This window comes from Undibacterium sp. TJN25 (assembly GCF_049339885.1).
Lineage (GTDB): Bacteria > Pseudomonadota > Gammaproteobacteria > Burkholderiales > Burkholderiaceae_D > Undibacterium.
The window spans coordinates 511,479-625,052 of record NZ_JBMPPM010000003.1 but is presented as its reverse complement, the minus strand read 5'-3'; the positions used below and the strand labels follow the sequence as shown (position 1 = coordinate 625,052).

Annotated in this window: 107 protein-coding genes (1 of these 107 cut by a window edge); 45 read left to right on the top strand and 62 right to left on the bottom strand. The window is 59.4% G+C overall.

The window, feature by feature from the left end; translation table 11 throughout:
* Positions 1-121: 121 nt before the first annotated feature.
* Positions 122-454, top strand: coding sequence for a DUF4148 domain-containing protein (locus ACO0LO_RS09790; protein ID WP_422964026.1), 333 nt, complete (start codon positions 122-124; stop codon positions 452-454).
* Between the two features lie 211 nt (positions 455-665).
* Complete coding sequence (locus tag ACO0LO_RS09785) at positions 666-1,379, top strand: glutamine amidotransferase (protein WP_422964025.1); 714 nt, start codon at positions 666-668, stop codon at positions 1,377-1,379.
* A gap of 77 nt (positions 1,380-1,456) precedes the next feature.
* Here the strand turns inward: ACO0LO_RS09785 and ACO0LO_RS09780 are convergent, their stop codons facing one another.
* Complete coding sequence (locus tag ACO0LO_RS09780) at positions 1,457-1,987, bottom strand: thioredoxin family protein (protein ID WP_422964024.1); 531 nt, start codon at positions 1,985-1,987, stop codon at positions 1,457-1,459.
* A 1-nt stretch (position 1,988) separates the two neighbouring features.
* Complete coding sequence (locus tag ACO0LO_RS09775; protein ID WP_422964023.1) at positions 1,989-2,696, bottom strand: cytochrome c biogenesis CcdA family protein; 708 nt, start codon at positions 2,694-2,696, stop codon at positions 1,989-1,991.
* Between the two features lie 447 nt (positions 2,697-3,143).
* On the opposite strand from ACO0LO_RS09775, the gene ACO0LO_RS09770 reads away from it, so the two are divergent.
* The 3 genes from ACO0LO_RS09770 to ACO0LO_RS09760 all read left to right on the top strand — a co-directional run bounded on the left by ACO0LO_RS09770 (position 3,144) and on the right by ACO0LO_RS09760 (position 5,137).
* The gene (locus tag ACO0LO_RS09770) at positions 3,144-4,205 is read left to right on the top strand and encodes an alpha/beta fold hydrolase (RefSeq protein WP_422964022.1); all 1,062 of its coding nucleotides are present in this window, start codon (positions 3,144-3,146) and stop codon (positions 4,203-4,205) included.
* Positions 4,206-4,497: 292 nt separating this feature from the next.
* Positions 4,498-4,833, top strand: coding sequence for a CzcE family metal-binding protein (locus ACO0LO_RS09765; RefSeq protein ID WP_422964021.1), 336 nt, complete (start codon positions 4,498-4,500; stop codon positions 4,831-4,833).
* Positions 4,834-4,924: 91 nt separating this feature from the next.
* Positions 4,925-5,137: a hypothetical protein gene (locus ACO0LO_RS09760; RefSeq protein ID WP_422964020.1), complete on the top strand. Its 213-nt coding sequence runs from the start codon at positions 4,925-4,927 to the stop codon at positions 5,135-5,137.
* Between the two features lie 144 nt (positions 5,138-5,281).
* Here the strand turns inward: ACO0LO_RS09760 and ACO0LO_RS09755 are convergent, their stop codons facing one another.
* Positions 5,282-5,698 (bottom strand): organic hydroperoxide resistance protein, encoded by a 417-nt coding sequence (locus tag ACO0LO_RS09755; protein ID WP_422964019.1) that lies wholly within the window; start codon positions 5,696-5,698, stop codon positions 5,282-5,284.
* 189 nt (positions 5,699-5,887) lie between these two features.
* Between ACO0LO_RS09755 and ACO0LO_RS09750 the strand changes: the two genes are divergently transcribed.
* Complete coding sequence (locus tag ACO0LO_RS09750) at positions 5,888-6,358, top strand: MarR family winged helix-turn-helix transcriptional regulator (RefSeq protein ID WP_422964018.1); 471 nt, start codon at positions 5,888-5,890, stop codon at positions 6,356-6,358.
* Between the two features lie 64 nt (positions 6,359-6,422).
* Here the strand turns inward: ACO0LO_RS09750 and ACO0LO_RS09745 are convergent, their stop codons facing one another.
* Positions 6,423-7,523: an NADH:flavin oxidoreductase gene (locus ACO0LO_RS09745; protein WP_422964119.1), complete on the bottom strand. Its 1,101-nt coding sequence runs from the start codon at positions 7,521-7,523 to the stop codon at positions 6,423-6,425.
* Positions 7,524-7,668: 145 nt separating this feature from the next.
* Here ACO0LO_RS09745 and ACO0LO_RS09740 point away from each other — a divergent pair, with 145 nt between their 5' ends.
* Positions 7,669-8,010, top strand: a complete 342-nt coding sequence (locus ACO0LO_RS09740; RefSeq protein WP_422964017.1) for a winged helix-turn-helix transcriptional regulator — start codon at positions 7,669-7,671, stop codon at positions 8,008-8,010.
* A gap of 14 nt (positions 8,011-8,024) precedes the next feature.
* On the opposite strand, the gene ACO0LO_RS09735 is transcribed toward ACO0LO_RS09740, so the two are convergent.
* From ACO0LO_RS09735 to ACO0LO_RS09675, 13 genes are all read right to left on the bottom strand, one after another.
* Entirely contained in the window at positions 8,025-9,053 is a 1,029-nt protein-coding gene (locus ACO0LO_RS09735; RefSeq protein WP_422964016.1) for an alpha/beta fold hydrolase, read from the bottom strand.
* A 52-nt stretch (positions 9,054-9,105) separates the two neighbouring features.
* A complete protein-coding gene (locus tag ACO0LO_RS09730; RefSeq protein ID WP_422964015.1) occupies positions 9,106-9,870 on the bottom strand; it encodes a putative DNA-binding domain-containing protein in 765 nt (254 codons plus the stop codon).
* Positions 9,867-10,754, bottom strand: coding sequence for a DUF692 domain-containing protein (locus ACO0LO_RS09725; RefSeq protein WP_422964014.1), 888 nt, complete (start codon positions 10,752-10,754; stop codon positions 9,867-9,869). The genes ACO0LO_RS09730 and ACO0LO_RS09725 overlap by 4 nt, the downstream gene beginning before the upstream one ends.
* A 75-nt stretch (positions 10,755-10,829) precedes the next feature.
* A complete protein-coding gene (locus ACO0LO_RS09720) occupies positions 10,830-11,102 on the bottom strand; it encodes a hypothetical protein (protein WP_422964013.1) in 273 nt (90 codons plus the stop codon).
* Between the two features lie 113 nt (positions 11,103-11,215).
* Positions 11,216-11,980, bottom strand: a complete 765-nt coding sequence (locus tag ACO0LO_RS09715) for an alpha/beta fold hydrolase (RefSeq protein WP_422964012.1) — start codon at positions 11,978-11,980, stop codon at positions 11,216-11,218.
* 104 nt (positions 11,981-12,084) lie between these two features.
* The gene (locus ACO0LO_RS09710; protein ID WP_422964011.1) at positions 12,085-12,357 is read right to left on the bottom strand and encodes a DUF2282 domain-containing protein; all 273 of its coding nucleotides are present in this window, start codon (positions 12,355-12,357) and stop codon (positions 12,085-12,087) included.
* A gap of 208 nt (positions 12,358-12,565) precedes the next feature.
* Complete coding sequence (locus tag ACO0LO_RS09705) at positions 12,566-12,994, bottom strand: DoxX family protein (protein ID WP_422964010.1); 429 nt, start codon at positions 12,992-12,994, stop codon at positions 12,566-12,568.
* A gap of 245 nt (positions 12,995-13,239) precedes the next feature.
* Entirely contained in the window at positions 13,240-14,559 is a 1,320-nt protein-coding gene (locus tag ACO0LO_RS09700) for a sensor histidine kinase (RefSeq protein ID WP_422964009.1), read from the bottom strand.
* Entirely contained in the window at positions 14,556-15,296 is a 741-nt protein-coding gene (locus tag ACO0LO_RS09695; RefSeq protein WP_422964008.1) for a response regulator, read from the bottom strand. Before ACO0LO_RS09695 ends, ACO0LO_RS09700 begins: the two co-directional genes overlap by 4 nt.
* A 7-nt stretch (positions 15,297-15,303) precedes the next feature.
* Positions 15,304-15,426, bottom strand: a complete 123-nt coding sequence (locus tag ACO0LO_RS09690) for a hypothetical protein (protein WP_422964007.1) — start codon at positions 15,424-15,426, stop codon at positions 15,304-15,306.
* Positions 15,423-15,794 carry a GFA family protein gene (locus ACO0LO_RS09685; protein ID WP_422964006.1) on the bottom strand — a complete coding sequence of 124 codons (372 nt, stop codon included), beginning with the start codon at positions 15,792-15,794 and terminating at the stop codon, positions 15,423-15,425. The genes ACO0LO_RS09690 and ACO0LO_RS09685 overlap by 4 nt, the downstream gene beginning before the upstream one ends.
* A 270-nt stretch (positions 15,795-16,064) precedes the next feature.
* Complete coding sequence (locus tag ACO0LO_RS09680; protein ID WP_422964005.1) at positions 16,065-16,517, bottom strand: carboxymuconolactone decarboxylase family protein; 453 nt, start codon at positions 16,515-16,517, stop codon at positions 16,065-16,067.
* A 144-nt stretch (positions 16,518-16,661) separates the two neighbouring features.
* Complete coding sequence (locus tag ACO0LO_RS09675) at positions 16,662-18,077, bottom strand: PLP-dependent aminotransferase family protein (protein ID WP_422964004.1); 1,416 nt, start codon at positions 18,075-18,077, stop codon at positions 16,662-16,664.
* A 107-nt stretch (positions 18,078-18,184) separates the two neighbouring features.
* On the opposite strand from ACO0LO_RS09675, the gene ACO0LO_RS09670 reads away from it, so the two are divergent.
* A complete protein-coding gene (locus tag ACO0LO_RS09670) occupies positions 18,185-18,664 on the top strand; it encodes a GNAT family N-acetyltransferase (protein WP_422964003.1) in 480 nt (159 codons plus the stop codon).
* A gap of 5 nt (positions 18,665-18,669) precedes the next feature.
* Positions 18,670-19,293 (top strand): FMN-dependent NADH-azoreductase, encoded by a 624-nt coding sequence (locus ACO0LO_RS09665; RefSeq protein WP_422964002.1) that lies wholly within the window; start codon positions 18,670-18,672, stop codon positions 19,291-19,293.
* Positions 19,294-19,341: 48 nt separating this feature from the next.
* Here ACO0LO_RS09665 and ACO0LO_RS09660 read toward each other — a convergent pair whose 3' ends face one another.
* From ACO0LO_RS09660 to ACO0LO_RS09650, 3 genes are all read right to left on the bottom strand, one after another.
* Positions 19,342-20,526, bottom strand: a complete 1,185-nt coding sequence (locus ACO0LO_RS09660) for a GGDEF domain-containing protein (RefSeq protein WP_422964001.1) — start codon at positions 20,524-20,526, stop codon at positions 19,342-19,344.
* A gap of 284 nt (positions 20,527-20,810) precedes the next feature.
* Entirely contained in the window at positions 20,811-21,368 is a 558-nt protein-coding gene (locus ACO0LO_RS09655) for an EF-hand domain-containing protein (protein ID WP_422964000.1), read from the bottom strand.
* Positions 21,369-21,552: 184 nt separating this feature from the next.
* A complete protein-coding gene (locus ACO0LO_RS09650; RefSeq protein WP_422963999.1) occupies positions 21,553-22,407 on the bottom strand; it encodes an IclR family transcriptional regulator in 855 nt (284 codons plus the stop codon).
* 152 nt (positions 22,408-22,559) lie between these two features.
* Between ACO0LO_RS09650 and ACO0LO_RS09645 the strand changes: the two genes are divergently transcribed.
* From ACO0LO_RS09645 to ACO0LO_RS09600, 10 genes are all read left to right on the top strand, one after another.
* Positions 22,560-23,339: an enoyl-CoA hydratase/isomerase family protein gene (locus ACO0LO_RS09645; protein WP_422963998.1), complete on the top strand. Its 780-nt coding sequence runs from the start codon at positions 22,560-22,562 to the stop codon at positions 23,337-23,339.
* A gap of 62 nt (positions 23,340-23,401) precedes the next feature.
* Complete coding sequence (locus ACO0LO_RS09640) at positions 23,402-24,637, top strand: CaiB/BaiF CoA transferase family protein (RefSeq protein WP_422963997.1); 1,236 nt, start codon at positions 23,402-23,404, stop codon at positions 24,635-24,637.
* Positions 24,634-25,422, top strand: coding sequence for an ABC transporter ATP-binding protein (locus ACO0LO_RS09635; RefSeq protein ID WP_422963996.1), 789 nt, complete (start codon positions 24,634-24,636; stop codon positions 25,420-25,422). Before ACO0LO_RS09640 ends, ACO0LO_RS09635 begins: the two co-directional genes overlap by 4 nt.
* On the top strand, positions 25,419-26,132 hold the full coding sequence (locus tag ACO0LO_RS09630; protein ID WP_422963995.1) for an ABC transporter ATP-binding protein: 714 nt from the start codon (positions 25,419-25,421) through the stop codon (positions 26,130-26,132). The genes ACO0LO_RS09635 and ACO0LO_RS09630 overlap by 4 nt, the downstream gene beginning before the upstream one ends.
* A 14-nt stretch (positions 26,133-26,146) precedes the next feature.
* Positions 26,147-27,016 carry a branched-chain amino acid ABC transporter permease gene (locus ACO0LO_RS09625; RefSeq protein WP_422963994.1) on the top strand — a complete coding sequence of 290 codons (870 nt, stop codon included), beginning with the start codon at positions 26,147-26,149 and terminating at the stop codon, positions 27,014-27,016.
* Positions 27,013-28,110, top strand: a complete 1,098-nt coding sequence (locus ACO0LO_RS09620; protein ID WP_422963993.1) for a branched-chain amino acid ABC transporter permease — start codon at positions 27,013-27,015, stop codon at positions 28,108-28,110. Before ACO0LO_RS09625 ends, ACO0LO_RS09620 begins: the two co-directional genes overlap by 4 nt.
* Positions 28,107-29,318: an ABC transporter substrate-binding protein gene (locus tag ACO0LO_RS09615; protein WP_422963992.1), complete on the top strand. Its 1,212-nt coding sequence runs from the start codon at positions 28,107-28,109 to the stop codon at positions 29,316-29,318. Before ACO0LO_RS09620 ends, ACO0LO_RS09615 begins: the two co-directional genes overlap by 4 nt.
* Positions 29,319-29,467: 149 nt before the next feature.
* The gene (locus tag ACO0LO_RS09610; protein WP_422963991.1) at positions 29,468-30,613 is read left to right on the top strand and encodes an acyl-CoA dehydrogenase family protein; all 1,146 of its coding nucleotides are present in this window, start codon (positions 29,468-29,470) and stop codon (positions 30,611-30,613) included.
* Entirely contained in the window at positions 30,610-31,695 is a 1,086-nt protein-coding gene (locus ACO0LO_RS09605) for an acyl-CoA dehydrogenase family protein (RefSeq protein WP_422963990.1), read from the top strand. Before ACO0LO_RS09610 ends, ACO0LO_RS09605 begins: the two co-directional genes overlap by 4 nt.
* Before the next feature lie 9 nt (positions 31,696-31,704).
* Positions 31,705-32,532, top strand: coding sequence for an SDR family oxidoreductase (locus ACO0LO_RS09600; RefSeq protein WP_422963989.1), 828 nt, complete (start codon positions 31,705-31,707; stop codon positions 32,530-32,532).
* 36 nt (positions 32,533-32,568) lie between these two features.
* On the opposite strand, the gene ACO0LO_RS09595 is transcribed toward ACO0LO_RS09600, so the two are convergent.
* From ACO0LO_RS09595 to ACO0LO_RS09555, 9 genes are all read right to left on the bottom strand, one after another.
* Positions 32,569-33,381: an alpha/beta fold hydrolase gene (locus ACO0LO_RS09595; RefSeq protein WP_422963988.1), complete on the bottom strand. Its 813-nt coding sequence runs from the start codon at positions 33,379-33,381 to the stop codon at positions 32,569-32,571.
* 1 nt (position 33,382) lies between these two features.
* Positions 33,383-34,747 carry an MFS transporter gene (locus tag ACO0LO_RS09590; RefSeq protein WP_422963987.1) on the bottom strand — a complete coding sequence of 455 codons (1,365 nt, stop codon included), beginning with the start codon at positions 34,745-34,747 and terminating at the stop codon, positions 33,383-33,385.
* A gap of 135 nt (positions 34,748-34,882) precedes the next feature.
* Positions 34,883-36,415, bottom strand: a complete 1,533-nt coding sequence (locus tag ACO0LO_RS09585; RefSeq protein ID WP_422963986.1) for an aldehyde dehydrogenase — start codon at positions 36,413-36,415, stop codon at positions 34,883-34,885.
* 22 nt (positions 36,416-36,437) lie between these two features.
* Positions 36,438-37,121 carry a GntR family transcriptional regulator gene (locus tag ACO0LO_RS09580; protein ID WP_422963985.1) on the bottom strand — a complete coding sequence of 228 codons (684 nt, stop codon included), beginning with the start codon at positions 37,119-37,121 and terminating at the stop codon, positions 36,438-36,440.
* Between the two features lie 417 nt (positions 37,122-37,538).
* Positions 37,539-38,336, bottom strand: a complete 798-nt coding sequence (locus ACO0LO_RS09575) for an enoyl-CoA hydratase/isomerase family protein (RefSeq protein ID WP_422963984.1) — start codon at positions 38,334-38,336, stop codon at positions 37,539-37,541.
* Positions 38,337-38,358: 22 nt separating this feature from the next.
* Positions 38,359-39,603: a benzoyl-CoA 2,3-epoxidase subunit BoxA gene (gene boxA, locus ACO0LO_RS09570; protein ID WP_422963983.1), complete on the bottom strand. Its 1,245-nt coding sequence runs from the start codon at positions 39,601-39,603 to the stop codon at positions 38,359-38,361.
* A gap of 80 nt (positions 39,604-39,683) precedes the next feature.
* Positions 39,684-41,111: a benzoyl-CoA 2,3-epoxidase subunit BoxB gene (boxB, locus tag ACO0LO_RS09565; protein WP_422963982.1), complete on the bottom strand. Its 1,428-nt coding sequence runs from the start codon at positions 41,109-41,111 to the stop codon at positions 39,684-39,686.
* Between the two features lie 54 nt (positions 41,112-41,165).
* Positions 41,166-42,818 (bottom strand): 2,3-epoxybenzoyl-CoA dihydrolase, encoded by a 1,653-nt coding sequence (gene boxC, locus ACO0LO_RS09560; RefSeq protein ID WP_422963981.1) that lies wholly within the window; start codon positions 42,816-42,818, stop codon positions 41,166-41,168.
* Between the two features lie 210 nt (positions 42,819-43,028).
* Complete coding sequence (locus ACO0LO_RS09555; protein ID WP_422963980.1) at positions 43,029-43,952, bottom strand: helix-turn-helix transcriptional regulator; 924 nt, start codon at positions 43,950-43,952, stop codon at positions 43,029-43,031.
* Between the two features lie 163 nt (positions 43,953-44,115).
* Here ACO0LO_RS09555 and ACO0LO_RS09550 point away from each other — a divergent pair, with 163 nt between their 5' ends.
* The 9 genes from ACO0LO_RS09550 to ACO0LO_RS09510 all read left to right on the top strand — a co-directional run bounded on the left by ACO0LO_RS09550 (position 44,116) and on the right by ACO0LO_RS09510 (position 53,489).
* Entirely contained in the window at positions 44,116-44,586 is a 471-nt protein-coding gene (locus ACO0LO_RS09550; RefSeq protein WP_422963979.1) for a DUF4863 family protein, read from the top strand.
* Between the two features lie 42 nt (positions 44,587-44,628).
* Positions 44,629-46,200, top strand: a complete 1,572-nt coding sequence (locus ACO0LO_RS09545) for a 3,4-dehydroadipyl-CoA semialdehyde dehydrogenase (RefSeq protein ID WP_422963978.1) — start codon at positions 44,629-44,631, stop codon at positions 46,198-46,200.
* A gap of 65 nt (positions 46,201-46,265) precedes the next feature.
* Positions 46,266-47,903: a benzoate-CoA ligase family protein gene (locus ACO0LO_RS09540; protein WP_422963977.1), complete on the top strand. Its 1,638-nt coding sequence runs from the start codon at positions 46,266-46,268 to the stop codon at positions 47,901-47,903.
* A gap of 2 nt (positions 47,904-47,905) precedes the next feature.
* Positions 47,906-48,766, top strand: coding sequence for an alpha/beta fold hydrolase (locus ACO0LO_RS09535; RefSeq protein WP_422963976.1), 861 nt, complete (start codon positions 47,906-47,908; stop codon positions 48,764-48,766).
* A gap of 66 nt (positions 48,767-48,832) precedes the next feature.
* Positions 48,833-50,002 carry an ABC transporter substrate-binding protein gene (locus ACO0LO_RS09530; RefSeq protein ID WP_422963975.1) on the top strand — a complete coding sequence of 390 codons (1,170 nt, stop codon included), beginning with the start codon at positions 48,833-48,835 and terminating at the stop codon, positions 50,000-50,002.
* Between the two features lie 87 nt (positions 50,003-50,089).
* Entirely contained in the window at positions 50,090-50,962 is an 873-nt protein-coding gene (locus tag ACO0LO_RS09525) for a branched-chain amino acid ABC transporter permease (RefSeq protein WP_422963974.1), read from the top strand.
* A 2-nt stretch (positions 50,963-50,964) separates the two neighbouring features.
* Complete coding sequence (locus ACO0LO_RS09520) at positions 50,965-52,017, top strand: branched-chain amino acid ABC transporter permease (protein WP_422963973.1); 1,053 nt, start codon at positions 50,965-50,967, stop codon at positions 52,015-52,017.
* Complete coding sequence (locus tag ACO0LO_RS09515; RefSeq protein WP_422963972.1) at positions 52,010-52,780, top strand: ABC transporter ATP-binding protein; 771 nt, start codon at positions 52,010-52,012, stop codon at positions 52,778-52,780. The genes ACO0LO_RS09520 and ACO0LO_RS09515 overlap by 8 nt, the downstream gene beginning before the upstream one ends.
* Before the next feature lie 7 nt (positions 52,781-52,787).
* Positions 52,788-53,489: an ABC transporter ATP-binding protein gene (locus ACO0LO_RS09510; RefSeq protein WP_422963971.1), complete on the top strand. Its 702-nt coding sequence runs from the start codon at positions 52,788-52,790 to the stop codon at positions 53,487-53,489.
* A gap of 103 nt (positions 53,490-53,592) precedes the next feature.
* Here ACO0LO_RS09510 and ACO0LO_RS09505 read toward each other — a convergent pair whose 3' ends face one another.
* The 20 genes from ACO0LO_RS09505 to ACO0LO_RS09410 all read right to left on the bottom strand — a co-directional run bounded on the left by ACO0LO_RS09505 (position 53,593) and on the right by ACO0LO_RS09410 (position 77,786).
* Entirely contained in the window at positions 53,593-54,060 is a 468-nt protein-coding gene (locus tag ACO0LO_RS09505) for a cache domain-containing protein (protein WP_422963970.1), read from the bottom strand.
* A gap of 111 nt (positions 54,061-54,171) precedes the next feature.
* The gene (locus ACO0LO_RS09500; protein ID WP_422963969.1) at positions 54,172-54,960 is read right to left on the bottom strand and encodes a crotonase/enoyl-CoA hydratase family protein; all 789 of its coding nucleotides are present in this window, start codon (positions 54,958-54,960) and stop codon (positions 54,172-54,174) included.
* A 21-nt stretch (positions 54,961-54,981) separates the two neighbouring features.
* A complete protein-coding gene (locus ACO0LO_RS09495; protein ID WP_422963968.1) occupies positions 54,982-55,923 on the bottom strand; it encodes a 3-hydroxyacyl-CoA dehydrogenase NAD-binding domain-containing protein in 942 nt (313 codons plus the stop codon).
* Positions 55,924-55,967: 44 nt separating this feature from the next.
* Positions 55,968-56,951 carry a helix-turn-helix transcriptional regulator gene (locus tag ACO0LO_RS09490; RefSeq protein WP_422963967.1) on the bottom strand — a complete coding sequence of 328 codons (984 nt, stop codon included), beginning with the start codon at positions 56,949-56,951 and terminating at the stop codon, positions 55,968-55,970.
* Positions 56,952-57,054: 103 nt separating this feature from the next.
* Entirely contained in the window at positions 57,055-58,905 is a 1,851-nt protein-coding gene (locus tag ACO0LO_RS09485) for a feruloyl-CoA synthase (RefSeq protein ID WP_422963966.1), read from the bottom strand.
* Between the two features lie 4 nt (positions 58,906-58,909).
* Positions 58,910-60,070 (bottom strand): ABC transporter substrate-binding protein, encoded by a 1,161-nt coding sequence (locus ACO0LO_RS09480; protein ID WP_422963965.1) that lies wholly within the window; start codon positions 60,068-60,070, stop codon positions 58,910-58,912.
* Between the two features lie 254 nt (positions 60,071-60,324).
* Complete coding sequence (locus tag ACO0LO_RS09475) at positions 60,325-60,744, bottom strand: hypothetical protein (protein WP_422964118.1); 420 nt, start codon at positions 60,742-60,744, stop codon at positions 60,325-60,327.
* A gap of 89 nt (positions 60,745-60,833) precedes the next feature.
* Positions 60,834-62,156, bottom strand: coding sequence for an MFS transporter (locus tag ACO0LO_RS09470; protein WP_422963964.1), 1,323 nt, complete (start codon positions 62,154-62,156; stop codon positions 60,834-60,836).
* Positions 62,157-62,249: 93 nt separating this feature from the next.
* Positions 62,250-63,200: a hydroxymethylglutaryl-CoA lyase gene (locus tag ACO0LO_RS09465; protein ID WP_422963963.1), complete on the bottom strand. Its 951-nt coding sequence runs from the start codon at positions 63,198-63,200 to the stop codon at positions 62,250-62,252.
* Positions 63,197-64,390 carry a CaiB/BaiF CoA transferase family protein gene (locus ACO0LO_RS09460; protein WP_422963962.1) on the bottom strand — a complete coding sequence of 398 codons (1,194 nt, stop codon included), beginning with the start codon at positions 64,388-64,390 and terminating at the stop codon, positions 63,197-63,199. Before ACO0LO_RS09460 ends, ACO0LO_RS09465 begins: the two co-directional genes overlap by 4 nt.
* Before the next feature lie 130 nt (positions 64,391-64,520).
* Entirely contained in the window at positions 64,521-65,447 is a 927-nt protein-coding gene (locus ACO0LO_RS09455; RefSeq protein ID WP_422963961.1) for a LysR substrate-binding domain-containing protein, read from the bottom strand.
* A gap of 41 nt (positions 65,448-65,488) precedes the next feature.
* A complete protein-coding gene (gene yiaA, locus ACO0LO_RS09450; protein WP_422963960.1) occupies positions 65,489-65,917 on the bottom strand; it encodes an inner membrane protein YiaA in 429 nt (142 codons plus the stop codon).
* A 107-nt stretch (positions 65,918-66,024) separates the two neighbouring features.
* Positions 66,025-66,819: a DUF72 domain-containing protein gene (locus tag ACO0LO_RS09445; protein WP_422963959.1), complete on the bottom strand. Its 795-nt coding sequence runs from the start codon at positions 66,817-66,819 to the stop codon at positions 66,025-66,027.
* 198 nt (positions 66,820-67,017) lie between these two features.
* Positions 67,018-68,556: a PEP-CTERM sorting domain-containing protein gene (locus ACO0LO_RS09440; protein ID WP_422963958.1), complete on the bottom strand. Its 1,539-nt coding sequence runs from the start codon at positions 68,554-68,556 to the stop codon at positions 67,018-67,020.
* Positions 68,557-68,706: 150 nt separating this feature from the next.
* Positions 68,707-70,113 (bottom strand): MFS transporter, encoded by a 1,407-nt coding sequence (locus ACO0LO_RS09435; RefSeq protein WP_422963957.1) that lies wholly within the window; start codon positions 70,111-70,113, stop codon positions 68,707-68,709.
* A gap of 399 nt (positions 70,114-70,512) precedes the next feature.
* Entirely contained in the window at positions 70,513-70,800 is a 288-nt protein-coding gene (locus ACO0LO_RS09430; RefSeq protein WP_422963956.1) for a hypothetical protein, read from the bottom strand.
* Between the two features lie 211 nt (positions 70,801-71,011).
* Positions 71,012-72,481: a diguanylate cyclase domain-containing protein gene (locus ACO0LO_RS09425; protein ID WP_422963955.1), complete on the bottom strand. Its 1,470-nt coding sequence runs from the start codon at positions 72,479-72,481 to the stop codon at positions 71,012-71,014.
* A gap of 144 nt (positions 72,482-72,625) precedes the next feature.
* Positions 72,626-73,675: a histone deacetylase family protein gene (locus tag ACO0LO_RS09420; protein WP_422963954.1), complete on the bottom strand. Its 1,050-nt coding sequence runs from the start codon at positions 73,673-73,675 to the stop codon at positions 72,626-72,628.
* Between the two features lie 111 nt (positions 73,676-73,786).
* Positions 73,787-74,926 (bottom strand): alpha-hydroxy acid oxidase, encoded by a 1,140-nt coding sequence (locus ACO0LO_RS09415; RefSeq protein WP_422963953.1) that lies wholly within the window; start codon positions 74,924-74,926, stop codon positions 73,787-73,789.
* 259 nt (positions 74,927-75,185) lie between these two features.
* Positions 75,186-77,786, bottom strand: a complete 2,601-nt coding sequence (locus ACO0LO_RS09410; RefSeq protein WP_422963952.1) for a PepSY domain-containing protein — start codon at positions 77,784-77,786, stop codon at positions 75,186-75,188.
* 745 nt (positions 77,787-78,531) lie between these two features.
* On the opposite strand from ACO0LO_RS09410, the gene ACO0LO_RS09405 reads away from it, so the two are divergent.
* Positions 78,532-79,086, top strand: coding sequence for a Csu type fimbrial protein (locus ACO0LO_RS09405; protein WP_422963951.1), 555 nt, complete (start codon positions 78,532-78,534; stop codon positions 79,084-79,086).
* A gap of 62 nt (positions 79,087-79,148) precedes the next feature.
* On the opposite strand, the gene ACO0LO_RS09400 is transcribed toward ACO0LO_RS09405, so the two are convergent.
* Positions 79,149-80,942 carry a cytochrome c biogenesis protein DipZ gene (locus ACO0LO_RS09400; protein ID WP_422963950.1) on the bottom strand — a complete coding sequence of 598 codons (1,794 nt, stop codon included), beginning with the start codon at positions 80,940-80,942 and terminating at the stop codon, positions 79,149-79,151.
* 234 nt (positions 80,943-81,176) lie between these two features.
* Here ACO0LO_RS09400 and ACO0LO_RS09395 point away from each other — a divergent pair, with 234 nt between their 5' ends.
* Both ACO0LO_RS09395 and ACO0LO_RS09390 read left to right on the top strand, forming a co-directional pair.
* The gene (locus ACO0LO_RS09395; protein ID WP_422963949.1) at positions 81,177-81,779 is read left to right on the top strand and encodes a nitrogen fixation protein NifQ; all 603 of its coding nucleotides are present in this window, start codon (positions 81,177-81,179) and stop codon (positions 81,777-81,779) included.
* Positions 81,780-82,020: 241 nt separating this feature from the next.
* The gene (locus ACO0LO_RS09390; protein WP_422963948.1) at positions 82,021-83,469 is read left to right on the top strand and encodes a coniferyl aldehyde dehydrogenase; all 1,449 of its coding nucleotides are present in this window, start codon (positions 82,021-82,023) and stop codon (positions 83,467-83,469) included.
* Between the two features lie 30 nt (positions 83,470-83,499).
* Here the strand turns inward: ACO0LO_RS09390 and ACO0LO_RS09385 are convergent, their stop codons facing one another.
* The 3 genes from ACO0LO_RS09385 to ACO0LO_RS09375 all read right to left on the bottom strand — a co-directional run bounded on the left by ACO0LO_RS09385 (position 83,500) and on the right by ACO0LO_RS09375 (position 87,492).
* Positions 83,500-84,309, bottom strand: coding sequence for an enoyl-CoA hydratase/isomerase family protein (locus ACO0LO_RS09385; protein ID WP_422963947.1), 810 nt, complete (start codon positions 84,307-84,309; stop codon positions 83,500-83,502).
* A gap of 73 nt (positions 84,310-84,382) precedes the next feature.
* Positions 84,383-86,293, bottom strand: coding sequence for an AMP-binding protein (locus ACO0LO_RS09380; RefSeq protein WP_422963946.1), 1,911 nt, complete (start codon positions 86,291-86,293; stop codon positions 84,383-84,385).
* A gap of 74 nt (positions 86,294-86,367) precedes the next feature.
* Positions 86,368-87,492 carry an ABC transporter substrate-binding protein gene (locus ACO0LO_RS09375; RefSeq protein WP_422963945.1) on the bottom strand — a complete coding sequence of 375 codons (1,125 nt, stop codon included), beginning with the start codon at positions 87,490-87,492 and terminating at the stop codon, positions 86,368-86,370.
* Between the two features lie 603 nt (positions 87,493-88,095).
* Between ACO0LO_RS09375 and ACO0LO_RS09370 the strand changes: the two genes are divergently transcribed.
* A complete protein-coding gene (locus tag ACO0LO_RS09370) occupies positions 88,096-88,767 on the top strand; it encodes a helix-turn-helix transcriptional regulator (RefSeq protein WP_422963944.1) in 672 nt (223 codons plus the stop codon).
* Between the two features lie 59 nt (positions 88,768-88,826).
* Here the strand turns inward: ACO0LO_RS09370 and ACO0LO_RS09365 are convergent, their stop codons facing one another.
* From ACO0LO_RS09365 to ACO0LO_RS09350, 4 genes are all read right to left on the bottom strand, one after another.
* Positions 88,827-89,300: a DUF3237 domain-containing protein gene (locus ACO0LO_RS09365; protein ID WP_422963943.1), complete on the bottom strand. Its 474-nt coding sequence runs from the start codon at positions 89,298-89,300 to the stop codon at positions 88,827-88,829.
* A 94-nt stretch (positions 89,301-89,394) separates the two neighbouring features.
* A complete protein-coding gene (gene cueR / locus ACO0LO_RS09360) occupies positions 89,395-89,796 on the bottom strand; it encodes a Cu(I)-responsive transcriptional regulator (protein ID WP_422963942.1) in 402 nt (133 codons plus the stop codon).
* Positions 89,797-89,866: 70 nt separating this feature from the next.
* Positions 89,867-92,263 (bottom strand): heavy metal translocating P-type ATPase, encoded by a 2,397-nt coding sequence (locus tag ACO0LO_RS09355; RefSeq protein WP_422963941.1) that lies wholly within the window; start codon positions 92,261-92,263, stop codon positions 89,867-89,869.
* Between the two features lie 200 nt (positions 92,264-92,463).
* Positions 92,464-94,236, bottom strand: coding sequence for a hypothetical protein (locus tag ACO0LO_RS09350; RefSeq protein WP_422963940.1), 1,773 nt, complete (start codon positions 94,234-94,236; stop codon positions 92,464-92,466).
* A gap of 343 nt (positions 94,237-94,579) precedes the next feature.
* Here ACO0LO_RS09350 and ACO0LO_RS09345 point away from each other — a divergent pair, with 343 nt between their 5' ends.
* The 4 genes from ACO0LO_RS09345 to ACO0LO_RS09330 all read left to right on the top strand — a co-directional run bounded on the left by ACO0LO_RS09345 (position 94,580) and on the right by ACO0LO_RS09330 (position 98,282).
* On the top strand, positions 94,580-96,193 hold the full coding sequence (locus tag ACO0LO_RS09345; RefSeq protein WP_422963939.1) for a hypothetical protein: 1,614 nt from the start codon (positions 94,580-94,582) through the stop codon (positions 96,191-96,193).
* 163 nt (positions 96,194-96,356) lie between these two features.
* The gene (locus ACO0LO_RS09340; RefSeq protein ID WP_422963938.1) at positions 96,357-96,773 is read left to right on the top strand and encodes a hypothetical protein; all 417 of its coding nucleotides are present in this window, start codon (positions 96,357-96,359) and stop codon (positions 96,771-96,773) included.
* Between the two features lie 150 nt (positions 96,774-96,923).
* A complete protein-coding gene (locus ACO0LO_RS09335; protein ID WP_422963937.1) occupies positions 96,924-97,427 on the top strand; it encodes a hypothetical protein in 504 nt (167 codons plus the stop codon).
* 201 nt (positions 97,428-97,628) lie between these two features.
* Entirely contained in the window at positions 97,629-98,282 is a 654-nt protein-coding gene (locus ACO0LO_RS09330) for a class I SAM-dependent methyltransferase (protein ID WP_422963936.1), read from the top strand.
* 62 nt (positions 98,283-98,344) lie between these two features.
* Here ACO0LO_RS09330 and ACO0LO_RS09325 read toward each other — a convergent pair whose 3' ends face one another.
* From ACO0LO_RS09325 to ACO0LO_RS09305, 5 genes are all read right to left on the bottom strand, one after another.
* Positions 98,345-98,632, bottom strand: a complete 288-nt coding sequence (locus ACO0LO_RS09325) for a hypothetical protein (RefSeq protein WP_422963935.1) — start codon at positions 98,630-98,632, stop codon at positions 98,345-98,347.
* 146 nt (positions 98,633-98,778) lie between these two features.
* Positions 98,779-100,830 carry a pyridoxamine 5'-phosphate oxidase family protein gene (locus ACO0LO_RS09320; RefSeq protein ID WP_422963934.1) on the bottom strand — a complete coding sequence of 684 codons (2,052 nt, stop codon included), beginning with the start codon at positions 100,828-100,830 and terminating at the stop codon, positions 98,779-98,781.
* Positions 100,831-100,841: 11 nt separating this feature from the next.
* Positions 100,842-101,453 carry a glutathione S-transferase family protein gene (locus ACO0LO_RS09315; protein ID WP_422963933.1) on the bottom strand — a complete coding sequence of 204 codons (612 nt, stop codon included), beginning with the start codon at positions 101,451-101,453 and terminating at the stop codon, positions 100,842-100,844.
* Entirely contained in the window at positions 101,450-102,469 is a 1,020-nt protein-coding gene (locus tag ACO0LO_RS09310) for an alpha/beta fold hydrolase (protein WP_422963932.1), read from the bottom strand. Before ACO0LO_RS09310 ends, ACO0LO_RS09315 begins: the two co-directional genes overlap by 4 nt.
* A 398-nt stretch (positions 102,470-102,867) precedes the next feature.
* Entirely contained in the window at positions 102,868-103,773 is a 906-nt protein-coding gene (locus ACO0LO_RS09305) for a LysR family transcriptional regulator (protein WP_422963931.1), read from the bottom strand.
* Between the two features lie 125 nt (positions 103,774-103,898).
* Here ACO0LO_RS09305 and hmgA point away from each other — a divergent pair, with 125 nt between their 5' ends.
* The 9 genes from hmgA to ACO0LO_RS09260 form a co-directional block, all read left to right on the top strand.
* Positions 103,899-105,242, top strand: a complete 1,344-nt coding sequence (gene hmgA, locus ACO0LO_RS09300; protein WP_422964117.1) for a homogentisate 1,2-dioxygenase — start codon at positions 103,899-103,901, stop codon at positions 105,240-105,242.
* Positions 105,242-106,576 carry a fumarylacetoacetase gene (gene fahA, locus ACO0LO_RS09295; protein ID WP_422963930.1) on the top strand — a complete coding sequence of 445 codons (1,335 nt, stop codon included), beginning with the start codon at positions 105,242-105,244 and terminating at the stop codon, positions 106,574-106,576. The genes hmgA and fahA overlap by 1 nt, the downstream gene beginning before the upstream one ends.
* Positions 106,577-106,836: 260 nt before the next feature.
* Positions 106,837-107,859 carry a sulfate ABC transporter substrate-binding protein gene (locus ACO0LO_RS09290; protein ID WP_422963929.1) on the top strand — a complete coding sequence of 341 codons (1,023 nt, stop codon included), beginning with the start codon at positions 106,837-106,839 and terminating at the stop codon, positions 107,857-107,859.
* Between the two features lie 45 nt (positions 107,860-107,904).
* Positions 107,905-108,492 (top strand): NADPH-dependent FMN reductase, encoded by a 588-nt coding sequence (gene ssuE, locus ACO0LO_RS09285; RefSeq protein ID WP_422963928.1) that lies wholly within the window; start codon positions 107,905-107,907, stop codon positions 108,490-108,492.
* Between the two features lie 110 nt (positions 108,493-108,602).
* Entirely contained in the window at positions 108,603-109,610 is a 1,008-nt protein-coding gene (locus ACO0LO_RS09280; RefSeq protein WP_422963927.1) for a sulfonate ABC transporter substrate-binding protein, read from the top strand.
* Positions 109,611-109,623: 13 nt separating this feature from the next.
* Positions 109,624-110,634, top strand: coding sequence for a sulfonate ABC transporter substrate-binding protein (locus ACO0LO_RS09275; protein WP_422963926.1), 1,011 nt, complete (start codon positions 109,624-109,626; stop codon positions 110,632-110,634).
* Between the two features lie 95 nt (positions 110,635-110,729).
* On the top strand, positions 110,730-111,926 hold the full coding sequence (gene ssuD, locus ACO0LO_RS09270; RefSeq protein WP_422963925.1) for an FMNH2-dependent alkanesulfonate monooxygenase: 1,197 nt from the start codon (positions 110,730-110,732) through the stop codon (positions 111,924-111,926).
* A gap of 45 nt (positions 111,927-111,971) precedes the next feature.
* Positions 111,972-112,838, top strand: coding sequence for an aliphatic sulfonate ABC transporter permease SsuC (gene ssuC, locus ACO0LO_RS09265; RefSeq protein ID WP_422963924.1), 867 nt, complete (start codon positions 111,972-111,974; stop codon positions 112,836-112,838).
* Positions 112,835-113,574: the 5' portion of an ATP-binding cassette domain-containing protein gene (locus ACO0LO_RS09260; protein ID WP_422963923.1), read on the top strand. 205 nt of this gene lie beyond the right edge of the window; 740 of the gene's 945 nt are visible here — the first part of the coding sequence; its start codon is at positions 112,835-112,837; its stop codon lies off the right edge, out of view. Before ssuC ends, ACO0LO_RS09260 begins: the two co-directional genes overlap by 4 nt.

Sequence of the window (113,574 nt, the reverse complement as noted above, 5' to 3'; positions counted from 1 at the left end):
CGATGAAGAGATTCGCGAACTGGTAGGGCTACACAGGCTTGATACAGAGCTCATCAGCCCCGGAACGCAATATCCACTTTTAATCCGACTTTTACTGAATTTTCATTTCTGGAGAATACACATGAACACCAAACACATCATCGCAGCTAGCTTGTTGATATTGACAGGCGCTACCGCATTTGCCGCGGACTACCAGACCGGCGGCGAGGCGTATGCAAGCTTCCCTATCCCGAACAGTTTCTCCAACGCGCCGCTCGGCCAGAAAACCCGCGCTGAAGTAAAAGCCGAATTGGCGCAGGCCCGTGCCGAAGGCCAGCTGGTGAGCGGCGATGCCTACCCTTTCCAGAGTGAAAAAACTGCGCCGACCACGCTGAGCCGCGCTGAAGTCAAGGCAGAAGCCATCAAGTCCGCCAGGGCTGGTGGCCGTGACATCAAGTACAGCGGCGGCGCTTAAGTTTCGCCGCGCTGGGCGCGGTGTCTTGCGCCCACAGATTACTCCCCGGGGAGCGCTGAGGTGGCGCCTCCCTGTTTTATGGCCTGCCCCTGAATTTCAGCGGCAGGCTTTTTTTATTGTTGTTCCGGATATGTTCCAAGGGATACATCATGACTGGCGCGCGCCTCTTCTCCAAAAAATGTCATACTTAACTATCCAACAAGGAGCAAGCATGCGTACTGCTGTCGCTATCCGCCACATCCATTTTGAAGACCTGGGCACTTTGGAAGAAGTTCTGCTTTCGCGCGGTTATCAGGTTGAATACCTGGATGCCGCCGTTGATGACCTGGACAGGCTGGATGCATTGCAGCCGGATCTGCTGGTAGTGCTGGGCGGGCCGATAGGCGCTTTTGACGAAGACATATATCCGTTCCTGTTGGCAGAACTGGACATCATTCAGCGCCGGCTGGAGCATGGATTGCCGGTACTGGGAATCTGCCTCGGTGCGCAGTTGCTGGCGCGTGCACTGGGAGCGGAGGTCTATCCCATGAGTGCCAAGGAAATCGGTTTCTCTACGCTGGAGCTGACACCGGAAGGCTTGCTGTCGCCGCTGTCGGCGATCGGGAACACAAAGGTGCTGCACTGGCATGGCGATCAGTTCGACATCCCGCCCGGCGCGGTAAGGCTGGCCGGTACCGGCATAGGAAAAAACCAGGCGTTTTCTATGGGGCCATCTGTATTGGGATTGCAGTTCCACGCTGAGGCCGATGCGCGGAAGATTGAACACTGGCTGCTGGGCCACGCCGGCGAGCTGGCGCAGGCAGGTATTGACCCGCGAGAAATTCGTCAGCAGGCACGCGTGCATGGAACATCACTGGCTGCGGTGGCGCAGAAAATGATGAACAGGTGGCTGCATGAGCTTGATGCCGGGCGCACTGTCGGCTGATTCCACGGCACAAATAAGAACAGGCCCGTCTCGATAGACGGGCCTGTTTTTTTGTTTAGCAGGCAGATAGCAGCGGTTTAGCCGGGCTGGGCCAGCAACTTGCGTATTGTCGCTTCCGTTTCCTGGTAGTCTCCTTCGCCAAAGTGGGTGTAGACGATCTGGCCTTTTTTATCGATCAGATAGGCAGCGGGCCAGAACTGGTTGTTATACGCGTTCCACGTGGTGTAGCGGTTATCCTGCGCTACCGGATAGCGGATATCGTATTTCTTCAATGCCGCAGCAACGTTGGAAGTGGAGCGCTCAAACGGATATTCAGGCGTATGCACTCCTACTACCACCAACCCCTGCGACTTGTACTTGTCGTACCAGCTTTTTACGTAAGGCAAGGTGCGCACACAGTTGATGCAGGTATAAGTCCAGAAATCGACCAGCACAACCTTGCCGCGCAACTGCTGCATTGTCAGCGGATCGCTATTCAGCCATTTTTCTATGCCGGCAAATTCGGGGGCTGGGGCACTGCTCGGCATGGGCGAGATTGCTGGCTGGGCTTCCGCCGCAGCGGTGCAGAACAGGGCGGTAGCGCACAGGGTTTTGATGAATGATTTCATGTTAAATTCCTTTCAGGTGTGGATAAAAGTCGGCGATCTGGGCGTAGATCAAGGTGTCATACTGGAAATAGATGGCAACGGCAGTGAGAACGATCAGCAGTCCGAATACCTGCTGCAGACGCTGCGCGTGGTTGGCCACAAAACGTACTCGTGTCTTCATGAACTGGCCGCCGTAGGCAATGGCGAGCATGGGGATGCCGGCGCCTATCGCATACAGCGACAATAGCGAAGCGGACCAGCCCACATCCTGCGCCTTGGCAACCAGCACCAGGATGGAAGCCAGCACGGGGCCGGCGCACGGCGTCCATACGGCGCCCAGCGACATGCCGAGCACAAAACCGCCGGCATTGCCGGAGCCGGTGTTGCCGACCTTGGCGCCGACGCTGGCGATGCGTTCATTGACGCTTTCCATGAGCCAGTCATACGGTTTGCGCCACAGCATGGAAAGGCCGGTCAGCGCCAGCATGGCGACGCCGACATCGCGCAATGTGTCTTGCGCCAAGGAGACAGTCTGCGAAACGCTGGCCAGCAGCATGCCCAGTGCGGCGAATGTCAATACAAAACCAAGCACAATGAACAAAGGCCGGGTGCGGCTGCTGCGCTGGATTGCCGTCCCCAGCACGATCGGCAGGATAGGCAGTACGCAGGGCGATGCGATGGTGAGTATGCCGGCCAGCAAGGCGATCGGCGCTTCTATCAGGTTGTGCATGGTGTACTCCTGTGGTTGGTATGAGCGTATTTAAAACCCTCCACGTATCCGGCTTGTGTCAAGACCCGGCACAGCTGCAGCGCTTTTGTAGCGCACAGGGGCAGGCGTACAATCGGACACAAAAGTTTCCCAGGGTTCTACGCCGGAGGACGGCTTTCTCTGCCGGGAAGCATGCTTTTGGCCATCTCTGTTGGAGCCGCTATTGCAATCGCTTTTGCAGCGGTTTCATGTCTGCCCGGCAAGCCCAGGTTCTTGACATACTTCAGATACACACGGGCTTTACCATGCAAGCAGATCGACGACTGCGGTGAAGCCGCCTCCTTGGGCCGGTAGCCGGGGCGATCGGGAAACCATATATCTGTATGAACAAGTATCTGAACTGAACCAGGGACGCCGGTACGAGCCGGCGACGCAACGGCGGCGATGCCGCACCAACCGGAGATAGACATGCCTGATGAAATCAACCAGAATCGCCGCCGCCTGTTTGGCGCCGCCACCATGACGTTTGTCGCCGCGCAGCTGGGTATATTCGGTTCTGCTCATGCAGAAACCGGCGCAGAAACCGGCTCGGCGGCGGCCAATCCGTCAACCGCCGGGCGCGGCAGCCATACCTCCTTCGGCGCGCTGAAGCAGGTGGATGCAGGAGTATTGAATATCGGTTATGCGGAAGCGGGTCCGGCCGATGGCCCGGTGATCATCCTGCTGCACGGCTGGCCGTATGATATCCACGCCTTTATCGATGTCGCACCCATGCTGGCGGCCGCGGGCTACCGCGTGATCGTGCCGCACCTGCGCGGCCACGGCACGACCCGTTTCCTTTCTGCGAATACGGTCCGCAATGCACAACAATCTGCTGTGGCGCTGGACATCATCGCACTGATGGATGCGCTGAAGATACCGAAGGCGACCATCGCCGGCTTTGACTGGGGCGGACGGACAGCCTGCATCATTGCAGCGCTATGGCCGGAACGCTGCAAGGCACTGGTGTCCGTCAGCGGTTACCTGATGACTAATGTAGACGACAGCGCCCGCCCCTTGCCACCGAAGGCGGAGTTCGACTGGTGGTACCAGTATTATTTCGTCACCGAGCGCGGCCGTGCCGGCTACGACAAATACCGGCGTGAGTTCGCCAGGCTGATCTGGGAAACCGCCTCGCCGAAGTGGGCGTTTGACGATGCTACATTCAACCGCAGCGCCGCGTCTTTTGATAATCCGGACCATGTCAGCATCGTTGTGCATAACTACCGCTGGCGGCTGGGCCTGGCGGCCGGCGAGCCGCAATACGACGAGCTGGAGAAAAGACTTTTTGCAGCGCCGGCAATCAGCGTGCCCACGATTACGCTGGAAGGCGATGCCAACGGCGCGCCACACCCGGACCCGGCCGCCTACCGCAAGAAGTTCACGGGCAGATATACGCACAGGAATATCAGCGGCGGCATAGGCCACAACCTGCCGCAGGAAGCACCGCAGGCTTTTGCAGAGGCGGTGCTCGAAGCAGCGCGGTATTGATGCTTGTAGTACAGCGGCAGCGCCTGCTGCCGCCGGCTTTTCCCACTGGTTCCCCTTCCCCCTCTTCTTCTCCTTCCTGTATCAGGCCAAGCCGCCGTTGGCGGCTATCGGCCTGATGCTGCTCCCACTGGCTGCGTTAACTACCGCATGTATGTACCGCATGTATCTGGGGCCACGTTGGATACAAAACCCCGTGTTCCGGCGAGCTTGTGAAACACGCGGGATACCATGCAGGCGTCTAATAGATGCTATCGATGCACGATCGCTTCGACATCATTTTTAGGAGAATTGCATGCTGAACCTCAGACACCTTATCTTGCTGGCCGTGGCTTCCGTCGCTGCGCAAGGCGCGATGGCCGGCGGCCTTACCGGCACCAGCGCCGACTACGGCAGCCCGGTGGCCAACGCCGCGGCGGACCGTAGCGTGACCGTAAGCCTCTCCACGACACATATCAATGTCAACAACGGCGAAACGGTGTGGTTTGCGCTTGGCGACCGCGGTTTTGAATGGCACTTCGATACGTTCGCCGACGGCACCGTGGTGGACCTGGCGAAGATTGCGCCACCGGGCGCGCAGCTGGGCAAGGTACTCGTGCACGTTGCGCGCAATCCGCTGTACCGCGGCTAAGCCGTCATTTGCGGCAGCGACCTGCGGCGTTCAATTTGCCGCAGGCACCTGCTTCTTTTGATCGCAAACAATCTGACCGAAGACGAACACAATGAATACGCGCAATATCCTGTTTCATGACGGCTGCGATGCCTGCCTCTCCATGGCCAGGCGTTTTTCCATGTCGCTGGATAGACTGGAAGTCGTTGACCTCAGCATCTCCCCTGAGCGAGTGCCCGATGCGTGGGAAGCAGGCGTCAAGCTGCTGCCTTCCCTGGTGCTGGGCGGGGATGTGTATGCGATCACGCCCCACTCCACAATCTGATCGGCGCCCTGGCATCATCAGCGCCGGCAAACGCCGCCGCGAATAGCAACAGGCCCGGGTGCAATGCAACCCGGGCCTGTTTTTTTTGGCGCCTGTGAAATGAGCAGGCCGGATCTTTGACATATCCGGCTCGCGCTACCCTGCTTACACCAGATTGATTTCCACGTTGATGTTGCCGCGTGTGAGTTTGGAGTAAGGGCAAGTCTGGTGCGCAGCATCCACCAGCTGTTGCGCTGCTTCGCGGTCCAGGCCGGGCAGGCTGACATTGAGACGCGCTTGCAGGAAATAAGCGTTGTCGATGGTGCCCAGATCGACTTCAGCATCCACTGCCAGGTCCGCCGGCAATGCGATCTTCATTTTGCCGGCAGCCAGGCCCATCGCACCGATAAAGCAGGCAGACCAGCCGGCGGCAAACAACTGTTCCGGATTGGTGCCGGCGCCGGAAGTGCCTGGGGAAGACAATTTGATATCCAGACGTCCGTCGCTGCTGCGGGATACGCCGTCACGGCCGCCGGTAGTATGGGTTTTGCCTGTGTACAGTACTTTTTGCAGTTGGTTCATGATGTTCCTCTATAAAATCGTTAAAGTATAAAAACGTAAAAAAGCCAAAAAGAAGATGTTTTATATCGCATCCGCTTAAATCGGATAAGTCACATAATATACTTTTGAACGGCAATGTCAATGCCCTTTCGATTAAATCGCATCCGATATACAATACGACATAAACCAAACGACTCACCGAGGATCCCCATGAAATCCAACGCCGCAAAAAGCGCTACGGAAGCGTCAAGCGAAAAACTTTCCGACTTCCTGTGCTTTGCGATCTATTCCGCCAACCTGGCCTTCGGCAAGGCGTACAAGCCCATCCTGGAAGAGCTGGGCCTGACGTATACCCAATACATTTCCATCATCGCGCTGTGGGAAGAAGACAATCAGACCGTCAGCGGCCTGGGCGAAAAGCTGTTCCTGGAATCCAATACGCTGACACCCATCCTGAAAAAACTGGAAGTCATGGGTTATCTGCGCCGGCAACGCGATCCGGGGGATGAGCGCCAGGTGCTGGTCAGCCTGACGGAAGCAGGCCGGCGGCTGCGTGAAAAAGGCCTGGGCATGAACCTGGTGAATGCCTGCGGCCTGAGTGCGGAAGAGTTTCCCAAGATGCAGAACTCGGTTGTCACGCTGCGCGACAACCTGATCAAGGCCACCAAGGGCAAGGCTTGATGCCGGTTTAATTCTGCTGCTATTGCCGCATCGTGTGGACGGATTGCCCGCACGCGATGCAGCGTCAGCTCAATGTCGTGAGCACGTCGCGCTGGAAAGGCTGTATCTCGTCCAGCCGTCCTTCGCGTACTTTCTGCAGCCACTGCGCGTCGCCAGCCAATGCGCGTCCGACTGCCACCAAATCGAATTCGCCGTTGCCCAGCCTTTCTTCCAGCGCTTCCATATTTGCGGCTGGCACCTTGCTGTTGTCGCCGCCGAACAGGCTGGCGAGGAAATCCGGGCCATCCAGACCAACTGACCCCACGGTAATGACAGGGCGGCCAGTCAGCTTTTTCGTCCAACCGGCCAGATTAAGCCTGGAGCCGGCAAATTCCGGCTCCCAGAAGCGACGCGTGGACGCATGGAAAATATCCACGCCGGCATCGGCCAGCGGCGCCAGTATCTGCTCCAGCAAGGCGGGAGTGGTCGCCAGCTTGCTTTCATAGTCTTGCGTACGCCATTGCGAGAACCTCTGGCTGATGATGAAGTCGGGGCCTACGCGGGCCCGTACCGCCTTGATGATCTCGCTGGCAAACAGTGCGCGCGCCGTGGTATTGCCTCCATAGCGGTCGGTACGCCGGTTAACGCCCTCCCACAGAAACTGGTCGATCAGGTAACCATGCGCACCGTGCACTTCCACCGCGTCGAATCCCAGATCCTTCGCCGCGCCGGCCGCCTTGGCAAAGGCAGCAATGGTATCGGCGATGGCCTCATCCGACATGGCGATGCTTTCTGCACCCGAAGCGGTCGGGCCTTCGCTCAATGCGTATGGCCGGGGGCCGGTGCCAGGTTTGCGTAGCAAACCCTGATGCCATAGCTGGGGCGCGATTTTCCCGCCTGCCGCATGTACCGCTTCCACCACGGCACGCCAGCCGGCAAAGCTACGCGGATCATGGAAATTGGGTATATCGCTGTCATTGGAAGCGGAAGGACGGTCTATCGTCGTGCCTTCGGTAATGATCAGGCCGACACCCCCTTCTGCCCTGCGCCGGTAATAGGCCGCGACATCAGGGCCGGGAATGCCGTCCGGACTTTTGCGCCGTGTCATCGGCGCCATGACGACACGGTTAGGAAGCAGCAGCGATTTATAGCTGAAAGGCGTGAACAAAGGGCTGGCGTTTTTCATAACAGGCAATTGGTTTCATAATAAGACCAATTCAGCATAACATTAAATGGTTTTATAATGCAACCATTCGTGATAACATGAACTTGTCACGCCGCTACACTCATCGGCCCGCGGCGATCAACAAAACCCGATAAGGGAGCAACACATGGTCAAAAGAAAAAGCCTGGAAGGAGATGTCTGCCCCATCGCGCGCACGCTGGATGTCGCCGGCGACTGGTGGTCGCTGCTCATCATCCGGGATGCATTGAAAGGCATGCGCAGGTTCAGTGAATTCCAGCGCAGCCTGGGCATACCCAAAAATATCCTCGTCACCCGCCTGAAGGCGCTGGCGCTGCACCAGATACTGGAAACGGCGCCGGCGGAAGACGGCGGCGCCCATCATGAATATGTACTGACGGAAAAAGGCCGCGCATTGGCACCGGTGCTGGCGGCGCTGAAGAGTTGGGGCAATGAATACCTGCCGCTCCCTGAACAACAAGCGGTATAGCGGCCGGTCTGCTTTCAGCTACGCCACTTTCCGTTACGCGCAAGCTCGGCAACCGCATCGGCAAACTCCTTCGGCGCTTCCTGCGGCAGATTATGACCGACGCCCGGAATCTGGCGATGGCTGCGCGGACCGGTGAACCTGGCGGCGGATGAGCGGCCGTCGGTGGCCGGAATAACGCCATCGGCCATGCCGTCCAGCGTGATCGCCGGCACAGTGATCGCCGGCAACGCAGCGAGTTTTTTCTCGGCGGCCTCATATTCAGGATAACCGGCCGCCAGGCCGAGCCGGTGGCGATAGGAGTGGATGACGATATCAACATAGTCAGGATGGTCGAACGCCTTGGCGGAGCGCTCGAAGGTCGCGTCGTCAAAATGCCAGGTGGGTGAATTATTCTTCCACAGGATGCGCGCGATGTCGCGGCGGTTTGCCTGCAGGCCGGCGCGCCCGCGCTCGGTCTGGAAATAATACTGGTACCACAGTCCCCATTCCACCGAAGCCGGCAAGGGCGCGCCCGCCTTGGCGATGTCCTGTATCAGATAACTGTTCACCGACACCAGGCCGACGCAGCGCGAAGGCTTCAATGCTGCCACGACGCAGGCAGCCCGGCCGCCCCAGTCGTAGCCGGCCAGCACCGCTTCCGGAATATGCAAGGCATCCATCAGCGCGAGCACATCCGCGCCTATGGCGGCCTGCTGGCCGGAGCGCGGCGTGGCTGCATCCAGAAAGCGGGTGCTGCCATGGCCGCGCAGGTAAGGCACGATCACGCGGTAGCCCTGCGCCGCCAGCATGGGGGCAACGTCGACGTAGCTGTGGATGTCGTACGGGAAACCGTGCAGCAGGATCACGGGACGGCCGTTTTCCGGGCCGGCTTCATGGTAGCCAATATCAAGCAGGTCGGTGCTGACCTGGCGGACAGGCAGCACAGGCGCCGGACCCGAAGGCGAAGCTGCGAATGCTGGTGTGAGGGATGGCAGTGCCAAGGCTGCTGTGCCGGCGGCGGCAGACAGCAGGAAACGGCGGCGTTGGAACAGGTTTTCTGACATGGCGATACTCCTTTAGTTGAATGGATGGATACCGGGTCTGGGGCCAGTGCAGCTAGCCCGTTTTGATACCGGTAATGAGTTCGCTGGCCAGCCAGCCGCCCAGCAGCGTACCGGCCCTGGCAATGCCATCGGCGTCCCCCAGGCGCTCAACGAGCATGCTGCACAGGGCGGCGAAGCTGCCGTGATGCTGAAGATGCAGCAGCGCTTCATACTCCACCGCGTCTACCTGCCTGACACAGCAGATATAGCGCCGGCGCCAGACGATGAGGCCGCCCGGCTCTGCCAGCATTTCCCCTTCAGGCACAGGCCGCCCCTCCCATAATGCCGACCAGATGGCCTCTGCATTGGTGGAAGCGGCATGGCTGATGAAAGATGGCGTGAGGCTCAGCCGGGCAGCATCCCAATCGACATTGGCAAGAGTTTCCACGGCTAGCGGTTCAGCATCCGGCGCAACGAAGGAATCAGACAGCGCCTGCTCTATCCAGCCCAGCTCCTGCACGTCGGGGTTGTCCGGGAAGCGCAGGGCCAGGGTTTTACCGAAGCCTTCCGCGTAGGCGTCCAGCGTCCAGGCATGCGGGGGATGGCTGTCGATATGGCGGATGGCCGCCGCCAGGAACGTGTCTTCGCCGATGAAGGTGCGGACTTGGGGGAAGGCGCTTTCCAGGCAACCCACAAGCTGGGCCCGGTAATTGTTTTGATAGACGGCCAGGCCGGCGTCGATGTTTTTTTTTGCACCGTCACCCAAGCTGCTCGCCGTCTCATCAGACGGGCTAACCAGCCAAGAATGGAAATGTTGTTGCAGCTCTGCCAGCATCATGCGGCCTCCGCGATGCGCACCGGCATAGTGGTTTTGTTCGTTGCATTTGCGTTGACAGCGCCCAGCCTGCGCGCAATGGACAGTTCATCCAGCAGATCGGCCAGCGGCGGGATATCGTCATCACGCTCTATCATGGTCGCGACGGCCCCCAGCAGCGAGACCGCTTTCGCATACAGCGCCCAGACGTCTTCGCAGACCGGGCTGTCATGCGTATCGATCAACATATCCCGGCCCCGGCTATGTCCGGCAAGGTGGATCTGGCGCACACTGGCGGCGGGAATGCCGTCCAGAAAAGCGAACGCGTCAAAGCCGTGATTGGTCGCACTGACAAAAATATTGTTCACATCCAGCAGCAGCTCGCAGCCTGTGCGCTTGCACATGGAGGCAAGAAATTCCCATTCTGTCATCGCCCCATTGAAGGCGATATAGCTGGAAGGGTTTTCAAACAGCATGGTGCGGCCCAGAGTGTCTTGCGCCATCGAGATATTGGCGCAGACGATGTCCAGCGCCTCTTCCGTATAGGGGATGGGCAGCAGGTCGTGCGAATTGAAGCGGCCTATCCGCGACCAGCTCAGGTGATCGGATACAAACAGCGGCTGCACCTCGTCCGCCAGTACTTTCAGCCGACGCAGATAATCGGGGTTCAAGCCATCCGCCGAGCCTATCGACATGGATACGCCGTGCAGCGCGACCGGATGCCGTTCGCGTATCTGGCGCAGGATATGGCGTGGCTGACCGCCCTCCACCATGAAATTTTCAGAAATCACCTCAACGAAATCGACGGAGACGGCGGTCTCCAGGAAATCACGGTAGTGTTCCTTGCGCAGACCCAGGCCGTAACCTGAAAACGGGAGATTGGAAACGGAGAGTGTGGATGCTGGCATCGCGCTTACCCGGTTGGAATGATGTAGGGCGGCTGGCCCGAACGAGGCCGGACCAGCCGTGACAGTATTACCTGCTTACTTCGGCTCGGTTACCGTGCCGCCGGCAGCCAGGCAGGCTGTCTTGGTCTTGACCAGCACGCCCTGCCCCTTGCAGTCGTTCAGGCCCTTGCAGTCATTTTTTGCCGTAGCGCACAGGCTGGTGCCCTTGCAGGTGTTGACGCCGTAGCAGCGGCCCGGCTGCTCTTTCTCTGCTGCCGCATGGGCGGGGCTGGCGATGGATGCGGAGGCAAGCGCGATCAGGGCGGCTGCGGTGGCGAGGCTGAAACTGGATTTGATGGTCATGCTCATGATGTTTCCTTTACTTATGTGGTACTGCTGGATGGTTGCGGAGCGCGGCGGATGCCGCAATCCGCAGGGGATTTACAGGATGCCGATGCCATGGCTGGATGACGCCTGCTTGACTACTTGACGTTCAGCGCCGCGTCCTCGATCACTTGTGCAACCTTTTCCGGCTGCGAGATATACACAACGTGGCTGGCCCTGATCTCAGTGACCTTGGCGCCGGCGCGCTGATACATCCAGCGCTGCAGGTCCGGGTTCAGCGCGTGGTCGTCGGTGGCAACGATGCCGTAGCTGGGTTTTTCATGCCATGCAGCGGCCCAGGTTTGCGCGCCGAAGGCAGCCGTGGTGGCCGGAATCTGCGACGCCGCCATGAAGTCGGTGCGGTTGGTGGACAGGTCGGCGGCAAAATCGGCATTGAACCTGGCGGCGTCAAAGTACAGATGCCCGTCCCTCGTAGGATGAACGGAGTTGCTGGGCGAAGGCATGGATGCCAGCAACTGGCTCAGGCTCTCACCCACATCCGGCATCAGGCCGGCGACATAGACGAGCGCCTTGACTTTTTGGCGCGCGCCGGCAATGCCGATGACCGAACCGCCCGAGCTGTGTCCGACCAGCACAACGGCGCCGTCCTGGTCGTCCACGATCTGGCGGGCGGCAGCGACGTCCTCATCCAGCGTCGTATGCGGCTGGGGGACGACGGTGACTTTGTAGCCTTTATGGATAAGGATGTCGTGTACGACACGCCAGCCTGAGCCGTCAACGAAGGCGCCATGGACAATGACAATGTTCCTGGCGCCGGCAGGCGGCGCAGTTTCTGCCGCAGCGGCAAACGCAGGAGCAGCCAGCGCCATTGCAGTAACGGTAAGGGTAGTGAGTAAGCGCATTGCAGTTCTCCGAGAGGCCGCAACGGCCTTCAGTAAGGGTGTGTGGTTAAGTCCCACGCCGTGGTCAGATACCTGCGGCACGGCAATTTTTTCAGTGGAACGGATCACGATGCAGCCTTCAGTGAACCGTAACCCTTGGGAGTCTTGATCTTGGTGCATGTGCCCTTTTCCACCAACGTCCAGGCATTACCTTGGTAGTCGACCTTGGAGGTGCCCGCGCAGGAAGTGCCTGCACCGGCGGCGCAATCGTTCTGGCCCGCAAGCGAGACGCCGAAGCATTTCTCCATCGGTTTTTGTTCGGCGGCATTCGCGCCGGATGCCAGTGCTGCCAATGAGAATGCGAGTGTGGCCGCGAGGGCTGCGTGTGTGTGTTTCATTTCGTTTCCTTAAAAAAATGGGTGAAGCGGATAAACAAACATGAGATAAGCCGGGCAGTTCGGACGATGCCCATCTGCCTGTATTTATATTCGCATCCGATTTAATCGGATAAATTGCATGATACGAAGCATACAAAGCCATGTCAATCCATACCGATTAAATCGTATCCGCTAGATACATTTCGACATAAAGTAATGACGGCCGTGATCAGGAACGTGGACGGCGCAGCAGGCTGTCAAGCGACCATGCCCCCCCGCCATAGGCGATCAGCGGCAGCAGCAGTCCCGCCCAAGTCAGATGCGTGGGCCAGGCATCGGGATAGACGAAAATTTCTATCACCAGCGTCATCCCGAACAGCGCCGCGGCCGCGGGCCGGGTCAGCAAGCCAAGCACCAGCAGCATGGGAAAAAGATGCTCCGACCAGGTCGCCAGGTGGGCCGCCAACTCGGGCGAGATCAACGGCAGCGCGTATTCCGAGCGGAACAGTTCGTAGGTAGAAGGCTTGATGCTCATCAGCTCCTCCACCTTGGTGCGGCCGGACAGGAAAAATACCGAAGCAATGCCGACGCGGGCAATCAGCAGCAGCAGGGGTTGCGGCAATAGGCGCGTTAGCCATGCCGTGTGAAGGTGTTGCATGATGGTCTCCAGGGACTGAAAAAGAGAGATGCGTGCGCCCTTCCTCTGAGCCGCGCGCACTACATTTAAAACGCATCCGATATAAGCGGACAGTAATTATGGTACGTAAGCATCAGCGCCAGGTCAATATGCTCCGATTTAATCGCATGCGTCTAATACAATCTGACATAATCGAAAACAGGGAGGTATGAGGCAAAAAAATACCGCCATAAGGCGGTATCAACGAGCTCACATCGGCGGCGGTTTCAGGCAGCCTCGGCCGGTAGCGTCAGGCGCGCCTCCAGGCCCCCTCCTTCGCGACGATGCAAGGTCAGCTCTGCATCCATTGCCAGTGCAAGCTGGCGCGCGATGGCGAGGCCAAGGCCGGTGCCGCCGGTGCTGCGATTGCGCGAAGCTTCCAGCCTGTAAAAGGGCTGGAAGACGGCCTCCAGCCGGTCCGCCGGAATGCCCTCCCCGCGATCCAGAACCGAGATGCTGACCCTGCCACTCTGCGCCCCGGTGACTGCCAGTTCGGCGCTGCCTGAAAACTTGAGTGCATTGTCGATCAGGTTGGTCAGGATGCGGCGCAGCGCCAGCGGGCGCGTGACCAGCGGCGCGCCTATCTTGCCTTCCAGGCTGACCTTCTCGCCGGCATCAACATAATCGAGCATCAGGCTGTCCAGCAGTGCATCCGGGTCCAGCTTGCGCGGCGGCTCGGAGCTGCCTTGCAACGTGCGGGCATAGGACACGCCTTCGCGCACCAGCGCTTCCATCTCCTGCAGGTTGCGCTGCAGGGTCGCGCGATGATCGGTGTCCTCCATCAGGTCGGCCCGCAGCCGCATGCGGGTAATCGGCGTTTGCAGGTCGTGCGAAATGGCGGCCAGTATCTGCATGCGCTCGGTCATGTATCTCGCTATCCGGTCCTGCATCGCATTAAAGGCGGTGGCGGCGCGCGCGACTTCGGTCGGACCGTCTTCGGCCAGCCGCGTCGGCGCCAGGTCCGGACCCAGCGAATCTGCGGCGGAAGCCAGCTGCTGCAAGGGCCGCGTAGCCTGCCGGACTGCCAGCCACGACAGCAGTGCCAGCAACAGCAGTTCTGCAAACAGCGCCGCCACCAGCCAGGCCGATACCGGCATGCGCCGGGGCCTGACGTCGATGGTCAGTGGGCTGCCGTCCGACAGTTGCAGGTGCACCTGCAGATGTTCATTTTCCCCGGGCAAGGCATTGGCGCTGAGCTTGTAGTGCGTGCCTATTGCATCTTCCATCGCCGCGGCAACCTGGGTGGACAGCATTTCATCGGGGGCAACACCAGTGGTGCCGGAGCCCAGGATGAAACCATAGGTGCGGCGCTCCAGCCGCGGCAGCCATAACGCGCGCTCGGCAGCGGGCAGGCGGTCCAGCAACGCGACGGAGCTGGAGACGTCCTGTTCCATGTAGCCTATCATCATCTTTGTTGCCGCCTGCGTGCGCTCCTGGACTATCAGCACGAAGGAAAACGCGTGCGCCAGCACCAGGCCAGCCAGCAAGATCAGGCTGAGGCGCGCAAACAGGCTGCGCGGCCACCAGCGCCAGTTGGCCTCCGTCATTTGTCTATCTCGCGGACTTCTACCGGGGAGGCAAAGATATATCCCTCGCTACGCAGCGTCTTGATGTAGCGCGGCTCGCGCGCATCGTCCAGCAGGCGTTGCCGCAGGCGGCTGACCAGCAGGTCGATGGAACGGTCGAACTGGTCGGAATCGCGGCCTTGCGTCAGGTTCAGCAGCTGGTCGCGGGTCAGCACACGCTGCGGGTGATCGAGGAAGGCCCTCAGCAGCCGGTATTCAGCGCCGCTGAGTGCAACCATCGTGCCTTTGGAATCGATCAGGTGGCGCGCCATCGTATCAAGCTGCCAGTCGCCGAAGCTGAGCATCTGCACCACCTCGGCCTGTTCCATATTGGGCGGCAACATGCGCGCGCGGCGTAGGACGGCACGGATACGCGCCAGCAGTTCGCGCACGGCAAAGGGTTTGGTCAGGTAGTCGTCCGCGCCCATTTCCAGGCCGACGATGCGCTCCGTTTCTTCATTCAGCGCGGTCAGCATCAGCACGGGTACCGAACGCCATTTGCCGGCACGCAGTTCGCGGCATAGCAGCAGGCCGTCTTCGCCCAGCAGCATCAGGTCCAGCACGATCAGGTCCACCGGGCCTTCTTCCAGTACAGCCCGCATTTGCCGCCCACCTGCTACGGCGGTTGCATGCATGCCGTTCTTTTCCAGGTAGGTGGCCAGCAACTCGCGGATTTCTCGGTCGTCATCAACGATCAGGATATGGTCTTTGTTTTCCATTGCGTACTCAGTTGGGGCGTCGGCGGATGCGCGACACGCTGGTGTGGATCAGGGAACAGTTGACCGGCTTGGCCAGTTCTGCGCTCAGCCCGCCTGCCAAGAAAGCGAGTATGGCAAACAGGCGTTTCATGCGTCCTCCACCACGGACGAAGCAGCGCCGTTTGCGACGCTGGATTCCATTGCAAAAGAATCCACGCCCTCAAGGCAGCCGACGTTGACGCGCCAGGCCTTGGGGTTCAGCCGCGTCTGGTGGAAGGGGTAGATGCCGCAATGCTTGCAAAAGAAATGCCGGGCGGCGCGGGTATTGAACTGGTACAGCGTCAGCGCGTCTTCACCGCTCAGCACTCGCAGTTGCTGTTCATCAAAAGCAGCAGACATCACCGCACCGCGGCGGCGGCACAGCGAACAATTACAACGGGTGGCAGGGCTTAAGCTAGCGTGAACTTCAAACTTGAGGGCGCCGCAATGGCAGGATCCTTGGAACAGTTGCGCAGACATAATGTGCTCTCTCGTGGTGAAAGCCTGTTTTATAGCCGAATTCTAGCCGACTTTTATGTCCGAATGTAGTCTCGCCCAAGGGCGGATACAAGCGCGTGCAAAGCAGCGCCCTTTTTATGGATTTTCTCGATGTTTGAGAAAAAACTATTGGCTGAAAAGAAATGAAGCGGGCTGGTGGGACACGCAGACAAGCTGCCCTGTGAAAGCTTGGGCAGGCAAGCCTTCACAGGGCCTGAAGCGGCTGCCGTGAAGAGCAGGCCGCCCAAAAAACTACGCCAGGCTGCTCACGGCTGCCGGCACCAGGCGTCCGCCAACGCCGAAACGGTTAAGCGCATTCATCAGCGAAACCGCCACTGTCAGGTCCGCCAGTTCCTGATCATTGAACACGGCCGCGGTCTGCTCGTACACTGCATCGGGCACGCCGGTCTCGGCAACAAGGGTGACGCTTTCAGCCCATGCCAGCCCAGCGCGCTCGCTGAACAGCATCCCCGCTTCCTGCCACACCGGCACCAGCACCAGCTTGTCGGTGGAGACGCCGATCTTCAGCAGATCGCGGGAATGCATGTCGATGCAGTAGGCGCAACCGTTGATTTGCGATACACGCAGATAGACAAGATCAACCAGCTCAACGGAAAGGCTGCAATTCTGCAGGTAAGTTTTGACGGCGCTGAAACCTTTATAGGCTTCGGGTGAGGATTTAAGGGAATTGATACGCTTGCTCATGACGGTTCCTGGTTTGAAATGCCCGATTGCACAATTTACATGTTGCAAGCATTTGGCACAGCAAGGAAGATCCATATCCGGCGTTTTGGCCTGGGCCATAATGTAGCCGGATATGCTGCGTGCTTATTCCCGTCGGACCTGTCATCACATCAGTTTCAGCATACGCTTTGCCAGCTTTTCCGCCGTCGCAGCGGAATCGATGTTGGTAAAGCCCAGCAACAAGGCATGCTCCGCATCCTGTGCCGGGCTACGGTACATGCGGTCCGACAGGGACTGGGCGAACATGCCGTCTTCCCGCATGCGTGCCACCAGTGCAGCGTCAGAAACGCCATCCCGCGTGCGCAACACCAGATGCATGCCGCCGGGTTGCGGGTCGACCTGCATGTATTTCCCCAGCACGCGCTGCAGGCCGTCGGCGGCGATCTGCCGGCGCTCTCCGTAGAGCCGCCGCATACGCTGGATGTGGCGGGAAAAATGTCCCTCCATGATGAAATCGGCCACGATAGACTGCGTCAATGCCGGGCTGCCGCCGGAAAAGGCCCGGTTAACCGCTGCAAAATGCGCAGTCTGCGCTTCCGGGACGACAAGGTAGGCGAGCCGGATGGCCGGAAACAGCACCTTGCTGAAGGTGCCCGCATACAGCACGCGGCCATCACGGTCCAGGCTCTTGAGCGCAGGCAGGGGGCGGCTGATGTAGCGGTATTCGCCGTCATAATCATCTTCCACGATCCATGCGCCGGCCTGCGCAGCCCAGTCGAGCAGCGCAAAACGCCGCTGTAAGGACAGTGACATGCATAGTGCGCTCTGGTGTGCGGGTGTGACTACGGCGGCGCGGGCATGCGGCGCCAACCTGACACCCTGCGTAACGACGATGCCGTCCTGGTCCACCGGCACGGTTGCGAGAGCCATGCCGGCCCGCTCCAGCAACTCTGCCGTGGGCGGATAACCGGGCTGTTCTATCCAGACACCATCGCCGGGCTGCAGCAGCGCACGCACGATCAGTTCCAGCGTGGCCCGGTAGCCGGACGTGACAAATATCTGCGATGGAGAACAATTGATGCCGCGCGAAAACTGCAGGTATCGCGCAATTCCCTCACACAGGCCTTCCATGCCGGCGATTGCCGGATACGTCATATCGGGGGCCTGCATCGCACGTGCCGAACGGGCTGCCAGGCGTGCCCATATCTTGCGCGGAAAGGCGTCCAGCGCAGGCAAACCCATCTGGAAAGGCTGGAATCCGGATTGCTGGAAGCCGTTGCCGGCAACTGCCGTGCCGGATGGCCGCGGCACCGGCGGCACCGGTGCCCGCAGTTCCAGCCCTGGCGTGACGAAGGAGCCGGATTGGCCACGCGTTTCCACATATCCTTCAGCCACCAGCAGTGCATACGCCGCCTCTACCGTACCGCGGGCCAGGCCAAGTTCATTGGCCAATGCGCGGGCAGCCGGAATACGGTCACCCGGTTTCAGAAGACCTTCGGTGATGGCGGAACGGAAGCGCGCGTAGATTTGCCGGTACACAGGTTCTGCCGCCGTCGGGTTCAGCGACAAGAATTCTTGCATCTGCGGTCGTATCATGGACTAGTCGATATATCATTTCTTGGTTCTTCCGATTATGGCATCAAATCCCTACCATGGGACTGTTCCATTAATACCGAAAGGATTCCCGTATGAAGAAAGAGGCTATATCGGCGCTTTCCGTGCGAGCAGACGTTTCCAGCGACACATTGCGCGACGCTGAAAGCGAAGCAGACCTGCGCGCCTGCTATGCTGTGATGAAAGAACTCAGGCCGCACCTGGAAGGAGAGGCAGATTTCCTGCAACGCGTGGCACGCATGCGCTCGCAAAATTATCGCCTGCTGGCAGCATGGGAGGATGGCCAGGTTGTGGCGCTGGCGGGCTACCGGCTGCAGGAAAACCTGGTGTACGGGAAGTTTCTTTACGTTGACGACCTCGTCACTGCGGAAACAGCGCGCGGCAGGCGCTGGGGTGCGCTGTTGCTGGATGCGCTGACGATCATGGCGCAGCAATCGGCCTGCATGAGACTGGCATTGGATACTGCCGTCTCCAACTCACTGGCCCAGCGCTTCTATTTCAGGCAAGGCCTGCTGTTCGGCGCGATGCGCTTTCACAAACTACTGGCACAATAATCACTATGAACATCTTGCACATCACCTGCAGCCCTCGTGGCAAAAGCGCCGAAAGCTACCTGCTGTCCCAGCGCATCCTTGCAAGGCTGCTGGAAAAAAATCCGCAGGCAAACATCATTTCGCGAGACCTGTGGGCAGACCAGTTGCCGCATGTGGATAGCGACTATGCGGCGTCGCTGGGCGGCACGCGGCAATTCTCCGGCGAAGAATCGAAAACAGGCTCGCTGGGCATGTCCGAACGGCTGATTGTCGAACTGGAAAGCGCGGACTGCATCGTCATCGGCACGCCCATGCATAACTTTACCGTGCCTTCCGTGCTGAAGGCATGGATAGACCACGTGGTCCGCATACACCGGACCTTCAATGCCACGCCGGAAGGGAAAGTGGGACTGCTGGCCGACAGGCCCGTCTTCATCGCCGCTTCATCCGGCGGCCACCGCATCGGAGAACGCAGCCGCCAGCCGGATTTCCTGGAGCCCTACCTGAGGGCAATCCTGGCAACAATAGGCTTGCACAGGCTGACATTTTTTACCGTGCAAGGCACTGCCTTCGGGCCGGAGCCGCTGGCGGGTGCGAAGCTGGAAGCCGATCAGGCCATCGCCGGACATTTCAATTCAGCGCGTTCCTGACAGCGGCAGTTTCAAGGAAAGGGCCTCAGGATACGGAGGCCATGCTTGTCAGGCAGCAAACACCTGGTTGCGGCCGGCGTTCTTGCTGCGGTACAGCGCAGAATCGGCACGGGCGATTGCGGCCTGCAGGTCATCTGTGCTTTTTACTTCGGCAACGCCCTGCGACACCGTCACCTTGATGACGGCATCGCCGAGTTCCAGCGAGGCGGATTCTATCGCGGCTCGGATGCGCTCGGCCACAACCTGTGCCGTCTCCAGCCTGCAATTGGGCATCAGCGCGAGAAATTCCTCGCCGCCCCATCTGGCGAGTACATCGCATTCGCGCAGGTTTTCAGACAGTATTTTCGTCACGTGGACCAGCACCTTGTCACCGGCCTCATGGCCGTACTGGTCGTTGACGCGCTTGAAATGGTCAACATCGCACAGCAGCACGGTGACCGGCTCCCTGGAGCGCTGGGAACGCAGCAGTTCATGGCTGGACAATGCATGGAAACGGCTGCGGTTATGCAGGCCGGTCAGCGGGTCCGACGTGGCCTGCTTGAACAGGCGCAGCTCGGCGATGACGATGGTCTTGCGGTAGAACGCGGCAATCGAAGCAAACATGCCGAACACCAGCACGATATGTATCCACAATACGACTTCAATGCCCTTGCCCGGCAGGGGAGCAAGCGGGCCGAGGTGGTCGCACAGGCTTTTCAGGCCCAGGTAATAGGCCAGCAGCGCCACCACCATGGGCACGGCATAACCCCGCGTATTCGCGATGACGATGGCGGGAATGAAGAGCAGCAGATAGTAGTGGAAGCCGCTATCCCAGCCGATCAGCAGGGAGCCGAACGCCGCATGCGCCATCACCTCGAACCAGATCAGCCCCAGCGCCGCTGCGTTGTGCTTGCGGCTTATCAGCACATAGGCGCCGGCATACATGACTATGCTGACGACGTTGACCGCCGCCAGCGGCACCGATCCCAGTATGGTGAACAGGATGATATAGCCGATGTCGATGATGCCTGCCGTCAGCGCGACACGGCGCACCATGGCCCAATAGGCTTTTCCTGCGAGACTGGAGCCGCGTACGGCATGGGCAGATTGCTGCGTTTTTTCGGCGATCATGTTGGCAAGAGCTAAAGTGCGGGAATCTGCAGGGCGGAATACTTTACTCAGCAAGGCCGGCGCCTGAACTGGTATGAAAGGATTGCCCTTGCCCGCTTCGTCGCCATCGCCTTGCGTTTTCACAAACCGGATCAAAAACCGGTCTGTGCCCGGCCTTATTGATTTGCGTCTACATTTTACTCACTTGGCAAAACCGCGCAAGAATTTATTATGTTGCAACTACTGATACAAATCATCCGAATTACATCGCAATTGTTTTTGTACATGCGCCATTTCTGCGGCTAACCGCAGTGGCATTACGCGGCATTCTGCATCGCATGGCAGTCCACTTTATGCAGACTCAGCCTGCCATCTCAACTTGCGATACCGGCTCAAACTTGGCGAGCGCAGACGGGCGCAGCAGCCCTCTATACGTTCCCGCTGAAGGTGGTGGCGAGATTTCTGAGCATCTGGTCCGAATTGGCATCGCTCATCTGGCCGTCGGCGTTGAGAATGTTCCCTTGCAGAGGCGCGGTGCTCTGTCCGCCGCGGATCTGCTGCATCAGGTCCAGGATCTTCTGCGCATAACCTTCCTTCGCAAACGGGCTCTTGATGTTGTCGATGAATTCCTGGCCCGACACGGTGCCATCGCCGTCCTTGTCCATGCTCTTGTACAGCGCATCGGCATGCGACTGCGAACCGCCGGCCGCCAGTATCTGCGCGCTGAACTCTTCCCGCGACACTTTCTGGTCTCCGTTGGTGTCCACGGCGGCCAGTACATGGCCATTATAGATATCCTGGAAAAGGGCTTTGGTCACCACGGGTTTTGTATCGGCGGTTGCGGACGGGGACATTGGATCCGGCTGGCTGGAGGACGGTACGGCAGCCTGCGTCGCAGAAGCTTTTGTTTCTACCGGCACCTTTTTCAAGGCATTGGTAGCCAGGATCGCTGCATAGGCGGAAGAAAGCGAAGAGATGGAACTCATGAACTTGATCCTTGCGTAAAGTAGATGTGCAGCCTGGATTTCGATGGCGGCGGCCTGCTCTCAGACAAACCAAAGCCAGAGGAAGGACGAACAAACCGGTGCACGGAATTTGACCAGCATCAAGGATACCTGCCCAGGAAATTATCAATTCCCCGAATAGCGCAAATTACCCCTTTCTATTTAGCTATTCAAATTCAGCGGGACCATCGGCCTTCCAGGCCTTGTCTATATCGGCCACCAGTTGCAGCAGTACCGGCGCCAGGCGCGCGATGGGCTCGCTGTCGTCACCCTCGACAGACTGAAAACTGAGGTTAATCGCGTACAGCGTGCCGTCCGGTCCCCACAGCCTGGTCGCAATACCGAACAGGCCACCGGGTTCCCACTCTGCGGTGCAATAACCCAGCCTGTCGATTTCAGCGCTGCAGCGGGTGAGCTCCGCCTTCAGCGCCGGCCATTTCCGGCCAGCTTTCGAAGCGAACCTGTTCATCCTTTCATCGCGCTCCGCACTCTCCAGCCCCGTCAGGTAGGCACGCCCGATCGCGGTCATTTCCATCGGCACGTGCGAGCCGGGCACCAGCCTCCTGGTCTTGGACACGGCATCCTCCGATTCGCGGAAGGCCAGCAGGTAAATCATGCCGGATTGGTCGGAGATCGCCATGCCGATATTCACTTTCTCCCTGTCCGCAACCTGCTTCATCAGCGGCTCGGCAATGCCCAGTTGGGGATTGGCGCGCGAGTAGGCATCGCTCAGGCTCAGGCAGATGGACGACAGCCGGTAGGCGCGGCGCTGCAAATCATAGTTGAGGAAACCGGCATCCACCAGTGAGCGCGTCAACCGGCTGACGGTAGGCCGCGGCAGCCCGGTGCGCAATGCCAGCTCGCTGTTGGTCAGCACCGCAACACCTGCGCGGAACACGCGCAGCAATTGCAGTCCACGCTCCAGCGACTGGCTGCCGGCAGTATCTCGGGTAAATTTTTTGCTGCTTTGCGTCAAACGGCGGCTGGATGAAACCGCGGCATCTGCGGGAGAAGTAGGCATCGATTCAGGATGAAAGCAATTTCAATAAGTGAAATTGTAGTATAGCGCAGCCCAAACTTCGCTGCCTATAATCGGCTTCCTGTCGTTCGGAGACGCGAATGATCATGCGCATCGGTTCCATAAAAAAAATTGCAGATTGAGGATGGCGAAAAATGAGTGAGCAAGAAGAAATAGGCTTGACGCACGAAGGGCATGTCGCCCTAATGGAAATGCGGCGTCCGCCGCATAACTTTGTCGATATCGGCTTTGTCGGCAAGCTGGCCGACATGCTGGACAACCTGGACCGCGACGACAATTGCCGCGCCATCGTGCTGTGTTCCGGTGTTTCTTCATTTTGCGCGGGCGCCGATTTCAGCGGCCGCACACCCACCGCCGGTAATGCGCCCGGGGTTGATCCGTCACCTTTCTATGGACAGGCAATGCGCCTGTTCCGCAACAAGAAACCCATCGTCGTTGCCGTCAACGGGCCGGCAATCGGCGCCGGAATGGGCCTGACGCTGGTCGGCGATTTCCGCATCGCCTGCCAGGAAGCGCGCTTCAGCGCCAACTTCAATCGCCTTGGCTTTCACCCCGGCTTCGGCATGAGCGTCACGTTGCCGCACCTGATAGGGCCGCAAAAGGCAGCGCTGCTGTTTTATACCGGACGCCGCATCAACGGCGCGGAAGCGCTGGCGATGGGCCTGGTAGATGAACTGGTGCCGCAGGACCAGTTGCGGCAGCGCGCGCTGGAGCTGGCGCAGGAAATTGCCGCCTCGGCGCCGCTGGCAGTGGAATCCACGCGCGATACGCTGCGCCAGGGCATGGCCGACCGCATTGTCGCCGCCAACCAGCGCGAACTCGCCATCCAGCTGGGGCAGTTCCGCACCGAGGATTTCCGCGAAGGCGTGGCGGCGATGTCGCAGCGCCGCCTGCCGGAATTTCAGCGCAAATAGCCGGCCGGCCACAACACACAGCGCAGCACAAAAAAATAGCAAAAAAATCGGAGACAAGATCAATGAACGCAGCAGCAAACGCCAAGCCGGGCGCGCAGCAGAGCGCCGGGCCGCTCGACGGCATCCGCATACTGGACCTGACCTCAGTAGTGCTGGGGCCGGTAGCCACCCAGGTACTGGCGGATTTCGGCGCCGATGTATTGAAAGTGGAAGGACCGGAAGGCGACATGATGCGCGCCAACGGCGTATCGCAGAATCCCGGCATGAGTTCCATCTACCTGGCAATCAACCGCAACAAGCGCTCCATCGTGCTGGACCTGAAAACGCCGGCAGGCGTGGCCGCCATCAAACGGCTGATTCCCACGGTGGACGTGGTGGTACACAATATGCGCGTGGCCGCCATCGAGCGCCTGGGCTTCGGCTATGAGGCGGTAGCCGCGTTGAACCCGAAGATCGTGTATTGCGCAGCCACCGGCTTCGGCCAGGACGGCCCGAACCGCGACAAGCCGGCCTTCGACGATATCATTCAGGCGGCATGCGGACTGGCAGGTGTCAGTTCCATCGGCCGCGACGCCCCTACCTATATGCCCAGCCTGATTGCCGACAAGACCACCGGCATTGTCGTGGCCAATGCCATCATGGCTGCGCTGCTGCACCGCGAACGTAAGGGCCAGGGACAGTATGTGGAAGTGCCGATGCTGGAAACCATGACGGCGTTTGTGCTGGCCGAACACATGGGCGGCATGACTTTCGCCGGCTCCACAGTGCCGGCCGGCTATGCGCGCCTGCTGGAAGGCGGCCGCAAACCCACCCGCACCAGCGACGGCTGGATCAGCATGCTACCCTATACGGACAAGCACTGGCAGGCCTTTTTCCGCGCCGCAGGCCGGGAAGACCTGGCAGACAAATACAGCATTGCGGACAGGCTGAAGCGTAACGCCCATATCCGCGCGCTGTACCAGCATGTGACCGAGTTGACCCCTGGGAAATCCACCGCCGAATGGCTGGCACTGTGCAGCGAATTGGACATACCCGCCACCCAGATCTACCAGCTGGACGACCTGCCCGAGCATCCGCACCTGAAGGCAGTCGGCCTGTTCCAGGAAAGCCTGCATCCGACCGAGGGCAGTATCAGGGAGATCCGCCCTACCGCCAGGTTCAGCGCAACGCCGGTGTCGCTGCGCCGTCCCGCACCTTCACTGGGCCAGCATACCGGCGAAATCTTGCAGGAAGCGGGTTTCAGCACTGACGAAATTGCATCGCTACAGGCGGCAACCGGCAAGAAGGCTGCGCCATGACAAGCGCCGGCACTGCAAGCCCGCTGCTGGAAGTGAGCAACCTGCGGCTGGCATTCGGCGGCATCGTCGCACTGGACGACGTGTCGATGAATGTCGCCCGCGGCGAAATCTGCGGCCTGATCGGCCCCAACGGCGCCGGCAAGACCTCGCTGTTCAATTGCCTGAGCGGGCTGTACCGGCCCAGCCAGGGCAATATCGTCTTCGACGGCCAGCCGACGCTGACGCTGCCCGAACACCGCATGGCAGGCATAGGCATAGGCCGCACCTTCCAGAACCTGGCTCTGTTCAAGACCATGACGGTACTGGAAAACATTATGGTCGGCAGTTATAGCAAAACAAGCTCCGGTTTTATCGGTAACTTCCTGCGGCTGCCGTCTGTGCGCCGGGAACAGGCCGGCGTGGAAAAATCCGCGCGCGAAATCGCACGTTTCCTGGACCTGGGGAAATGGCTGGATGCGTTCGCCGGCGACCTGCCTTTCGGCATACAGAAGCGCATAGAATTCGGCCGCGCACTGGCTGCCGAGCCGCGCCTGCTGTTGCTGGATGAACCCGCCGCGGGGCTGAACCATGAAGAGCTGAGCGGCCTGAAACGCCTGATCCTGGATGCGCGGAAAAATTTCGGCCTGACGGTGCTGCTGGTGGAACACCATATGGAAATGGTGATGAGCCTGTCCGACCATGTGGTCGCACTGAACTTCGGCCGCAAGATCGCCGACGGCACGCCGGCACAGGTGCAAGATAATCCGGACCTGATCCGGGCCTACCTCGGCGCGGAGGCTGCATGAGCATGCTGCTGGAGGTCAAGGAGCTGTCTGCCTCCTATGGCGCAAGCCGTGTCCTGCAAGGCATCAGCTTCGGCGTCGAGGAAGGCAGCATCACCGTGCTGCTGGGCGCCAACGGCGCCGGCAAAACCACTACCTTGCGCGCACTGACAGGCATGGTGCGCACCGCAGGCTCCATCCGCCTGCGCGGCAAGGAACTGTGCGGACTGAACACGGAAAGTATCGCGCAACTGGGCGTAGCCCATGTGCCCGACGGCCGCGGCACCTTCCTGGGCCTGACCGTGGAAGAAAACCTGCAACTGGGCGCCTATAGCCGCAAGGACAAGCCGGGCGTTACCAAAGATATTGCACAGGTGTATGAGCTTTTCCCACGCCTGGGCGAGCGCCGCGGTCAGCAGGCCGGCACCCTGTCAGGCGGGGAACAGCAGATGCTGGCGATTTCACGCGCGCTGATGATGAAACCGACGCTGCTGCTGCTGGATGAGCCATCCTTCGGCATCGCACCGCTGATCGTCAAGGAAATCTTTGAACTGCTGAAGCAGATCAATCGCGAGCAAAAGGTCAGCATCCTGCTGGTGGAACAGAATGCGGCAATGACGCTGGCGATGTCGAACTACGCCTATCTGCTGGAAATCGGCCGCATTGTCATCTCCGGCCCGTCCCGCGAAATCCGCGAGAACGAAGCAATACGCAAGAGCTACCTCGGCAGTTGATCCAGGAGAACACAATGGAAGCATTCATACATCAAGTTTTTGCCGGGCTCGCCAACGGCAGCATCTACGCCAGCGCAGCGCTGGCGCTGGTGATGATTTACCGTTCCACCGGCATGGTCAATTTTGCCCAGGGCGAAATGGCGATGGTGTCGACCTATATCGCGCTGTCGCTGATGCATGCGGGCCTGCCGTACTGGGGCGCTTTTTTCCTGACTATCGTTTTGTCCTTCATCGGCGGCGTGGCGATAGAACGCTTCATCATCAGGCCGGTGAGCCATGGCTCGGAACTGTCGGTCGTCACTGTCTTCATCGGCCTGCTGCTGATCTTCAACAGTATCGCCGGCTGGATATGGGGCTATTCCATCCAGCAGTTTCCCAGCCCGTTCAGCCAGATGGCTTTCCTCAACAACAGCTATATCAGTCCGCACCAGCTGGGTGCGGTTGCCATGACCTTGCTGGTGCTGGGCTTGCTGTATGTGTTTTTCCGTTACACGAAAATGGGACTGGCGATGCGCGGCACCGCGGATAACCGCGCTTCCAGCCGTCTCGCCGGCATCCCGGTGGGCCGCATGCTGGGCATAGGCTGGGGTCTGGCGGCGGCAATCGGCGCCGTGGTCGGCATGATGGTGGCGCCGACAGTATTCCTGGATCCCAACATGATGATAGGCATTCTGCTGTACGCCTTTGCCGGCGCCCTGCTGGGCGGCATCAACAACCCGCTGGGCGCAGTCGCGGGCGGCTTCATCATCGGGGTGGTGGAAGATCTGCTGGGCGTCTATGTCGGCAATGAATTGCGGTTTACGGCGGCCATGGTGCTGATCATCGTGGTGCTGCTGTTCAAGCCGGCCGGCATCTGGGGTAAACAGACTGTCAGGCGCGTATGAACACCATTACATCCAAAGAGACCATGCAGATAAAAAGTGCAGCAAACGCGGCGGCGGGCAATAGCGAAAATAGGGCGGATGCCGAAAGCAGTGCCAGGTCCTGGCGTCCGCGGCGTGCCCAGGCCGGCGTCATGCTGATCGTGATCGCCGCGGCGCTGATCCCGCTGCTGATCACGCCCTACCAGATGTTCCAATGGACGATGATCGCCAGCTATGCGATTGCACTGCTGGGGCTGAATATTTTGATGGGCTATAACGGCCAGATTTCGCTGGGCCACGGTGCTTTCTATGCGATAGGCGCGTATGCCAGCGGCATCCTGATCGACCACTACGGCATGCCCTACCTGTGGACCATACCGGCAGCGGCAGCCATCGGCTTTATCGCCGGTTTCCTGTTCGGCCTGCCAGCGTTGAAGCTGGAAAACCTGTATCTGGCACTGGCAACCTTCGGCCTTGCCGTGGCAGTGCCGCAGCTGTTGAAATACGGCGCTTTCGACGACTGGACCGGCGGCTTCCAGGGCATCACCATTGCCAAGCCGGACGTGCCGCTGGGCCTGCCGATTACGCAAGACCAATGGCTGTATTACCTGTCGCTGGCGGTGGCGCTGCTGATGTTCCTGCTGGCGCGCAACCTGCTGCATGGACGCATGGGCCGCGCCATCATTGCTGTGCGCGACCACCCGGTTGCGGCGTCGGCAATGGGCGTCAACCTCGTCATGGTGAAATCGCTGACCTTCGGCGTCAGCGCCATGTACATGGCCGTGGCCGGCGCACTGGCAACCGTGTCGGTACAGTATGTGTCGCCGGACAGCTTCACGATGTTCCTGTCCATTACCCTGCTGGTAGGCGCCGTCATCGGCGGCCTGGGCACGTTGAGCGGCCCCCTGTTCGGCGCCATCCTGATCGGCTTCCTGCCCAATTTTGCCGAGCAGGTATCCAAATCCGCCGCCGGCGCCGTCTATGGCGTACTGCTGATTGCCTTTGTGTTCATCATGCCCTCCGGTATCGCAGGCGGCCTGGGCAAGCTGGTATCCAGATTATTCAAGACCAAACAAAAAAATAGCCCCATTTCCAACCAGGAGACAACAAAATGAGAATTCGTACGCATCACCTGATCCCCGCGCTTGCACTGGGCGTGGCACTATTGCCAGCGGCCGCGCTGGCGCAAAAGAAATACGATGCAGGCGCAAGCGATACTGAAATCCGCATCGGCAATACCGCTCCCTACAGCGGCCCGGCCTCGGCCTACCAGGAAATCGCCAAGGCGATGTCGGCTTATTTCGACAAGGTCAATGCCGAAGGCGGCATCAACGGCCGCAAGGTCAAGTTCATCAGCGTCGACGACGGCTACAGTCCCGCCAAGACGGTGGAACAGACACGCAAGCTGGTGGAACAGGACAAGGTGCTGTTCCTCAGCGGCAGCATAGGCACCGGGCCTCAGCTGGCCGTGCAGAAATACATGAACGTCAACAAGATTCCGCAGCTGTTTGTCGGCTCTGGACAAGGCCGCTTTTCACAGCCCAAGGAATTTCCATGGTCCATGGGTTTCAGCCCCGGTTATGCAGCGGAAGGCAAGGCCATAGGCCGCTATATCGCCGCGACCAAGCCGGATGCCAAGGTCGCCGTCATCGTGCCGGCCGACGACGCGGGCAAGGACTACCTGCGCGGCTTCAAGGAAGGCCTGGCCGACAGCAAGAAGATCAGCATTGTCTCCGAAGCGAATTACTCTACCGCCGATGCTACCGTGGATTCACAGATCACCGCCTTCAAGTCCTCCGGTGCGGATGTATTTTTCAACGAAGCGACGCCGAAGTTTGCTGCACAGGGCATCGCCAAGTCGCATGACATAGGCTGGAAGCCGATGATGATATTGCCAACCGTTTCCACCTCTGTTACTTCGGTGCTGAAGCCGGCCGGGCTGGAGAAATCGGTAGGCGTGGTCGCGCCTGCCTTTATCAAGGACCCGAACGACAAGGCCTGGGAAAACGACAAGGGCATGCAGGCCTGGCGCGCCTGGATGGCCAAATACAATCCCTCGGCCAATACCGGCGACCCCATGGCAGTGCAGGGCTACCTGATAGGCGAACTGACGACGGAAGTGCTGAAACGCTGCGGCGATAACCTGACCCGGGAAAACATCCTGAAACAGGTGACGGCCTTAAAGGACGTACAGCTATCGCTGATGGTGCCGGGCATACGCATCAATACCGCGCCGGATGAATACCGCATCTTCCATAAATTCCAGTTCCAGCGTTTCGACGGTAAAACCTGGCAATTGTTCGGCGGGCTGGTCGGCGACTGATACCGGCTGGCTGCAGCACAAACCTGACACGATAGCTGGCATGATGCCGCGCCGGAATCCGGCCGGCAGATAACAAGCATATGCGGCCCCGGCCGCCAACCGACGGCAGGCTGGTCCTGAGCCGTGCTGTCTCTTCACGAGTAAACACTATGCAAAGTTTAGCGATATTACCCTGTACGCTCGATGCCCATTGCGAGGAATTGCGTGCCGACGTACGCAGCTTCCTGACGGAAGCGATGGCCGGCTTTCCCGCCGGCGAGCGCGCCAAGAACTGGTCGGGCAGCGACCCGGAATTCAGCCGCAAGCTGGGTGCGCGCGGCTGGATAGGTATGCGCCTGCCGAAACAGTATGGCGGCCATGAGCGCTCGGCACTGGAGCGTTATGTGGTGCTGGAAGAGCTGCTGGCAGCCGGCGCCCCGGTCGGCGCGCACTGGGTCGCAGACCGCCAGAGCGGCCCGCTGATCCTGCGCTACGGCAGCGAGGAAACCAAACACGATCTTTTGCCGCGCATCTCGCGCGGAGAGCTGCGCTTCTGCATAGGCATGAGCGAGCCCGATTCCGGTTCCGACCTGGCCTCCATCCGCAGCCGCGCAGAGCTGACGGATGCCGGCTGGCTGGTCAACGGCAGCAAGCTGTGGACCTCCGGCGCACATAACGCACATTACATGATTGCGCTGCTGCGTACCGACGGCACCCGTGAGGAAAGCAAGCATGCGGGGCTGTCGCAATTCCTGATCGACATGAAAACGCCCGGCATCACGATACGCCCCATCAAGAATTTGATGGGCGATGCGCATTTCAATGAAGTGTTCTTCGAGGACGTGCTGATTCCGGCGGAAAGCCTGGTCGGCAAACGCGGCGACGGCTGGAGCCAGGTCACGGCGGAGCTGACGCTGGAACGCAGCGGGCCGGAACGTTATCTGAGCAGTATCCAGCTGATACTGGAGATGATAGACGCCGCTTCCGCTTCCGACAGCCACCATGCGCTGGTGATAGGCAAGGTAACGGCAGAAATAGCGACGCTGCGCGAAATGTCGCTGGGCGTCGCCGGCCTGCTCGCGCGCGGCGAAAACCCGGCGCTGCTGGCGGCCATCGTCAAGGACCAGGGCGCGCTGCTGGAACAGCGCATACCGGAACTGGCGCACGAGCTGTTTGGAGTACAGGTCGGGCAGGCCGCCTCAACCCTGGATGAGGTGATGTCATTTACCGTGCAGGCAGCGCCGTCGTTTTCACTACGCGGCGGCACACGGGAAATTCTGCGTGGAATCATTGCAAAAGGATTGGGACTGAGATGAGCGATATCAAAGACATGATAGCCGATGGCGTGAACCGGCTTTTTGCCGGCATCGTCAACCGCGACGTACTGGATGCAGCCGAATCGGGCGCATGGCAGGCCGGCCTGTGGCAGGCGGTAACGGAAAGCGGCTACGCGGACGTGCTGGGCGGAGAAACGGAAGATGAGCTGGCCGGAAAGTGGGCCGATGCTTTCCCTGTGTTCCATGCAATCGGTTTTCACCGGCTACCGCTGCCGCTGTCGGAAACCATCATTGCCCGCGCGCTGCTGCGCCGCGCCGGCCTGGCGGTACCGGCCGGGGAGGCGCCGTTGTCGGTCATCCAGCAACAGGCCGGAGACGGCCTGGCGCTGGAACTGGGTGCCGGCGCGCTGAGCCTGAACGGCACCGTGCAAGCGGTGCCCTGGGCCTCCGCCGCTGCCGCGCTGGTGGTCGCAGGCAGGATAGGCGACCGGCAGGTGCTTGCGGTGGTCGACACCAAAGCGCCGGGTGTGACACTCCGCTGCGGCATCAATGTCGCCAGGGAACCGCGCGACGAAGTGATTTTCCAGCATGCGCGCTGCGACGCATTTGTATTCTGCGATCAATTGCCCACAGCACCGGTGACACTATACGGCGGTCTGGCGCGTGCCGCAATGATGGCCGGTGCAGTGGAATCCATCCTGCGCGAGTCGGTGCAGTATGCCAATGACAGGGTGCAATTCGGACGCAGCATAGGCAAGTTCCAGGCAATCCAGCAAGCGCTGGCGGCGCTCGCGGGGGAAGTCACATCGGCCCAGACCGTAGCCCTGGCGGCATGCGAGGCAGCTGCATCCAGTCCGCGCGCTTTCAGCGTTGCCGTTGCCAAGATCCGCACCGGCCAGGCGGCGGGACTGGCAGCCAGCATAGGCCACCAGGTGCACGGTGCGATCGGCTATACCTATGAACATTCGCTGCACTATGCGACGCGCAGGCTGTGGTCGTGGCGTGCCGAGTTCGGCTCGGAAGCGGAATGGGCGAAACAGCTGGGGCGCGACGCGATTGCCCGCGGCAGCGCCAATTTCTGGTCCGACTTGACCGAGCGCGGCAATGCGGCCAACCGCTAAAGCGAGATCATGTTCAACCACGAACTGCTGAAGGACAAACGCATCCTGGTCACCGGCGGCGGCACGGGCCTGGGATACGCGATGAGCCGGCGCTTTGCGGAACTGGGCGCCAGCCTGGTGCTGTGCGGCCGGCGGCAGCAAGTACTGGAACAAGCGGCAACGGAATTGCGCAGAGATTTCGGCGCCGAGGTAGCCGCCATCGCCTGCGACATCCGCGACCCGGATGCGGTGGAAGCCATGATGCAGCGCATATGGGAAGACGGCGCGCTGGATATCCTGGTCAATAATGCCGCCGCCAGCTTCATTGCGCGCACGGAAAGCCTGTCCGCGCGCGCCGCCGATGCGATTCTCGGCGTGACGCTGCACGGCGCACTGTACTGCACGCTGGCAGCAGGAAAACGCTGGATAACAGACCGGCATGCGGGGACCGTACTAAGCATCCTGTCCACTTCCACCGTCACCGGCCGCGCCTACACGGTGCCTTCCGCCATGGCCAAATCGGCGCTGCTGGCGATGACGCGCAGCCTGGCAGTGGAATGGGGCCCCAAGGATATACGGCTGGTTGCCATCGCACCCGGTCCTTTTCCTACTGCAGCAGCTTCAGCCAACCTGAATCCTGCAGGCAGGCAAAACAGCGCAGGGCATGCCAACCCGCTGGGAAGGTCCGGCGACCCGGCGGAACTTGCCAACCTGGCAGCCTACCTGGTGTCCGGCTTCGCCGGCTATATCAACGGTGAAATGATCGCGATTGACGGCGGCCAGCACCTGCGTACCTCGGGCGCCGAGGACCTGTTGCGCTGGACTGACGAACAATGGCAGCAATTGCGCAAGACCTGAAGCCGCCCCACAGCGGCGAACAGGCCTTTCCAAGTATCAGCCGCCGATAAATTTCGCGATGGCAGACATGAACAGCTGCGGTTCCTGCAGTTGGGGGACATGGGCGCAGCCCGGCAGGATATGCAGTTCTGCATTTGGCAAGCCTGCAGCCAGCTCCCTGGACATGTCCGGCGGCGTCGCTTCGTCAAACTCGCCCGCCAGCACCAGTACCGGCACCGTCACGGAAGAAAGCTGGCCGCGCATATCCAGGTTTGCCAGCGCATTGCAGGCATTGTGGAAGGTTTCCAGATCCACCTCGATAAAGCGGCGGCGGCGTTCTTCCAGCAGCGCCGGGTGCTCAGCCTGGTAAGCCGGCGAGAACAGGCGGCGCATTGCGACGTCGGAGATACCCGCCAATCCCTTGGCCCTCGCTCCGGCGGACATGCCGACAAAAGCCGCCCGCCCGGCTTCCGAAAATGCCGCGCCGGAATCCGCAAGCACCAGGCGTTCTGCGATGCCTGGATGGCGGATTGCCGCCATCAACGCGATGAAGCCGCCGTAGCCATTGCCGAGGAAAATAGGCTTCTGTCCCAATTCCATCTTGCCGATAGCGCCAGCCAGCCTGTCCGCCATGGCTTCCACGCCGCCGTCTACCCGGTCCGATGCGCCAAAGCCGGGCAGGTTCAGGATAACGACCTTATGCGTGCTTGCCAGCGGGCCGGCTATCCTATCGAAGCTGGTGTCGTCCGCCAGCAGCGAATGAAACAGGATAATGGGTGTGCCCTCTCCGCCGATACGGGCACTGACCCGGTGACCATCCACGGACACCGTGATTTGCGTGAATACTGTTTGCTGCTCGGTATTGCTCATGTCATGCCTCTCTTGAACGTATAGCCATTAGCCGGTCTTCTTCCATCTGTTCCAGGCTGCGATTGCCTGATTCTACGCCGAATAGCAGCACAACCGCGATCATGGCGATCAGCAGGCCTATCATCAGCGTCAGCACGCCGCGTATGCCGAAATTGGTAAACAGCGACACCACCAGGAAAGGCGTGACGATGGTGGCGCCACGGCCAAAAGTATTGCAAATGCCGGATGCGCGCAGCCTCACCTCGGTCGGAAACAGCTCGGGAATGTAAATCGCAAATAGCAGCGCCACCAGCACATAAATGGGAACGGTAAGCGCAAAGCCTATCACCGGCAGCAAGACCGGATCGTTGACGAATGGGTAGATGAAACCGAACAGGATGGCAGCCAGCGCCGATATTGTAATGGTCGGCTTGCGTCCCCACTTGTCGGCGGTCAGCGCGCCTATGCCTGAGCCTATCGGTGCGCCTATTGACATCAGCATGGAATACTGGAAAGAGGTTGCAATGGTCAGGCCCTGCTTGACGAAGAAAGTCGGCAGCCAGGTAATGAAGCCGTACAGCAGCGTATTGATGACGATCAGCGATACGCAGCCCACCAGCATGCGCGGGCGCAGTGCCGGGCTCCACAGGCTGGCCAGGCTGCGCGACGGCGCTGCGGCAGTCTGTTTTTCCGGCACCGGCAGCGGCTGGCCGCGCGAGACTTCTGCTTCTATCTTCTGCATCAGCGCTTCCGCCTCTTCCAATCGCCCGACCGACTCCAGCCAGCGGGGCGATTCCGGCAGCGATTTGCGCATGTACCAGACCACGATGCCGCCTATGCCGCCCAGGATGAACATGGCGCGCCATGTAAACGCAGGAATGACGAAAGTGCCGATCAGTGCCGCAACCGGCAAGCCGCTGACGACGAACACCGCCATGCCGCCCAGCCATTTGCCGCGCACTCTTGCCGGTGCAAATTCGGTCAAGGTCGAATAGCCGACCACGTTTTCCGCGCCCAGGCCTATGCCCATAACCAGGCGCAGCAGGATCAGTATCGTCATATTGGGAGCAAATGCAGCGAGGAAAGAGGCGCCGCCGAATAGCAACAGGTTGAACTGGTAGGTGAAACGCCGGCCGAAACGGTCGCCCAGAAAACCGGTCATGAACGAACCCAGCATCATGCCGATGAAGGTGCATGACACAAAGAGCGCGTTTTGCGGCAGCGTGGAAAAGCCGCTATTGAGCGTTGATCCCAGTACAGTTGCCGCGATGTAGATGTCGAAACCGTCGAAAAACATGCCGATACCGATCAGCATCATCACGCGGCGGTGAAACGGGGCAATAGGAAGCCGGTCTAACCGGGCTCCTGCATTGACGCTTGCATTCATTTTTTGTCTCCTGGAGGTGCAATTTTTATTGTTGTATTGCAAAAATGACCGGTACGGCAAATTCAGGCTGCTGGCTGGAACTTGAGCGCCCGCCGCTGCCAGCAAAACATCGGCGAAAAGGCGGGCGGCTTGTTCTTAATTCAGGCGCGGCTGGCTGGCGGTATCCTTGTACCAGTCGAACGGCGCATCATCGAGCCTCACCATGACGCTCTTGGTTTCGAAATGCTGGTCGAAGGACTCTGTGCCGCACTCGCGCCCTATGCCGGAATCCTTGACGCCGCCCCACGGCGACGCCGGGTCCAGCCTGTGATGGTCGTTGATCCACACGATGCCGCATTTCAGTCTTGCCGCTACCCTGTGTGCGCGTGTCACGTCCTTGGTGCGGATAGCGCCGGCCAGGCCAAAAGGCGAATTGTTGGCCAGCGCAATGCCTTCTTCTTCGGTGGAAAATTTAGTCACCGATACAAAGGGGCCGAATACTTCTTCCTGGAAAATGCGCATGTCGGCCGTGACGTCGGCAAATACCGTAGGCTCGACAAAAAAGCCGTCCTTGAGCGCCGCATCGGCAGGAATGCGCCCGCCGGCCACCAGGCGCGCCCGGTCCTCTTCCAGACCTATCTTGATATAGTTCAGCACGCGCTGCTGCTGGCGCGCCGAGACCACTGGCCCTAATTGCACCGAAGGATCGATAGGATTGCCGATGCGGATGGACTTGGCCTTGACAGCGAGTTTTTCCACAAACTCGTCATATACTTTTTCCTGCACGATCTGGCGGCTGCCGCAGATGCAGGTCTGGCCGGCACCGATGAAAGCGCCGAAAGCTGCGTAGTTGACGGCCTGGTCCACATCGAAATCATCAAACACCAGCACCGGCGTCTTGCCGCCGAGCTCCAGCGTCTGGTGGGCGAAATTGTTGCCGGCCAGCGCACCGGTGATGCGCCCGGCTTCGGTGCCACCGGTCAATACCCACTTGGCAAGGCCCGGATGTTCAGCCAATGCCTTGCCGGTTGTCGGGCCCAGGCCGGTGATGACGTTGAATACGCCAGGCGGCAAGCCGGCCTCCACGAACAGCGCAGCCAGCCGCAATGTCGTCAACGGCGTGTATTCAGAAGGCTTGACGACTGTGGTGCAGCCGGATGCCAGCGTCGGCGCCAGGCTCTTCATCATGATCATCAGCGGATGGTTGAACGGCGTTGAATTGCCCACTACGCCTATCGGCGTGCGCAGCGTGTAGTTCAGGTAGTTGCCGTCCACCGGGATGACAGAATCGCGGCGCGCGATGGCCAGACCGGCGTTATAACGCAGGAAATCCGGCAGCCGCGATACCTGTGCCCGCGTTTCATTCAGCGAGCGGCCGTTGTTGAGGGTTTCCAGATGGTAGATTTCTTCCAGGTTGGCTTCGAATACATCCGCCAGCTTGTTGATCAGCTTGGCCCGCGTGCGGTTAGACATGCCGCTCCATTCCAGCGTTTCAAACGCGGCGCCGGCGCTGCGCACAGCCTTATCCACATCCGCATCGCTGGCATGGCTGATCTGCGCCAGCAGGACACCGGTCGCAGGATTGATGACATCCAGCAGGTCCGGGCGGGTGGCCGGGATTTCCTTGCCGTCTATGAATAATCCATGCAGCGGAACCCCGGCCTCATTGCTACTCGACATACTAGACATCTTCGTTCCTCTCAAAAATAAATCAAGCCACGACGACAAAGCGTGAAATTGCGTCAATCACCCGCTTTGAAGCCGCAGAGATATGCTGCTCCGCCAGACGTTCCGCACGCTTGTGCTTGCGCTCCTGCAGCGCATCGATAATCTGGCAGTGCTCCTTTACCAGTGTGTCGGGATTGCCGCGCTTGACATTGCTGACGCTCACCCGCACTACCCTTTCCATCTGGTCGATCAGTTCGCCCAGCTGATGCTTCAACCTTGCATTCATCGCCAGCTCCGCCAGGCTGTGGTGGAATGCGCGGTTATAGGCGATGAAACCGCCGCTCCATTCCGCCGCCTCGAAACGGCGGAACCGGTCCAGCGTCTGCAACTGCTCGTCACTGGCCTGCGTTGTAATGCGCTCCATGCACGCCCGTTCCAGCGCGCCGCGCAAATGAAACATGTCGTGCACGTCGGCCAGCGAAATAGACGCTACCCGGTAGCCCTGGCGCGGGGTGGACGTGACAAGACCTTCACGCTCCAGCCGCATCAGCGCATCGCGCACCGGCGATTTGCTGATGCTGAAACGCGCAGCCAGTTCCCCCTCCCTGATTTCCGCTCCGGGAGGCAATTCACAGCTAAGGATTTCAGCCCGCAATTGCGCATACGCCGAATCCCTGAGCAGTCGGCTGCCGGCAGCGCTTTGGAGGGGATTTGTGTTTAATGTCATGGTTGAGAAATATTATGGTTTACAATTTTTTATTAATTTGATGTATTACAAAGAATACAGAATTTACTTTATTCGACCTAATAATTGGCCATTACCTATGAAAACTTTTTATTTTGTTATATTTATTTTAATAAAATAATGTAATTTTATTTTCATTGTAATATATCACGATATATAAATTATTGATTTTTAAAGGGATCATCGCTGCCCTCCTAATGCACCCAGCGCAATGCACGAGGACAAAAGCTGGAACAAGCTGCGCCGGATCGAAAAGGAAAGTTCTGTATGAAAAAGACAGGCACGGTAACCCGCTGAAGGTGGCGGGAGTGCAGGTAATAAGGGAAAGAAAAAAGCGGGAAGACCCGCTTTTTGGCAACGTCGCCGGTTCCGCGTTGCCGGAACCGGGTTTCAGAAGGGTTATTTAAATACGGGTACGCGCTTTTCCTTGATGGCCAGTACGCCTTCGCGCGCGTCTTCCTGGCTGAAATCCATCATCTCGGCTGCCAGCGACGCTTCAAACGCAGGCCAGGCTGCCTGCGTCCAGTGGTTTAGCGAGCGCTTGGTGCCAGCCAGCGCCGAGCGGCTGCCGACGGCCAGCCTTTGGGTAATCTGCAGCGCGTCCTGCTGCAAAGCTTCCGCATCAACGACACGGCTAACCAGGCCTATGCGCTCAGCCTCTTCGCCGCCCAGGGTTTCGCACAGCAGCAGATAGTACTTGGCCTTGGCCATGCCGCACAGCAAAGGCCAGATAATGGCGGCATGGTCGCCCGCCGCCACTCCCAGCTTGGTGTGGCCGTCTATCAGCTTTGCGTTGCGTGCTGCGATGGAGATATCCGCCAGCAAGGCCACCGCCAGGCCGGCACCGACCGCAGCGCCGTTGATCGCGGACAAAATCGGCTTGTCGCAATCTATCATGCCGCGCACCAGCTCGCGGGCTTCGCGCATGACACGCTGGCGGGATTGCTCGGACACCAGCATGTCGTCCACCATCGCCAGTTCGCCTCCCGCACAGAAAGCCTTGCCTTCACTGCGCACGAGGATGACCCGCACATCCGGCCGGTTGCTGAGCCTGCCCCATACCGCAGCCAGTTCGGCATGGCCGATGGCATCCGTCACGGGCATGCCGCCGGCCGGCTGGAACACCAGGTGGGCAATGCCGTCGTCTTCGATGTCGACACGAAAATTGGTGGTTTGCAGCGGTAGGGAAATCGTCATTCTTCGCTTTTCCGGTGATGGATTAATATGTTTCGACGTGAAACCGGCCTTCGGCGACCATCTTCGCATGCAGGCCGGCCCAGTCCTTGCCACTTTCCTTGCAAATATCGCGCAGCGCCTCCATGACACCGGTTTCCATACCCTTGAGGCCGCAGATGTACACGTAGGTGTCGCCATCCAGCAGCTCGGACACGGCTTGGCCCGCATGCCGCATCTTGTCCTGCACGTAGGCACGAGGCTGGTCCGGCACGCGCGAAAAAGCCAGGTGCATGTCGATGAATTCGGCAGGTAATTTGCGCAGCGGGCCAAAGTAGGGCAATTCCTCCGACTTGCGCGCGCCGAAGAACAGCAGCAGCTTGCCGTTCTGCTCTTTGGCCTGGGTTTTCAGCAAGCGGCGACGACGCTCCGTCATTGCACGCATCGGCGCGGAGCCGGTACCGGTGCAGATCATCAGCAGGTTGGCGTTGGCGTGATTCGGCATCAGGTAGCTGGTGCCGAAGGGGCCGGCCAGACTGACTGTATCGCCCTTTTGCAGGTCGCACAGATAATTGGAGGCTACGCCCAGCGCCGGCTTGCCGTCATGGTCTTCCACCACGCGCTTTACTGTCAGCGACAGATTGTTGTAGCCTTCACGCTCACCGTCGCGCGGGCTGGCAACCGAGTACATCCGCATATAGTGCGGCTTGCCCGAAGCATCCGTTCCCGGCGGGATCACACCTATCGACTGCCCCTCCAGGATGGGAAAAAACTGGTTGCCGAAATCTAGCACGATATGGTGGACATCGCTTTCCGCATCTTCTGCGGTCAGGCGGAAGTTGCCGGCCACGGTGGCAGTAATCGGCGCCTTCAATGTATATAGATTGATATATGGATGCGCCGCCGACCACGGTGCAGTAATAGAAGACGGCGACACCGCCGCATTGACCTGCAGCGCGCCCATTCCCGGTTCACCACCAGGTTCCGCAGCCACTGCCAGGCTTTCGGCTTCTATCTCCTGCTGCTGCGGCAACTCATCCCAGCTCAGCTGTTCTTCCAACGTATAGGCGCCGGTTTTCGGCATCGTGCGCCAATGGTCGATGGAACCGGTAGGGCAAGGGGAGATGCAGGCGCCGCAGCTATTGCATTTGTCGGCATCGACAACATAGTTGCGGCTGTCGTGCGTGATGGCGTCGATAGGACATGTTTCTTCGCAGGTATTGCAGCGAATGCAAACCTCGGGGTCAATCAGGTGTTGCCTGATCAGGATGACGGCTTCGGGAGCGTTCATGATATACCTGACTTGTAAAGCAAAATGGGAAAGACGGGACACGCCGCAGCGTGCCCCTTGCTGCCGAAAATTAATCCAGTTTAATTAAAGCGCACATATTCAAAATCGATCGCCTGACGGTTGATGCCCACCGGCGGCGGCGCAATCCAGTTGGCCATCTTGCCGGGTTCGATGACACGGCCCATCAGCGAAGCCACATAGGCGCGGTCTTCTTCGCTCGGCAACCAGTGGCGTACTTTGCTCAGCCATTCCGCTTCAGAAATGACCTGGCCGTCCGGCGAGATGCGCATGCCGGCGAAGCCGCCAATATGGCGGTTGAATGCCTTGTGCGGTGTGCTCAGGCGGAAGCTGAGGCCGGCTTTCTCAATCACGCGATTCCAGCGGCCGACACCAGCGACCGAATCGCGGATGAAGTCGTCGCGCAGCACTTCGTTCAGCGCATTCAGCATCGGCACTTCGCGCTCAGTCAGCGAACCGTTGGACACTTCCAGGATGCGATAGGACTGGCCTTTCAACAGGTGGTCGTCGTCGCGTTTGGTTTCTTCATAACGGCCTTTGAGGCCGGACGTGTAGAAATTGGCTGCGTTGGAAGACTGGTCGGCACCGAACAGGTCGATGGTGACGCTGAAATGGAAGTTCAGGTAACGCTGTATCGTCGGCAAGTCGATCACGCCTTTTGCGCGCACCTGTTCCGGGTCTTCTATGCCATGCTGGCGCATCACTTCGCAGGTACGCTGGATCACGCGTGAAATGCCGGATTCGCCGACGAACATGTGATGCGCTTCTTCGGTCAGCATGAAGCGGCAGGTGCGCGACAGCGGATCGAAACCGGATTCCGCCAGTGCATTCAGCTGGAACTTGCCGTCACGGTCGGTAAAATAAGTGAACATGTAGAACGCCAGCCAGTCCGGCGTTTCTTCATTAAAGGCTTCCAGGATGCGCGGCTTGTCCTGGTCGCCGGAATTGCGCTGCAGCAGCGCTTCCGCTTCCTCGCGGCCGTCGCGGCCGAAATATTTATGCAGCAGGTAAACCATCGCCCACAGGTGGCGGCCTTCTTCCACGTTGATCTGGAACAGGTTACGCAAGTCGTATTGCGACGGTGCAGTCAGGCCCAGGTGGCGCTGCTGCTCAACAGAGGCCGGCTCGGTATCGCCCTGGGTGACGATGATGCGGCGCAGGTTGGCGCGGTGTTCGCCGGGCACGTCCTGCCAGGCGTCGCGGCCCTTGCTTTCACCGAAGTTGATCTTACGGTTTTCTTCTGCCTGGGCCAGGAAGATGCCCCAGCGGTAATCCGGCATTTTCACGTGGCCGAAATGCGCCCAACCTTCCGGCGTGACGTTGATCGCGGTGCGCAGGTAGACATCGTGATTCAGCGAGCCGCTCGGCCCCATGTCGCGCCACCAGTTCAGGTAATTCGGCTGCCAGTGCTCCAGCGCGCGCTGCAGGGTCTTGTCTTCCGACAGGTTGACGTTGTTGGGTATCGTTTCGTTGTAGTTGATGGTGCTCACGGGGCTGTCCTTTGCATGTATGGGTAATTATCCGGCCTGTATCCAGCGGCCGTCTTAAACGCGGTTCAGATCAAACTTGGCCTTGTTGCCGCTACCGTAGACTTTCAGCGCGCCCAGCTCGCCTACTGCATTGGGGCGGATGAAGATCCAGTTTTGCCAGGCCGTCAGACGGCCGAAAACGCGGGTTTCCATGGTTTCCTTGCCATTGAATCGAAGGTTCGCCTCCATGCCGGTCAGCGCATCCGGCGACATGCTGGCGCGCTCTTCCAGCGCCAGCCGGGTTTCATCGGCCCAGTCCAGGTCGTCGGGATCGGCGGTGATCAGGCCGAGTGCCATCGCTTCGGACGCATCCAGCGGCACGCGGATTTTGGCGCGCACTGCAGCCACTTCCGCTTCATCCTCATAGAAACGGCGTTGCAGGCGGGATTGGGCGGTGACCATGGGGAGCAGGCCGAAATTCATTTCCGAAGCAATAATCTTCGGTGCTTTTTTGGGTTCGTCCGGGCAGGCCAGCATATAGCTGCGGTCGGCAGCCAGCGCAATTTCCAGCAGCGAACCGGCAAAGCAGGAACCTTCTTCTATCAGCGCAAACAGCGAGCGCGAGGTGACGTCCAGGCGCGCAAAGGTGCGGCGCATAAAGCCTATGGTTTCGCGCACCAGCCAGTGCGATTTGTGTTCCACCAACGCGGCATCCACGTCCAGCACGTCGCGCGCGTCACCCTGCGTTTTCAATATCCAGGTGCCGATGTCCAGTTCATTGGTGCGCAAATGCAGGATGGCGTCATCCAGTTCTCGCGCCATCTGCAGTGGCCACCAGTTCACGCCTGCCGCTTCTATGCCGGCGATATCGGCCGGTTGCTCGACGGAAGGCGCTTTTACCGTCAACGTTGCAGTGCGGCCGTTTCGGTCTATTTGAACGTTGACGAAGCCGTATGCCACGCTGTCTTCACCGATTTTTTTGTTGAGTGGAGTAAACCGCACACCTTTGCCATTGGCCGGGCGGTCGCTCTGCTCTGCCAGTTGCAGGGCGCGCTCGCGCACCGCCTGCTGGAACTGCGCCGGCTTGACGACCTCATCCACCAGGCGCCAGTCCTTGGCGCGCTGGCCGCGCACGCCTTCCGATGTCGTACAGAAAATATCGGCATGGTCATGGCGCACCTTGCGCTTGTCGGTCAGCCGGGTCAGGCCGCCGGTGCCGGGCAGCACGCCGAGCAGCGGCACTTCCGGCAGGCTGACGGAAGAAGAACGGTCGTCCACCAGGATGATTTCATCGCAGGCGGCCGCCAGTTCATAGCCGCCGCCGGCGCAGGCACCATTGACCGCGGCAATGAATTTGAGTCCGGAGTGGCGGCTGGAATCTTCCAGGCCGTTGCGGGTTTCATTGGTGAACTTGCAGAAATTGACTTTCCACGCATGTGTGGACTTGCCCAGCATAAAGATGTTGGCGCCGGAGCAAAAAATACGGTCACGGGCACTGGTGATGACGACAGTGCGCACAGCCGGATGTTCAAAGCGGATGCGCTGCACTGCATCATGCAATTCTATGTCCACGCCAAGGTCGTACGAGTTCAGTTTGAGCTTGTAGCCTTCTTTGAGGCCACCGTCTTCGTTGACGTTCATCGTCAGAGTGCCGACAGGACCATCCACGGAAAGAGTCCAGTGTTTATAGGATTCGGGATTGGTTTCGTAATTGATGATGGTCGACATGGTGTCTCACTCCTTGGTAGCAGTATGGTGCATTCGAAATACGTTAAACGCACTATATTGCATGAAATAAGACAAGTCAAGCAATAACATGCATGAGACTATGCTGCTTTGCGGCGGCGTCAGACCGGCGGGCGGGCGCCTGAAACAATATTGGAGAGGGGGAATTGCTGCGCGGGACACCGAAAGAACGGCGTCCCGCGGAGGGGGAGATTATTTTGACAGCGCCATCGAGCGCAATTGATCGTCCAGCGCCAGGAAGGCGCCTTCCTGCGTCATGTCGCTGGTGTCGAAGGTCTCGTCGGCCTTGGAATAGAAAGGTGTGCGGCTCTGGATGATTTCCTTCAGGTCCTGCATCGCTTCGCGGTTGCCCGACATCGGGCGCGTATCGCCCTGCGCCACCACACGGCCCATATGCTCTTCCGGTGAGGCTTTCAGCCATACTGTATAGCAGTGCGACAGCAGCAGGTTGAAGGTGGCGGGGTCGGATACGATGCCACCCGGCGTCGCGATCACTGCCTGCGGAAAACGCTGTATAGCATCTTCCAGCGCCCTGAACTCATAGCGGCGATAGGCATTTTGCCCATACAGCGCATGAATCTCGGCCACGCTGCAGCCAGCCAGCGTCTCTATCTGCCGGTTCAGCTCTATGAAGGGGACCACCCAGCGGTCTGCCAGCATGCGCCCTATCGACGACTTGCCGGCACCGCGCAAGCCTATCAGCGCCACGCGCTGGCGACGCGACTTTTCGCTGGTCGGCGTCTCAAACACGCCGGACAGCGCGGCGCGCGCCTGCGCCAGTTCGATATCGGACCGGCCACGCAGGATCTCCCGGATCATCAGCCATTCGGGCGAGGTCGCGGTCTCGTCGCCTATCATTTCGGCCAGCGTGCAATTGAGCACGGCGGTTAGCTGCCGCAGGAATTGTATCGATGCATTGCCGACGCCGGATTCCACGTTGGCAAGATGCCGTTCAGACACATTGGCCAGCCGCGCCAGCGCCTTGCGCGTGAGCCCGCGGCGCGACCTGAGCGCGCGCAGCCGATCTCCCAGCGCAATTAAAAAGAGGTCCCTGGCCTCCCCCTGCAATTCGCCGGCAGGCATGTCGCCGGCGCCGTTATTACTTAAGTCATTCATGCACTGCGTTTCCAGAGTTGACGATCGCTTGATGAAATATAACATGCATCGCTGCTTGACACATGCAACATATTACACCTACACTTTAACGAAATTGCACTTTCAGTGCAGTTTTTAAAAAACTGAATGCACTATAGATGCAAAAATCAGGAGATTGTAAACGATGGACGCGCCGGCTTTTCAAAAACTTATCGCCCGCCTGACGGAAGAAATAGCAGGCATCCCGCTTGGCGCCGCCCTCGAAGCGCACCTTAACGCGGAACACGGGCCCGGCAGTCCTATTTACGACGCCATTTTCGATGCCTGCGTCAGCGGCACCAATGAAGGCTGGATGTGCAAGCATGAAGGCGGCGGCATACGCTATGGCAGGGTCATCAAACCCAGCGACGCAACGCACGGCTTCAGCGTCGATGTCGTGGATATGAGCGACATCGCCGGCCCCCACCATAGCCACCCCAACGGCGAGATCGACCTGATCATGCCGCTGACCAAAGATGCACTGTTTGACGGCCACCCGGCCGGATGGTGTGTCTATGAAGCCGGCAGCGCGCACCGCCCCACCGTCAGCCGGGGACGCGCCTTCGTGCTGTATCTGCTGCCGCAGGGCGCCATCCAGTTCACCGCAGCCGCCTGATCCGTATAGCGCGCCGCCCACTTTCTGAAAGAACGGACAACCATGAGCAATTATCTGCATAACTACCTCAGTGGCGAATGGCAGGCGCAAGCCGATGCCGCCAACCTGCTGCGCGACCCCGTTACCGGCGAACATATCGCCAGCACCGGCGGCCGAGCGACCGGCCTGGAAGCCGGCTTTGAATTTGCCCGCAGTAAAGGCGCCGCCGCCTTGCAGGCCATGACGTACGGTGAGCGCGCCGCCATGCTGGACCAGGTGCTCAAAGTACTGCAGGCCAATAGGGATGCCTATTACGATATCTCGCTGGCCAACTCGGGCACGACCAAGGCCGATTCCGCCGTCGATATAGAAGGCGGCTGCTTTACGCTAGGCTATTACGCCAAGCTGGGCGCAAGCCTGGGCGACGCCAGGACACTGCTGGACGGCACGCCCGCCATCTACTCCAAGGACAAGCTGTTCCAGGCACAGCATATTCTGACGCCAGCACGCGGCGTGGCCCTATTCATCAACGCCTTCAACTTCCCTTCGTGGGGGCTGTGGGAAAAAGCGGCGCCGGCGCTGCTGTCGGGTGTGCCGGTTATCGTCAAACCTGCTACGGTCACTGCCTGGCTCACGCATCGCATGGTCGCCGATGTAATCGCGGCGGGCATCTTGCCCGCAGGCGCGCTGTCCATCGTCTGCGGCAGCTCCGCCGGCCTGCTGGACCAGTTGCGGCCCTTCGATGTGCTGTCCTTCACCGGCTCTGCCGACACCGCCGTGGCGATCCGCTCGCATGATGCGGTGGCGCGCCATTCGGTCAGGACCAATATAGAAGCCGACAGCCTGAACTGTTCGATGCTCGGACCTGATGCAGTACCAGGTAGTGCCTCCTTCGACGCCTACGTCAATGAACTGGTGCGCGAGATGAGCACCAAGAGTGGCCAGCGCTGCACGGCCACGCGCCGGGCGCTGGTTCCTTCCTCGGTCTATGGCGAAGTGGCCGAGGCGGTTTCCGCCAGGCTGGCGCAGATCAAGGTCGGCAATCCGCGCAATGAAGAAGTGCGCATGGGCTCGCTGGTCAGCAGGGAGCAATACGACAACGTACAGGCTGGTATACGCAAGCTCGCCAGCGAAGCAAAAACCTTGTACGACGGTTCTAGCCAGCCACTAGTGGATGCCGACCCGGCGGTTGCCGCCTGCGTTTCGCCGACACTGTTCGGCGTGCAGGATGCAGACCAGGCCGCTCTGGTGCATGACCATGAGGTATTCGGGCCGGTATCGACGCTGCTGGGTTACCGCGACACCGCACATGCGCTGGAACTGGCGCACCGCGGCCTGGGTTCGCTGGTCGCTTCCGCCTTCAGTGAAGATGCAGCTTGGCTGGCCACTACCGCGCAGGCACTCGCCGCCTCGCACGGCCGCGTGCATACGGTGACACCCGAAGTTGCGAAAACCCAGACCGGCCATGGCAACGTGATGCCGGGTTCCATCCACGGCGGCCCCGGACGTGCCGGCGGCGGTGAAGAACTGGGCGGATTGCGCGCGCTGGCCTTCTACCACCGCCGCAGCGCGATACAGGGATCGGCACAGACATTAGAGAATTTGTCCGCAACAGCCAAAGCCTGGACAGTATAAATACTGTCGATAACAAGGCGGCTACACCCAGCGGCAGGTTTGCCAGGAAGTTGGAGGAGACAGCAATGGACCAAGCAGCAATATTAGAAACGACACCGGCATCGGTACCGGCACCGGTGCCTGTATTCGTGCCTGAAGGGGTGCCCGAGCCCAAGCTCCCGGAGCAATTCAATTTTGCCCGGAATATCCTGGACCTGAACCGGGACCGCGCCGGCAAGCTCGCCTATATCGATGATACGCAAAGCATCAGCTATGGCGAACTGGAATTGCGCGCGCGCAAATTCGCCGCCGGGCTGAAACGTTTCGGCGTGCACCGCGAAGAACGCATCCTGCTGGTCATGCAGGATACGGTGGACATGCCGGTCGCCCTGCTGGGCGCGATGCTGGCCGGCGTGGTGCCGGTACCCGTCAATACGCTGCTGCCGGCAGCCGATTACACCTACATGCTGGAGCATAGCAGCGCCAGCACAGTCATCGCCTCCGCGGCCTTGTGGTCCATTGTGCAGGAAGCATTGGCGCCGCTGGAGCAACAGCCGAAAATCATCATCTCCGGACATGGCGGCACCGCCATACCGGGCACCACGGACTTTGCCGACCTGCTCGACGGCACGCCGCTTGCGCCACAGGAATTTGCGAAAACCCGCGCCGATGATTTTGCCTTCTGGCTGTATTCATCCGGCTCGACCGGCCGCCCCAAGGGCACCGTGCATTCGCATGCGAACCTGTTCTGGACGGCAGAGCTGTACGGCAAACCCATACTCGGCATCCGTGAATCCGACCTGGTATTTTCCGCCGCCAAGCTGTTTTTTGCCTACGGACTGGGCAACGGCCTGACCTTTCCGCTCAGTGTAGGCGCAACAACGGTGCTGATGGCCGAGCGCCCTACCCCTCAGGCGGTATTCAAGCGCCTGGTCGAGCATAAACCTACCGTGTTTGCCGGTGTGCCCACGCTATATGTCGCCATGCTGGCAGCGGACGGCCTGCCCCCCAGGGATGAAGTCGCGTTGCGCATCTGCGCATCCGCTGGTGAAGCATTATCCAAGGAAGTCGGCGAAAAGTTCCATGGCCATTTCAATTGTCACATCCTGGACGGGCTGGGCTCTACCGAGATGCTGCACATCTTCCTGTCCAACCGCGAGGGCGACGTGCACTACGGCTCCACCGGCACGCCAGTGCCTGGCTATCAGCTCGAATTGCGCGACGAAGCCGGCAAGGCGGTGCCGCAGGGCGAGATCGGCGACCTGTTCATACGCGGCCCGAGTGCCGCCCTGCTGTACTGGGCCAACCGCGAAAAGAGCCGCGCCACCTTCGTCGGCGACTGGGTCAAGAGCGGGGATAAATATTCCATCGATACCAACGGTTACTACACCTATGCAGGCCGCAGCGACGACATGCTGAAGGTCAGCGGGCAGTACGTATCGCCGATAGAAGTCGAATCCGCACTGATGGGCCATGATGCTGTGCTGGAGTGCGCGGTCATCGGTGTGCCGGATGCCGACGGCCTGACCAAAACCAAGGCCTTTGTCGTGCTGCGGCATCCAGACAAGGCATGCAGCGAACTGGCGGACGACCTGAAGCTATTCGTCAAGACGCGCCTGGCGCCGCATAAATATCCGCGCGATATTTCTTTCGTGCCGCAACTGCCGAAGACCGCGACCGGCAAGATACAGCGCTTCAAGCTGCGTTCGGCGGAAGCGCAGTAACGATGGATACGACCAGTGCAACCATTGCAATCAGTACGGCGGCGGAACGGGACCGGCAGAGTCGCTTTGCCGAACTGAGCTGGCGGGGCCAGCTGCTCAGTCTGGAATATCAATGGGTAGGCGTCAATGAATCCGCATTCCCTGTCATAGTGTTCCTGCACGAAGGGCTGGGATCGATCTCGCTGTGGAAGGATTTTCCGGAGCAGTTTTGCCGCCGCCACGGCTTCACGGGCCTGGTATTTTCCCGTTATGGTTATGGACAGTCCACCGCCAGACCGGCGGAAGACCGTTTCCCGGTAGACTTCATGCAGCAGCAGGCGGCGGATGTACTGCCTGGTTTCCTGCAGCAACTGGGCGTGGAAAAACCCTGGCTGTTCGGCCACAGCGACGGCGGCTCGATTGCATTGCTGTATGCGGCGCGATTTCCCGATGCGGTCAGCGGCATCGTGGTCGTGGCGCCGCATATCTTTGTCGAGGACATGACGGTAGCGGCGATCCGCGAAGCGCGCGAGGCTTACCTCACCGGCGGCCTGCGCGAGCGGCTGGCACGCTACCACAGCGATGTCGATTCGGCCTTCTGGGGCTGGAACGACGTATGGCTGGACCCCGAATTTCGTTGGTGGAACATAGAGGACAGGCTACACACCATCACCTGCCCCGTGCTTGCGGCGCAGGGCGAAGACGACGAGTACGGCACGCTGGCGCAGATCGGCGGCATACAGGAGAAGGTTCCACATACGGTATTGCAGGTTATTCCCCAATGCGGACACTCTCCTCATCGCGACCAGCCGGAAGCCCTGGGCAGCAAGGCAGCACAGTTTATCAAGACGGCCTCAGCAACAGCAGCAGCTTCCAAGACATAGCCGCAACATAGCGGCAGTATGACGACAATACGCAGTAGTAACCTATTGCACATAAAAGGAGACGAGATGAAGATCAACATTAGCGCGCTGGCGGCAGCACTGGCATGTTCCACCGCGCTGTTCGCATACCCTGCGCAGGCACAGACAGCACCGATCAAGGTTGGACTGATGCTGCCGGCCACCGGCACCTATGCCAACCTGGGCGAAATGATAGAGAACGGCTTCAAGCTGTATGTCGCCGAGCAGGGCGGCAAACTGGCCGGACGTGAAATCCAGTACTTCAAGGTGGATGATGAATCCGATCCCGCCAAAGCGACCGACAACGTCAACAAGCTGATCAAGCGCGACCAGGTGGATGTGCTGGTCGGCACCGTGCATTCCGGCGTGGCGCTGGCGATGGCCAAGGTGGCGCGCGAGACCAATACGCTGCTGATTGTGCCCAATGCGGGAGCGGACGCCATCACCGGTGCAATGTGCGCCAAGAACGTATTCCGCACCTCCTTCACCAACTGGCAACCCGCTTATGCGATGGGTGTCGTCGCTGCCAAGAACGGGCACAAGAAAGCGATGACGATCACGTGGAACTATGCGGCAGGCAATGAATCGGCCAAGGGGTTTGTAGACGGCTTTGAAAAAGGTGGCGGCAAGGTCACCCAAAACCTGACGCTGGCCTTTCCCAACGTGGAATTCCAGGCTTTGCTGACCGAGATCGCGGCGCAGAAGCCGGATGCCGTTTATGCATTCTTTGCCGGCGGCGGCGCAGTCAAGTTCGTCAAGGATTATGTCGCGGCAGGCCTGAACAAGACCATACCATTGTACGGTCCCGGCTTCCTGACCGATGGCACGATAGAAGCACAAGGCGCCGCGGCGCAAGGACTGACGACGACGCTGCACTATGCCGACAACCTGAATACGCCACGCGACAATGCCTTCCGCCTGAATTTTGCAAAGACCTATAAAACCAATGCGGATGTGTACGCGGTGCAGGGTTACGATGCGGCACAGCTGCTGGGGGCAGGCCTGAAGGCTGCCGGCGGCGATATCAAGAACCGCGACAAGGTCATTGCCGGCATGGCAGGCAGCCAGGTGGACAGCCCACGCGGAAAGTTCACGCTGTCCGCAGCGCATAATCCGGTGCAGGATATCTACCTGCGCCAGGTCAAAGGCAAGCTGAACGAGCTGCAGGGCGTAGCCATCAAGGCGCTGGCCGATCCGGCCAAGGGCTGCAAGATGTAGCGCGCGGGCCGCAGGCAATGTGCGGACTACTCGCCACATTGCCCGCCCCGCTGACGGCTTGCCGTTCCACCGCAGATCAGGAATTTCATGGAATTTTTTACCTTTCTCGTCCAGTGCCTGAACGCGGTTCAGTACGGACTCTTGTTGTTTCTCGTGGCCAGCGGGCTGACGCTGATTTTCGGCATCATGGGCGTCATCAACCTGGCGCACGGCAGCTTCTACATGCTGGGCGCCTATATGGCGTATGCGCTGGCGCCGCTGTTCGGCGGCCAGTTCCTGTTGCAGATGGCGGCAGGCGTGGCGCTGTCGGTGGTATTCGGCTTCGTGCTGGAATGGGTATTCTTCAGCTACCTGTACCAGCGCGACCATTTGCAGCAGGTGCTGATGACCTATTCGCTGATCCTGGTGTTCGAGGAGTTGCGCAGCCTCCTGGCCGGCAACGACGTGCATGGCGTGAAATTGCCTGAATGGCTGTCCGGCGCCATCCCGCTGGGCGACCTGATGAAGTATCCGGTCTATAACCTGTTCGCATCGGCAACCTGCATCGTCGTCGCGATAGGCCTGTACTACGTCGTTAACCGCACGCGGCTGGGCATGATGATACGTGCCGGCGCCAGCAACCGCGACATGGTGCGCGGCCTGGGCATCAATATCCGTCTGCTGTACCGTATCGTGTTTGCCGCCGGTGTCGCGCTGGCGGCGCTGGCCGGCATGATTGCCGCGCCGGTGACATCGGTGTACCCCGGCATGGGCGGGCAAATCCTGATCATCTGCTTTGTCGTCGTCGTGATCGGCGGCATAGGCTCCATCTCCGGCGCACTGATCGCCGCATTGCTGGTCGGTTTTGTCGATACCTTCGGCAAGGTCCTTTTTGCACAGTACAGTGGCCTCAGTGTGTACCTGCTGATGGCGGTCATCCTGATCTGGCGGCCGCAGGGCCTGAAAAGCAAGGGGTATTGAGCATGAGCATTCCATTAAGCCTGGCCGCGCTACCCAAGCCGCCCAAAACATCGGGCGCATGGTTGCTTCCGGTGCTGGCACTGCTAGCAACCGGCCTGCTGCCGCTGCTGCTGAGCGAATACGCACAGGATCTGGCAGTCAAAATCATCATCTATGCCATTTTCGCGCTCAGCCTGGAGCTGCTGGTCGGCACGACCGGCCTGATCAGCCTTGGCCATGCGGCTTTTTTCGGTGTTGCCGCCTACGCGACCGCGCTGATGCTGCCCGACAACGGCCCCGGCGCCATCTTGCTGATGCTGCCGGCGGCGATGCTGGCAGCCGGCTGCTATGCGCTGTTCGTCGGTGCATTGAGTCTGCGCACCAAGGGCGTGTATTTCATCATGGTGACGCTGGCCTTTGCACAGATGGCCTTCTTTATCTTCCACGATACCGGCATCGCCGGAGGCAGCGATGGCATCTACCTGACCAGCCGGCCTGCGCTGGCCGTCAGCGGCTTCATGCTGGTTGACCTGGAGTTGCCGCGCCACTTTTTCTTCTTCGCGCTGGGCAGTCTCGCGGCAAGCTACCTGTTGCTGGCGATGATCTTGCGCTCCCGCTTCGGCCGCGCACTGGCCGGCATCCGCATCAATGAGCAGCGCATGCGCGCCGCCGGCTACCGCACCTACGGCTACAAGCTGGCGGCTTTCGTCATCGCCGGCATGCTGGCCGGGCTGGCCGGTTTCCTGATGGCAGCCAGGACCGGCGTCGTCAATCCTGAAATGCTGTCCTGGCATGAGTCCGGCGCGGTGCTGCTGATGATCATCCTGGGCGGGCTGGGCAGCCTGCGCGGCGCCGTGCTTGGTGCGATTGCCTTTATCCTGCTGAAAGAATTCTATTCGTCGGAGGCGGTTTTCGCCGGCTTTGCGCAGCACTGGCAGCTGAGCCTGGGCGTGACCATGATCCTGTTTGTCGCCTTCCTGCCAAATGGCCTGATAGGCCTGGGCCGCAGGAGTACAGGCAAGAGCCGGAAACGCAGCAAAAAAACGACTATATCCGCGGGAGGACACCATGCCTGATATGCCATCCTCTGCCCCCTTGCTGAGGGCCGAGGGCCTGACGCGCCGCTTCGGCGGCCTGACTGCGGTGGATGCCGTCTCCGTCGATCTGCACGTCGGCCAGGTGCATGCAGTCATCGGGACCAATGGCGCCGGCAAATCGACGCTGATCAATATGCTGTCCGGTGAAATTGCCCCTTCCGGCGGCAGCATCGCGTTTGAAGGTGCCGATATCAGTCGCTGGTCGCAGCCGAAACGCGCGCGCGCGGGCGTGGGCCGCAGCTATCAGCGCACGACGATCTTCCACAGCTTCGACGTGCTGGAAAATTGCCGGCTGGCGGCCCAGGCATCGCTGCAGCGCCCCTGGGCGTTATGGCAGGCGGCATCGGCCTGCACCGCCAGCCTGGAACGCGCGCACGCTGCCATGGAAGCCGCCGGGCTGGCGCGCATGGCGCATACGCCGGCCGGCAGCCTCAGCCACGGCCAGCAAAGACAGCTGGAAATTGCCATGTGCCTGGCTACCGCGCCACGCGTGCTGCTGCTGGACGAACCTCTGGCCGGCATGGGCGCCGAGGAAACAGAACGCATGCTGGCCATGCTGGAGCAATTGAAACAAGCACATGCGGTGCTGCTGGTGGAGCACGACATGGACGCAGTCTTCCGCATCGCCGACCATATCACGGTCATGGTCAACGGCCAGGTCATCGCCAGTGCGGCACCCGGCGAAATACGCAATAACCCCGACGTGCAGCTCGCCTATCTCGGCGATGCGCATGTGCACTGAGGCTGACATGCTGCAGATACAAGCGATCAATACCTATTACGGCGAAAGCCATATCCTGCACGACGTGGACCTGAAGATAGCACCCGGCCAGTCGGTGGGTCTGCTCGGCCGCAACGGCATGGGCAAGACCACGCTGATCCGCACGCTGATGGGCTATGTGCCGGCAGCCTCCGGCAGCATCGCCTGGAAAGGCCGCGATGTCACCGGACAGGCGCCGGAACGCATGGCCAGGCTGGGCATAGGCTACGTGCCGGAAGGACGCGGCATCTTCCCCAACCTGTCGGTGCGCGAAAACCTGCAGATGAGCGCGCGCGCCGGCCCCAGCGGCAGGCAGGACTGGAGCTACGACAGGGTGTTGGACACCTTCCCGCGGCTGCGCGAAAGGCTGGACCATGGCGGCCAGCAGTTGTCCGGTGGCGAACAGCAGATGGTCGCGATAGGCCGCGCGCTGATGACCAACCCGGAACTGATGGTGCTGGATGAAGCAACCGAAGGCTTGGCGCCGCTGATCGTCAAGGAAATCTGGCGCGTCGTGCGGCAGATCGCCGAATCCGGCATCAGCACGCTGATCGTCGACCGCAATTTCCGTGCGGTGCTGGCGCAGACCGACCAGGCCGTGGTGCTGGAAAAAGGGCGTATCGTGCTGGCCGGCGAATCAGCCGGGCTGGCAGCGGCGGAAGACTCGCTGAAGCAGTATCTCGGTGTCTAAGTATCTCAGCATCTAGGTATCTCAGCGTTTAAAGCAGGCGCACAAAACAGACAGGCCGGAATCTTTCGAAGATTCCGGCCTGTCTGTTTTATGCGCGGGCGTCTTACTTGCGGTAGATGCCTACACCGAGAAAGACATCGTCGCTGACGCGCTTGATGTATGAAGTCTTCGGTTCTATCTGCTTTGTCACCGGGTTGACCCACTGGTAATCCACCCAGCCCGCCCCCTTGGACTGGGCCAGATCGGCCATCGCCTTGGAGAATTGCTTGCCGTCCGCATCTTTCAGCTGCGACAAGTCCTTGCCATTCATTTTGGCATTGGTTGCATGACAGATCATTTTGGCCTGCATGTCCTGCACGAACACATACAGCTCTCCCTGGATGTAGCCGCCGTTAGGATCGGCAAAATCCTTGCAGGCGGCTTCCACGCCTTTTTTCTTGACATCGGCCACCGCTTTATCCACCAGCGCCACGGCGGCGTCCTTGGTGGCGGTCTGTGCCTGTGCAGGGACAGCAGCGGCGAACAGTGCTGCCGCCAATGGGGCGAGGCCGAGAATGGCGAGTTTTTTCATACAAGTCTCCTTCGTGGTTTTATGGATATGCCATGCGTTGGCATGGTCAGGCTCTGCAGAACAGGCTTCTTTTAATTATGATGCATTGAAGCAATACCGCAAAGTGTTTTGTCAGCTGGCCGGCCTGACCTTGTTTGTTTTCAGGTCGACAAATGCCGCCAGCCGCTGCTGCGTATCGGGGTCGCTCTGTGCAACGGCTGCCATCAGCGCTTCCGTCACCATGCCGTCCTGTATGGATTGCTCGACAACACGCGGCAATACGTGCAGCACGCCGTAATTGGTCAGCGGCGCGTTGCCAACCACTTTTTGCGCCAGCTCCATTGCCTTGCCCAGGCCTTCTCCCGGTGCCACCAGATACTGGGAGACGCCCGCCCTGAGGCCCTCCTCTGCATTCAACACACGGCCGGTCAGCATCATGTCCGTCATGCAAGCCACGCCAACCAGGCGCGGAATGCGCACCGAGCCGCCGCCGCCGACGAACAGGCCGCGTTGCCCTTCAGGCAGCGCATAAAAGGAAGTCGATTCGGCAATACGGATATGGGTCGCCGCCGCCAACTCCAGTCCACCGCCGACCACGGCGCCTTTCAGCACCGAAATGACCGGCACCCGGCCGAACTGTATGCGCTCGAATGCATGATGCCAGGAGCGCGAATGGAACATCGCCTCTGCCGCACTGCGGCCGCGCACCTCGGACAAATCCAGCCCGGCGCAAAAATGCTCGCCGTCGCCCTGTATCACGACCGCCTTGAAGCCGGCGTCCAGTGTTTCAAAATAGGCTTGCAGCTCGCGTATCGTGGCGTCATTCAGTGCATTGCGCTTGGCCGCACGGGCCAGCGATACGATGGCGATATCGCCGTTCGTCTCGATACGCAGGTTTTCTGTGGCTTGTTGCTGGTTCATGCTGGCAATCTTTTATGAATACTAAGGCAGGGTTTTCGATGCGGCTTTGGCATCGATCAGGCCGATCAGCAGGTGGTCGCGCTCAGACTCCAGCAGCCCGGATTGCCTGCCCTGTAATTCTTCCTGCACGCCAGCGGTAATTTTTTGCTTCAGTTCCTCGGTGATCGACGGCGTGCCGAGGTCGGCCCACCAGCTCTCTATCGGTGGACCCAGGTGATCCAGCAGATGGCGGATGCCGCCTTCGCCGCCCGACAGGTGCAGGTTCAGGAAAGGGCCCATCAGCGCCCAGCGCAAGCCGGGGCCATAGGCAATCGCGGTATCGATATCGCCGACCGATGCGACGCCCTGGTCTACCAGGTGGAAAGCCTCGCGCCACAGCGCAGCCTGCAAACGGTTGGCGATATGGCCCTTTACTTCCTTGCGCGGATGGATGGGGCGTTTGCCGATTGCGGCATAGAACGCCATCGCCGTATCCACCGCCTGCTGCGAAGTCTGCTCACCGCCTATCACTTCCACCAGCGGTATCATGTGCGGCGGATTGAACGGATGGCCCAATACCACCCTGCCCGGATGCGCGCAGGCGGCCTGCACCCTGCTCATCAGCAGGCCGGAGGAACTCGATGCCAGCACCACATGCGCCGGCAGTGCCGCATCCATGCGGCGGAACAGCTCTATCTTCAGGTCTTCCCGCTCCGGGCCGTTTTCCTGTACGAAGTCGACACCCTGCAAGGCCGCTTCCAGTTCAGGATAAAAAGTCAGCCTGTCGGGTGATGCACCGGCTGCCAGGCCCAGCTTCTCCATCGTCGGCCAGTGGCGCTCTACCGTCTTGCGCAGTTTTTCTTCTGCGCCCGGCATCGGGTCCGTTGCCGATACATCCAGGCCCTGGGCCAAAAAATAGGCAACCCAGCTGGCGCCGATAACGCCGGTGCCGACCACGGCAACGCGTTTTACAGGTGTATCCATCTTGCATCCATTTCTGTGTTCGTTTTTGTACTCAGTGTGCTTACTCAGGCCTTGCGGGGCGCCAGCAGGGCCGTCAGTTCCTTGACCGTCTCAGCCACGCTCCTGTCTGAAGTCTGCACGGTAAGATGCGCGAGCTGATAGGCGCTTTCGCGCGCTTCCAGCGTGCGCAGGATGTTTTCCATCGCCTCTTGTTTCAGCTGCGGGCTGGCGATGCGCGCGTCATGCTGCGCCATCACCCTGGCAAAATGCTCTTCGGGCCGGGCCTTCAGCCATACGTTGTAAAACGAGTGCTGCAGCAGTTCAAATGTTGCCGGTTCCGCCACGATACCGCCGCCGGTTGCCAGCACCACTTCCGGATAAGTCGCGATGACGCGTTCCAGGCAGCGCTGTTCCAGCCTGCGATAGCCGGCCTGCCCGTAGATCCAGAAGATTTCATTCAGCGTGATGCCCGCTTCCTGTTCAATCTCTCGGTTCAGCTCAACAAACGGCACTTTCAATTTGGCCGCAAGCAACGGCCCCAGCGTAGATTTTCCGGCGCCGCGCAAACCTATCAGCGCCACCTTGCGCGGCGGCGCGCCGCCGCCCTTCCTGCCGGACACATGCTCAACCAGCACGCGCCGTATCTCCGCCAGTTGCTCCGGCGATTGCCGCTTCAGCAATTCCACGACCAGCGCGTAGTTGCTGCCGTAGCGCTCGTTATCGGCCAGCAGATTTTCAATCGGCAGGTTCAGCGCCATCGCCAGCCTGTACAGCACCGCAATCGAAATATTGCCGTCACCCTTTTCCACCCGCGACAGATAGGGCAGGGAAATGCCGGATTCGGACGCCAGCTGTTTCATCGTCATCGCGCGTGCAGCCCGTGCCGAACGCACACGCTGGCCCAGCTGCATCGACAGCTCCGCGGTTTCCACCGCGCCGGACTTGTCCACCAGCTTGTCTGCCGCCTGTTGCTGCCTTCCTCCACGCTGAATACTCTTGCCCGCCACCTTAACGGTCTTGACAGTGTCTTCCGCCGCAGTTTTTTTCATGTTTCCCTTGCGATCCGGCATAGTCGATGCTCTATTTTTAATTTCAAAGGCACATTGTAGTAGACCGCATTCATTTCGCCCTATTTCGCTGCATTCTTTGAACTTACAGGCCTATCACTCCACTATCGTGAATATCCGCATAAAGCCGATCCACCAGTTCAGGGCGATTGCGCAATACTGCGGCCTGGTTCACATAACCCTTGTCGGTAATTTCATTGCCGTCCACGGACAAGACTTGCTCCATGAACAAAGCATGCGTCGCATAGGTGGATGATCCGCTGCCGGTGCGCCGCACTTCTTCCATACCTTGGCGCACATGGGTGCGTACCGACTGATGCGCAAACACGTCTGCCAGCGGTGCATCGTCCGCCATGCCCGCGAGCCTGCGGCAGGCAGCGATATTGGGCAACAGCAGCAAGCGAATATCGTTGCGGTCATGCCCGGCGATGATGGCATCCTGCAGCAGCGGCGCCATTTTTTCTATCACGCGCAGGCGCAGCGCCCCGACGCTGACCCAGGTTCCCGTCGTCAGCTTGAAATCTTCAGCGACGCGGCCATCGAAGAACAGGCCCAGCTCCGGTTTTTTCTCATCCACAAAGCGCACTGCATCGCCCATGATGTAGAAGCCGTCTTCGTCGAATACCTTGGCCGACAGCTCCGGCTGCTTGTAGTAGCCGGGCGTGATGTTCGGCCCCTTGACGCGGACTTCCAGCTTTTCGCCGCAGGGCAACAGTTTCAGCGTAACGCCTGGAATTGGCAGGCCGATGACGCCAGAGCGTTCTGCCTGGAAGTTGCAATCGGTTGCCAGCGGTGCGGTTTCCGTCGATCCCCAGGCCGTCACCATCGGTATTACATAGCCCAGCTCCTGCATTGAAATTTCCTCCAGTGCTTCCCAAAGATGCTGCGGCAACGCTGCCGCCGCATAGAAAATCACCTGCAGCCGGGAAAAGAACCGTTCGCGCAAAGCGGCGTCGCTGCGCAGTATCGGCACCAGCATATCGAAGCCGCGCGGCACGTTCAGGTACATCGTCGGCGCCACATCGCGCAAGTTGGCGATGCTGATGTCAAACAAACCCGGCACCGGCTTGCCTGCATCCAGATACAGCGTGCCGCCGTTGGCCAGGATCAGGTTGAAATTGTGGTTGCTGCCGAAAGTATGGTTCCACGGCAGCCAGTCCAGCAGCACCGGCGGCGTCTGTTTCAGGAAGGGCCATACCTGCAGCTTGCCTTGCTGGTTGGAGCACAGCATACGCTGGGTATTGATCACACCCTTGGGCTCGCTGGTGGAGCCCGATGTGAACAATATCTTTGCCACGGTATCCGCACCGACGTCCGCATATTTTTCTGCAACGGCTGCTTCATCGAGATGCGTCAGCAAGCGCGAGAAACCGACGCCGCCGGCGGGTGGTAATTTGCCGTCGGCAACGACGACAGTCGCTTCATGCAAACCCTCAATCGCCGCCAGCGCACCGGCGAACAACGCGGCATCTGCCACGTAGATCACCGAAGGGTCCAGTCGCCTGACCAGGCTTTTCAACTTAGCATGGTCTTTCGACACCACCGAATACGCAGGAGAAATCGCCGAATAGGGAATGCCGATGTGCATGCACGCCAGCATCAGCATCGCATGCTCCACGCTGTTATCCGACAACACCACTACTGGACGTTCAGGCCCGATATTGCGGCGGAGCAGCCAGCTCGCAATGCGGTAAATACGCTCGCGCGCCTGCGCAAACGTCACACCGGTCCAGCGCCCTTCGCCATTGCGCTCCAGGATGAAGCCGCGGTCCGGCGTTTCTGCAGCCCAGTGCTCCAAATATTCGCCCAGGCAGCGCGCGTGCGCTTGCAGCGGCATCGGCGACTCAAGGAAGATGGCGCCATCGGCGCGCCGTGTCAGGCTTACCTGCGGCTCGGAAAAGAGCGCAGGTTTTTTATCGGCTTCGGGCATGCTCATGGACTCACTGCGCATTGATCAATTTCCAGTCACCCTTGTCCACCTTGACCAGTACCCGCGCGCGCGCATCGTGGCCATAGTGGTCGGTTGGGCTCATGTTGAACACGCCATGGGTGCCGACCACTTCGCGTTCCGCCTCGATCGCGTCGCGCAGCGCCTGCCTGAACTCCGGCGTGCCAGGCTTGGCTTTTTTCAGGGCCACCGGCACCGCCGCGGCAAAGATGCTGTAGGCATCCTGCGCGTGCGCACCGAATGAAGACAATGAGCCGGCGCCATACTTCTCTTCATACAGGCGCGTATATTCCAGCCCCGCCTTTTTCGACGGATGGCTGTCCGGCAACTGCGCGGCCACCACGACTGGCCCCACCGGCAATATCGTGCCTTCCACGCCCTTGCCGCCTACGCGGATATATTCCTTGGTCGCAGTGCCATGGGTCTGGTAGATTTGCCCTTTGTAGCCGCGCTCCACCAGCGCCAGCTGCGGCAGGGCAGACGGCGTACCGGAGGCGGCGATCAGGATTACGTCCGGCCTTGTGGCAACCAGCTTCAGCACCTGGCCCGTGACGCTGGTATCGGTGCGGTTGAAGCGCTCGACAACGGGGATTGTGATGCCCGCTGCTTCCGCCGCCCTGGTCATTTCCCTGAGCCAGCCCTCGCCATAGCCGTCGGTGTAGCCGATGAAGCCTATGGTCTTGACCTTGTTGGCCTTCATGTGTTCAGCCAGCGCCTGCGCCATGACCGCATTGTGCTGCGGCGAGCGGAATACCCAGCGGTTTTTGTCACCCGCCAGCTCTATCGGCGACAGCGATAGTTGAGGTGTCCTGGTTTCATTGGCTACCTCGGCAATCGCCAGCGCAGGCGGCACTGATGAAGAACCGATGATCAGGTCTACCTGGTTTTCAGTCACGAACTTGCGCGCGTTCTTGGTCGCCTGCGTGGCGTCAGTCGCATCGTCCAGCACGATGTAGTTGACTTTCTCCCCGGCTATCATCGCCGGGAATAGTGCCACGGTATTTTTTTCCGGTATGCCCAACGACGCGCCAGGACCGGTTGCGCACACCGACACGCCTACATTGATGTCCGCCCATGCAGGCGCCGCGGCGAACACAAGCATTGCAGCCGCAATGGGAACCGCCCGGCCAATCTGGCCAATTTTTTTATCCATGTCTCCTCCAGTAATACTTTGTCGTTATGTCGATTTTCTCGATCTGTTGTCAGCAAGGTATTTTGCTTAAATATACTATACGCAATATAAATTTAAAAGACAACTATAATTTTACAGCTGTTTTTACAGGAGTAGCGGACGCAACATCGCTATGGACGATAAAAAAGGCCGCACCCATTTGCATGGGCACGGCCTTTTCGGAGTGTAACGTGTAGCCTGTGTGCGGCGTTCAGGCCGCAGGCTGGCTGGGCGGCTTATTGCGCTTTCGCATGCTGCGACAGCGCAACGTCTTTATAGTCGTAGGTAGGATAAAACTCGGTGCGGTAGGCGCCCCATGCGGTATCTTCCAGCACGCGGTTCACTTCACGGATACGGGACGCGGGGAGCTTCAGCACAATTACCTGGCCTATGCCCATCGCCACATTCCAGCTGACTACTTCCATGCCGGCCGGTGGAAAGGCTTTGTAAAAGCCCTGTTTTTCAAGCTGCGCATTCAGTTCGCCCAAAGGGCGCGACTGGTCATGCCTGAGGAAAACCGTGAGCAGGACCGCATTGTCCGGCGTCGCGGCAGCGCTGCCCGCCTTGGGCGCGGCCACCGTCTGCGCATATGCGCCCGACGAAACACAGACAATGGCAGCGGCCAGCAGCCGGCTGAATATGCGGCGAAATCCCATCTCCATCATGCACTCCTCCAGGTAAGTTATGACAAACCTGCAAGATTATACGGCACAAAGAATATCGCCACCGGCAGCCATCGCCCCCACTACTCCCTGCTGCGCAACTTCTCCGGCAAGCCGTAAGCCAGGATCAGCACGCACAGCAGGGCCATGCAGCCTATGACATACAGCGCAGGCGTGGTGCTGCCCGTCATGTCCTTGATGCGGCCCACCATGACCGGGCTGACAATACCGCCCAGTTGGCCCAGCGTATTGATCAGCGCGATGCCGCCGGCAGCGCCCGCCCCCGTCACCAGCTTGGGCGGCAATGCCCAGAAGGCAGGGATGGCGGCGACCACACCGGCGCCCAGTGCGCACAGCGCAACGATCAGCAGCACGGTCTGCTTGTCGAACAGGCCTGCCATGAAAAAGCCCACCGAGGCCAGCAGCATCAGGCCGATGACGAACTTGCGGCGCTCGCCGCTGGCGTCGGACATGCGGCCTACCAGTACCATGCTGATGGCGCCGCAGATATACGGGATTGCCGTCAGCAGGCCGATAACGGTTGGGTTCTGCGTGCCTGCAGTACGGATCAGGTGCGGCGCCCAGAAGTTGAGCCCGTAGGAAGCGACCTGGATCAGGAAGTACACCAGGCCCAGCGTCAAAAAGCCGGGGGTTTTGATCGCACTGATGAAGGAATGGCCGCCCAGGTCCTTGTTCTGCTGTGCGATGCGGCTGCGCAGCAGGTCGCGTTCTTCGCCTGACAGCCAGGTAGCGTCTTCTATCCTGTCTTTCAGCTGGCTCAGCACGACCAGGCCCAGAACGATGCACGGCAGGCCGCCCAACAGGAACAGCCAGTGCCAGCCGCGCACACCCATCACGCCTTCCAGGTTGCTGAGGATAAGGCCGGACACCGGCGCACCAATCAGGCCCGCAAAAGCCGATGCCAGGAACAGCAAGGATGTGATGCGGCCACGGAACGCAGCCGGGAACCACAGCGTCAGGTAATACAGCACACCGGGCGCAAAACCGGCTTCCATCGCGCCGATGACAAAACGCAGCCCGTAGAATTGCCATTCGCTGGACACGAAGATCATCGCCGCGGTGGCAATGCCCCACGAGATCATGATGCGGGCAATCCAGCGCCGCGCGCCGACCTTGTACAGGAACATATTGCTCGGCACTTCAAACAGCACGTAGCCGACCACGAACAGGCTCGCGCCCAGGCCGTAGGCAGTGTCGCTCAGGCCCAGGTCGCCCTGCAGCTGAAATTTGGCGAAACTGATGTTGATGCGGTCGAAAAAAGCGAACAGATAGCAGATCATCACCAGCGGCATGATGCGCCACGCGACCTTGCGGACAACGGAGGATTCATCCAGCGGTATTGCTGCGCCGGCCAGGGTCGCGGCAAATGAGGTTTGGGTATTCATAAAGTCTCCTGTCGGGCGCATCGGGGCGCCGCTTATGGTGTGTTGTATAGGATACTGCTACAGCAAATCTGCCTGGTGCCAGCCGGAGCGGCATCAGGCCGCGGCGGCTCTCACCGGCACGGGATGCAGCTCCGTCGCCAGCCCGGCCTTGGCTACCTGGCTGGGTACATCATGGCCCAGCAAGGCCGGCAGTTTCCTGGACAGCCTGATCAGTGCCGGCAGGTCGATCCCGGTTTCTATGCCGGTTTCATGGCACAGGTTGACCAGGTCCTCAGTGCAGACGTTGCCCGATGCGCCCGGCGCAAAGGGACAGCCTCCCAGGCCACCTAGCGATGCATCGAAACGGCGCGCGCCGGCCTCGTAAGCGGCCATGACATTGACCAGCCCCAGGCCGCGGGTATTGTGAAAATGCAGTGTCAGCGCCGCTGCGGGAACGATGTCCAGCACCTGCTTCACCAGCGTGGCTACCTGCCTTGGATTAGCCATGCCGGTGGTATCCGCCAGCGTGATGCCCTGGATACCCATTTCCCGGTATTGCCGCACCAGCGACAGCACACGGTCTTCCGCTATCCTGCCCTCGAAAGGGCAGCCGAAGGCTGTCGCCACCGTACCGTTCAGGCTCACCGCAGCCTGCCTGGTCTGCTTCGCCTGCGCCGTCATCTCCACGATGCCGGAAAACGCTGACAGCGATTCTTCGCAGCGCATGCGCATATTGGCGCGGTTGTGCGCCTGGCTGGCCGACATCACCAGGTTCAGTTCGTCAGCGCCGGCCTGCAATGCACGCTGCGCCCCTTGCAGGTTCGGGATCAGCGCCACGTATACGACGCCTGGCTTGCGGGCGATGCGGGAAAACACTTCCGCGCCGTCGCGCAATGCCGGAATCGCCTTCGGCGATACGAAGGAGCCGGCTTCTATGCGCGAGAAACCCAGTTCAGACAGGCTGTCGATCAGCGCGATTTTTTCTTCCGTGGGCACCCAGGTAGGCTCTATCTGCAAGCCGTCGCGCGGCGACACTTCCTGCACTATCATGCGTTCGCCGCTCATTGCACGACCCCGCTGTCTTTCAGGCGCTGGATCTGGTCCAGCTGCATGCCGAGGCTGCCCAGCAGTTCTGCGGTATGCGCGCCCAGCGCCGGTCCTTGCCAATGTATCTCGCCCGGCGTGTCAGACAGCTTGGGAACGATGCCCGGCATTTTTACTTTCACTCCGCCCGGCAGTTCGGCCGACAGGATCATGTCGCGCTGCTGGTAATGCGGGTCGTTGACAATATCTTCCACTGAATAAATGCGCCCCGCCGGTACTTCCGCCTTTTCCAGCACTGCCAGCACATCGGCAATCGGCCGGCTGGACGTCCAGCCGGCGATGGCCGCATCCAGCAGCGCGACCCTGGCGACGCGGCCGTCGTTATGCGCGAATGCAGGGTCTTCCGCCAGGTCGCTACGGCCTATCGCCAGCATCAACCGCTTGAAGATGGGGTCGCTGTTGCCGGCGATGACGACATAACCGCCATCGCGGGTGGGATACGTATTCGAAGGCGCAATGCCCGGCAGCGAACCGCCGCTGCGCTGGCGTACATGGCCCAGCAGGTCGTATTCCGGTATCAGGCTTTCCATCAGGTTGAAGACGCTTTCCACCAGCGACACGTCCACCACCTGGCCCTGGCCCTGGCCTGTCTTGACACGCAGCACCGACATCAGCGCGCCCATGATCGCATGCAGGGATGCCAGCGAATCGCCGAGGCTGATGCCGACGCGCGGCGGCACGCCGTCAGGTTCGCCGGTGGTAAAACGGATGCCGCCCATGGCCTCGCCTATCGCGCCGAAACCGGGACGGTCCCGGTAAGGGCCGGTCTGGCCGTAGCCGGAAATGCGCACCATCGTCAGCGCGGGGTTCAGCGCATGCAGCACGTCCCAGCCCAGGCCCAGCTTTTCCAGCGCGCCGGGCTTGAAATTTTCTATCAGGATGTCGGCATCTGCAGCGAGCTGCTTGATGATGTCTATGCCTTCGGGGGATTTGAGGTTGATCGCAATCGACTTTTTATTACGTGATTGCAAATACCACCACAGCGAAGTACCTTCGTGCAGCTTCCGCCATTTGCGGATGGGGTCGCCGCTGTCGGGCGCCTCGATTTTAATGACTTCAGCGCCGAATTCAGCCAGCATGCGCGCCGCAAACGGCGCTGCGATCAAGGTTCCGATCTCAATTACCCGGATACCTTTCAGGGGTCCACTCATTACAGTCTCCATCTATCTTTTTTTCAGGATAGAGAAGAGCCTGTATGGCGTCCAATCGTAAATTTTCGATGAGCGTTCGCGAAAAGAGAACGCTCACCGGGAGGCGCTTCCGTCAGCCTGAGGCCGCAGCCTAGCCCGCATGCGCGCGCTGCTCGGCGCCGCACAGGTGCTCGTACAGCGCCTGCGTCACCGGCGACAGGCTGCCGGCATCGCGGACCACGATCAGCAGTTCACGCTCAGCCCAGGCCTCATCCAGCCTGACCGATACCAGGCCGAGCGGACGGCCTATTGCCAGGAAAACGTCGTAAGGCACCAGGCCTATGCCCATGCCAACCTGCGCCATGCGGCAAACCGCATCGAAGCTGGGAACATGGATGCGCATCTTCAGCGCGCGGCCTGCGGCGCGCGCGGCGAGGTGGGTGCGGGAGTTGATGGAGCTGTCGGCATGCATGCCGACGTAGTCGCTGTCCAGCGTGTCGGCAAAACTCAGTTGCGGACGGCTGGCCAGCGGGTGGTCTTCGCGCATGACCAGTGCCAGCCGGTCGCGCCGGTACACCTGCGTCTGCAGTTCACGGGTGTCGACATCGGATGAGCAGATGCCGATATCGGCCCAGCTGTCCTCTACTCCCTTGACCACGCTGCTGCTGGGCCGTTCATTCAGGTCCAGCTTGATCTGTGCATGCAGCTGCATGAAAGCGCGCAAGTCTTCAGGCAGAAATTCGACAATGGCGGAAATATTGGCGACCATGCGGACGAAACCGCGTATGCCCTGCGCGTGCTCGGCCAGTTCCAGGCCCAGGCTTTCAACGCTGAGCAGCATGCGCTTGGCATGGGTCAGCAGGGTTTCGCCGGCCGGCGTCAGGTCCATGCCTCTGGCCTTGCGCACGAACAGCGCCACGCCCAGCGCCTGCTCCAGCTCAACCAGGCGCTTGCTGGCGGCGGAAACGGCAATCGCCTCGCGCTCGGCGGCGCGTGTCAGCGTGCGCTCTTCGTGGATCGCCAGGAAGAGCTGCAGGGTGGTGAGGTCGATGCGCCTCAACAGGTTGGTCAGTGCCATAGACGATTACGATAGCATGGAACAGCCTGCTTCCGCAGGCCTCAGTTTTCCTGAAGCGCAGGAGAAACGTCGTCCTTCGACATCGACAGGTCGCGCACATTCTTTTGCACGGCAACCGCAGCAAACAGGCTCAGCAGGAAAGCCATTGCGTAAAAGCCTTTTTCGCTGGGCGCCAGCGTCGCATTGAACAGGCCTACCGCCAGCAGCAGGATCGCCAAGCCGGTCGACAGCCAGCACAAACCGAAATAAATACCGGTGACAGGAATTCCTTCCATGCGGTCGCGCACCGATTTCTGCAGCGATACAGCGGAGAACAAACCATACATGAAGACGGTGAAGTAATAGCCTTTTTCATTCAGTTGCATGCCCGCATTCCACAGGCCCATCATGAAAGCGACAGCGCCCACCAGCAGCGCGGTCCATGATGCGCCGATGAAAGCGCCGGTCGGTTTCTGGATTTGCGGTTTCAAACTGTTCTCCTTTGTGGTGGCTTGCCAGCAATATAGCCTATCGTTGCAAAGTGAACAATCTTTGTGTGCGGCCGCGATACCGTGCTGGAGAAGCTGCAGCGCGAAAATCAGCGATGCGCTTGAAAGGAAGCCAACAGCAAGGCATTCCAGAATGCCGCACCCTGCGCCGTATTATCGAAGATGCACCAGACCTGCTTGCCCTGCCGCTGCTGCTCTGCCAGCGTTTTTTGCAGGTCGTCCAAATAATCGCTGCTGTATGCGGAGTAGTACATGTCCGGACTCCCATGCAGTCGGTGATAGACCAGCGGCGAGGCATCCGGCAGCTCTGCGTCCCTGAATCCCGGCGGTTGCGGATCGGCCTGCACCAGCGCAAGCCGGTACTTTTGTATCAGTTCAAGCGCGTCGGGGCCGAACCACGTGGGATGCCTCGGCTCCAGCGCCAGCGGCGCGTCTGTCTGTTGCCGCAGGCCGGCGATGAAGCGCCCGGCCACGCGCGGTTCAAATTGCAGGCTGGGCGGCAGCTGTATCAGCAGGCACCCCAGTTTTTCGCGCAAGTGCGCAACTTCTTTCACAAAGCTGTTCAGCTCATGGTCGCAATTTGCCAGCCTGAGCAGGTGGGTCACCGTGCGCGGCAATTTGACTGAAAAACGGAAGCCTGCGGGCACGCTGAGACGCCAGCGCTCGTAGGTGGCCGGCATGTGGGAGCGGTAGAAGGAGGTATTGATTTCCACGGCAGAGAACAGCTCTGCATAGCGTTGCAGGTGGCTTTTGTCGTGTTCCGCCTGCTGCTGGTGCTGCAATTGCTGCTGGAAAGGCAGCAGGACCGGAAACTCTTCAACAGCCTGGTCGGGCAATTGGCGTGGAACGCTCCAGCCGGCGCAGCCGAGATACAGTGAGGCCATAAGCGATACCGGGTTCTGACACAGATAATCGGTAACCTGTTATGGCGGCAAAAACTCTTGGTGATATTCAACTACGGTAATGCGCAAGCAGTCGACGGCATAACAGGTAGATTAAGCCATGTTAGCCGTGCGGATATTGCTCTTCTGTACGTTGGCGTACCCATCTGCGTGCCATGGTTTGGCACGCAGATGGGTGTATTACATGGACTTGCGGCGACGCATCACCAGCAAACCGCCTATGCCCAGCAGCAGCAAGGCGCCGGATGCAGGTTCAGGTACGGAAGACGGCGCAAACGACACGCCTTTGAACGTGGAGTCCGCAGGCGCGGACGCCAGCAGCGTAAATGCCTCGTCGCTTGCTTTTACCGATGCCGATAGCAGGTCGGTGATGCCGAACAGGAAGGTCGAGTCGGTGTCGCCTATGGTGTAATTGGTGGCAAACAGCTGCACTTCGCCGTCGTCCAGGGTCTTGCCCGTCAGGCCCAGCAAACCGGTAGTGCCGGAGGCGGCATCGTTCTTCACAAGGTTCAGGCCAGTGGACAGGGTATAAACCAGTACCCAGGTGCCGCTGCCATCGGTTTTGCTGTTGACCCATTTTTGCAGGCCGCCGTCGCCCACGGTAATTGCAGGGCCGTTTTTCACGGCTGCGCTGTCATTCTTGGGGATGCCGCTGTCGGCTACATACAGCGTGGACGCATTCGCAAAATAGTAGCTCTCGGGGCTAAGGTTAACCACCAGGTCCTTGGTGTTGATGCCGTTGCCGTTCGTCGCGGTAATCGTCAGTTTGCCGGTGCCGCCGGAATTGCCGAAACCGTTCAGCTGCGCAGGACCGTTGCCGCTGTTGGCCTGGCTGGTAGGCAGCGCACCGGGTGCGCCCAGCGTGCCGATGAAATCGCGATTACTTCCGCTGCCCTGCTTGCTGTCGGCGGACACATACAGCTGGCCGTTATAGACCTGCACTATCCTCGTATCCTGCGCCGACGCATGGCTGTCGGTATCGAGGCCGGTGATCGCCGTCGCCGACGAGCTGCCTTTGGTTGCGTAGAAAACGCCGCCGGTCTTGTCGCCGCTGACACCCTGGCCGGACACATAGAAGGAGCTGCCGTCCATCGTGTAGGCGCTACGCGGGTTGTTGCCGTTGAAAACGTTATACAGCGTAGTGGAGGAGTCAACGGTGCCTGCCGCATCGATCAATGCGACAACCCGGGCGATGGGCGTATAGGCCGACTGGTTTGTCATGCTGCCGGACTGCGCCAGCGCGTTGGGCTTGGTCGGATCGTTGACGGCGGTGCCGTACTGCGTAGGGTTGGCATTAAAAGTCGCCGCATTGATGCCGTAACCCATGATCGTCAAGTATTTGCCGTCGCCGGACAGTTGCAGCATGCCTTCAGAAGAAGAACCGTATTCGGCGGACACTGCGGAATTTTTGCCGGAACTGGTTTGTGGCAGTACCATCGCATTGACGTAGGATGCGCTGCTGGTGCCGTTGGTCTGGAACTGGAACAGCGTCAGCGGCGAAGCCTGGTTATCGGTATAGCTGCCGGAAGTAGCGCCATACACGCCGTTACCCTCTACGCTGACGACCAGGTTGCCCGGTACGAAAAACGGTGAAGCGGATGCCGGCATGGACATCAGCATTGCCAGCGTAGCGGCAACCGCAGCAGCGATACCGGTTTTTATTGCAGGAAGGCGATGCACTGCCGGCTGATGAAGGTGTTTCGTACGAGTTTGCGTCATGGTTATCCCCAGGGGTGTATGAATTCTTATAGAACTAAATTGTCAAAAATTTAGTTACAAAAAAATCATGCTAACAACCGGGTGTGACAATTACATGACATGCGCCACGGATTTCACAATGTTTAATGTTCCGTGCTCGTAAACCTCGATTCAGGCCGCTCCGTGTTGGCCGCGCGTCACAAACAGGCGCGAAAAACTGGCGAGACATGCGGCAGCGGCAAAGGCAGCGCCCAGGCCCAGCGCCAGTGCCTCACCGTTTTTGGCCGAGATGATGAAGCAAAATGCCACCAGCGCAGCACCGGAAGCCTGGCCTATCAGCCGCGCCGTCGCAACGATGCCGCTGGCGCCGCCGCTGCGTTCCGGCGGTGCGCTGCCCATGATCGCTTTCAGGTTCGGCGCCTGGAAAAAACCGAAGCCGATACCGCATATCGCCATGCGCCAGCAGATATCGAATACCGATGGATGATGGGGCATCAGGATCAGTGACACCAGACCGGCAGCCAGCGCCGCCAACCCTATGCCGCCCAGCAGGCCGGGCGAATAGTGGTCGCTCAGGCGGCCGGCGATCGGCGCCATGACAGCAACCAGTACCGCCCACGGCGTCAGCAGGAAGCCGGTTTCCACCGGCGAGCGGCCTAGCACCGCCTCAAAATAGAAAGGCAAAGACACAAAAGCCAGGCCCTGTGCGGCAAACGTGCAGACCGCTGTCAGCGCCGACAATGCAAACAGCGGCCGGCGGAACAGGTCCACCGGCAGCATCGGCGCCTCATGCCCGGCCTGCCGCCGCAGCAGCAGGAAGAAAAACATCAGTGTCCCACCCGCTTCCAGTACGATGGTCTTCACATCCACCATGTGCGCGGCATCGCCGAACAGCAGGATCAGCATGCCGAAGGCGCCCACATTGTAAAGCGCCGTCAACGCATCGAACTTGTGACTGGCGGCCTTGGTTACCGGTAGCGCCTTGCGCGCCAGGAACACTGCGACCACGCCCAGCGGTACATTAATGGCAAACAGCCAGGACCATGATGCAATCGACAATATCACCGATGCCAGTGTCGGCCCGACGGCAAAGCCCACCGCCACCACCAGCGAGTTGAAACCGAATCCCCGCCCCAGCAGCCGGGAAGGATAGATCAGCCGTAGCATTGCCGTGTTCACCCCCATGATGGCGCTCGCGCCAATACCCTGGAACAGCCGCGCGACAATCAGCGAAGGCAAATTCCACGCACAGGCACAGCCCAGCGACGCAATCGTGAACAGGGCCAGGCCGAAAATACAGATGCGTCGATAGCTGAAAATTTCACCCAATGCGGCAAACGGCAGCAGCGTGGCCACCATCGCCAGCTGGTAAACGTTGACGATCCACACAGAATCGGCCGGTGTCGCATTCAGCTGGGCGGCAATATTGGGCAGCGCAGTATTGGCGATCGCCGTATCCAGCGTTGCCATGCTGACGCCGATGGCCACGGAAACCATAGCCCAGCGCCGTTCCGCATCCGGCAAGCCATCCCTCTCGACTACTTCATTGTTCGTTTTATTGGCAATTTGGCTAGCCATTTTTATCTACACCTAAAATATTGCACCGCAAAAATATGATGATGCTACCAGCATCCGGCGCATTTCGCTGAAGACGAGGCAGTACAGGGCAGCGAAATGCCGCAAGCGCGGCGGATTATCTGAAGTGTAGTGAATTGTCTGAGGCGCGGCGTCGCCCTTACGCCACTGTGGGAATATTAGTGACGTGCGCCGCGCTGGGCTCGCCCTATCATCGAAACTCGCCGGTCTGCATTCCAAAAAAAATAGACAAGGCAAGGCCGATCCGCGCTTTCGCCATCCGTTCTTCTGGTTGGCATATGTGACATCGGGCGATCCGGCCGGTAACCTGTACCGCCAATAAAAAATCCGGCATATATGCCGGATTTTTTTACCGCAGATGCGGCCCTTGCAGCAATACGCTTATTTGGTAGGCGCTGGCTTCGCTGTTTCTGCCGTCATGTCTTTCTTCGCATCCTTGGCGACGTGCTTGCTGCCTTTTGCGTGCTTGGTTTTCTTGGCTGTTTTTTCAGCCGGTGCAGCAGCGGATGCGCTTGCAGCAGGTGCGGCCGGAGCAGCGGCGGTGGCCGATGTGGCGGCTTTCGCGGAAGCGGCGGGCGCAGCAGGAGCGGCTGGCTTGGCTGGTGTTTGAGCGAACGCTGTACCCATAGCAAAGGTAGCAGCAACGAGGGTGGCGATCAGCTTGTTCATGGTGTGTCCCTATCTGGTGGTTATCGTAAGCAGTCCTTACGTGCTCATATAACGGGGATGGGTTTCATTCTGTTGACGGGAAATGTGTTGCAAGTTGTTACGACACAGTTGTACACAATTGGCGCAGCTTATGTGCGCCGTTGTGCGCCGTGGCCCCACGGCGCAACCGAACCGGATGCTGCCGTACTACCTGTCTCAGCATCAGTTACCGTTAGCTATTTTCATGTCGCCTGTCGGAACCTTTGACTGCGGCATAATATGCGCGCTTGCCCCGGTACATCATCTGGTCGGCTCTTTGCACAACGGCCTCCAGGCGTTCTCCGGGCTGGCTGGTGGCGGAACCCATCGAGATGCTGAGTACGGAACCTGAGTAGAACTGGTTGTTGATTTCTATCAGCTCCTGGATACTGTCTATCAGCGCCAGCGCGTCCCTTTCTTCGCTGGCCGGCATGATGATGGCGAATTCGTCGCCGCCTATGCGGGCGGCGTGGTTGGGTTTATCGACCGCCTTGCCGAGAACCTCGCCCACGCGGCGCAGCAGCGAATCGCCCGCCGCATGGCCCAGCTGATCATTCGCTTCCTTCAGCCCGTTGAGATCGCCGATGATGATCGTAACCGGGTGCGGACCTTTGCGTTCCAGCCGGTTCAGTTCGTCCACCATGAAGGCGCGGTTATGCAGCTTGGTCAGTGCATCGTGCTTGCCCAGGAATTCCAGGTAAGCCTCGGCCTTTTTGCGAGCAGAGATATCGGTCAGCGCAATCAATATCTGGTCCCAGTTTTTTTCATGGCCGGGCAAAATGGAAAATTGCAGGTGTACATGCAATTGTTCGCCGGTCAACGCATAGTTGACCACTTCGCGCTGGTGAAACTGCTTGCCGTTCCACAGGTCGATCAGTTGTTCCTTGAAATGCGGTTGCAGATCGTCGTGGAAGATTTCACTCAGGCTGCGCAGCAGCGTCGGCTTGTCGGGCGACGCGAACATGCTCAGCGTCTGCTGGTTGACATCGATGATCCTGATCTCCTGCATGCAGCGTTCGACAAATTCCGGATGCACGTCGGTGAAGGTGCGAAAATCGCTGATGCCGCGCTCGCGCAGTTCGTCGAACAGCGTTTTTATGTGACTGAAGTCTTCGACCCACAGCGACACCGGCGAATGCTCGAACAAGCCGCGCGCATAGTCTTCACTCGCGGCAAGCTTGCGCCGGGCGCTCTCGCGTTCGCTGACATTTTCTATCGCTACCAGCACGCGTTCCCAGCTGCTTTCATAACCGGGCAGCACGCTGCCGTTCAGTTGTATGTCCAGGCGCTTGCCGGACAGGCTGTAGTTCACTGTATTGCTGGAAAATATCTGTTTGCCGTCCCATAGCTGAACCAGCTGGTCAACGTGCGTAGCCAGCATATCGTCACGGAAGATGCGGCCAAGATTGCCGACCAGATGCTGCAGGTCGTCCGCCTCAAACAGGCTCAGCGTCTTGCGGTTGACCTTCAGCACGCGGATCTGCCGCGAACAGGCGCTGATGCGTTCCGGGTCTTGCAGCAGGTAACCACGCAGGTCGGTGATCCCCTGCGCGCGCCACTGCTCCATCAATTGCCGGACGCCGCTGAAATCTTCCAGCCACAACGAAACCGGCGCCAGTTCGAACATGTCGGCGTCTACACTTTGATCGGGCTGGATAGGCATGGCGGTACGGAGTCGTTGTCGATGCACGCAGTGTAATAGTTTTAGGCGCAGCTGTGTCGGCGTACGCGCGCGCCCTGCCCGCAATCACGCAGAATCATGCATAGCCGTTGCGGAAATGCGAATACCTGAGGCAGACCAGCAGGTTCAGCCGCCGAAACCCTGCAGCACATTGACGACGTTGATCCCAACCTCGGCCACAGCATAACCGCCTTCAAAGATGAATACCGTCGGCAAGCCTGCGGAGGCAATCGCCTGTCCGACCTGCAGGTAATCGGCCGTACGCAAGGCAAACCCGGAAATGGGATCGCCCTCGAAGGTATCGACGCCGAGCGACACGACCAGCGCCTGCGCGCCGAAGCGGCGGACCGCCTCCAGCCCGCTTTGCAATACTTGGCGCCAGGCCGGGAATGCAGTACCGCGCGGCAGGGGAAAGTTCAGGTTGTAACCCAGCCCGGGACCGGCGCCGCGCTCGTCCGCATAACCGAGGAAAAATGGATATTCGGTGCGCGGATCGCCATGCAGCGACACAGTCAGCACGTCGCTGCGCTCATAAAAGATGCTTTGCGTGCCATTGCCGTGGTGGTAGTCCACGTCCAGCACGGCGACTCTGTGCAGACCGCTGTCCAACAGTGTCTGCACCGCCAGCGCGGCATTGTTGAGGAAGCAGTAACCGCCGAAAAAATCGGCGCCCGCGTGATGCCCCGGTGGACGGCTCAGCGCAAATGCATGGCGCGGCGCGGCCGCCGTGCCGGAAGCAACTGCACGTGCCGCCGAGATCGCGCAGGCGGCGCCCGCCCTTGCAGCGGTCCAGGTGCCTGCCGTCAGCGGCGTGCCGGCGTCGAAAGAAAACAGGCCCATGCGGGCGGCGAAATTATCCGGCAGTACGTCGTGCCGGAAGCTGCGCGTGGGCCAAACCGAAGGCAGCGCATCGATTTCCGCATTGGCCGGGTCCAGCGCCACCCATTCGTCCCATGCGCCGGCCAGGAAATCCAGGTAGCGGCGGCTGTGGATGCGCTCCAGCTCGGCGATGGTCACCTCCGGCGGTGTGTGCAGCGAGCCGACGGGGCGGCGCTGCAATTCGGCCAGCACGTGGTCCAGCCGGTCCGGCACTTCGTGGCAAGGCACCAGGCGGCCGCGAAACATTTCATGGCGGCCCTGGTGCAGGTGATGAACGGGGTTATGGAAGACTTGCATGCGCGGCTATCCTCAGCGTTTCGGCGAAAGACTATAGGATAGCCGTAAAGCGGCGCTGTCGCCTGCCGCTATGCGGCCGTTTGGCCGGCGGCTGGCAACGGCCGGAATGAATTAATAAACCGCAAGGTTTTGCAGGTTGACCTGTCGGATGTCCTTGGTGCCGGTCAGCGCCATGCTGACGTCCAGTTCCTTGTGCAGGATTTCCAGCATTTTGGTCACCCCTTCTTCGCCCATCGCACCCAGGCTATACAGGAAAGCCCGGCCTATCATCGTGCCTTTGGCGCCCAATGCCGTCGCTTTCAGGATGTCCTGGCCGGTGCGGATGCCGCCGTCAAACCATACTTCAATCTGGTCGCCGACCGCTTCCACGATGGCCGGCAAGGCTTGCACTGACGACATTGCGCTGTCCAGCTGGCGGCCGCCATGGTTACTGACCACCAGCGCATCGGCGCCGGAAGCCACTGCCAGTTTCGCGTCTTCCACATCCAGGATGCCTTTCAGGATCAGCTTGCCGCCCCACTCCTGCTTGATCCAGGCGACGTCTTCCCATGACAGCGTGGGGTCGAACTGGCTGGCGGTCCACTGGCTCAGCGTCTGTATGCCGCTGGCGCCGCCCTGCACATGGCCCGCCAGGTTGCCGAAGGTCTTGCGGCCTGTCAGCGCGCGCAGCGCCCAGCCAGGTTTGCTGGCCAGGTCGATCAGGTTGGCGATGGTGATGCGCGGCGGCACCGACATGCCGTTCTTGATGTCCTTATGGCGCTGGCCGAGTATCTGCAAATCCAGCGTCAATACCAGCGCCGAGCATTTCGCGTTCTTGGCGCGCTGTATCATCTCCCGCACAAAACCGCGGTCGCGCATCACGTACAGCTGGAACCAGAATGGCTTGGTGGTGACGCTGGCCACGTCTTCTATCGAACAGATGCTCATCGTGGACAGCGTGAATGGAATGCCGAATTTTTCCGCGGCGATGGCGCCCAGCATTTCACCGTTGGCCCACTGCATGCCGGTCAGCCCGGTCGGCGCGATCGCAACCGGCATCGTCACGTCATGGCCTATCATCGTCGTGCGGGTGCTGCGCTGGTCAACATTGATGGCGACCCGCTGCCGCAGTTTGATACGGGCCAGGTCATCGGTATTGGCGCGGTAGGTGCTTTCGGTATAGGAACCGCTGTCGGCGTAGTCGTAAAAAGCTTTCGGCACCCGTTTCTTGGCGAGAACGCGTAAATCTTCTACGCAGGTAATGACAGGCATGCTGTTTCTCCGTTCCGGTTATATCGTTTGATGTATCAATGTGCGGAAAGTGTAGGGCAAAACAGCGGCGCCATGGCGGAATTCCATTCAGCCGCTGGGTGAAGTATTTTCAGCGCAGGCCCCTTGGCGCGCATGAAAGCTGCCCCATTGAGTGAATTTAATGTAAAAAGAATAATTTCAATATCGACATTCGGCTTATAAAAAAGCCATCCGTGACAAACCGGATGGCTCTTGGGGCAACTCTGCGACGCGCGCAGGGTCAGTACACGTCGCGCCTGTAGCGACCTTCCGCGATCAGGTCGCCCAGCGCGGCTTCGCCCAGGATATCGGTCAGTACCGCATCCACGCCCGCGGCCATGCCGCGCAGGCTGCCGCAAACATAGATCACGGCGCCCTGCTCTACCCACTCGCGCAAGCGTTCCGCATTCTCGGCCAGCTTGTCCTGCACGTAGATGCGCTGCGGCTGGTCGCGCGAGAACGCCAGGTCCACATGGCTCAGCGCGCCGTCTGCCTGCCATTGCCCGATTTCGTCGCGGTAATGGAAATCATGGGCAAACTGGCGCTCGCCAAACAGCAGCCAGTTGCGGTGCTGCCCCTGCGCGATACGCGCGCGCAGCAGGCCGCGCAAGCCGGCCAGACCGGAACCGTTGCCGATGAAGATGCAGGGCTGGTCGCCTGCCGCCAGTTCAAATGCGGGGTTCGCCAGAAGGCGCAGGTCGATGTTGCCGCCCGTTGGCATGTATTCGGTCAGCCAGCCGGACGATACGCCGAGACCGTCTTCATGCCTGTTCTGCCGCACCAGCAGGTGGACCCTGCCTTCTGCCTCGACCGACGCCACCGAATAGCGGCGCGACACCAGCGGTTTCAGCGTATCTGCCAGCTGCTGCGCATGCATCCCGCCGAGTTCGCCGGCAGACGGCAGGTTGCTGCAGGCCAGCGCCTCGGCCAGCGTACTTGTCTTGCCCTGATACTGCACGGGCGCCGCGCCATCCAGGCCTAACCGCCCCAGCAACAGCGCAATGCGGTCCGGCGCATGGCGCGGCAGCACTTCTGCCAGCGCGCCCGGCTGCCACTGGGCCGCTGCACCGCCGGCAGCCAGCTCAAGGTGATAGATGGGTTCGCCCAGGCTATGCGGGTTCAAGAGTCGGCGCTCCAGCAATTGCCATGCGCGGTAAGGCGTTTCCTGTACATATCCCTTTACAGCGGACGCATCATTCGCAGATTCCGCCTTGCCGCTCAGGCCCGCCAGCTGCTTTTGCCAGCGCGACAATGCCTGCGCATCGCTATTGTCCGCTTCTATCATCGGGAACAGGGCTTGCGCACCCTGGTTGCGCAGCCAGTGGTCCAGCGTATGCCCGAAACCACAGAATTTTTCATAGTTGCTATCGCCCAGCGCCAGCATGCCGTACTGCACATGCGCCAGGCCGCTGGCGGGCTGGTGTGTCAGCTGCCTGGCGAATTTGCGCGCAGCGTCCGGCGGTTCGCCTTCGCCGAAGGTGGAGACGACGAACAGCACGCGGTGGTAGTGCCGCAGTTTTTCTGTATCCAGCTGCGACAGCGACAGCACCGTGGTGTCCACGCCGTCATTCTGCAAGGCTGCCGCAGTGCGCCACGCCAGCCCTTCGGCCCGGCCCGATTGCGTGGCGAAGGCCAGCAGCACCTGGTCCTGGCTGGCCACCTGGACAGAGCCGGCCGCAGCCAGACCGCGCGCGCCGGCGCGCAAGATTGCCTGCTCCGCCCTGACCTGGCGTTTTTTCCTGCGCCGGTCTAGGTACAGCATCCAACCGGTGATGGAAAACAGCGGCAGCACCAGCGCGGCGATGGTCATGAAGATCCTGCCCGGCAGACCGAAATAAGTGCCCATGTGCAGCGGATAGATCGCGGCGATGGCCTTGCCGCCGGTGGTTTTATCGGCGTAACGCAGATTCTGCGTGACCTTGCCGGTCAGTGGTTCGATGGAAATGCGGTTGCGCGCCTGCTCATGCGGCGGGTTCGGGTCCAGGTAGGTAATCTGTACCGGCTGCCCTGCCTTGTCGGGCATGCGGATGCTGAGCTTGCTGTATGGGCCGCCTTCTTTCTGGAACACTTCCCAGGCCAGCGTCAGGTCTGCCGGCGCTTCGGCTTTTTTCGGCTTGCCGACTTTTTTCTCTGCCTGCACCGGCGGTACCCTGCGCGGAGCGACGGCTTCGCCGGCTATCGTATTCAAGCCTTGCTTGAACCAGTCGAAAGCCCAGTACATGCCGGTGACCGTGGACACCAGGTACATCAGCAGTGCGCAGGTGCCGATGACGGAGTGCAGGTTCCACAGGAAAGAGCGCCCGGTCAGTGCAAAATCCAGCCGGAACCAGGAACGCAGCGACAGCGGCTTGCGCGGCCAGCGCATATACAGGCCCGACAGCGCCAGCACGAACAGGCAGGCAGCGATGACGCCGGCAACGAGCTTGCCAGTCTCGGTAGGCAGCAGCAGCCAGCGGTGCAGCTGCTCCACCCATTCAAAAAAATCCTGGCCTGCGGCGCGCGGCAGCAGCTCGCCGGTGTACGGGTTCGCATAGCGTATCTCGCCACGCCGAACACCCAGCGGCGGCGCATAGGTAATCTTGGCCGACTCGCCTGCTTCAGCCGAAATCGCCAGCGTGACGATGCGCCGCTCAGGGTCCAGCGCCCGGATCTTGCCCAGCAATTGCTCCGGCGCGAGCATCGGTGTGGCGACAGGCGCTACATGCACGATGCCAGGATTGAGCGCATCCACGATTTCTTCGTGGAAGCTTAACAGGGCGCCGGTAACGCCTATGACGATCATCACGGTACCGGCGGTAATTCCCAGGAACCAGTGAATTTGAAACCAGATTTTTTTGAACATGGGTCTGCTGCGGTATAAACGTCGCTAAGAAACGTGGCTATGCGAATGTTGGCTACAGGTGATTATTTTTGCGCCTCTCCGGCTGCCGGCCTGCGCGTCTCGCTTGCAGCTGCCGGCAATGACGGCAGCACAGGAGTGTGCGGCATGGCGGTTAAGCGTTTTCTAAGTACGAGCGCTTAGTGACCTGGGAGCAATTGACATGTTACCACGAATAGTAATGGTTCTCATTTTTATTCATGAGAGTACTTCGCAATGCGGCGTCGTGCCAACCCAGGCCATACGGGACCGGCTGATCCGCAATATTGATGATGCAATGTAGAACAGCAGCGGCGTTATACACGCCTATACGCTGGTGGCACCCCGGATGTGCTGATCAAGCGCGTTCGGCTTCTACCGCGACCTCCATCCTGCGCGACGGCATATGCACTGTGCTGGCGTGCAACCTGCATCTATTCCATCAATACCACCGAGCCCGTCGAAGTCCTGAAGCGGCCAGCATCATGTACCGCTTGATCTCAAACATTAAGTAATTGGCATGGATACTTACATGCTTAACAATAAAATTGCCGCTGTTTTTCGCTTCATGTTCATTTCATCCGAGAAAAGTATTAAACAATGTCAGATAACTTCACTATGTTGCCTTGAATCATTAAACATTGTTAGACCGGCGACACTGAGGCGATTGAAAGATGTAAGCTAATTTCCATACAGCATCCTTTTGAAAACTTTCCTCAGTGAGACCAATATGAAAACCACATCACAATTTAACGGCAGCAAAGCAGCCCAGTTATTTTTCGCAGTGTCTTCCGGCATCCTGTTGATCGCTTTTGCAAACCCCGCTCATGCAGTATCCACCGTCACCGCGACGATGACCAATACCGTGACGATCGCCAACAGCTGCACCGTCAGCGCGACCGGTTTCACCACCACGTATGATCCTTTGAACCTGAACGCCAGCACCAACCAGGACGTCAGCGCCTCCATCAGCACCAGCTGCACATTGGCAATGCCGGCCGTCATTACTCTCGGCCAGGGCGCCCACGCAGCATCGGGTTCCACTGACACGACACCGCAACGCCGTCTGTCCAGCGGCGGCGGCAGCCCCTCCTACCTGAACTACAGCCTGTATCAGGATTCCGGACGCGCCACTACCTGGGGTAATACTGCATTGACAGGCGTCGCCATGATCGGTACCGGTTCCTCCACCAACAGCAGCGTGTATGCGCGTATCCCATCCGGCCAGACACCGGGTGCCATCGGCACTTTCACCGACTCGGTCGTAGTCACTGTCACCTACTGATCTACGAGGCCGGGACGGCCCGCCGCCCTGTGGCGGCGGCCTCCTTGCCTGAGTACTGTTTTTTAGCCAAAAGTAAAAGCAAACGCCTGCAAATCCTTATCTAGGAATTCGATGGAGAAAGTGTGCTCGCCTATGGTTTTACTCTGCCGTATCAGCTGATAAAGCCGCTGTTCCTTCACCACGCCATTCCCTTTTTCATCGGTATCAACGCCATGGTCCGCCGCCGGCGCTACGCCATCCAGCAGCACGCGGAAACGGACTGGCTTGCCATCCTTGCCGGGGCCCAGCACCAGATGCAGGTCACGCGCATAGAACCTGAATACGATTTTTCCCGGTGCGCTGTCCAGCGTTGCTTTCTCCCTGTCCACCAGCCATTTTCCTTCCAGGCCCCACTGGTTTAACTGCAATGCCGGCGGCATTGCATACGCAGCAACCTGGTCCTGTACCAGCTTCGTCGACGTGACGAAGTTGGCGGCACGCTCATAACCGACATAGGTTTCCTGCGACTGGACATGCGCTTCGTCCGCCGCTGCCTGTATGCCGGTGGCGCCGGCTACCGCCCTGGAATCGGGCGGCAAATCCTTGACACCGGCTTCCGTCAGCAACTCGCGTATGGTGTGCTCGGCTTCATCGTAATCGCCTTCGCCAAAGTGATGGCTGCGGATCTTTCCGGCGGCGTCGATGAAATAGTGCGCAGGCCAGAAGCGGTTATTGAACGCCTGCCAGATGTCGTAATTATTGTCCAGCACGACCGGATACTTGACCCCCAGGTCCGCCACCGCGCTACGCACATTGCCAAGGTCTTTTTCAAACGCAAACTCAGGTGCATGCACGCCGATGATGACGAGGCCGTGGTCCTTGTACTTGTCATACCAGGTTTTCAGGTAAGGCAGAGTGCGCAGGCAATTGATGCAGGAATAGGTCCAGAAATCAACCAGCACAACCTTGCCGCGCAAACCTTCGCGCGTCAGCGGCGGTGAATTCAGCCAAGGGCCAGGACTGGTCAGCGCAGGAAAATCTCCCTGCACCGGCAAGCCGTGCGGCGCCTGGCTGCTCATCATCATTGAATTCTGGCCGGCCATGGAACCTCCTGCTGCGCCGCTCATCGCCATGCTGGCGTCTTGCGCAGCCGGCGGGTTGATGGCATTGATCAGCGACTGTTCCAGCTTGTTGGTGCTTTCCAGCGACAGGCGCGTCAGCACCTGCGTGTCCCACCCGAAAGCAATGGCGGCAACCGCCAGCAAGATGGCGACACCCAGGATACGTCGTATCCATTCGCCGGCGCCGAAGGTCTTTTTCATCGATGTAAACAAGCGGTTGCCGGCAAAAATCGCCACGCCCAGCGATGTCGCCGCACCTGCCGCATAAGCCAGCAACAGCAATGTCGTCTGCGTGTTCGGCCCCGAGATAGCAGCGCCGGTCAGCACGATGCCCAGGATGGGGCCCGCGCAGGGAGCCCACAGCAGCCCGGTTGCAAAGCCCAGCAACAGTGAACGCAGTACGCTGGTTTCAGGCGCTCCGCCGTCCGAAGACGCGGACAGGCGGCTGCCCATCGCGACAAAGGGCCGCATCATGCGGTCTGCCAGACTACGCGACAGCAGCGTCAGCGCAAACGCCGCCATCAGCACCAGCGACAATACCCGGCCGTACTGGTTGACATGCACGGCCCAGGCGCCGCCGACTGCTGCCAGCGTAGCGATGCCGGCAAACGTGACGGCCATCCCCAGCAGCATAGGCAGGGTGCTTTTGAGAAAGGGCTGATCGGCCCTGGCAAAGACAAAGGGAAGAACTGGCAATATGCAGGGACTGAGTATCGTCAGTACGCCGCCCAGAAATGCCAACAGTGCGATTATCATCAACAGCCTTTAAGAAATGTTGTAACAAAATATCCATCAGCCCTGCATGTGCAGGGCATCCACATTCGTTTCCACAGTATGTCGGTGCAGCACCGCATTCCTTACCCTGTGAAACCAGAAATTGACAGGTCGGGGAAATTCTTGCCGCCTTCGTTATATAAATTGGAATATAACGTACAATTAAAAAATCTGCTCCCGGGCATAAAAAACGATACAAAAACCCCGTATGAATGCATGAACACAAGCAAACCCGCAAACGGTCAGCCGGAGCCCGCGCATCTGGCGTTGGCCGCTGTCGCTGCCGTGCTGGAACACGCGCGGCAAGGCCTGCTGCCACCGTTTGCTGCGACACTGGGCCTGAATTACCGGGCTTACGCGGATATGCTGAGCCAGTACCCTGCCTTGCTGCGGGCATACACCGCCATCCCCGAACATGACTGTGCTGCCATCGCCAGCACCGGCCCCGAACTGTTCAGGGAGATGGTCCAATTGCTGCTGGACAACTGCATCGCAGGCGGCATGCAGACCGAATGGCTGGCCCGTGCTATCGCCGCCGCCGGCTTTGGCAGCCGCCACCTGTGGCAAGACCTGGGAATGTCGGGCCGCAGCGATGTCTCTGCGCTGCTGCGCCTATTTTTCCCGGCCTTGTATGCGGGCAATGTGCATAACTATAAGTGGAAGAAATTCCTGTTTGCCGAACTCGGTCGCCGCCACGGTATGTCTGGCCTGCGGCCTCCGAAATGCAACGGCTGCGATCAATTTCCTGTCTGCTTTCCGGAAGAAAATGAAGGAGAGGTCTCCGGCCCGGCCGCCGGCCAGTATTTGCGGCAGCTATGAAATTGCCCGATCAGAAGGATGCTCGGGGGAAATAGAAGGATTACTCTAGCCTGCGCCATATATCGTGCCCTACGTGGATTCCCTATGGCAAGCTAGCGCACCCAGAGCAGCGGAGCCCGCAAGCGGCAATGTTGTATTTGACGCAGCAGCCGATGCGGATTAAATTAAAATGCTGAAAGCCTGACAACCCGTTTTCCTGTTACCGGGGAAACAGGCCCACTATAAAAACGAGGAGACAGACATGGATATGAACCCCGCACCGGAAGTGATCGCCCAGACACTGGATGCCGCATTGGAGCGGCTGCGCGCGGCTTACCGCGCCGCCCCCAACCCCAGCCTGGAACAGCGCCGCGACTGGCTGAGCCGCCTGGCGACGCTGACCGAGCGCCATGCCGATGAAATCAACGAAGCCATCAGCGCCGATTTTGGCCACCGCTCCCGGCAGGAGACCGAGCTGGCGGACCTGTCGCTGATCGTCTCTTCCATCAAGCATACCAAGCGCCACCTGGCCGGCTGGATGAAACCGCGGCGGGCCGCTACCGCATTGCAATACCTGCCCGCAAAAAACCGGCTGATGAGCCAGGCGCTGGGCGTGGTCGGCATCATCGCACCGTGGAATTATCCGCACCAGCTGGCAATAGGCCCGGCGATTGCCGCCTTCGCCGCCGGCAACCGCGTAATGCTGAAACCCTCCGAATTCACACCGCGTTATTCAGCGTTGCTGGCAAAGCTGGTTGGCGAATATTTCAGCGCCGATGAAATGGTCGTAGTGCCCGGCAGCATGGAGGTCGGCAAAGCATTTTCCGAATTGCGCTTCGACCACCTGGTATTTACCGGCTCTACCGCTACCGGCAGACAGGTTGCCATTGCGGCGGCAAAGAACCTGACCCCGGTGACGCTGGAGCTGGGCGGAAAATCCCCGGCAATCGTCGATGCCAGCGCCGACATCAAGGCCACCGCAGGCAGCCTCGCATTCGGCAAGCTGCTCAATGCAGGGCAGACCTGCATTGCGCCAGACTACCTGCTGGTGGCGGAAAGCAAGCGCGACGAACTGGTAAGGGCCTTGATTGCCGCCGCCAGCAAAATGTACCCGACACTGGACGACAACCCGGATTACACCGCCATCATCAATGACCGCCATTTCGGCAGACTCAACGACCTTCTGGCAGACGCTGCCGAACACGGCGCGCAACTGGTGCCGCTGACAGGTTCCGCCGTGCCGGAAAAGGGCAAGGAACCAGGCAACCGCAAGCTGCCGCCAATGCTGGTGCTGAACGCAACGCCCGGCATGCGCATCATGCAAGAGGAAATTTTTGGACCGCTGCTGCCTGTAGTGACCTACAAGGACGATGTACGCGAAGCGATAGACTTCATCAATGAACGCGAGCGCCCGCTGGCGCTGTACTGGTACGGCACCGACAATGCCAGCCGCGACCTGGTACTGGAGAAAACCGTATCCGGCGGTGTGACGATCAACGATTGCCTGTGGCACCTGAGCCAGGAATCACAGCCTTTCGGCGGCGTTGGCGCCAGCGGCATGGGCGCCTACCACGGTGAATGGGGTTTCCGCACGCTGAGCAAGGAAAAACCGGTCTTTTACCAAAGCAGGATGAACGGTGTCAGCCTGCTCTATCCGCCGTACGGCAAGACCTTTGCGCGCATGGTGCGCCTGCTGAAGGCGATAGCGTAATACGGCTACGGCTCCCGGACGTCAGGCCTGTCATTTTCCCGTGTAGGCCGGCGCTCTCTTTTCCATGAAAGCCCGCGCTCCCTCCCGGGCGTCCGCGGAACCCATGACGGTACGGAAACCTTCTTCCTCCATTTGAAAGCCGGCCGCGAGGGTAGACCCGTCCGCCTGTATCGCTACACGTTTAATCTGCTGTACTGCGAGCGGAGCGTTGGCGGCAATTTTTTGCGCAATCTCCATCGCGCGCGTCATTACCTGCTCGCCAGGAACGACGTGGTTAACGAGCCCCATGCGCAACGCATCTGCAGCGCTGATTACGCATCCGGTCAGCAGCAACTCCATTGCATGGCAATAAGGAATATGACGGGAAAGGCGTACTAGCGATCCCGCGAAAGGAATCAGGCCACGCCTGACTTCCGGCCAAGCTACCGTCGCATGCTCTGCAATTACCCGGATGTCCGTCCCCAGCATGATCTCAGCTCCCGCCGCCATGCAGAGGCCGTTGACAGCGGCGATAACGGGTTTGTTTATGGGGCGTTCTCTCAAGGGAGCAATGGTCTTTACTGCAGGATCGTCCAGCAGGCGCTGTTCCCACGCATTTTGAGGCGTCCGGTCTCCGGTCAGTAAAGGTAAAGTCGAGCCAAGGTCACCCCCTGCACAAAATGCCTGAGCACCGGCTCCCGTAATTATCGCCACACGCAACTGGGGATTGCGGTCAAAGTCCGCCAATGCATCGACGAAGCGGCACAGTAGCTCCGGATCCAGCGCATTGTGTACTTCTGGACGGTTCAAGGTAAGGGTTGCAATGCTGCCCTCTACTTCATATTTCAATACGGATGTCATGGCTCTCTGCTTCCATTATCGAGGTTTCCCGAATGCGGTGATTTGCCGGCCCTGGGATGGTCTGGAGCACGGCTCAACAAAACTCCAATCGCACAGGAAAGCCCGCAAGTGTCTTTTTCAGCAAGGGTAAATCTTGGACGCCGGCCTGCAGCATCGCCACGATGCCGCCCGCATCCGCCGTACAAGATACGCCGACTGCGGCGCCAAAATCGAGCCCTGCAAGCAGCTCCCGGATTTTTTCCGTCGCAGCAAGTGCGCGCAGCGCGGGCTTGTACACTTTACCTACCGGCGTAGTGGGCAAAACGTCGAGTATGACTACCCTCTTCGGCATGGCAGGACGCTCGTGGATATGCAAGGCCAATTCCGCCAGCAACGACGAGGGACTCGCACCCTCGGGATTCTTCAGGATAACAAAAGCCACAGGCAGCTCGCCCGCATAACTATCCGGTTCTCCGACTACGGCACAGGCACTTACTGCCGGGTTCTTGAGAAAAGCCTCCTCGACCATGCCGGGATCAATATTATGGCCGCTGCGGATGATCAGGTCTTTAGAGCGCCCTGTCAGGTAGAGGTATCCGTGCTGATCGATATATCCAAGATCACCTGACAAAAGCCACTTATCCCTCGTAAAAGTGCCCGGATTGAGCGCAGGGTCAAGATAGCCTTCGCTGACATGCGGCCCACGGATCGCAATGACTCCCAGCTCGTCGCTCTTGCAAAATACGGTAAGCTCCCCGGTGCCCTCCCCACCCGCGCCGTCGAGGCAGCCCAAGGGGATGGCGGCCACTTCAGAAAATGGCAGTCGAAGGCCGGCCGACCCTGCATGGCGGCCGGCAAGTGTGGGCTCGATAGAGACGATGCCGGCGCATTCCGTCATCCCGAAAATATTCCTGACCGGAATATGGTGCAGGCTTTCAAAGTTACAGGCCAGCTCATTGGACAGCGGCGAACCGCCGGTCAACGCGAGACGGACACTGCCGGCCTGCCCTTCCAGCCTTGGCACCGCCAATAATGCCGATAATACGGTAGGTACACAGCCCAGATGGCTGATACCGTGTTTCTCCGCAAAAGCCCATATATTCTTGACGAATGCCTGATTGCGCATCCCCGTCAGTGTCGGCAAAAACAAGGCTGCCCCCGCTGCAAGTGGCGCAAGTCCGTACACGAAGGTGCCTGCAACATGAAATAGCGGAAAGCCGTTCAAGATCACATCACCGGCTTTCATTCCGTAGTACATCGCTCCGAACCAGCTTGTATGCATTTCATTGCGGTGACTATGCCTGAGTATCTTCGGCAGACCCGTTGTACCGCCAGTATGAAACAACGCAGCCAGGGAATCGGGAGCAAGCTCGGACACCAAATCCGAGGCACTTGAGCTGGCTCGAACACAGTGTTGAAAGGAACCTGAAGCGCGCGTACGTTCATTAACATCGATTTCCAGCACATGCTGAACACAACCAGCCAATTCTACTGCCCTCATCACCTGTTGGTTGATTGAAAGCTCATCCGTAGCGGCAAGGGTGACGACCACTTTTACATGGGCGGCCTTGAGCAACTGTGCGATATGCTCGGCATTTAATAAAAAATTAATGGGAAAAACACAGCCCGCCAGTTGCGCACCCCAAAAAGCGAATTGCGCCGAAGGTATATGTGGGGCTAGCAGCGCGACAGGTTCTCCGCGCTGGATACCAAGCGAACGGAACAGATTGCCCGCGCGCTTGACGTTATCCCATAACTCTTCAAACGACCATACTAACGGAGCATCGTCCAGCTCAGCGCTTGGCTGATAAAAAATCGCCGGCGTCTGCCCATATGTATCGGCAGCATGGGCCAGAAAGTTTGCTGTGCATTGGAAGGGTACCGCTTCTTCATACTTTCGCGCCTCCATATCCCTGATATCCTGCATGCAGGAAAAATCAACGCGGTGTGTAGGGCAAAACGTGCCAGCCACGGCCGGGCGAAAATGTGGATGAAGACTGTCCATGCGATATCTGTCCCGGCAAACGGTTATTTGAAAAGCCCCCCGGGAGGCGGGCCCAGGAAAATTGAATAGCTAAGTTACTGAGCCAACTTCCATTTTCCGGCTTCTATCTTCACCATGACCTGGCCGCGGGCATCCAATCCATTATGATTGGCGGGACTCATCGTGAATACACCCTCAGGACTGACGACGTCTTTCATTCCTTCCAGCGCGTCACGCAAAGCCTGGCGAAATTCCGGAGTTTGCGGTTTTGCTTTCTTCAATGCTACCGGCACGGTCGCTTCCAGCCAGTTGAGCGCGGTCCATGCTGTAGAGCCGAACAGAGACCGGGTGCCGGCGCCGTACTTCGCCTCATATTTGCTCACATATTCAACCCCCTGTTTTTTAGTGGGATCGCTGACCGGCAACTGCTCGGCGACAAGCACCGGTGCCACCGCGAGGTAGGCGCCATCCACCTCTTTGCCGCCGATCCGCAGGAAGTCTCCATTGGCCACGCCGTGCGTCTGGTAGATCATGCCTTTGTAGCCGCGTTTGCTGAGCTCAATGTGGGGCGTCGCTGCAGGCGTGCCGAAGCTGACGATGAATACAGCATCCGGATTGGTCGACATCACCTTCAGTATCTGCGAAGTGGCCGATACATCCTGGGCGCCAATGCGTTCTACGGCCGTAATATTGAGCCCCTTTGCCGGCGCCTGCATGTTGAAGGCTTTCAGGAAACCTTCTCCATAGCTGGTTGTTACCGCGATAACGGCAACGTTTTTAATTTTCTTCGCTATCATGCTGTCAACCACGGCCTGCACCGAAATTGCCTCAGGCGCAGGCATTTTGAAGGCCCATTTGCGCGGCCCTTCCTGTGGTTCGACAATGGCATTACCGCCACCCAGCGCAATGATGGGCGTCGCATTGCGGCCGGCCACCTCCATCGCTGCAATCGACGGAGGCGTCAGCGAAGGCCCGACAATCACATCCACTTTGTCTTCCGTGATCAGGCGCGACGCCTGTTTGGCCGCTTCAGTGGGGTCGCTGTTATCATTGAGCACAATCAGATGCACCTTCTGCCCCGCAATCTGATCCGGCCACAATTTGATCGTATTCTCCGCAGGCTTACCCAGCGACGCGGCCGGTCCGGTCAAAGATAAAATAACACCGATATTGATATCGGCATGTGCAGGTATCGCAAGCAGCGCGACGGCCGAACTCATCAAGAGCTTCGCGTAAGCATGTGCCGCGTTTTGTCCTAGGGAATTTGCTATCTTCATTGATGCTGTCTCCGTTTTTATTTATAGGTGTATCAAAAGCAGGCATCCGGGTGACGTGCTGTGATGCCGGGCGGGAGCGTCATCCAGAACTCACTTCATTTTTGCCAAGTATGAAAGCCGCCTGCGCATGAGTGCAAAAAGTCGCGCTGCTGTTGCCTGTATACAAGCAAGGCCGGGCGGAGGCCAACACGCCTCTTATTTATGTTAGTCTCTTCTGGCGCTGCACACTCGTATTTTATTCTTATGAGTATGGAGAAATCATTGGATATGGTCTGTCCACCAAAAGGTTGACAACCGCCTATGAAGCTTAGCGGATGATATCGGGTCTGAATCCGGAGGAGACGTCAAATGAATGCCTGGACTTTACCGCACGCGGATAACCTCAATAGCCAGCCCAAGGCTGGCGCACCGGATCAATTTATTGTTCCCCTGATAGATTCAATCGGTGAACATGAATTCGGCAAGACGCTGATTTCCGGCCTGAACCAGTTGGTGTGTACGGATTTTTTTTCGGTCTATCAACTGGATACTGAGGCAGAACCACGCATGTACCTGTCGTCCAGCGTCGGAAAAACCGATGTCAGCGCAGCTTGCTTCAAAAGCTACCAGAAAAAGCTGCACGCCAAAGATGGCAGCTTTGACCGGGCCAAGAAGCTGGCGACAGACAATGAACTCGCGATGACCTACTCGCATCACACTGAATTTTCGCCGGCTCACAGGGCGGCAATTTACTCGCGGCATTGCATCCAAGACCGGCTTTCTATCGTTTGCAAAGCAGGCGATTCCTTTTTCGCAACCAACTTCTACCGGTTCGACAACCGTCTTCCATTCAGCGATGGCGAGGTGGAGGTCATCGGTTCGGTTTCCGCTCCGCTGATTGCCTGCATCAGGAAACACATTTCCGCCAACCTCAAGCAGGTGGCGCTTACCGGCTTCGGCAGATCAACGCTGGCGCCCACTTTAAGTGAATATTGCCCGCGCCTGACCGCCCGCGAGCTGGATGTATGCGCCGGCCTGCTGCTCGGCAGAACCTACGAAGGCATTGCGCTGGACTTGGGGGTTTCGCTTGCCACTGTAAAAACTTACCGCGCAAGGGCTTACGAAAAGCTGGGCATTCATTTTAAAAGCCAGCTTTTTGCCGTTGCAGCGCAGCTGGTCACGGGCTCAAACGACATGCCTTCCTGCCAGAATGACACGGGAACTTACAGAAACCACTGAGCTGCCTGCTTGCCCTTCAGTATATTCAAGAATTCAGCGGGGGCGTAATCCGGGATGCGCTATTCCACGCGAAAGAAAGCCATTTCGACGCGGTCGGGATAACGGGCGCCTGTGCCGACAAACACACTGTCGGTCAACCACAGCAGTTCGTCGTGGTCAACTTCGAAGCTAGGCACACAACGAAAGTAGATCAGGGCAGGATCCACCTGTTCGCCACGAACCAGCCGGGCGATCTGCTCTGCCGGTCCGCGACGGATCGCGTGGTTTTGTACATAGACCCGCGCCCCATTATCCAGCTGCAGGATATATCTGGCGTCGAGGTGGGAAGCGCTATCGGAAACCACCATCTGAAAATCGGCGCCACCAGCCAGCACGTCACCGTTGAGCTTTCCACTGACCGTACCCCCGGTAATCGGGATAATCCTGCGCAGGCCGCGGCTGTTCAGGCCCGTCACCTTGCCCGCCTCTACCGGCTTATCGACGAAGACAGTCAGGTCCGCAATATGTTCCAGCCTCGGCATCAGTAAAGTCATCAGGATCTTCCGGTAAGAATGGATTTGACAGGCATTGTATCCGCAACATGGGGCTGCATCTATTCAGTCGACATTTGCCTGACTACACAGCAGACTACGAGCAGCAGATGCCCGACGCCAGATCCTTGAGAATGGGGCAATCCGGGCGATGATCTCCATGACAATGATCCACCAGGTCCTGCAGGCTCTCGCGCATGCCGCTCAGCTCGCTGATCTTCTGGTTCAGCGCGTCTATATGTTCGCGGGCCAGCGCCTTCACTTCTGAGCTGGCCCTTTCCCGGTCCTGCCAGAGCGTCAGCAACTTGCCCACTTCTTCCAATGAAAACCCGAGATGCCGGGAGCGCTTGATGAATGCCAGTGTATGCAGATCATCCTGTCCATAGAGGCGATAGCCGCTGTCGCTGCGGTGGGCCGCTGCCAGTAAACCTATCGATTCGTAGTAGCGGATCATCTTGGCGCTCAGGCCACTATCTTTGGCTGCCTGTCCTATATTCATCTTGAAATTCCTTCAATCTGTAAAATGAGTAAAGCGCATCTCAACGCCAGGGTGGGATGCGGCTCCGTAATCACTCGATGTCTTTTGGCTTCCACGTCTTGAGCAATAAGGCATTGCTGACCACACTGACACTGGATAAGGCCATCGCGGCACCGGCCAGCACCGGATTGAGCAAGCCAAAAGCCGCCAGTGGAATGCCGATCAGATTGTAGACGAAAGCCCAGAATAAATTTTGCCGGATCTTGGCGTAGGTTTTGCGGCTGATATCCAGCGCGGCTGGAATCAAACGGGGGTCGCCACGCATCAGCGTAATGCCGGCGGCATGCATCGCCACATCCGTGCCACCGCCCATGGCGATGCCGACATCCGCGGCCGCCAGAGCCGGCGCGTCATTGATGCCATCCCCTACCATGGCCACCACGCCGTGCTTTTTCAGTTCGACGACCGTCGCGGCTTTATCTGCAGGCAGCACCTCTGCATGCACGTTGGCAATCCCCAGCGCTTGCCCGACGACACGGGCACTGCCCCAGTTATCGCCCGTCAGCAGATGGCTGCCGATGCCGCGCGCCGCCAATTGCGCCACCGCCTGCTGCGCGCCGGGCTTTAAGGTATCTCCGAAAGCGAACAGGCCCAGCACTGCAGGCTGTTCGCCGCGCTCGATCAACCAGGATAGTGTGCGGCCTTCGGCCTCCCAGGTTTGTGCCGATTCCGCCAGAGCTCCAGCTTGCAAGCCGCTTTCTTCCAGCAGGCGCCGGTTGCCCAGTACCAGATCGCGACCCAGCACTGTGCCCGCAATGCCGCGGCCGGCAAGGGAGCGGCTGTTCAGTACTTCAGGCAACTCCAGATTGCGCTCCTTGCAGGCAGCCAGCACAGCCTTGCCCAGCGGATGCTCACTGCCAAGTTGCAACGCACCTGCCCATTGCAGTGCTTCGTTTTCCGTGGCCTGTACAGCACTGAAATGTGCAATGCGCGGCGTACCCGACGTCAGCGTGCCAGTTTTATCGAACACGACTGAAGTGACGTTGTGAGCACGTTCCAGCGCTTCTGCGTCTTTGATCAGAATGCCGAATTTCGCAGCGACGCCTGTCCCGGCCATGATTGCCGTCGGCGTTGCCAGGCCCAGCGCACAAGGGCAGGCGATCACCAGCACCGCCACGGCATTGATCAGCGCACTTTCCAGTGAAGCGCCGGCCAGGAGCCAGCCGGCCAGGGTCAGCAATGCCAGCACCAGCACTGCCGGAACGAATATCTGGCTGACCTTGTCCACCAGTTTCTGGATCGGCGCCTTGGCCGCCTGTGCATCTTCCACCAGCCGTATGATCTGCGCCAGTACTGTTTCGGCGCCCAGCGCCTGAGTACGGACCAGCAGGCGCCCTTCGCCATTGATGGCGCCGCTGGTGACACGGTCGCCTTGCTGTTTGGGCACAGGCAGGCTCTCTCCGCTGATCAGCGCTTCATCCGCATGGCTTTGGCCTTCAACGACTTCGCCGTCCACCGGGAAACGCTCCCCCGGCCTGACGACGACCACGTCGTTGATGCGCAACGCGCTGATGGCGACATCACGCTCCTGCCCATCAATTAGCTGCACGGCACGTTCCGGACGCAATGCTTCCAACGCACGGATGGCGCTGGACGTCTGGCGCTTGGCCCGGCTTTCCAGATATTTACCAAGCAGCACCAGCGCAATAACCACTGCTGATGCTTCAAAATACAGATGCGGCATACTGCCCGGCGCCGCATTCGCCCAGCCGTAGATGCTCAAGCCGTAGCCGGCGCTGGTGCCAAGCGCCACCAGCAAGTCCATATTGCCGGCGCGGGCGCGTACGGCTTTCCAGGCAGCGACATAAAAACGCGCGCCCAGGATGAATTGCACCGGCGTGGCCAGCGCGAACTGTACCCAGGCAGGCAGCATCCAATGCCGCCCGAGCAGCCCCAGCGGCTCCAGCAGCATCGGCAATACGAGCGGCACAGACAGGCCAATCGCAAGCAGCAGCGACCAGCGCTCCCTGCTTAGCCGCTGCTGCTGTTCGTCAGCAGTTGCTTGCGTATCTTGCACCGGGCTGGCGGAATAGCCAGCCTTTTCAACAGCGGCAATCAAGGCCGTTGCATCGACATTGCCCAGCGTTTCAATATGCGCGCGTTCGCTGGCGAGGTTGACGCTGACGCTTTTCACCGCCGGCAATTTGGCCAGTGCCCGCTCTATGCGGCCTACGCAGGACGCGCAGGTCATGCCGCCGATGGCCAGTTCGACATGCCCACCCGGCACCGCATATCCTGCCGCATCCACGGCCTGGAGCAGAGCGGGGAGACTATCGGGGGGCGCCTGCAGGCGAACCTGTTCGGTGGCGAAATTGACGCTGACATTCTCGGCGCCGCTGACTTTGCTCAGCGCGCGCTCCACCCGGCCCGCGCAACTGGCGCAGGTCATACCGGAAATGGGCAGATCGAAAGTGATGGATTTACTCATGGCGAAACTCCTGGAAGGTTTTGATACCTGCAAGGATGAAGCTTCCCACGATGGGAATGTCAAGCGCCAGATAAATTTTTTTTTAGCAGCCGGCTTTCCATTCGTCCGGCACGAGCCACCGGGGCTATGCGCAGGGAAGCAGGCAATATTGCATGGGCATCAATCCAGCCAGTTTACCACTTGGCTAACGACAGGTTTGCCTAGGTTTTATCCTTATTCTTGTCGCCGGCCGGCGGCGTGCATGCCTCCACATTGATGCTGATATCGCGATCCTGCAAGCCTTCCCCGTCAGAAATATGCAGCGTCACCTCGCCCGCTTTCGCATCCTGCGGCACGCTCAGCGTGGCAACAACCTGGCCGTCGTCCACGGATGTCGTCAATTGCAGACCGTCGGTATCTTTCGCATTGGGGGCGTTCAGCAGTGCTATCTTGGGAATGCCGATGCCGCCGCTGACAAAAAACTTATATTTCTGCCCGGCCTGCGCTTTTAGCTCTTCCGTATCAGGAACAACCTTGAGCGCTACTCCATTGCCGATATCGCAAACTGGGATATTCTTGATCGACTTCACTATTTCCTGAAAGGCCGCCATCCTGTAGTTAAGATGATTGTGCGCTACATATAGTTTGCTCAATCTATTGCGCAGCTCTTTCCTTTGGTCCAGTGTGAGATACCCTTCCAGCCTGTCCGGGTTTATTGCCACCGTTACCGTTATTTTTGTTTCCGTTCCTGATTTTCTTGCCTCCGGTTTTGTCACAGTTGTCTTGATGGTTTTTTCAGTTGTCGTACTAACACCGCCTTTTACTGTGGTTTCAGTGGTTTTTACTTCCGTGGTAGAGGCCGGCGCGGCATCAACCGCAGGCGCGGGCGCCTTGCACTGGCTTGCGGCGCCTCCGCCGCTGCCGGCACTGTTTTTTGCGGCCGGTGCTTCGGCCGCGGAACTGGTGCTCACATCATCGGCAGCATCTGCCGCCGCGACAGGAACAGGTTTGAGATCGGAAAAGCTGTTTGCGGTATCACTGATCGTTTTTAAAGTCACCGCCAGTTTTGGCAGATCGGGCTGATTTTTCTGTACCGTGCCGGCGACATTCGCCACCACCAGTTCAACACGCCTGCGTAACGCAAAACCGGAAGTCGCTACACGCTGCTGGAGCGCGGTGCCTTTTTTTAGCAGGGCACGCGCATTTTGCAGTTCCCGGACGACAGCGGCGAATTCTTTTTTAATGTTATTTCCATAGCCGCCATCATCGACTTTTATGGAGGCGTCTGTCTGATTCGTATCCAGATCTGCCCCATCCTTTTTTGAACTACTTGCTTTTGGGTTCTTTAAAGTGGCTGCATCGACCGGCCTCTGGATTTTCCGCATTTCCCTTTGCAAAGATTCTTTATATCGATCGTATTGAACCTGTCTTTTGGACAATTGCCTGTCCGTTTCATCCACAGCAGCCTTTAGCGCCGTGATGTCACTGTTAAAGTCTGGAAGACTGAGTGGCCCTGCACCCGACTGTTCAGTACGCGTATCAAACAAGAGCGGTCTCACCCTGAGAATCGAGCAGCTTATCGCCCGGTATCCATCCAGGAAAGCCTCGTCGGCCGGATTATTCGACGCAAACTGGCCTGCGGTATAAGCACCGGCGCCTATTGCGCCGGCACGCGTCAGCCAGTCCCGCTGTCCATCCGTTGCAGCCGCTGCGCCACGGTAAACCGCCACGGCGCTCAACGCGATAAGACCTACACCCAGTGCCTGCCGGCCCATCACCCGCCTGTCCACCGCATCGAAGTAGGCATTGCGCTGGATATTCGCCTGCCGGATGGCTTCTCCCAATTCCCCTGCAAACGCTGGTACGCCATTAGCGCCGGACGTTTCAAGATCCAGGTCCGTGCTTGAGCGATTGAGCGATACGCAGCCGCTATTGAGCAAGGCGAGGAAATAAATGGACAGACGAAACCCCAGCGCGCGGCGGCCGATGATCATGATGTTCTCCCTGAGCTTGTAGCGAGGCCTCTTTTGACGGGCTCGCCATCACGTGTCACTTGTAATTTTTGTGGCGATAAACGATCTCACATTGAACCGCCTGCCGGCCATCGAAATTAATTTATTGCCAACGTCATCCTGCCCCTGAATTAAAAAATAAACACGCTGTCAACAATGACAGGCGGCAGCGCCGCCGGGCTATAACACCCTTGCATACCGGTCGGCGGGCGTCTTTATCCCCGTGCATTCGATGCTATCCGGCAAGCTACCGGCATTGCTTTGCTTAAAGATTTGCAGTTTGTTGACGTTAGTGTATGAACGGCCAACTGGCGGATATCTATTCATGACGACTCTTTCACCGATCAGCAAGACCCCGGCGCTATATACGCCGCCTGCAAGCACAACAGCGGCAACGCGAGGGGCGAGTACCACAGGGACAGCCCAGGCAACGCCGTCGGCCATCGTCACGCTCAGTTCAGCACAGGATTTGCCCAGCATGCTGGCGGCAGCGGCCACGCCGCTGATGTGGGAAACCAAGGCAAGCGATCCGCTCAGTTACCTGATGGCATATAACTACGCTTTTCAGGCTCCTACGGGCCGGTTTGCCGGCTTGGGTGCGGCCATGCTGGACCAGCTCAAAGGGGATGGAGCAGACTTCTCGCAGACCGTGCAAACAGTGCGACAAGCGCCGGCTGCAGCGCAGGCAACTCCGTATGGCGGGGTGGGTGCAATACAGCAGCCATCGCTGCATGGCGTGGGCGCGAACCAGATAACGCTCAGCATCACGACCAAAAGCGGTGTCAAGGTAAGCCTGTCGCTGGATAGCCAGGAAAACGGCTTGGCTATCCAGATGAAAAGCAGCGGACCGTTAAGCGATAACGAGCGCAGTGCGCTGACCAAGCTGTCCAAGGGCTTCCAGGATGCCATTGACGGCATCGCTTCCTCGCCGCCAAAGATCGACCTCGACGGCCTGACGCAATTTGATCCCAATGTATTGGCCTCGGTTGACTTGCATTCCAGCATGCAGACAGGTGCCAGCGAGAATCAGTCGCTGGATTTCCATGCCGATGCAGCAAAAAGAACGGTAGGTCTGAGCGGACCGGGTGGCGAAGCTAACATCAGCGTGGACCTGACCAAGCCTGCGAGCTGGGGAAGCCAGTCCCAGCAAGCCAAGGCCACTGCCAATTACCTGAAGCAGTTCGACCAGGCCGCCGCTCGCGGCCATGGAGATGCGACGCTGATGGGCATGTTCAAGGATGCATTTACCGAGATGAACAGCAACTACGGGCCGGTGCTGCCGCCCCAGATAGCCGCACTGCCGTCCATCACGCTGGAAGACCAGGATCATTCAATGCTGACCGGGCTTGCCGATTTCAGCGCGTCGGTCACGCAGGCCAAGACCTTCCCCAATCCCATGCGCCCCGGCGAGAAGGACAGCTTCTCTTACCAGGCCTCCCAAAGCACCGAGATTAAAGGCCTCGACCAAGCCAACCGGACCATTTCCCAGACCCAGCAGTCATCGCTGCAGGCAAGCTACCACCAGTCGACTATTCCAGATCTGCCTTTAATATTGACCGAAGCAGCGGCATCGCAAAATTACAGCTATTACTCCATAGACGACACGGCAACCAGCACCATGGACATGGCGTATAAAAAAGGCATCCTGGTCAAGGCCAGCCTGAGCCAGTCATCCAGCCAGTCCACCCGCGTGCAGAAATATGAAATGGGCCACCTGAAGGACGATACGACGACCCCCGAACAAGCTTCTTTGACGCAAGACCTGGTGAAAACGCTGATGCCGGATACGAAGAGCGACGACACCAGGACGCCGCTGGAGCGCTATCAGCGCAAGCAAATGTTGTCCTCAACCAATGACATGATTTTCCTGCAACCGGACGCGGTGCGCCTGAATGACGAGGCACAGGCGCTGGCTAAACCCGTATTGTCGATAAAATAATAATAAAAACAATTTGCAGAGTAGAATCAGGCATTCCACGAGTTGACTGCGGGGTTCCCAGGCAATGCATAAGACATCCCAGCTTATTCTCGCATCGGCGCTCTTTCTTCCGCCTATCGCGCATGCGCAGTTTGAGAAACAAACGCCAACAGGCTTCAGGTCCATGAAATGGGGTGCCAGCCGTGCAGAACTCGGGGCCATCGCGGAGCCGAACACGCCATCGGAACCGGACTGCTATCGCAAGGCCAACGAGGATTTAAGTTTGGGCGCGGCAAAACTGGCTTCCATCGAATATTGCTACAACGCCGACTGGCTGTACAAAGTCAAATTGCTTGCAGCGCCGGATGCTGAGAATAAGGCGAATTTCATCAAGGCGATATCGGACGAGTATGGATTGCTCGGCGCTGAAGACCAGGGCAACCAGAGCTGGGCCTCGCCGGAAATCATCATGATCCTGTCAAACAGGCCGGCCGGCGCCGCAGTTGTGGAAGCACAGCAGTTCGTTATCATGAGCAAACCTCTGGCAGACGCCAAGCGGAAGCTGGAGCGGGACAAGGAACAACGCGCTTCTGGAGAATAGCCTTTATAGGCTGTAGCCGCTGCGAGCTCTGCGTGGTCGGACATGTCTTACGGATGCCCCAGCCGCCTGCCTGCATCGGCTATACCTTGTTTTATCTATCATCGTGCCACTTCTCCACGAAAGATCTCAACAGCGGCAAACAGGGGTAACATGAAAATCATCTTGCGTTTGTTCAGCGCGGTCCACGGTGTGATGGCGCTGTTGTTTGCCGCTGCGGCGCTGATGCTGATTGCCGTCGCCGCGCGCCTGGGGTTTTCCGCATTTCAAGACGGGTTTGGGGTAGCGGGAGCGCAAGTCCTGATAGAGGCCATTGGCATACTCGCAGCAGCCGTCGTTGCCTTGCAGATCGCCGAAACCATCATTGAAGAAGAGGTCGTGCGGGATGCGGACATCAGCGCGCCTACGCGTGTCAGGCGTTACCTGTCCCGTTTTTTCGTGGTGCTGGTCGTTTCGCTGGCAATCGAAGGTCTGGTTGCCACTTTCCACGCAGTACATGAAGACTTGCAACAATTGCTGTACGCGGGAAGCCCGCTGGTTGCGGTGGGCATCCTGCTCGCGGCCTGGGGCGTGTTTATCTACCTCAATCGCTTCGCGGAAGAACTGGAGCCGGATGCCATGGCAGAAGCGAAAAGCGAAGACCAGAAGCTGCAATAGCACGGCACTGGCGTCTGCAGAGACCCTTAGGGAAGAGCTTTGACGGCCAGAGCGCTGAAGCGAGCCTCCAAGGGCTCGGAATTGTTGCGCAAATGACGCCTGTCGGGTAGCCTAGGACATCCTGTCATTGGGCAATACGCTATGAAATCCTGTCTGATCTGCAAACAACACGTCACGCAATTCGTGCCTTATAAAAACGGCATGACAGATGTACCTCCGCTGCTGCGGGAAGTCCAGTTCATCGGATCCGATGTCGTCAATTTTGCCTGCCCTCATTGCGGTTCGACCGACAGGGAGCGGCACCTGTTTATTTATATGAGTTTCGTGCCGCAGGTGCTGGACAAATTCAAGGGCGGCAAGGTCCTGCACTTTGCGCCGGAAAGATATCTGTCCCTGCTGATACAGAATCAGGGGCCGGCTGAATACATCAAGGCCGATATGTTCCCGCGCGATGCGGAAGTCAAAAAAATCAACCTGGAAGAGATCGGTTATCCGGATGAGTCCTTTGATTTCGTGATCGCCAATCATGTGCTGGAGCATGTCAGCGATGACAGGAAAGCCATCGGCGAGGTACACAGGGTATTGAAAAAGGGCGGTTATGCACTTTTACAAACACCCTACAGCGCCATCCTGCCGACATCGGTCGCCGAATTCACGCCGGGTTCCGAAGTGACCAGGGCCATGCTGTTCGGGGAGCCGGATCATGTCCGCCTGTACGGGCTGGATATTTTCTCCAGGATTTCCGAATCCGGCCTGAGCTTCATAGGCGGCGGACACGATAAATTCAATATTGCCGTTGACAGCAATGCTCTCGGCATTAACGAGGCGGAACCTTTTTTCCTGTTTGAGAAGTAAGCAAAACTCTCCGATATCGTCTCGCAACTTGCGCTCGATCTACGCCAAGCGGACACGAGCTATCAGGCAGCGCCAGCTTTGGGACCGATACCAGAATCTTTCAGCCTGGACGAGTAGCCAGCTAAGGAATCGGCAGCTTTACGCACTGCAAGACGCACCAAGTCACTATCGGCGACATGGCCGTCCCTATCCACTTCGTCGATTAGAGCAGGCCGCCGGAGGATGGAATTGGCGGCGATATTTTCTTTGCTACCAGCTTGATGCAAGGCTTGGTAGCCCCAGCCTTCATGGCTGGTATAGGTCAAGCCGAAGAACGGTAAGTCGAAGATCATGAATTCAGAATCAAACATGGGAATACTCCTGGAAGGTTTTGATACCGACAAGACTCGGGCTTGCCATAGTGGGAATGTCAAGCCTTGGATTAATTTTTTTTGAGCGGATTACCGGTAATCCGCCTTCATCCTGCTGGACTCCGGTATAACACCCGCCTGCCACCTTACAGATCCAGATGCAGCGCGGTAGCGCCTTCAGCGGGTAGCGCGCAGCAGATCAGGGCTTCGTCCGGCCCCACTTCCGCCGTGGGCGTCTGCGTATATGTCACTGAGCCGCTGAGGATGCGCGTACGGCAGCTGCCGCAGCTGCCGCCCCTGCAACTGTATTCCGGCGACAAGCCGCGCTGCTCGGCCAGCTCCAGCAACGTGCCGCCGCCCGGTATCCAGCGCGCCTCCTTGGCCGACCGCATGAACAACACCGGCACCGCCGTGCTCGACGGCGCTATCATCGACACTTCCGGCGCTCCCTCGTCAGCCTTGCGCTGCAGGCTGGACGGGCCAAACGCTTCGGCGTGGATGCGCCCATCGGCCACATTCACGCTACGCAACGCGTCGTACATTTGCTGCATGAATTCTCCGGGTCCGCATAGGTAAAAATCGTAGTCGTCGAACGGCAGCGTTTTTTTCAACAGTTCCAGGTCGATGCGTCCGGATGCTTCATAATCCTTGCCCGCCTCGACGCCTTCTATGTCGCCCAGCACGCGGATATGGCGTAAGCCGCCTTTCCCGGCCTGCACCAGCGAAGCAAGTTCATCGTCAAAAGCCCGCTGCGGCTTGCTGCGTGCCGACTGGAACAGCCATACCGGCCGCTGATAGCGCTTGCGCATACCCTCATGGATCAGATGCCGCGCCATGGCCAGCATGGGCGTCACGCCAACGCCGGCAGCCAGCAGGACGACCGGCCGACGTACAGAGGCGTCAATAGTGAAGCTACCTGCCGGCGCGCGCGCCTCAATGATGTCGCCCGGCTTCAGCATATCGTGCAGATGGTTGGAAAACCGTCCTTCACGCTTGACGCTGATGCGCAGCAGAACGTCCGACGGTGCACTCGACAGCGTGTACGTACGGATTTGGGATGCAGTTTCGCCAGGCAGCACCAGCCGTATGGGAAGATGCTGGCCGGCCGCCGTTTGCGGCATGCCGGCGCCGTCCGCCGGCGCCAGGTAGAACGAGCGTATCAGCGCGCTTTCGTCGGCGATCCGTTCAATACGGAACGGCCGCCACTGGTGCGCCAGTTCGGCAGCCTTCAGGCGTGCCGCCGCATCATCCCAGTTACCCGTGATTAAGGCATTCGGCGAAGCCCCGTTTTCAGCATCGGTCCAGCGCAGCGGCAACGCCGCGGGGCGGTGCACGATACGCTGGGGCTTGAAGCGCCACATCCGTTCCGCGCCCATGAAAGCGGCGATTTCCGGCGCATTCAATACGACTTCGGCGCGCCCTGCCATCTGCAGCAGGTCGCCACTGCGAAAATCCACGAACACTAGGCCGGCGCGCGGATTAAGCAGAAAATTTCCCAGCGTGTTGAAGAACAGGTTGCCGGAGAAATCGGGAATGGTCAGTGTGCCGTCCTCGTCTATTTGCACAAAGCCGGGTTTGCCGCCGCGGTGCGACGCATCCACCTGGCGCGCACCGTCGCGCTCGACGTAAGACGCAACGTAAAACGAATCGGCCGCCAAGATCATCGCCCGCGCACGCGCATCCAACGCCGTCAGTTCCGTCACGGCGCCGGGCCTGGCATCGGTGAACGCATACTGGCGCAACTGTATGTACTGTGGGCAGTTGCCATAGGCTTGCGTGGCCTCGATGTCGAATCCCGAACTGCCGCTACGCCGTACCACTCCATTCAGCCGGTTACGGCGCCGGGTATGCAGTTCGATGCCCAGCATGCCGATTCCATCGCCCTCTTCCATGCCCGCGTCGGCGGGATCGTCAGGCTCACGGTCCAGCTTCATGGCCAGGCGCTGAGGCACCGGCGAATGCATGAAACCGGGCTGACCCGCCCTTAGCGTCGCCCACACCTCGCCAGCCTTGTCCACTGCACCCAGCACCACAAAGGGCAGTTGCGCATAAAACTCGCGGTGCTGGTCCGGCATGTAGGCACGGGCCATTTGCTTCTGTCCAGGAACGACCATGCGTTCGACAGCACCTACACTGCGCTGTATAGTCAACTCCCCTTCATGCCAGGGAGACTGTGCAACGGCGATCGACGCGTCCATGGCTAATCCCTTTAAGCTGCCAGACCGACAGCGGTTTTTTCGAAAGGCAAGAAACCCGGCAGAGCCTCGACGCGGGCCAGCCATGCCAGCACGTGACCATAGCCGGACAAGTCGACGTTCCCTTCTGGCGCACTGGAAATGTAGCTGTACAGCGCCACATCGGCGATAGTCGGATGGTTTGCCGCCAGCCAGTCGCGTGCCGACAATTCCGCGTCGACCAGCGTCAGGATGGCATGTGAGCGATTGATCGTGTCTTTTGTATCCAGCGGGGCGCCGAACACCGTAATCAGCCGCGCCGCTGCAGGACCACGGGCAATCTCCCCTGCCGCCACCGACAGCCAGCGCTGCACCGCAGCCGCAGCGGCAGGCGTTTCAGGCAGCCAGTCCGTGCGGCCCAGCGACTTTGCCACATACACCAGAATTGCATTGGAATCGCTGATCACGGTTTCGCCATCCTGCAACACCGGCACCTGGCCGAAGCGATTCAGCTTGAGCAAGGCCTCGGATTTCTGCTCGCGCTTTTTCAAATCAACCAGCACCAGCTCATGTGGAACATCGAGCAGCGAAAGGAACAGGCGGGCGCGGTGCGAGTGGCCGGACAGTGTGTGATAGTACAGTTTCATGGTAATTTCCTTGTTGTAGTTGCGGTCAACCCGCTTGACATGCCGTAGTTTGCAGGCTGGACGCCGGCACTAAAAACTGCGTGATTCGCTTGCATATATTGATTGGTCAGCTCGACGACTTCTTCCAGCCGCGTGTCCATCGCAAAATGGCCGGCGTCGAGGATTGCAACCCGGGCTTGCGGGACGTCCCGCTTGAACGCCTGCGCGCCATCCACCGTGAAGGCCAGGTCGTGTTTGCCCCAGATGACCAGTACAGGCAGGCGATACGCACCCAGCCATTTCTGCCAGGCAGGATAAGACGCGATATTGGTCTGATAGTCATAAATCAGATCAGCCTGGATGGCAGCCTGGCCCGGACGGTTCAGACAGGCATGTTCATCCATCCAAAGATCGGGGTCGTAGGCCTCCACATCCGGGTCGCTGCCGATATGCCGAGCCCGGGTCACTGCCAATGAAAGCTGGCCGTCGCGTACCTCCTGCTCATGGGCGGCGCGGTCGGTCCAGAACGCCTTGCGCTTTGCCCACATAGGACCCAGCCCCTCCTCGTAGACATTCCCATTCTGGAAGATCGTTCCCTGTACCGCATAAGGACGCGCTACTGCCATCCGCATGCCAACCGGCGCACCGTAATCCTGCATGAACAGCACATAGCGATTCAGGCCCACGGCATCGGTAAATTTTTGAACGACTTCCGACAGATGATCGAAAGTGTAGGTAAAGCTGTCAGGAGCCGGCGCATCGCTATTGCCGAAACCCGGGTAATCCGGCGCGATCAGGTGGTAACGGTCACCCAGTTTGCGCATCAGGCCGTCATACATCCTTGAAGAACTGGGGACGCCGTGCAATAGCAGCAATGCCGGCTTGTCGGCCGAGCCCGCTTCGCGATAGGCGATTTTTACACCGTCAATGGTAACGCTGCGATACGTCAAGGGCGCCGCAAGCGCGGCAGAGCCCGCTGTCGCCCCCGCCAGCACAACGCTAGCCAGGGCAACGCGGATAAGTCGTTTTTTGTTCATCGTATTCTTCCTGTTCTTAGAGCCAGTACCTTGCTTGATACGGTGATGCCAGTTTCACCGATAACAAAAATGAAGGGAATTCCGATTTTTGACAATTCACTCTTACCAGGCCAGGAATAATTGCCTGGGATGCATTACCGAAATATGCGGCTTGGCGACAGGACTTCTGTCAATTTTGATGGAATCGCGGCACCCGGTTGCAGGCCGCCGAGAATAGCGGCCCGGGCAAGCGCATTGCCCTTGCTCTGAGCTTGGCAGAAAACATTGATTCAGGGAATTGATAAGGGGCGGCCCACCTGCCTGGCCGGATTCCCTTCGGCTTCCATGGGCAACTGGTCCCAAGGCAGCGTGGCTTGAATGCCAATTAAGGTTTGAAATAAGCCTGCCAGTCGGCGTCATTACTCCGCAAAGTGCTCCGCAATAAATCCGCGCAGCCACTGGTTGCCTTCGTCCTGGTTATATCGCCTGTGCCAGAACATATTCGTCTGCAATGACGGCAGGCGTAGCGGCGGCTTCACGTAGTGCAGGTTGAAGGGCGCAGCAGCCCGTTCGGCCAGTTTTTGCGGCACGGTGACCAGCAGGTCGGCAGTGCTGACGATATAGGGCACTGCCACGAAGTGCGGCACGCTGAACTGCGCTGCAGCTTTGATGCCGGCTTTTTCCAGGCTCTGGTTGATACTGTCGTAAGGGCTCTCGGTGGAAGCGACGATCAGGTGGCGGGCGGAGAGAAAATCTTTCAGGCTGATTTTTGCCGCCGCCAGCGGATGTCCGTTGCGGAACATGCAGACATACTCCTGCTTGAACAACCTGCGCTGGTACAGCGCGCCGGACACATTATCGAACGCGCCTATGGCCAGGTCCACCCGTCCTGCCTCCATTTCCGCCTTCAGATCCAGGCTGCTGGCGCGCACGGTGCTGATCTTTATCTGCGGTGCGAACTGGCGGCATTTTTCCACCAGCACAGGCATGAAATACACCTCTCCGACATCGGTCATGGCGATGGTAAATGAACGCTGGCTGGCGGCGGCATCAAAATGTTCATGCCGGTTCAGCGCGCGGCTGACCTGTTCCAGCGCGGCGCTGATGGGCTCCGCCAGCTGCTCGGCCAGCGGGGTGGGCTGCATGCCCAGCGCGGTGCGGACAAACAGTTCGTCGCCGAAGCTGCGGCGCAGCCGGGCCAGCGCATTGCTGACGGCCGGCTGCGACAGCCCCAGTTTCTTGGCGACCGCCGAAATCTGTTTCTCCTGGAACACTTCCTGGAACACCACCAACAGGTTCAAGTCTATTTCTCGCGGCTCTATCATTGCCTACCCCTACTATTCATTAAATCAATGGACTACATTTTTGTATTTATAACGTAAAAGAGTGCTGTTTGCACTAAAGTATCAGCTTGTTATGGAAAAGCGATGAGGGATGCGCCATGAATACGATGACCGAAGGCCACCAGGCCGCGCTGCAACAAAATGGGGATAGGGATGGGCAAAGGACTTACCAGTCTGGCTTTGCCAATGAATTTGCGACCGAGGCATTGCCCGGCGCCCTGCCCAAAAACCAGAACTCACCGCAGAAAGTGGCTTACGGCCTGTATGCTGAACAGGTATCCGGCACCGCGTTCACCGCGCCGCGCCACCACAACCGCCGCTCCTGGCTGTACCGGATACGGCCGGCAGCAATGCATCAGCCGTTTGCGCAGATCAGCAACCGCGGTATCGTCAGCCGTTTCGACGAAGTCGCCGCACCGCCCAACCAGTTGCGCTGGGACCCGCTGCCTATGCCGTCCGAAGCCACCGACTTCATCCAGGGATGGATCACGATGGCGGGTAATGGCTCGCCTGATGCGCAGAGCGGCTGTGCGATTCATCTGTATGCAGCCAACCGCGACATGACGGACAGCTTCTTCTATTCCGCCGACGGCGAGCTGCTGATCGTGCCGCAGCAGGGCCGCCTGCAGTTACGCACCGAACTTGGCATCATCGACGTGGAACCGCAGGAAATTGCAGTCGTGCCGCGCGGCATACGTTTCCAGGTCAGCCTGCCGGACGGCGAAGCGCGCGGCTATATCTGCGAAAACTTCGGCGCCTTGCTGCGCCTGCCGGATCTGGGTGTCATCGGCTCCAACGGCCTGGCAAATCCGCGCGATTTCCAGACGCCGCATGCGTGGTACGAAGACCGTGAAGGCGACTTTGAACTGATCGCCAAGTTCAGCGGCAACCTGTGGAGTGCAAAAATCGACCATTCGCCACTGGATGTGGTCGCCTGGCACGGCAACTACGCGCCGTATAAATACGACCTGCGCCATTTCAATACGATAGGCTCGATCAGCTACGACCATCCCGATCCATCCATTTTCCTGGTCTTGCAGGCGCCCAGCGATACCCCGGGTGTGGACACGCTGGATTTCGTCATCTTCCCACCGCGCTGGCTGGCAGCGGAAAACACCTTCCGCCCGCCCTGGTTCCACCGCAACATCGCCAGCGAATTCATGGGACTGATCCACGGCCAGTACGACGCAAAGTCGGCCGGTTTCCGCCCCGGCGGCGCCAGCCTGCACAACTGCATGAGCGGCCACGGCCCGGATGCGACGACCTTCGACAAGGCCAGCAATGCCGATACCAGCGCGCCGCATAAAGTGGACAATACGATGGCCTTCATGTTTGAAACCCGCCATGTGATACGGCCCACGCCGTATGCACTGGCTGCGCCACAGCTGCAGAATGACTACTACCAATGCTGGATGGGCATACAAAAGAACTTTAATCCGGAGCAAGCATAATGACCGTGCAATTGAATGAAACCCATGACGTGGCGCTGCGCAGCTGGGTCGCGTCGGCAAACCTGGCGGACAGCGATTTCCCGCTGCAGAACCTGCCGTTCGCCGCCTTCCGCCGCAAAGGAAGTGCGGAAGAATTTCGCATAGGCGTCGCCATAGGCACCCAGGTGCTGGATCTGCGCGCCGCCTTCGCTGCAGATGCCTTTGCCGGCATCGCTGCGCTGAATACGCCAGCAGCAACCAGGGCCTTGCAAAGCGACAGCCTGAACCTGCTGATGGGACTGGGCCAGGAAACCTGGTCGGCGCTGCGCCTGGCGCTATCGCGCCAGCTGCGTGAAGGCGCTGCGCAACAGGCCGGCCTGCAGGCGGCGCTGCTGGCACAGGGCGATGCAGAATTCAGCCTGCCGGCGCGCATCGGCGACTACACCGACTTTTATACGTCGGTGTACCACGCCACCGCCATCGGCAAGCTGTTCCGCCCGGACAACCCGCTGCTGCCCAACTACAAATGGGTGCCGATAGGCTATCACGGCCGCGCCTCCTCCATCGGCGTCTCAGGCCAGCAATTCCGCCGGCCGCTGGGGCAGACCAAGCCGCCAACGTCGGACAATCCTGTATTCGGCCCCAGCAAGCGGCTGGACTATGAACTGGAAATCGGCATCTTTGTCGGCAAGGGCAACGAGTTGGGCGATGCAGTGGCGCTGGACGATGCCGAATCGCATGTGTTCGGCCTGTGCCTGCTGAACGACTGGTCGGCGCGCGACATCCAGGCCTGGGAATACCAGCCACTCGGCCCTTTCCTTGCTAAAAATTTCGCTTCGACGATTTCGCCGTGGATAGTCACGCTGGAAGCGCTGGCACCCTACCGTCTGGCATGGCAGCGCGAACAAGCTGATCCGCAACCGATGGCTTACCTGGATTCGGCCAGCCTGCGGGACGGTGGCGCCTTCGACGTGCAACTGGAAGTACTACTGCAAACCGCCGCCATGCGCGAGCAGGGCATTCCGGCGCAGAGCCTGTCGCAATCGAATTTCCGCCACTCCTACTGGAGCGTGTCGCAACTGGTCGCGCATCACACGGTCAACGGCTGCAACCTGCAGCCCGGCGACCTGCTGGGCTCGGGCACGCAGTCCGGCCCCACCGCGCCGGAAGCAGGCTCGCTGCTGGAACTGACCGCAGGCGGCAAGGAAGCGATCAGCTTCCCCAATGGCGAGAAACGCATTTTCATCGAGGACGGCGACACGGTGACAATGCGCGGCTGGGCGCACAAGCCCGGTTGTGCCCGCATAGGTTTCGGTGAGGTGAGCGGCACCGTGTTGCCGGCACGCGCCATCTGACGCTACCGCACCCGCCAGGGTGCAATAACAGAACGGCCCTGTCTTGCGACGGGCCGTTCTCATTTCTGCCGTCAACTTCGCCCATCCTGATGGCATTTTGCTAAATTCTGCAAATTTTGCCGCATATACGAAAAACGCATATCAAACCGCGAAACTATTCGTTCTTGTTTTTTCTTGCACGCATTACTCTACATTCCTCGCATTTTATTTTAGAGGGGCCTAGGCCTCTCTGCCTCATACGACAACAAGGAAAATTGCAAATGAAACTGAAAAAACTGTTCGTGGCCGCCTCACTCGCCGTAGCCGGCAGCCTGACGCTGGCTCACACAGCTGCTTTTGCAGCTGACATCTCGCTACTGAACGTCTCTTACGACCCTACCCGCGAGCTGTACCAGGATGTTAATCAGGCATTTGCCAAACAATGGAAAGCCAAGACCGGCGACAACGTCACTATCAAGCAATCGCACGGCGGCTCCGGCAAGCAGGCGCGCTCCGTCATTGACGGTCTGGACGCCGATGTAGTCACGCTGGCGCTGGCCTATGATACCGACGCCATCGCCGAGCATGGCCTGACGTCCAAGGAATGGCAAAAACGCCTGCCGCACAACAGCTCGCCTTATTCATCCACCATTGTCTTCCTGGTGCGCAAAGGCAACCCCAAGGGCATCAAGGACTGGAACGACATCATCAAGCCTGGCGTTTCCGTCATTACCCCGAATCCAAAAACCTCGGGCGGCGCCCGCTGGAACCACCTGGCAGCCTGGGGCTATGCCTTGAAACTGCCGGGCGGCAGCCCTGCCACCGCCAAAGAATTCCTCAGCAAGCTGTACAAGAACGTGCCGGTGCTGGACTCCGGCGCGCGCGGCGCGACCACCACTTTTGTTGAACGCGGCATAGGCGACGTCCTGCTGGCCTGGGAAAACGAAGCGCTGCTGGCCATCAAGGAACTGGGTCCTGAAAAATTCGAGATCGTTGCACCATCGACCAGTATCCTGGCGGAACCCTCGGTTGCCGTCGTCGACAAGGTTGCAGACCGCCGCGGCACCCGCAAGGTTGCGGAAGCCTACCTGAACTTCCTGTACACCGATGAAGGCCAGGACATCATCGCGAAAAACTACTACCGCCCAACCACGGAAAAAGCATCGAAGAAATATGCAGCGCAATTTCCCAAGGTCAAACTGTTCACGATAGATGACACCTTCGGTGGTTGGACCAAGGCGCAGAAAGAACATTTCGCCGACGGCGGCGTGTTCGACCAGATCTACCAGCCTGGCAAGAAATAAGCCACCGCTAGCCGACACTTATCCTTTACCGCAAAGCGACACGCCATGAATATCCTGCTGCTCTCCGGAAGTCCATCCACCCCTTCGCGCTCCACGCGCCTGTTGCACCACGTTGGAGATCGCCTGGCTGAACTGGGCTACCGCACTTCCCGGGTGCAGGTCAGGGACTTGCCCGCGCAAGCGCTGCTGCATGCGGATTTCAACGATGATCATTTACGCGCCGCCAAAGCACTGGTGGCCCAGGCGGACGCGGTGGTCATCAGTACCCCCGTCTACAAGGCTGCCTACAGCGGCGTGCTGAAGACCTTCCTGGACCTGCTGCCGCAGGACGGCCTGGCCGGCAAGCTGGTGCTGCCGCTGGCCACCGGCGGCAGCCAGTCCCACATGCTGGCACTGGACTATGCACTGCGGCCAGTGTTGGCCTCGCTGGCGGCAAAGCACATCCTGCCCAGCATCTACGCCACTGATGCGCAGGTCGACTGGTCGGAGCAAGACGGCTTGAATATAGACCCGACAATCGCGCAGCGCATCGCCGAAGGTATCAGCCACCTCACCCACAGCCTGGTTGCCGTGCGCAACCAGGGAAAAAATAGCGACGCCGTGCAATTTACCCAATTGCGATGTAGCGCCTGAGGCATCCGCCGCCATAGCGGCGAAAAGCTGCTCCCGCACACAAATTTGAAAGCGGTACCCGCCAGCACACCGGTGCAGGGCCCCGCTTACCCAAAAATTCTTGATACAGGATGACAATGAGTAATTTTGACGATCAAAAACGCCAGGCCAAGCGCCACACGCTGGGATTGCTGTCTGCCGCCACGCTGGGTGCGCTAAGCGGCTTGGCCGTCGGGCTGCCGTCGCTGGCATCGGCGCAGACCAAGCCTGCACCGGGCGTGCTGCGCATAGGCTATCAAAAGTACGGCACGCTGGTGCTGCTGAAAACCACCGGCGCGCTGGACAAGCGGCTGGCGCAGCAAGGCATACAGCTGAAGTGGATAGAATTTCCAGCCGGCCCGCAACTGCTGGAAGGCCTGAACGTCGGCAGCGTGGATTTCGGCACAACCGGCGAAGCGCCGCCTATCTTTGCCCAGGCAGCCGGCGCCGATCTGGTCTATGTCGGCAACGAGCCGCCGGCACCCGCCGGGGAAGCCATCATCGTCCCTAAAAATTCGCCCCTGAAGACCGCAGCCGACCTGAAAGGCAAGAAGATCGCACTGAACAAGGGCTCCAACGTGCATTACCTGCTCGTTAAGGTGCTGGAAAAAGCCGGCATCGCCTACAAGGATATCGAACCGGTCTACCTGCCTCCGGCGGATGCCAGGGCTGCTTTTGAACGCGGCAGCGTAGATGCCTGGGTCATCTGGGATCCGTTTTTCGCCGCAGCCGAAAAGCAGCTGGGTGCGCGCATCCTGGTGGACGGCAAAGGCCTGGTCAGCAACCACCAGTTCTACCTTGCCTCCCGCACGTATGCACAAAAGAACCAGGAAGCGCTGCGCATTACCTTTGAAGAACTGGCCAAGGTCGACGAATGGGGCGCGAAAAACGTGTCCGACGTGACGGCTCAGCTGGCGGCGCAGATCGGCCTGGAACCGTCCATCGTGGAAGTGGCTGCCAAACGCTTTTCCTACGGCGTCAAGCCACTGACGGAACAGGTGATCCGCGAGCAGCAAAACATTGCCGACACGTTCGCCGACCTGAAATTGATTCCTAAAAAGATCAATATCCGCGACGCCGTCATCAACATCAAGCTGTAAGCCATAGACCGACATGAATACGCCCTCTCTGCCACTACGCCGCACCTTGCTGCTCGCCACTGCCGCCGCCCTGCTGCCGCAACTTTCGCTGGCAGCGCTGGCGGCAAATGATGTGCCGAAAGAATTGCGCATAGGCTTCCAGAAAAGTTCAGTCAACCTGACCTTGCTGAAACAACGGCAGGCGCTGGAAAAACAATTGAAAGGCGTCAAGGTCAGCTGGTTCGAATTCACTGCCGGCCCGCAGATGCTGGAAGCACTATCGGTGGGCAGTATCGATTTCGCCACCACCGGCGAACCGCCGCCGATTTTTGCACAAGCAGCAGGTAGCGGCCTGGTCTATGTCGGGGCGGAGCCGGCCAAGCCGGCCGTCAGCGCCATCCTGGTCAAGCAGAATTCTACGATCAGAACGCTGGCCGACCTCAAAGGCAGGAAAATCGCCTTCCAAAAAGGTTCCAGCGCCCATTACCACGTACTGCGCGCCGTACAGGCAGCCGGTTTGCAATGGAGCGATATTTCACCCATCTACCTGGCGCCTGCAGATGCGCGTGCCGCTTTCGAACGTGGCAGCGTGGATGCCTGGGCTATCTGGGATCCTTACTGGGCTGCGGCAGAACAAGGCTCGCAGCCGCGCGTGCTGACGACGGGCAAGGACCTGGTGAACAACCTGTCCTACTACCTGTCCAGCCGGCAGTTTGCCGACCGCTATCCCAAGGTGATCCATCTGCTATTTGAGGAACTGACTCGCAGCGACAGCTTTGTGCAGACCAACCGCAAGGAAGCAGTTGCCGCAATCGCCGCCAGCACCGGCCTGGACAATGCGACCATCGCCGCCTTCCTGACACGGCGCCCGCGCTCGCCGGTGGTGTACCTGACGCAAGGCATGGTGGAAGACCAGCAAAGAATCGCCGACAATTTCTACCAGCAAAAATTGATACCGAAACAGATCAACGTCAGGGACGCGGCATGGTTCCCGCCGGCCTCGGTAGCCGCGGCAGCCACAGCAATAATTGCAAGTAACAGATAAGCGTCAATCCACATTTTTCAACGCCAATTTTCAACCCGAATTATCAGCCTGAATTTCCAGCCCTATTCGGTACTAGTACGCATAAAGGAAAGATCATGAGTCTCAATGTTTTCTGGTTCATCCCAACCCACGGCGATAGCCGCTACCTGGGCACTTCACGCGGCGCGCGGCATATCAACTACGACTACCTGAAGCAGATTGCGGTAGCCGCCGACACGCAGGGGTATGACGGCGTGCTGCTGCCAACCGGCCGCTCCTGCGAAGACGCATGGGTGGTTGCATCCAGCCTCATCGGTGCGACAAAAAACCTGAAATTCCTGGTGGCGATACGCCCCGGCCTGTCCAGCCCCGGCCTGTCCCTGCGCATGGCGTCCACCTTCGACCGGCTGTCCAACGGCCGCCTGCTGGTCAATGTCGTGACAGGCGGCGATCAGGGCGAACTGGAAGCAGACGGCGTGTTTGCCGACCATACCGAGCGCTATGAGATTACCGACGAGTTCCTGCGTGTCTGGCGCGCGGCACTGTCGGGCGAAGGCGGCGACAAGGGCTATACGTTTGAAGGCAAGCATATCCAGGTCAAAGGCGCGAAGACCCTTTATCCACCGGTGCAGAAACCTTATCCGCCACTGTATTTTGGCGGTTCTTCCGAACCGGCACATGAACTGGCAGCGGAACAGGTGGACGTGTACCTGACCTGGGGCGAACCTCCCGCCGCCGTCGCCGAAAAAATTGCCGATATGCGCGCCCGCGCGGCGCGGCATGGCCGCACGCTGCGCTTCGGCATACGCCTGCACGTGATCGTGCGCGAAACCAATGAAGCCGCGTGGAAAGCCGCCGACGAATTGATCAGCCACCTGGACGACGACATCATTGCGAAGGCGCAGGCATCGTTTGCAAAGATGGATTCGGTTGGCCAGCAGAGGATGGCGGCGCTGCACGGCGGCAAGCGCGACAGGCTGGAAGTATCGCCCAACCTGTGGGCAGGCGTAGGCCTGGTGCGCGGCGGCGCCGGCACGGCACTGGTGGGCGATCCCGAAACCGTGGCTGCGCGCATGCATGAGTATGCAGCGCTGGGCATAGACACTTTCATCATGTCCGGCTATCCGCACCTGGAAGAGTCCTACCGCTTTGCCGAACTGGTATTCCCGCTGATCGGCAAGACGCTGCCGGGCGCGGGAGAGAGCAGCAGCATTACCGGCCCGTTCGGCGAGATCATGGCCAACAACATCGTGCCTATCAGCCGTCCAACCGGTGATGAGCATACCCGGGTACAAGCCCAGAGCCAGTCCTAGAATGCTAGAAGGCAGGCGTCGTTTCACCGTTTTACAGGGGGCCCCATGGGACCATTCATCACCGATATACCCGAAGAGTTGCTGCCCGGCAGGACACTTTTGCCACATCCCACGGCGCAGATAGACTGGGGCCTGCATGCCCGGAACGCACTGAGGCAGCTATTGCCGTGGGTAGTGCCGGTACTGTTGCTGATAGTCTGGCAGGCGTCTTCGCAACTGGGATGGCTGTCCACCCGCATCCTGCCGGAGCCGCTGGCAGTGGCCAGGGCATTCTGGACACTGGCGGCATCCGGTGAAATGTGGCTGCACGCCAGGACCAGCCTGTGGCGCGCGATTTCCGGATTTGCGGTCGGCGGCGGTCTTGGCTTGCTGCTGGGCCTGCTGACCGGCACCTTCCGGCATGCAGAAACTCTGTTGGATACTTCGCTGCAGATGATACGCAACATCCCGGCGCTGGCGCTGATCCCGCTGGTGATCCTGTGGTTCGGCATTGACGAAAGCGCCAAGTTGTTCCTGGTGTCGGTGGGCGTTTTCTTTCCCGTGTACCTGAACACCTTCCACGGCATACGCTCGGTGGACAAGGGGCTGATAGAAATGGCGCAGAGCTACGGCTTGTCAGGCTGGGCGCTATACCGCGACGTCATACTGCCGGGCGCGCTGCCTTCCATCCTGGTCGGCGTGCGTTTTGCACTAGGGCTGGTGTGGGTGCTGCTGATCGTTGCCGAAACTATTTCTGCACAGGCCGGCATAGGTTATATGACGATGAATGCGCGTGAGTTCCTGCAAACCGACGTGGTGCTGGTTGGCATACTGCTGTATGCGCTGCTGGGTAAACTGGCCGACGTACTGTCGCGTGCGCTGGAACACTACTGGCTGCGCTGGCATCCGTCCTACAACAGGAGAGCAACATGAACCATCCCGCTGCCAAACAGGCGCCGGCCGATATCGCCTCCCGCCTGCAAAGCATTACCGCGCTGAAGGAAGAACTGGACGCGGATTGGAACAACGCGGCCAATGAACAATGGCAGGAACCGGCATTGCCGCCGCAGCCGGCTAAAACTGCTCCGTCCGGTACCGCACTCCATATCACCGGCCTGCAAAAGTCCTTCGCCGGCAGGAATGTACTGAAAGCCATCGACCTGCACGTGAAGGCAGGGGAGTTCGTCGCCGTCATCGGACGCAGCGGCTGCGGCAAGAGCACCTTGCTGCGCCTGGTGGCCGGGCTGGAAACCGCCGATACCGGCAGCGTGCAGTTTGACGAAGGCACACAGAATAAAAATCGGCCTGATACGCGCGTGATGTTCCAGGATTCGCGGCTGCTGCCGTGGAAGAACGTACTGGATAACGTCGCGCTGGGTCTGAAGCGCGGCAGCAATGCAGCACTTCACGCGCTGCAGCAGGTGGATCTGCAGGAACGTGCCAAGGAATGGCCATCGGTACTGTCCGGCGGCCAGCGCCAGCGTGTGGCACTGGCACGCGCACTGGTGCATGAGCCTGCGCTGTTGCTGCTCGACGAACCCCTGGGTGCGCTGGACGCGCTGACCCGGATAGAAATGCAGAACCTGATCGAATCGCTCTGGCAGGAGCGCGGGTTTACCGCGCTCCTGGTCACGCACGACGTGCAGGAAGCCATTGCACTGGCAGACCG

Excerpts from the sequence above, each read along its gene's own strand:
- ACO0LO_RS09725 (WP_422964014.1), bottom strand. The coding sequence starts at position 10,754 with ATGCCAGCATCCACACTCTCCGTTTCCAATCTCCCGTTTTCAGGTTAC.
- ACO0LO_RS09650 (WP_422963999.1), bottom strand. The coding sequence starts at position 22,407 with ATGCCTACTTCTCCCGCAGATGCCGCGGTTTCATCCAGCCGCCGTTTG.
- ACO0LO_RS09595 (WP_422963988.1), bottom strand. The coding sequence starts at position 33,381 with ATGAGCAATACCGAGCAGCAAACAGTATTCACGCAAATCACGGTGTCC.
- cueR (WP_422963942.1), bottom strand. The coding sequence starts at position 89,796 with ATGAATATAGGACAGGCAGCCAAAGATAGTGGCCTGAGCGCCAAGATG.
- ACO0LO_RS09610 (WP_422963991.1), top strand. The coding sequence starts at position 29,468 with ATGCAAAGTTTAGCGATATTACCCTGTACGCTCGATGCCCATTGCGAG.
- ACO0LO_RS09460 (WP_422963962.1), bottom strand. The coding sequence starts at position 64,390 with ATGAGTGGACCCCTGAAAGGTATCCGGGTAATTGAGATCGGAACCTTG.
- ACO0LO_RS09600 (WP_422963989.1), top strand. The coding sequence starts at position 31,705 with ATGTTCAACCACGAACTGCTGAAGGACAAACGCATCCTGGTCACCGGC.
- ACO0LO_RS09510 (WP_422963971.1), top strand. The coding sequence starts at position 52,788 with ATGCTGCAGATACAAGCGATCAATACCTATTACGGCGAAAGCCATATC.
- ACO0LO_RS09440 (WP_422963958.1), bottom strand. The coding sequence starts at position 68,556 with ATGACGCAAACTCGTACGAAACACCTTCATCAGCCGGCAGTGCATCGC.
- ACO0LO_RS09425 (WP_422963955.1), bottom strand. The coding sequence starts at position 72,481 with ATGCCTATCCAGCCCGATCAAAGTGTAGACGCCGACATGTTCGAACTG.
- ACO0LO_RS09740 (WP_422964017.1), top strand. The coding sequence starts at position 7,669 with ATGGTCAAAAGAAAAAGCCTGGAAGGAGATGTCTGCCCCATCGCGCGC.
- boxC (WP_422963981.1), bottom strand. The coding sequence starts at position 42,818 with ATGTCGACCATCATCAATTACGAAACCAATCCCGAATCCTATAAACAC.
- ACO0LO_RS09765 (WP_422964021.1), top strand. The coding sequence starts at position 4,498 with ATGCTGAACCTCAGACACCTTATCTTGCTGGCCGTGGCTTCCGTCGCT.
- ACO0LO_RS09670 (WP_422964003.1), top strand. The coding sequence starts at position 18,185 with ATGAAGAAAGAGGCTATATCGGCGCTTTCCGTGCGAGCAGACGTTTCC.
- ACO0LO_RS09770 (WP_422964022.1), top strand. The coding sequence starts at position 3,144 with ATGCCTGATGAAATCAACCAGAATCGCCGCCGCCTGTTTGGCGCCGCC.
- ACO0LO_RS09590 (WP_422963987.1), bottom strand. The coding sequence starts at position 34,747 with ATGAATGCAAGCGTCAATGCAGGAGCCCGGTTAGACCGGCTTCCTATT.
- ACO0LO_RS09335 (WP_422963937.1), top strand. The coding sequence starts at position 96,924 with ATGAAAATCATCTTGCGTTTGTTCAGCGCGGTCCACGGTGTGATGGCG.
- ACO0LO_RS09640 (WP_422963997.1), top strand. The coding sequence starts at position 23,402 with ATGAACGCAGCAGCAAACGCCAAGCCGGGCGCGCAGCAGAGCGCCGGG.
- ACO0LO_RS09340 (WP_422963938.1), top strand. The coding sequence starts at position 96,357 with ATGAAATGGGGTGCCAGCCGTGCAGAACTCGGGGCCATCGCGGAGCCG.
- ACO0LO_RS09420 (WP_422963954.1), bottom strand. The coding sequence starts at position 73,675 with ATGCAAGTCTTCCATAACCCCGTTCATCACCTGCACCAGGGCCGCCAT.
- ACO0LO_RS09415 (WP_422963953.1), bottom strand. The coding sequence starts at position 74,926 with ATGCCTGTCATTACCTGCGTAGAAGATTTACGCGTTCTCGCCAAGAAA.
- ACO0LO_RS09545 (WP_422963978.1), top strand. The coding sequence starts at position 44,629 with ATGAGCAATTATCTGCATAACTACCTCAGTGGCGAATGGCAGGCGCAA.
- ACO0LO_RS09685 (WP_422964006.1), bottom strand. The coding sequence starts at position 15,794 with ATGTCTGCGCAACTGTTCCAAGGATCCTGCCATTGCGGCGCCCTCAAG.
- ACO0LO_RS09325 (WP_422963935.1), bottom strand. The coding sequence starts at position 98,632 with ATGTTTGATTCTGAATTCATGATCTTCGACTTACCGTTCTTCGGCTTG.
- ACO0LO_RS09390 (WP_422963948.1), top strand. The coding sequence starts at position 82,021 with ATGGATATGAACCCCGCACCGGAAGTGATCGCCCAGACACTGGATGCC.
- ACO0LO_RS09605 (WP_422963990.1), top strand. The coding sequence starts at position 30,610 with ATGAGCGATATCAAAGACATGATAGCCGATGGCGTGAACCGGCTTTTT.
- ACO0LO_RS09780 (WP_422964024.1), bottom strand. The coding sequence starts at position 1,987 with ATGAAATCATTCATCAAAACCCTGTGCGCTACCGCCCTGTTCTGCACC.
- ACO0LO_RS09790 (WP_422964026.1), top strand. The coding sequence starts at position 122 with ATGAACACCAAACACATCATCGCAGCTAGCTTGTTGATATTGACAGGC.
- ACO0LO_RS09455 (WP_422963961.1), bottom strand. The coding sequence starts at position 65,447 with ATGGCACTGACCAACCTGTTGAGGCGCATCGACCTCACCACCCTGCAG.
- ACO0LO_RS09710 (WP_422964011.1), bottom strand. The coding sequence starts at position 12,357 with ATGAAACACACACACGCAGCCCTCGCGGCCACACTCGCATTCTCATTG.
- ACO0LO_RS09480 (WP_422963965.1), bottom strand. The coding sequence starts at position 60,070 with ATGGATAAAAAAATTGGCCAGATTGGCCGGGCGGTTCCCATTGCGGCT.
- ACO0LO_RS09645 (WP_422963998.1), top strand. The coding sequence starts at position 22,560 with ATGAGTGAGCAAGAAGAAATAGGCTTGACGCACGAAGGGCATGTCGCC.
- ACO0LO_RS09530 (WP_422963975.1), top strand. The coding sequence starts at position 48,833 with ATGAAGATCAACATTAGCGCGCTGGCGGCAGCACTGGCATGTTCCACC.
- ACO0LO_RS09315 (WP_422963933.1), bottom strand. The coding sequence starts at position 101,453 with ATGAAACTGTACTATCACACACTGTCCGGCCACTCGCACCGCGCCCGC.
- ACO0LO_RS09370 (WP_422963944.1), top strand. The coding sequence starts at position 88,096 with ATGTACCTGTCGTCCAGCGTCGGAAAAACCGATGTCAGCGCAGCTTGC.
- ACO0LO_RS09500 (WP_422963969.1), bottom strand. The coding sequence starts at position 54,960 with ATGAACCAGCAACAAGCCACAGAAAACCTGCGTATCGAGACGAACGGC.
- ACO0LO_RS09385 (WP_422963947.1), bottom strand. The coding sequence starts at position 84,309 with ATGACATCCGTATTGAAATATGAAGTAGAGGGCAGCATTGCAACCCTT.
- ACO0LO_RS09700 (WP_422964009.1), bottom strand. The coding sequence starts at position 14,559 with ATGACGGAGGCCAACTGGCGCTGGTGGCCGCGCAGCCTGTTTGCGCGC.
- ACO0LO_RS09695 (WP_422964008.1), bottom strand. The coding sequence starts at position 15,296 with ATGGAAAACAAAGACCATATCCTGATCGTTGATGACGACCGAGAAATC.
- ACO0LO_RS09735 (WP_422964016.1), bottom strand. The coding sequence starts at position 9,053 with ATGTCAGAAAACCTGTTCCAACGCCGCCGTTTCCTGCTGTCTGCCGCC.
- ACO0LO_RS09515 (WP_422963972.1), top strand. The coding sequence starts at position 52,010 with ATGCCTGATATGCCATCCTCTGCCCCCTTGCTGAGGGCCGAGGGCCTG.
- ACO0LO_RS09615 (WP_422963992.1), top strand. The coding sequence starts at position 28,107 with ATGAGAATTCGTACGCATCACCTGATCCCCGCGCTTGCACTGGGCGTG.
- ACO0LO_RS09445 (WP_422963959.1), bottom strand. The coding sequence starts at position 66,819 with ATGGCCTCACTGTATCTCGGCTGCGCCGGCTGGAGCGTTCCACGCCAA.
- ACO0LO_RS09280 (WP_422963927.1), top strand. The coding sequence starts at position 108,603 with ATGACAATGAGTAATTTTGACGATCAAAAACGCCAGGCCAAGCGCCAC.
- ACO0LO_RS09475 (WP_422964118.1), bottom strand. The coding sequence starts at position 60,744 with ATGGGATTTCGCCGCATATTCAGCCGGCTGCTGGCCGCTGCCATTGTC.
- ACO0LO_RS09745 (WP_422964119.1), bottom strand. The coding sequence starts at position 7,523 with ATGAAAAACGCCAGCCCTTTGTTCACGCCTTTCAGCTATAAATCGCTG.
- boxA (WP_422963983.1), bottom strand. The coding sequence starts at position 39,603 with ATGAACGCTCCCGAAGCCGTCATCCTGATCAGGCAACACCTGATTGAC.
- ACO0LO_RS09305 (WP_422963931.1), bottom strand. The coding sequence starts at position 103,773 with ATGATAGAGCCGCGAGAAATAGACTTGAACCTGTTGGTGGTGTTCCAG.
- ACO0LO_RS09330 (WP_422963936.1), top strand. The coding sequence starts at position 97,629 with ATGACAGATGTACCTCCGCTGCTGCGGGAAGTCCAGTTCATCGGATCC.
- ACO0LO_RS09535 (WP_422963976.1), top strand. The coding sequence starts at position 47,906 with ATGGATACGACCAGTGCAACCATTGCAATCAGTACGGCGGCGGAACGG.
- ACO0LO_RS09675 (WP_422964004.1), bottom strand. The coding sequence starts at position 18,077 with ATGCAAGAATTCTTGTCGCTGAACCCGACGGCGGCAGAACCTGTGTAC.
- ACO0LO_RS09775 (WP_422964023.1), bottom strand. The coding sequence starts at position 2,696 with ATGCACAACCTGATAGAAGCGCCGATCGCCTTGCTGGCCGGCATACTC.
- ACO0LO_RS09690 (WP_422964007.1), bottom strand. The coding sequence starts at position 15,426 with ATGAAACGCCTGTTTGCCATACTCGCTTTCTTGGCAGGCGGGCTGAGC.
- ACO0LO_RS09760 (WP_422964020.1), top strand. The coding sequence starts at position 4,925 with ATGAATACGCGCAATATCCTGTTTCATGACGGCTGCGATGCCTGCCTC.
- ssuD (WP_422963925.1), top strand. The coding sequence starts at position 110,730 with ATGAGTCTCAATGTTTTCTGGTTCATCCCAACCCACGGCGATAGCCGC.
- ACO0LO_RS09555 (WP_422963980.1), bottom strand. The coding sequence starts at position 43,952 with ATGAATGACTTAAGTAATAACGGCGCCGGCGACATGCCTGCCGGCGAA.
- hmgA (WP_422964117.1), top strand. The coding sequence starts at position 103,899 with ATGACCGAAGGCCACCAGGCCGCGCTGCAACAAAATGGGGATAGGGAT.
- ACO0LO_RS09490 (WP_422963967.1), bottom strand. The coding sequence starts at position 56,951 with ATGAAAAAAACTGCGGCGGAAGACACTGTCAAGACCGTTAAGGTGGCG.
- ACO0LO_RS09290 (WP_422963929.1), top strand. The coding sequence starts at position 106,837 with ATGAAACTGAAAAAACTGTTCGTGGCCGCCTCACTCGCCGTAGCCGGC.
- ACO0LO_RS09655 (WP_422964000.1), bottom strand. The coding sequence starts at position 21,368 with ATGAGTTCCATCTCTTCGCTTTCTTCCGCCTATGCAGCGATCCTGGCT.
- ssuC (WP_422963924.1), top strand. The coding sequence starts at position 111,972 with ATGGGACCATTCATCACCGATATACCCGAAGAGTTGCTGCCCGGCAGG.
- ACO0LO_RS09785 (WP_422964025.1), top strand. The coding sequence starts at position 666 with ATGCGTACTGCTGTCGCTATCCGCCACATCCATTTTGAAGACCTGGGC.
- ACO0LO_RS09275 (WP_422963926.1), top strand. The coding sequence starts at position 109,624 with ATGAATACGCCCTCTCTGCCACTACGCCGCACCTTGCTGCTCGCCACT.
- ACO0LO_RS09355 (WP_422963941.1), bottom strand. The coding sequence starts at position 92,263 with ATGAGTAAATCCATCACTTTCGATCTGCCCATTTCCGGTATGACCTGC.
- ACO0LO_RS09320 (WP_422963934.1), bottom strand. The coding sequence starts at position 100,830 with ATGGACGCGTCGATCGCCGTTGCACAGTCTCCCTGGCATGAAGGGGAG.
- ACO0LO_RS09505 (WP_422963970.1), bottom strand. The coding sequence starts at position 54,060 with ATGAAAAAACTCGCCATTCTCGGCCTCGCCCCATTGGCGGCAGCACTG.
- ACO0LO_RS09465 (WP_422963963.1), bottom strand. The coding sequence starts at position 63,200 with ATGAGCGGCGAACGCATGATAGTGCAGGAAGTGTCGCCGCGCGACGGC.
- ACO0LO_RS09620 (WP_422963993.1), top strand. The coding sequence starts at position 27,013 with ATGAACACCATTACATCCAAAGAGACCATGCAGATAAAAAGTGCAGCA.
- ACO0LO_RS09635 (WP_422963996.1), top strand. The coding sequence starts at position 24,634 with ATGACAAGCGCCGGCACTGCAAGCCCGCTGCTGGAAGTGAGCAACCTG.
- ACO0LO_RS09495 (WP_422963968.1), bottom strand. The coding sequence starts at position 55,923 with ATGGATACACCTGTAAAACGCGTTGCCGTGGTCGGCACCGGCGTTATC.
- ACO0LO_RS09430 (WP_422963956.1), bottom strand. The coding sequence starts at position 70,800 with ATGAACAAGCTGATCGCCACCCTCGTTGCTGCTACCTTTGCTATGGGT.
- ACO0LO_RS09680 (WP_422964005.1), bottom strand. The coding sequence starts at position 16,517 with ATGAGCAAGCGTATCAATTCCCTTAAATCCTCACCCGAAGCCTATAAA.
- ACO0LO_RS09520 (WP_422963973.1), top strand. The coding sequence starts at position 50,965 with ATGAGCATTCCATTAAGCCTGGCCGCGCTACCCAAGCCGCCCAAAACA.
- ACO0LO_RS09575 (WP_422963984.1), bottom strand. The coding sequence starts at position 38,336 with ATGACGATTTCCCTACCGCTGCAAACCACCAATTTTCGTGTCGACATC.
- ACO0LO_RS09405 (WP_422963951.1), top strand. The coding sequence starts at position 78,532 with ATGAAAACCACATCACAATTTAACGGCAGCAAAGCAGCCCAGTTATTT.
- ACO0LO_RS09755 (WP_422964019.1), bottom strand. The coding sequence starts at position 5,698 with ATGAACCAACTGCAAAAAGTACTGTACACAGGCAAAACCCATACTACC.
- ACO0LO_RS09365 (WP_422963943.1), bottom strand. The coding sequence starts at position 89,300 with ATGACTTTACTGATGCCGAGGCTGGAACATATTGCGGACCTGACTGTC.
- ssuE (WP_422963928.1), top strand. The coding sequence starts at position 107,905 with ATGAATATCCTGCTGCTCTCCGGAAGTCCATCCACCCCTTCGCGCTCC.
- ACO0LO_RS09580 (WP_422963985.1), bottom strand. The coding sequence starts at position 37,121 with ATGACATTAAACACAAATCCCCTCCAAAGCGCTGCCGGCAGCCGACTG.
- ACO0LO_RS09525 (WP_422963974.1), top strand. The coding sequence starts at position 50,090 with ATGGAATTTTTTACCTTTCTCGTCCAGTGCCTGAACGCGGTTCAGTAC.
- ACO0LO_RS09470 (WP_422963964.1), bottom strand. The coding sequence starts at position 62,156 with ATGAATACCCAAACCTCATTTGCCGCGACCCTGGCCGGCGCAGCAATA.
- ACO0LO_RS09720 (WP_422964013.1), bottom strand. The coding sequence starts at position 11,102 with ATGAGCATGACCATCAAATCCAGTTTCAGCCTCGCCACCGCAGCCGCC.
- ACO0LO_RS09625 (WP_422963994.1), top strand. The coding sequence starts at position 26,147 with ATGGAAGCATTCATACATCAAGTTTTTGCCGGGCTCGCCAACGGCAGC.
- fahA (WP_422963930.1), top strand. The coding sequence starts at position 105,242 with ATGACCGTGCAATTGAATGAAACCCATGACGTGGCGCTGCGCAGCTGG.
- ACO0LO_RS09485 (WP_422963966.1), bottom strand. The coding sequence starts at position 58,905 with ATGAGCATGCCCGAAGCCGATAAAAAACCTGCGCTCTTTTCCGAGCCG.
- ACO0LO_RS09630 (WP_422963995.1), top strand. The coding sequence starts at position 25,419 with ATGAGCATGCTGCTGGAGGTCAAGGAGCTGTCTGCCTCCTATGGCGCA.
- ACO0LO_RS09400 (WP_422963950.1), bottom strand. The coding sequence starts at position 80,942 with ATGATAATCGCACTGTTGGCATTTCTGGGCGGCGTACTGACGATACTC.
- ACO0LO_RS09410 (WP_422963952.1), bottom strand. The coding sequence starts at position 77,786 with ATGTTCAAAAAAATCTGGTTTCAAATTCACTGGTTCCTGGGAATTACC.
- ACO0LO_RS09550 (WP_422963979.1), top strand. The coding sequence starts at position 44,116 with ATGGACGCGCCGGCTTTTCAAAAACTTATCGCCCGCCTGACGGAAGAA.
- ACO0LO_RS09540 (WP_422963977.1), top strand. The coding sequence starts at position 46,266 with ATGGACCAAGCAGCAATATTAGAAACGACACCGGCATCGGTACCGGCA.
- ACO0LO_RS09435 (WP_422963957.1), bottom strand. The coding sequence starts at position 70,113 with ATGGCTAGCCAAATTGCCAATAAAACGAACAATGAAGTAGTCGAGAGG.
- ACO0LO_RS09395 (WP_422963949.1), top strand. The coding sequence starts at position 81,177 with ATGAACACAAGCAAACCCGCAAACGGTCAGCCGGAGCCCGCGCATCTG.
- ACO0LO_RS09715 (WP_422964012.1), bottom strand. The coding sequence starts at position 11,980 with ATGCGCTTACTCACTACCCTTACCGTTACTGCAATGGCGCTGGCTGCT.
- ACO0LO_RS09705 (WP_422964010.1), bottom strand. The coding sequence starts at position 12,994 with ATGCAACACCTTCACACGGCATGGCTAACGCGCCTATTGCCGCAACCC.
- ACO0LO_RS09665 (WP_422964002.1), top strand. The coding sequence starts at position 18,670 with ATGAACATCTTGCACATCACCTGCAGCCCTCGTGGCAAAAGCGCCGAA.
- ACO0LO_RS09585 (WP_422963986.1), bottom strand. The coding sequence starts at position 36,415 with ATGTCTAGTATGTCGAGTAGCAATGAGGCCGGGGTTCCGCTGCATGGA.
- ACO0LO_RS09310 (WP_422963932.1), bottom strand. The coding sequence starts at position 102,469 with ATGAACAAAAAACGACTTATCCGCGTTGCCCTGGCTAGCGTTGTGCTG.
- ACO0LO_RS09375 (WP_422963945.1), bottom strand. The coding sequence starts at position 87,492 with ATGAGTTCGGCCGTCGCGCTGCTTGCGATACCTGCACATGCCGATATC.
- ACO0LO_RS09350 (WP_422963940.1), bottom strand. The coding sequence starts at position 94,236 with ATGATCATCGGCCGCCGCGCGCTGGGGTTTCGTCTGTCCATTTATTTC.
- ACO0LO_RS09730 (WP_422964015.1), bottom strand. The coding sequence starts at position 9,870 with ATGATGCTGGCAGAGCTGCAACAACATTTCCATTCTTGGCTGGTTAGC.
- ACO0LO_RS09380 (WP_422963946.1), bottom strand. The coding sequence starts at position 86,293 with ATGGACAGTCTTCATCCACATTTTCGCCCGGCCGTGGCTGGCACGTTT.
- ACO0LO_RS09345 (WP_422963939.1), top strand. The coding sequence starts at position 94,580 with ATGACGACTCTTTCACCGATCAGCAAGACCCCGGCGCTATATACGCCG.
- ACO0LO_RS09750 (WP_422964018.1), top strand. The coding sequence starts at position 5,888 with ATGAAATCCAACGCCGCAAAAAGCGCTACGGAAGCGTCAAGCGAAAAA.